The 115,343-nt window shown below is 43.9% G+C and carries 94 protein-coding genes (1 of these 94 running past the window's edge); 40 read left to right on the top strand and 54 right to left on the bottom strand.

What is annotated here, in order from left to right:
* Positions 1–621, top strand: partial view of an NAD-dependent epimerase/dehydratase family protein gene (locus ACGHAV_RS16050; protein WP_390382917.1) — the 3' portion only. 204 nt of this gene lie to the left of the window's left edge; the window shows 621 of its 825 coding nt (coding positions 205–825); the start codon falls outside the window, past its left edge; it ends in the stop codon at positions 619–621.
* A gap of 126 nt (positions 622–747) precedes the next feature.
* Here ACGHAV_RS16050 and ACGHAV_RS16045 read toward each other — a convergent pair whose 3' ends face one another.
* From ACGHAV_RS16045 to ACGHAV_RS16035, 3 genes are all read right to left on the bottom strand, one after another.
* Positions 748–2,169: a sodium-dependent transporter gene (locus ACGHAV_RS16045; protein WP_390382914.1), complete on the bottom strand. Its 1,422-nt coding sequence runs from the start codon at positions 2,167–2,169 to the stop codon at positions 748–750.
* A 197-nt stretch (positions 2,170–2,366) separates the two neighbouring features.
* A complete protein-coding gene (locus ACGHAV_RS16040) occupies positions 2,367–3,092 on the bottom strand; it encodes an SDR family NAD(P)-dependent oxidoreductase (protein ID WP_390382911.1) in 726 nt (241 codons plus the stop codon).
* Positions 3,082–3,477, bottom strand: a complete 396-nt coding sequence (locus ACGHAV_RS16035) for a thiol-disulfide oxidoreductase DCC family protein (protein ID WP_390382908.1) — start codon at positions 3,475–3,477, stop codon at positions 3,082–3,084. The genes ACGHAV_RS16040 and ACGHAV_RS16035 overlap by 11 nt, the downstream gene beginning before the upstream one ends.
* A gap of 226 nt (positions 3,478–3,703) precedes the next feature.
* Between ACGHAV_RS16035 and msrA the strand changes: the two genes are divergently transcribed.
* The gene (gene msrA, locus ACGHAV_RS16030; protein WP_390382905.1) at positions 3,704–4,249 is read left to right on the top strand and encodes a peptide-methionine (S)-S-oxide reductase MsrA; all 546 of its coding nucleotides are present in this window, start codon (positions 3,704–3,706) and stop codon (positions 4,247–4,249) included.
* Between the two features lie 96 nt (positions 4,250–4,345).
* Here msrA and ACGHAV_RS16025 read toward each other — a convergent pair whose 3' ends face one another.
* Positions 4,346–5,467, bottom strand: a complete 1,122-nt coding sequence (locus ACGHAV_RS16025) for a hypothetical protein (protein ID WP_390382902.1) — start codon at positions 5,465–5,467, stop codon at positions 4,346–4,348.
* Between the two features lie 267 nt (positions 5,468–5,734).
* Here ACGHAV_RS16025 and ACGHAV_RS16020 point away from each other — a divergent pair, with 267 nt between their 5' ends.
* The 5 genes from ACGHAV_RS16020 (at position 5,735) to ACGHAV_RS16000 (ending at position 11,135) form a co-directional block, all read left to right on the top strand.
* Complete coding sequence (locus ACGHAV_RS16020; protein WP_390383000.1) at positions 5,735–7,609, top strand: alkaline phosphatase family protein; 1,875 nt, start codon at positions 5,735–5,737, stop codon at positions 7,607–7,609.
* Positions 7,610–7,627: 18 nt separating this feature from the next.
* Positions 7,628–8,164 (top strand): flavodoxin FldB, encoded by a 537-nt coding sequence (gene fldB / locus ACGHAV_RS16015; RefSeq protein WP_390382899.1) that lies wholly within the window; start codon positions 7,628–7,630, stop codon positions 8,162–8,164.
* 34 nt (positions 8,165–8,198) lie between these two features.
* Positions 8,199–8,987 (top strand): CLCA_X family protein, encoded by a 789-nt coding sequence (locus ACGHAV_RS16010; protein WP_390382896.1) that lies wholly within the window; start codon positions 8,199–8,201, stop codon positions 8,985–8,987.
* A gap of 142 nt (positions 8,988–9,129) precedes the next feature.
* Positions 9,130–9,537 (top strand): ExbD/TolR family protein, encoded by a 408-nt coding sequence (locus ACGHAV_RS16005; protein WP_390382893.1) that lies wholly within the window; start codon positions 9,130–9,132, stop codon positions 9,535–9,537.
* A gap of 173 nt (positions 9,538–9,710) precedes the next feature.
* A complete protein-coding gene (locus ACGHAV_RS16000; RefSeq protein WP_390382890.1) occupies positions 9,711–11,135 on the top strand; it encodes a collagen-binding domain-containing protein in 1,425 nt (474 codons plus the stop codon).
* A gap of 131 nt (positions 11,136–11,266) precedes the next feature.
* Here ACGHAV_RS16000 and ACGHAV_RS15995 read toward each other — a convergent pair whose 3' ends face one another.
* From ACGHAV_RS15995 to ACGHAV_RS15960, 8 genes are all read right to left on the bottom strand, one after another.
* Positions 11,267–13,744, bottom strand: coding sequence for a cellulose synthase subunit BcsC-related outer membrane protein (locus ACGHAV_RS15995; RefSeq protein ID WP_390382887.1), 2,478 nt, complete (start codon positions 13,742–13,744; stop codon positions 11,267–11,269).
* Positions 13,741–14,805: a glycosyl hydrolase family 8 gene (locus ACGHAV_RS15990; protein WP_390382884.1), complete on the bottom strand. Its 1,065-nt coding sequence runs from the start codon at positions 14,803–14,805 to the stop codon at positions 13,741–13,743. Before ACGHAV_RS15990 ends, ACGHAV_RS15995 begins: the two co-directional genes overlap by 4 nt.
* A complete protein-coding gene (locus ACGHAV_RS15985) occupies positions 14,799–17,147 on the bottom strand; it encodes a cellulose biosynthesis cyclic di-GMP-binding regulatory protein BcsB (RefSeq protein WP_390382881.1) in 2,349 nt (782 codons plus the stop codon). Before ACGHAV_RS15985 ends, ACGHAV_RS15990 begins: the two co-directional genes overlap by 7 nt.
* Positions 17,147–19,369: a UDP-forming cellulose synthase catalytic subunit gene (gene bcsA, locus ACGHAV_RS15980; protein ID WP_390382878.1), complete on the bottom strand. Its 2,223-nt coding sequence runs from the start codon at positions 19,367–19,369 to the stop codon at positions 17,147–17,149. Before bcsA ends, ACGHAV_RS15985 begins: the two co-directional genes overlap by 1 nt.
* Positions 19,347–19,871: a hypothetical protein gene (locus tag ACGHAV_RS15975; protein WP_390382875.1), complete on the bottom strand. Its 525-nt coding sequence runs from the start codon at positions 19,869–19,871 to the stop codon at positions 19,347–19,349. The genes bcsA and ACGHAV_RS15975 overlap by 23 nt, the downstream gene beginning before the upstream one ends.
* Positions 19,872–20,069: 198 nt before the next feature.
* Positions 20,070–20,585 (bottom strand): YgjV family protein, encoded by a 516-nt coding sequence (locus ACGHAV_RS15970; protein ID WP_390382872.1) that lies wholly within the window; start codon positions 20,583–20,585, stop codon positions 20,070–20,072.
* A gap of 11 nt (positions 20,586–20,596) precedes the next feature.
* A complete protein-coding gene (locus ACGHAV_RS15965) occupies positions 20,597–21,319 on the bottom strand; it encodes a tRNA1(Val) (adenine(37)-N6)-methyltransferase (RefSeq protein ID WP_390382869.1) in 723 nt (240 codons plus the stop codon).
* A 54-nt stretch (positions 21,320–21,373) separates the two neighbouring features.
* A complete protein-coding gene (locus tag ACGHAV_RS15960) occupies positions 21,374–21,994 on the bottom strand; it encodes an NAD(P)H-binding protein (RefSeq protein ID WP_390382866.1) in 621 nt (206 codons plus the stop codon).
* Positions 21,995–22,064: 70 nt separating this feature from the next.
* Here ACGHAV_RS15960 and ACGHAV_RS15955 point away from each other — a divergent pair, with 70 nt between their 5' ends.
* The gene (locus ACGHAV_RS15955; RefSeq protein WP_390382863.1) at positions 22,065–24,275 is read left to right on the top strand and encodes a DPP IV N-terminal domain-containing protein; all 2,211 of its coding nucleotides are present in this window, start codon (positions 22,065–22,067) and stop codon (positions 24,273–24,275) included.
* Positions 24,276–24,483: 208 nt separating this feature from the next.
* A complete protein-coding gene (locus ACGHAV_RS15950; protein WP_390382860.1) occupies positions 24,484–26,325 on the top strand; it encodes a S8 family serine peptidase in 1,842 nt (613 codons plus the stop codon).
* A 77-nt stretch (positions 26,326–26,402) separates the two neighbouring features.
* Here ACGHAV_RS15950 and ACGHAV_RS15945 read toward each other — a convergent pair whose 3' ends face one another.
* Positions 26,403–26,777: a PH domain-containing protein gene (locus tag ACGHAV_RS15945; protein ID WP_334016055.1), complete on the bottom strand. Its 375-nt coding sequence runs from the start codon at positions 26,775–26,777 to the stop codon at positions 26,403–26,405.
* A gap of 12 nt (positions 26,778–26,789) precedes the next feature.
* Positions 26,790–29,771: a putative bifunctional diguanylate cyclase/phosphodiesterase gene (locus tag ACGHAV_RS15940; RefSeq protein ID WP_390382856.1), complete on the bottom strand. Its 2,982-nt coding sequence runs from the start codon at positions 29,769–29,771 to the stop codon at positions 26,790–26,792.
* 115 nt (positions 29,772–29,886) lie between these two features.
* Between ACGHAV_RS15940 and ACGHAV_RS15935 the strand changes: the two genes are divergently transcribed.
* The 4 genes from ACGHAV_RS15935 (at position 29,887) to ACGHAV_RS15920 (ending at position 34,592) form a co-directional block, all read left to right on the top strand.
* Complete coding sequence (locus tag ACGHAV_RS15935; protein WP_390382853.1) at positions 29,887–30,918, top strand: serine/threonine dehydratase; 1,032 nt, start codon at positions 29,887–29,889, stop codon at positions 30,916–30,918.
* A 75-nt stretch (positions 30,919–30,993) separates the two neighbouring features.
* Positions 30,994–32,601: an amidohydrolase gene (locus tag ACGHAV_RS15930; protein ID WP_390382998.1), complete on the top strand. Its 1,608-nt coding sequence runs from the start codon at positions 30,994–30,996 to the stop codon at positions 32,599–32,601.
* Positions 32,602–32,615: 14 nt separating this feature from the next.
* Complete coding sequence (locus ACGHAV_RS15925; protein ID WP_390382850.1) at positions 32,616–33,917, top strand: APC family permease; 1,302 nt, start codon at positions 32,616–32,618, stop codon at positions 33,915–33,917.
* 33 nt (positions 33,918–33,950) lie between these two features.
* Positions 33,951–34,592 carry an MBL fold metallo-hydrolase gene (locus tag ACGHAV_RS15920; protein ID WP_390382847.1) on the top strand — a complete coding sequence of 214 codons (642 nt, stop codon included), beginning with the start codon at positions 33,951–33,953 and terminating at the stop codon, positions 34,590–34,592.
* Positions 34,593–34,598: 6 nt separating this feature from the next.
* Here ACGHAV_RS15920 and ACGHAV_RS15915 read toward each other — a convergent pair whose 3' ends face one another.
* A complete protein-coding gene (locus ACGHAV_RS15915; protein ID WP_334016060.1) occupies positions 34,599–35,114 on the bottom strand; it encodes a lactoylglutathione lyase family protein in 516 nt (171 codons plus the stop codon).
* Positions 35,115–35,242: 128 nt separating this feature from the next.
* Between ACGHAV_RS15915 and ACGHAV_RS15910 the strand changes: the two genes are divergently transcribed.
* Positions 35,243–36,142, top strand: coding sequence for a LysR family transcriptional regulator (locus ACGHAV_RS15910; protein WP_390382843.1), 900 nt, complete (start codon positions 35,243–35,245; stop codon positions 36,140–36,142).
* A 9-nt stretch (positions 36,143–36,151) separates the two neighbouring features.
* Here ACGHAV_RS15910 and ACGHAV_RS15905 read toward each other — a convergent pair whose 3' ends face one another.
* Genes ACGHAV_RS15905 through ACGHAV_RS15890 form a run of 4 tightly spaced genes read right to left on the bottom strand, consistent with a single transcriptional unit; the run spans position 36,152 to position 38,723 of the window.
* Complete coding sequence (locus ACGHAV_RS15905; RefSeq protein ID WP_390382840.1) at positions 36,152–36,988, bottom strand: class II glutamine amidotransferase; 837 nt, start codon at positions 36,986–36,988, stop codon at positions 36,152–36,154.
* 59 nt (positions 36,989–37,047) lie between these two features.
* On the bottom strand, positions 37,048–37,518 hold the full coding sequence (gene yiaA, locus ACGHAV_RS15900) for an inner membrane protein YiaA (RefSeq protein ID WP_390382837.1): 471 nt from the start codon (positions 37,516–37,518) through the stop codon (positions 37,048–37,050).
* Positions 37,519–37,528: 10 nt separating this feature from the next.
* Positions 37,529–38,320: a DUF2145 domain-containing protein gene (locus ACGHAV_RS15895; RefSeq protein WP_390382834.1), complete on the bottom strand. Its 792-nt coding sequence runs from the start codon at positions 38,318–38,320 to the stop codon at positions 37,529–37,531.
* 10 nt (positions 38,321–38,330) lie between these two features.
* Positions 38,331–38,723: a hypothetical protein gene (locus ACGHAV_RS15890; RefSeq protein ID WP_390382832.1), complete on the bottom strand. Its 393-nt coding sequence runs from the start codon at positions 38,721–38,723 to the stop codon at positions 38,331–38,333.
* A 132-nt stretch (positions 38,724–38,855) separates the two neighbouring features.
* Here ACGHAV_RS15890 and ACGHAV_RS15885 point away from each other — a divergent pair, with 132 nt between their 5' ends.
* Together ACGHAV_RS15885 and ACGHAV_RS15880 are read left to right on the top strand one after the other, a co-directional pair.
* Positions 38,856–39,590, top strand: coding sequence for a helix-turn-helix domain-containing protein (locus tag ACGHAV_RS15885; protein ID WP_390382829.1), 735 nt, complete (start codon positions 38,856–38,858; stop codon positions 39,588–39,590).
* A gap of 63 nt (positions 39,591–39,653) precedes the next feature.
* Complete coding sequence (locus tag ACGHAV_RS15880; protein ID WP_390382826.1) at positions 39,654–39,872, top strand: VF530 family DNA-binding protein; 219 nt, start codon at positions 39,654–39,656, stop codon at positions 39,870–39,872.
* Positions 39,873–39,928: 56 nt separating this feature from the next.
* Here the strand turns inward: ACGHAV_RS15880 and ACGHAV_RS15875 are convergent, their stop codons facing one another.
* The 3 genes from ACGHAV_RS15875 to dinB form a co-directional block, all read right to left on the bottom strand.
* A complete protein-coding gene (locus tag ACGHAV_RS15875) occupies positions 39,929–40,804 on the bottom strand; it encodes an MBL fold metallo-hydrolase (protein WP_390382823.1) in 876 nt (291 codons plus the stop codon).
* Between the two features lie 72 nt (positions 40,805–40,876).
* Positions 40,877–41,125, bottom strand: coding sequence for a DUF1653 domain-containing protein (locus ACGHAV_RS15870; protein ID WP_390382820.1), 249 nt, complete (start codon positions 41,123–41,125; stop codon positions 40,877–40,879).
* A gap of 62 nt (positions 41,126–41,187) precedes the next feature.
* Positions 41,188–42,273 (bottom strand): DNA polymerase IV, encoded by a 1,086-nt coding sequence (dinB, locus tag ACGHAV_RS15865; RefSeq protein ID WP_390382817.1) that lies wholly within the window; start codon positions 42,271–42,273, stop codon positions 41,188–41,190.
* Between the two features lie 232 nt (positions 42,274–42,505).
* On the opposite strand from dinB, the gene ACGHAV_RS15860 reads away from it, so the two are divergent.
* On the top strand, positions 42,506–42,748 hold the full coding sequence (locus ACGHAV_RS15860; RefSeq protein ID WP_390382814.1) for a type II toxin-antitoxin system ParD family antitoxin: 243 nt from the start codon (positions 42,506–42,508) through the stop codon (positions 42,746–42,748).
* Between the two features lie 150 nt (positions 42,749–42,898).
* Here the strand turns inward: ACGHAV_RS15860 and nqrM are convergent, their stop codons facing one another.
* The 10 genes from nqrM to ACGHAV_RS15810 all read right to left on the bottom strand — a co-directional run bounded on the left by nqrM (position 42,899) and on the right by ACGHAV_RS15810 (position 52,618).
* The gene (gene nqrM / locus ACGHAV_RS15855) at positions 42,899–43,132 is read right to left on the bottom strand and encodes a (Na+)-NQR maturation NqrM (RefSeq protein ID WP_159627761.1); all 234 of its coding nucleotides are present in this window, start codon (positions 43,130–43,132) and stop codon (positions 42,899–42,901) included.
* Between the two features lie 9 nt (positions 43,133–43,141).
* On the bottom strand, positions 43,142–44,182 hold the full coding sequence (locus ACGHAV_RS15850; protein ID WP_390382810.1) for an FAD:protein FMN transferase: 1,041 nt from the start codon (positions 44,180–44,182) through the stop codon (positions 43,142–43,144).
* A 115-nt stretch (positions 44,183–44,297) separates the two neighbouring features.
* On the bottom strand, positions 44,298–45,530 hold the full coding sequence (gene nqrF, locus ACGHAV_RS15845; RefSeq protein ID WP_334016075.1) for an NADH:ubiquinone reductase (Na(+)-transporting) subunit F: 1,233 nt from the start codon (positions 45,528–45,530) through the stop codon (positions 44,298–44,300).
* Between the two features lie 20 nt (positions 45,531–45,550).
* Complete coding sequence (gene nqrE / locus ACGHAV_RS15840; RefSeq protein ID WP_015068138.1) at positions 45,551–46,159, bottom strand: NADH:ubiquinone reductase (Na(+)-transporting) subunit E; 609 nt, start codon at positions 46,157–46,159, stop codon at positions 45,551–45,553.
* Positions 46,160–46,162: 3 nt separating this feature from the next.
* Positions 46,163–46,795 (bottom strand): NADH:ubiquinone reductase (Na(+)-transporting) subunit D, encoded by a 633-nt coding sequence (locus ACGHAV_RS15835; protein WP_334016076.1) that lies wholly within the window; start codon positions 46,793–46,795, stop codon positions 46,163–46,165.
* A gap of 10 nt (positions 46,796–46,805) precedes the next feature.
* On the bottom strand, positions 46,806–47,570 hold the full coding sequence (locus ACGHAV_RS15830; RefSeq protein ID WP_390382805.1) for a Na(+)-translocating NADH-quinone reductase subunit C: 765 nt from the start codon (positions 47,568–47,570) through the stop codon (positions 46,806–46,808).
* A complete protein-coding gene (locus ACGHAV_RS15825) occupies positions 47,560–48,762 on the bottom strand; it encodes an NADH:ubiquinone reductase (Na(+)-transporting) subunit B (protein ID WP_390382802.1) in 1,203 nt (400 codons plus the stop codon). The genes ACGHAV_RS15830 and ACGHAV_RS15825 overlap by 11 nt, the downstream gene beginning before the upstream one ends.
* Positions 48,763–48,765: 3 nt before the next feature.
* Positions 48,766–50,106, bottom strand: a complete 1,341-nt coding sequence (locus ACGHAV_RS15820) for a Na(+)-translocating NADH-quinone reductase subunit A (RefSeq protein ID WP_390382799.1) — start codon at positions 50,104–50,106, stop codon at positions 48,766–48,768.
* Between the two features lie 481 nt (positions 50,107–50,587).
* Positions 50,588–51,766: an enoyl-ACP reductase FabV gene (gene fabV / locus ACGHAV_RS15815; protein WP_390382797.1), complete on the bottom strand. Its 1,179-nt coding sequence runs from the start codon at positions 51,764–51,766 to the stop codon at positions 50,588–50,590.
* A 231-nt stretch (positions 51,767–51,997) separates the two neighbouring features.
* Positions 51,998–52,618, bottom strand: coding sequence for an FKBP-type peptidyl-prolyl cis-trans isomerase (locus ACGHAV_RS15810; RefSeq protein ID WP_390382794.1), 621 nt, complete (start codon positions 52,616–52,618; stop codon positions 51,998–52,000).
* Between the two features lie 233 nt (positions 52,619–52,851).
* Between ACGHAV_RS15810 and ppc the strand changes: the two genes are divergently transcribed.
* Positions 52,852–55,473, top strand: a complete 2,622-nt coding sequence (ppc, locus tag ACGHAV_RS15805) for a phosphoenolpyruvate carboxylase (RefSeq protein ID WP_390382791.1) — start codon at positions 52,852–52,854, stop codon at positions 55,471–55,473.
* Positions 55,474–55,585: 112 nt separating this feature from the next.
* On the opposite strand, the gene ACGHAV_RS15800 is transcribed toward ppc, so the two are convergent.
* Complete coding sequence (locus ACGHAV_RS15800; protein ID WP_390382788.1) at positions 55,586–56,467, bottom strand: alpha/beta hydrolase family protein; 882 nt, start codon at positions 56,465–56,467, stop codon at positions 55,586–55,588.
* A gap of 288 nt (positions 56,468–56,755) precedes the next feature.
* Between ACGHAV_RS15800 and ACGHAV_RS15795 the strand changes: the two genes are divergently transcribed.
* Positions 56,756–57,562: a hypothetical protein gene (locus ACGHAV_RS15795; protein WP_390382785.1), complete on the top strand. Its 807-nt coding sequence runs from the start codon at positions 56,756–56,758 to the stop codon at positions 57,560–57,562.
* A 470-nt stretch (positions 57,563–58,032) separates the two neighbouring features.
* Here the strand turns inward: ACGHAV_RS15795 and mdh are convergent, their stop codons facing one another.
* Positions 58,033–58,971, bottom strand: a complete 939-nt coding sequence (gene mdh / locus ACGHAV_RS15790; protein WP_131138436.1) for a malate dehydrogenase — start codon at positions 58,969–58,971, stop codon at positions 58,033–58,035.
* Between the two features lie 236 nt (positions 58,972–59,207).
* Between mdh and argR the strand changes: the two genes are divergently transcribed.
* Entirely contained in the window at positions 59,208–59,672 is a 465-nt protein-coding gene (argR, locus tag ACGHAV_RS15785; protein WP_159627740.1) for a transcriptional regulator ArgR, read from the top strand.
* A 124-nt stretch (positions 59,673–59,796) separates the two neighbouring features.
* Here argR and ACGHAV_RS15780 read toward each other — a convergent pair whose 3' ends face one another.
* Positions 59,797–60,480 carry a type 1 glutamine amidotransferase domain-containing protein gene (locus ACGHAV_RS15780; RefSeq protein WP_390382780.1) on the bottom strand — a complete coding sequence of 228 codons (684 nt, stop codon included), beginning with the start codon at positions 60,478–60,480 and terminating at the stop codon, positions 59,797–59,799.
* A gap of 199 nt (positions 60,481–60,679) precedes the next feature.
* Entirely contained in the window at positions 60,680–63,826 is a 3,147-nt protein-coding gene (locus ACGHAV_RS15775; protein ID WP_390382777.1) for a carboxypeptidase regulatory-like domain-containing protein, read from the bottom strand.
* Between the two features lie 382 nt (positions 63,827–64,208).
* On the opposite strand from ACGHAV_RS15775, the gene ACGHAV_RS15770 reads away from it, so the two are divergent.
* The 5 genes from ACGHAV_RS15770 to ACGHAV_RS15750 all read left to right on the top strand — a co-directional run bounded on the left by ACGHAV_RS15770 (position 64,209) and on the right by ACGHAV_RS15750 (position 69,104).
* Complete coding sequence (locus ACGHAV_RS15770) at positions 64,209–65,102, top strand: hypothetical protein (RefSeq protein ID WP_390382774.1); 894 nt, start codon at positions 64,209–64,211, stop codon at positions 65,100–65,102.
* Positions 65,102–66,058 carry a hypothetical protein gene (locus ACGHAV_RS15765; protein WP_390382771.1) on the top strand — a complete coding sequence of 319 codons (957 nt, stop codon included), beginning with the start codon at positions 65,102–65,104 and terminating at the stop codon, positions 66,056–66,058. Before ACGHAV_RS15770 ends, ACGHAV_RS15765 begins: the two co-directional genes overlap by 1 nt.
* A gap of 189 nt (positions 66,059–66,247) precedes the next feature.
* Positions 66,248–66,871 carry a uridine kinase gene (gene udk, locus ACGHAV_RS15760; RefSeq protein ID WP_334016128.1) on the top strand — a complete coding sequence of 208 codons (624 nt, stop codon included), beginning with the start codon at positions 66,248–66,250 and terminating at the stop codon, positions 66,869–66,871.
* Positions 66,872–66,883: 12 nt separating this feature from the next.
* A complete protein-coding gene (locus tag ACGHAV_RS15755; RefSeq protein ID WP_390382768.1) occupies positions 66,884–68,095 on the top strand; it encodes a NupC/NupG family nucleoside CNT transporter in 1,212 nt (403 codons plus the stop codon).
* 169 nt (positions 68,096–68,264) lie between these two features.
* The gene (locus ACGHAV_RS15750) at positions 68,265–69,104 is read left to right on the top strand and encodes a 2OG-Fe(II) oxygenase family protein (RefSeq protein ID WP_390382765.1); all 840 of its coding nucleotides are present in this window, start codon (positions 68,265–68,267) and stop codon (positions 69,102–69,104) included.
* A gap of 91 nt (positions 69,105–69,195) precedes the next feature.
* Here the strand turns inward: ACGHAV_RS15750 and ACGHAV_RS15745 are convergent, their stop codons facing one another.
* Entirely contained in the window at positions 69,196–70,356 is a 1,161-nt protein-coding gene (locus tag ACGHAV_RS15745; protein ID WP_390382762.1) for a tetratricopeptide repeat protein, read from the bottom strand.
* 230 nt (positions 70,357–70,586) lie between these two features.
* Here ACGHAV_RS15745 and ACGHAV_RS15740 point away from each other — a divergent pair, with 230 nt between their 5' ends.
* Both ACGHAV_RS15740 and ACGHAV_RS15735 read left to right on the top strand, forming a co-directional pair.
* Positions 70,587–71,090 (top strand): fasciclin domain-containing protein, encoded by a 504-nt coding sequence (locus ACGHAV_RS15740; RefSeq protein ID WP_390382760.1) that lies wholly within the window; start codon positions 70,587–70,589, stop codon positions 71,088–71,090.
* Between the two features lie 292 nt (positions 71,091–71,382).
* A complete protein-coding gene (locus ACGHAV_RS15735; RefSeq protein ID WP_390382758.1) occupies positions 71,383–72,363 on the top strand; it encodes a diguanylate cyclase in 981 nt (326 codons plus the stop codon).
* A gap of 49 nt (positions 72,364–72,412) precedes the next feature.
* Here ACGHAV_RS15735 and ACGHAV_RS15730 read toward each other — a convergent pair whose 3' ends face one another.
* From ACGHAV_RS15730 to ACGHAV_RS15715, 4 genes are all read right to left on the bottom strand, one after another.
* The gene (locus ACGHAV_RS15730) at positions 72,413–73,093 is read right to left on the bottom strand and encodes an exonuclease domain-containing protein (protein ID WP_390382754.1); all 681 of its coding nucleotides are present in this window, start codon (positions 73,091–73,093) and stop codon (positions 72,413–72,415) included.
* Between the two features lie 17 nt (positions 73,094–73,110).
* Positions 73,111–74,940, bottom strand: coding sequence for a putative nucleotidyltransferase substrate binding domain-containing protein (locus tag ACGHAV_RS15725; RefSeq protein WP_390382751.1), 1,830 nt, complete (start codon positions 74,938–74,940; stop codon positions 73,111–73,113).
* 88 nt (positions 74,941–75,028) lie between these two features.
* On the bottom strand, positions 75,029–76,735 hold the full coding sequence (locus ACGHAV_RS15720; RefSeq protein WP_390382748.1) for a sodium:solute symporter family protein: 1,707 nt from the start codon (positions 76,733–76,735) through the stop codon (positions 75,029–75,031).
* 3 nt (positions 76,736–76,738) lie between these two features.
* Positions 76,739–77,005, bottom strand: a complete 267-nt coding sequence (locus ACGHAV_RS15715; RefSeq protein ID WP_334016103.1) for a DUF4212 domain-containing protein — start codon at positions 77,003–77,005, stop codon at positions 76,739–76,741.
* Between the two features lie 255 nt (positions 77,006–77,260).
* Here ACGHAV_RS15715 and ACGHAV_RS15710 point away from each other — a divergent pair, with 255 nt between their 5' ends.
* Positions 77,261–80,713, top strand: coding sequence for a PAS-domain containing protein (locus ACGHAV_RS15710; protein ID WP_390382745.1), 3,453 nt, complete (start codon positions 77,261–77,263; stop codon positions 80,711–80,713).
* Positions 80,714–80,732: 19 nt separating this feature from the next.
* Here the strand turns inward: ACGHAV_RS15710 and ACGHAV_RS15705 are convergent, their stop codons facing one another.
* The gene (locus tag ACGHAV_RS15705; protein WP_390382742.1) at positions 80,733–81,362 is read right to left on the bottom strand and encodes a mechanosensitive ion channel domain-containing protein; all 630 of its coding nucleotides are present in this window, start codon (positions 81,360–81,362) and stop codon (positions 80,733–80,735) included.
* A 231-nt stretch (positions 81,363–81,593) separates the two neighbouring features.
* Between ACGHAV_RS15705 and rimK the strand changes: the two genes are divergently transcribed.
* The 4 genes from rimK (at position 81,594) to ACGHAV_RS15685 (ending at position 85,038) form a co-directional block, all read left to right on the top strand.
* Entirely contained in the window at positions 81,594–82,499 is a 906-nt protein-coding gene (gene rimK, locus ACGHAV_RS15700; protein ID WP_390382739.1) for a 30S ribosomal protein S6--L-glutamate ligase, read from the top strand.
* A gap of 39 nt (positions 82,500–82,538) precedes the next feature.
* The gene (locus ACGHAV_RS15695) at positions 82,539–83,573 is read left to right on the top strand and encodes a succinylglutamate desuccinylase/aspartoacylase family protein (protein ID WP_334016107.1); all 1,035 of its coding nucleotides are present in this window, start codon (positions 82,539–82,541) and stop codon (positions 83,571–83,573) included.
* Positions 83,574–83,586: 13 nt separating this feature from the next.
* Positions 83,587–84,021 carry an ATP-dependent zinc protease gene (locus ACGHAV_RS15690; RefSeq protein ID WP_390382995.1) on the top strand — a complete coding sequence of 145 codons (435 nt, stop codon included), beginning with the start codon at positions 83,587–83,589 and terminating at the stop codon, positions 84,019–84,021.
* A 72-nt stretch (positions 84,022–84,093) separates the two neighbouring features.
* On the top strand, positions 84,094–85,038 hold the full coding sequence (locus ACGHAV_RS15685; RefSeq protein WP_390382735.1) for an amino acid ABC transporter substrate-binding protein: 945 nt from the start codon (positions 84,094–84,096) through the stop codon (positions 85,036–85,038).
* Between the two features lie 19 nt (positions 85,039–85,057).
* Here the strand turns inward: ACGHAV_RS15685 and ACGHAV_RS15680 are convergent, their stop codons facing one another.
* The 5 genes from ACGHAV_RS15680 to ACGHAV_RS15660 all read right to left on the bottom strand — a co-directional run bounded on the left by ACGHAV_RS15680 (position 85,058) and on the right by ACGHAV_RS15660 (position 91,798).
* Positions 85,058–85,702 carry a response regulator gene (locus tag ACGHAV_RS15680; protein WP_390382732.1) on the bottom strand — a complete coding sequence of 215 codons (645 nt, stop codon included), beginning with the start codon at positions 85,700–85,702 and terminating at the stop codon, positions 85,058–85,060.
* 15 nt (positions 85,703–85,717) lie between these two features.
* Positions 85,718–87,664, bottom strand: a complete 1,947-nt coding sequence (gene acs / locus ACGHAV_RS15675) for an acetate--CoA ligase (protein WP_390382729.1) — start codon at positions 87,662–87,664, stop codon at positions 85,718–85,720.
* A 194-nt stretch (positions 87,665–87,858) separates the two neighbouring features.
* Positions 87,859–89,046: a hypothetical protein gene (locus ACGHAV_RS15670; RefSeq protein WP_390382726.1), complete on the bottom strand. Its 1,188-nt coding sequence runs from the start codon at positions 89,044–89,046 to the stop codon at positions 87,859–87,861.
* Positions 89,047–89,630: 584 nt separating this feature from the next.
* Positions 89,631–90,683: an aldo/keto reductase gene (locus ACGHAV_RS15665; RefSeq protein WP_390382723.1), complete on the bottom strand. Its 1,053-nt coding sequence runs from the start codon at positions 90,681–90,683 to the stop codon at positions 89,631–89,633.
* A 50-nt stretch (positions 90,684–90,733) separates the two neighbouring features.
* The gene (locus ACGHAV_RS15660; protein WP_390382720.1) at positions 90,734–91,798 is read right to left on the bottom strand and encodes a hypothetical protein; all 1,065 of its coding nucleotides are present in this window, start codon (positions 91,796–91,798) and stop codon (positions 90,734–90,736) included.
* 311 nt (positions 91,799–92,109) lie between these two features.
* On the opposite strand from ACGHAV_RS15660, the gene ACGHAV_RS15655 reads away from it, so the two are divergent.
* The 6 genes from ACGHAV_RS15655 (at position 92,110) to ACGHAV_RS15630 (ending at position 100,875) form a co-directional block, all read left to right on the top strand.
* Entirely contained in the window at positions 92,110–94,587 is a 2,478-nt protein-coding gene (locus tag ACGHAV_RS15655) for a S8 family serine peptidase (RefSeq protein WP_390382718.1), read from the top strand.
* 90 nt (positions 94,588–94,677) lie between these two features.
* Positions 94,678–95,520 (top strand): DUF6689 family protein, encoded by an 843-nt coding sequence (locus ACGHAV_RS15650; RefSeq protein WP_390382715.1) that lies wholly within the window; start codon positions 94,678–94,680, stop codon positions 95,518–95,520.
* A gap of 10 nt (positions 95,521–95,530) precedes the next feature.
* Positions 95,531–96,358, top strand: coding sequence for an FHA domain-containing protein (locus ACGHAV_RS15645; protein WP_390382712.1), 828 nt, complete (start codon positions 95,531–95,533; stop codon positions 96,356–96,358).
* A gap of 80 nt (positions 96,359–96,438) precedes the next feature.
* Entirely contained in the window at positions 96,439–99,567 is a 3,129-nt protein-coding gene (locus ACGHAV_RS15640; protein ID WP_390382709.1) for a protein kinase, read from the top strand.
* 1 nt (position 99,568) lies between these two features.
* Positions 99,569–100,249, top strand: coding sequence for a sensor histidine kinase (locus ACGHAV_RS15635; protein ID WP_390382992.1), 681 nt, complete (start codon positions 99,569–99,571; stop codon positions 100,247–100,249).
* Positions 100,246–100,875, top strand: a complete 630-nt coding sequence (locus tag ACGHAV_RS15630) for a response regulator (protein WP_390382706.1) — start codon at positions 100,246–100,248, stop codon at positions 100,873–100,875. Before ACGHAV_RS15635 ends, ACGHAV_RS15630 begins: the two co-directional genes overlap by 4 nt.
* A gap of 135 nt (positions 100,876–101,010) precedes the next feature.
* Here ACGHAV_RS15630 and ACGHAV_RS15625 read toward each other — a convergent pair whose 3' ends face one another.
* The 5 genes from ACGHAV_RS15625 to ACGHAV_RS15605 all read right to left on the bottom strand — a co-directional run bounded on the left by ACGHAV_RS15625 (position 101,011) and on the right by ACGHAV_RS15605 (position 109,040).
* Positions 101,011–103,464, bottom strand: coding sequence for a S8 family serine peptidase (locus ACGHAV_RS15625; RefSeq protein WP_390382703.1), 2,454 nt, complete (start codon positions 103,462–103,464; stop codon positions 101,011–101,013).
* 644 nt (positions 103,465–104,108) lie between these two features.
* Positions 104,109–104,696 (bottom strand): hypothetical protein, encoded by a 588-nt coding sequence (locus ACGHAV_RS15620; RefSeq protein WP_390382700.1) that lies wholly within the window; start codon positions 104,694–104,696, stop codon positions 104,109–104,111.
* A 172-nt stretch (positions 104,697–104,868) separates the two neighbouring features.
* Positions 104,869–106,947 carry a S8 family serine peptidase gene (locus tag ACGHAV_RS15615; protein WP_390382697.1) on the bottom strand — a complete coding sequence of 693 codons (2,079 nt, stop codon included), beginning with the start codon at positions 106,945–106,947 and terminating at the stop codon, positions 104,869–104,871.
* A 124-nt stretch (positions 106,948–107,071) separates the two neighbouring features.
* Positions 107,072–107,725 (bottom strand): DUF1566 domain-containing protein, encoded by a 654-nt coding sequence (locus ACGHAV_RS15610; RefSeq protein WP_390382694.1) that lies wholly within the window; start codon positions 107,723–107,725, stop codon positions 107,072–107,074.
* 13 nt (positions 107,726–107,738) lie between these two features.
* Positions 107,739–109,040 carry an ethylbenzene dehydrogenase-related protein gene (locus tag ACGHAV_RS15605; protein ID WP_390382691.1) on the bottom strand — a complete coding sequence of 434 codons (1,302 nt, stop codon included), beginning with the start codon at positions 109,038–109,040 and terminating at the stop codon, positions 107,739–107,741.
* A gap of 415 nt (positions 109,041–109,455) precedes the next feature.
* Between ACGHAV_RS15605 and ACGHAV_RS15600 the strand changes: the two genes are divergently transcribed.
* A complete protein-coding gene (locus tag ACGHAV_RS15600) occupies positions 109,456–111,699 on the top strand; it encodes a pre-peptidase C-terminal domain-containing protein (RefSeq protein ID WP_390382688.1) in 2,244 nt (747 codons plus the stop codon).
* Positions 111,700–111,722: 23 nt separating this feature from the next.
* A complete protein-coding gene (locus ACGHAV_RS15595; protein ID WP_390382685.1) occupies positions 111,723–113,369 on the top strand; it encodes an alkaline phosphatase D family protein in 1,647 nt (548 codons plus the stop codon).
* Between the two features lie 81 nt (positions 113,370–113,450).
* On the opposite strand, the gene ACGHAV_RS15590 is transcribed toward ACGHAV_RS15595, so the two are convergent.
* Positions 113,451–113,609 (bottom strand): hypothetical protein, encoded by a 159-nt coding sequence (locus ACGHAV_RS15590; protein ID WP_390382682.1) that lies wholly within the window; start codon positions 113,607–113,609, stop codon positions 113,451–113,453.
* Between the two features lie 158 nt (positions 113,610–113,767).
* The gene (locus ACGHAV_RS15585) at positions 113,768–115,108 is read right to left on the bottom strand and encodes an alkaline phosphatase PhoX (protein WP_390382679.1); all 1,341 of its coding nucleotides are present in this window, start codon (positions 115,106–115,108) and stop codon (positions 113,768–113,770) included.
* Between the last annotated feature and the right edge of the window lie 235 nt (positions 115,109–115,343).

The following is a 115,343-nucleotide window of genomic DNA, read 5'->3' as shown; positions in this document are numbered from 1 at the left end:
GTTATTAACATACCTCCAGGTCGCAGAAGCACTAACCTTGAAACTTTCACAAAGAACATGCTGTCGCTCATCGATGATGCTATTGCTGCGAACGTATCGCACATTGTATTTATCAGCACAACGTCAGTATACGGCGATGCAATTAGCAATAGAGCCAGCGATATAATAACTGAAAATTCGCCTACATCACCTGAGACGGCATCGGCTCATGCCCATGTGACAATAGAAAACCGTTTATTAACGCTAAGCGAAAAAGTTAAGGTGTCAATTGTGCGCTTAGCCGGTTTAGTGGGTCCAGACCGCCACCCCGCAAAATCGCTCAGCGGACGAGATATCAGTGCCGGAAATAAGAGAGTAAATTTGGTGCACATTCTCGATGTGGTTGAGGCACTAAAGGTTATTATCACAAAACCTTTATCGAACAAGGTGTTTCAACTTTGCAGTGCTGCACATCCAAAACGCGGGGACTACTACGTTAAAGCGGCACAAGCGTTTAACATTCCCGAGCCTACGTTCAGTGATACAGAATTAGCGCCTTGCGGAAAGGTGATAAATGCTGAGAAAAGCTGGAAGGAAGTAGGCATATCGCCGACTTACGCAGACCCTTACGATATGTACTAACGTAATGTAGTCAACTGTTCGATTTTTGGGTTAATCAAAATTAATTGATCAAAAAAGGCGGTAGCGCATGTTGATGCTACCGCCTTTTTATTTACTTAGTCTTGTGCGTACTGGGATGCTAAAAGCTTAGCCGAACACACTAAAACCGAAATATTTAACCGCAACAGTATTAACAAAAATAACCAGCAGAATTAGCGGTATAAATGTTTTCAATGAAACATCTACATACTTTTCAAACCAGCTGCCTTTGTAACCATCACTGCCTTCTTCCAATGAGGCATTAAAGTTAGCGCTCTTCCAGCGATAAATTACAAAGATACAAATAAGTAAGCCATTAAGTGGTAAAATAGTCTCGTAAAATACGTCGATAATCACGTCAAACAGCGACTTATCAACACCTGCATAATGCATAAAATGTGTAAGGAACTCTACTTTACCGAACGATAGCGCACTAAAAATTGCTAGCACGATCATGATGCTACCCAGTGACGCCAAGGCCCATTTACGACTAACGCCTTTCTCATCCATAAGTGCTGCAACAGGTACTTCAAAGATAGATACCAAAGACGTAATTGCTGCAAAGAACACCAACAAAAAGAAAAGGCTAGCAACAAAAGATGCCCCTAAATAGCCAATTGAGTCTTGAAGCGCTAAAAAGATATTCGGCAAGTATGTGAATATCATGCCCACTGACGACTCGCTTAACTCGTCTGGATTAATCTCGGGGTTGAACGAGAAAATAGCAGGCAAAATCATAAGGCCAGCGGTAAACGCTACTGCAGTATCAGTTAATGCAACTAGCTTTGCTGAAGTCGGAACGTCTGCGCGTTTATCAATATAGCTTCCGTAGGTAATTAAAATACCCATACCTAATGATAGCGAGAAGAAAGCCTGTGCTAGCGCGCCGTTAACTACCGAGGCAGTAAGCTTGGAGAAGTCAGGTACAATGTAAAACTCAACACCAGCCATAGCGTTTTCACGGGTTAGAACAAAGATGACCAAGCCAAGTAACATAACGAACAAGGCAGGCATCAGCAGTTTAGCGGCTTTTTCAATACCCTCTTTAACACCACCTTGTAGTATTAGATACACTACACCAACTACCACTGCCATATACGCAAATATTGAAGGCGAGTTGATAAAAATGCCGAAGGTATCTGGGTTGGCAAGCTTATCTAAATTACCGCTAACAGCTTCGAACAGGTAACCAAAAATCCACACTGTGATAACCATGTAGAACACGGCAATCATAAAAGGTGTGGCTATAGCCAACCAGCCTGCTAACTTCCATTTAGGACTTTCGTTACTGATAGCACTGTAAGCACCCAGTGGGTCTTTTTTCGCATGTCTGCCCACCGACATTTCGGCAAGCATTACTGGCAAACAAATAGCGAAAACGAAGATGGCATACATCAGCAAAAATGCACCGCCGCCATTTTTCGCGGCACCTACAGGAAAACCTACTAGGTTACCAATTCCCACTGCAGAACCCGCTGCAGCTAAAATAAATCCTATGCGCGATCCGAACTGTTCTCTGGCCCCGCTCATATCCCTTCCTCTTGTTGAGTTATTGTTATTAATTATCGGGATGGCGTTACATGAAATGACTCACTTTGGCGTCAACGCGTTGTATTGCAACCTCTTCAGGCATATCAATACGCTGCACCATTCCCAAAAATAGCATGGTAACAGCAGTCAAATAAAAAGTCTTGATGTTGAGTCGACAGAAATGTGGTCGGACCGTATCACCAGGTTACCACTTCGCCATTCCAGTCTATAAAATGACAAACTTGCTCTCTATCTAGTGATGCAACATGCGTGATTAGCTGACTTGCCGTATAGTCGGGGGTAAATAGCTTTTTTGCGGCCACATTTTTTTGAAACGGCTTCGACAACGACGTATCAACCGTACCAGGGTGATAACACACTAGCATTGTATCTTTCAATCTACGCTTATATTCAACCGACGCCGTTTTCATCATCATGTTAAGCGCAGCTTTTGACGCGCGATAGCCGTACCAGCCACCAAGGCCATTATCGGAAATACTCCCCACCCTGGCACTTAAACAAATAACCGTAGCGTTATGCTTATCCATTACGTTTACAAGCTGCTTGACCCATAGTGAAGGAATAATGGTATTAACAGCAAAGTATTGTGCCATTGCCTCCTCAGAGATATCTTCTAAACGCTTTTCGGGGTGGATACCTGCATCGTCGTTATGTAAAAAGCCTGTGGTGATGACAACGGTGGAAAGCGCAATTCCGTCACTTTTTAAACCTTTTAAAAATTCAGAGATAGCGGCGTCGTTTTGCAACTTCATGGAATGAAGCGAGACGTTGTTTGGCATGTCCGAATCAGTTTTGGTCACACGAGTAACCGCATAAACATGGTCGCTGTTTTGTGCGTACTGTTTTACAAGTGCTTGACCTATTCCGCCACTTGCACCAACGATAAGTGTATTATTCGCCATTGGGTTCTCCTGGAATGCAGCGTTCGCATGTGCGTTTTTTACCTGTCAACCAATATGAGATGGTATATCGGTGCTTCGCAAAAACGTTGTAAAACATGTCTGCGAAAATGCGAATAACGGGCCAACGCAGTGGAGCGTAAACCCATCCCATGCCAACTGCTTTCCAAGCTTCATGGGTTACATCTAGGCCAGTTATTAACGTACCATCGTCACGTAAGGCGTGTATCCGCGCATTCAAAGCATGCCAATCTAACGTGGGATACTGAACACTAAAGTCTGGATTTTGTATATCAACCAATTTAAGGCGCTGATGTTTATCTCGCTTGCGCAGGTGATTCATCTCTGCCATGCACAACGGACAATAACCGTCATAAAAAATGATCAAAAAACTACTCCTGAATGAGGTTTCCAACGTACGATTCATATAATTTAGCGCTTATATTAATGACGAATCTTCGAACTTATTTGCGCCGCGCATGAATAGCTATAGGTAATTACCACTACTTTGTGAATTTGTTATGCTTTTATACGCTAAAAAAACTAGGTTGGATGACTTGAGTTGTAGCTCACCCACACCCACACTACAGCCATATAGATAGCGAGGTTTTAACATGGCAAATTTACAAGTAGCAACGCTTGCGGGTGGATGCTTTTGGTGTATTGAATCGGCTTTTAATAGCGTTGATGGCGTTGAAAAAGCGATTTCAGGTTACGCAGGTGGAGACAAAGCTGATCCAACCTACGAAGAAGTATGCAGCGGCAACACAGGACATGCGGAGGTTGTACAAGTAACCTTCGATGCAGACAGCCTTTCCTATCGCGAAGTATTAGAAATTTTCTTTGCACTGCACAACCCAACCCAGCTTAATCGTCAGGGTAACGACGTGGGTACACAATATCGTAGTGCCGTTTTTTATCACAATGATGCCCAAAAAGCTGAAGCTGAGAAAATTATTGCCGAAATTATCGAAGAAGAAATTTGGCCAGATCCTGTTGTTACCGAAGTTGTCGAAATAAACAACTACTATGACGCTGAAGATTATCATCAAGACTATTTTAAAAATAATCCGCAGAACCAATACTGCGCAATGGTTGTGGCGCCAAAGTTGGCGAAGTTCAAAAAGACCTTCGCATCGCGTCTTCGAAGCGATGCCTAGCACAATTCAAATAAGCATAAAAAAGGGTTGCCTCGAGCAACCCTTTTCAGTTTTTTCTGATTCACTTAACCAAACCTAAAAATGCTGTTGAGCACGTTATTCAAACCACTTACTGTTGATGGTAACGGGGAACAATAAGGGTGCTAAATCTTCGTAGCGTTTAGTATCAGCTTCGCAAATGGCGTTTTTCATATAATTCTTTTCCCATGGATCGTTAATAATCCATAGCGTATCGCCTTCAACAATTAAGCCTTCCATAGACGCGTTGTCCATTAAATATTCTCCACACGCCTCGCCGCCATTTACCCTAAAAGTGACAGGAATGCGTTTTGTGTCTTTTTCACCACTGATGTCAATAATCCACAGTTCATTGTCATTGCGCGCTGCTGCAATAATAAAGGTGCCTTGTGCGCTATCACTGTAAAGTGCCAACCCGTTAATAGGATGGTTGCCAGCGCTAAATGTTGGCAATATTAAATTAGGCTCTTTCACAGGGGCAAAATCGCCGGTAGACCAAAAGTTGTCATCGATATTTAAGGTAAAAATACGTGGCTGACCGGCTTTGTCTTTTTCTAAACCAAGGTACAGCGTGCCGTCTTTGTCCATGGTAAGACCTTCTATGCCATCGTTTGGAAAATTACCTACTTCAAGAGATGAGGCAAATTGCAAAGGGCGAACATTGCTTACCTCAACACGACCATCATCAAGACGAGTAAGCTTAACAAGTAACGTTGGGTAGTCAGTCGACCCCGTTTCTGCAAATTTAGCTTCGCAGCGCGTGCTCAAAGCGCCCGTGCGAGTGGCATCTTCGGTTACCGTATAGATAACATCAGGGTTGCGTGGGTCTACAGCCAGTGCTTCTAGGTCAGGCTGGTCGTTTAAATAGTTGTAAAAACAACTTCTTCTTACCGATGATGCAAAGTGAAAACGCGGTGTTGAACTTACCAAACGTGAATCTGATGGATTTATCATATGCAGCTTTAGTTGCTGAGATGATTCAGCACTAGCGTCGGCGATAGTAGTCAACATGCCATCAAGAAGAACCAGCCCTGACGTTTGAGGGTCAAACATGACGTTACCTTCAACATCAACAATCCATTCACCGACCGTGGTAGTAGCAAGCAATTCTTTTTCTGGTGTGGTCACAGTTTCTGCAGATTTACTGCATGCTGAAACGCATAACAGCGCACACAGAGTAAAGACAATTTTATTAAACATGAATTCGCTATACCTCGGGAGTTATCAATTTATTATCAATTTAAAAAGTCATGTAGGTTTACAAGTGAGCATTGAACTCGTCTTGAAAACAAAGATTTTAGTTAAACAGTATTTTACGTAGACCACGCCCTACATATAAAACGGCTAACATAATTGTAACGGATTATATCCAGCATACCGTTTATAAACAAAAAAGAGTAAGGTATGCAGATGTTTTATGCCGCCTAGGTTTTATTACAGACAGACTAAGAGGTATTCGTAAAGGTGATGCAGCCCCTTCCCGTTGTTGTGGCAGGCCCAATAGTCCGCCGAGTTACTGCTGACAAATGTTATGTTTGGCTTGTAAGTAGTGTTAGTGATGATATTTCACTCTCTTTGCACTTGGCTGATGGTGCTTTGTCGGGCGCATCAGATTGCCAGTCCGTACAAGTGGGTGAACGTGCATTCGTGCATTTACTGTCATTTAACAGTGAAAACTCGTTTCCTGAAAACAGACGAATTCAGTACAACCTTCACTTTACCAACAGCGACTACCAGCAATGTTGGCATTCATCTTTACAGCAATTGCTATACAGTAATTGTACTTCACTGCATTTTCATTACACCTCATCGCCCACAACAATATTACATGGGTCTTGCAGAAAGCCACATTTTCACGACGACGATGCATTAGCGCAAGTTGATACACTGCACGAAAACGCATTTCAAAATGATGCTACTCCACCTGATTTATTGTTGATGACAGGCGACCAAATATACGCCGATGATGTTGCAGGCCCCATGCTTAAGGCCATTCACAATACCATCGACCTACTTGGACTTTTTCATGAAACGCTAACAGGTGCTGTAGTACCACATTCAAGCGACCTGGCCGAACATGAATTTGGTTTTTACCAAAGAGAACAATTGTTGCCCCAAATAGCCACCAATACCGTGTTATCTTCACTGTTTTTTGGTGCTAAGAAAAAACCAGTTTTCACCTCGGTTAATGCGCAAAACCATCTGATCTCAAGTGCTGAAATTTTTGCCATGTATATTCTGGCTTGGTCAGATGCACTGTGGTCGCACGTATCAATAGATAAATGTCACGTGCCCAGTAAATATCATGATTTGTTCGACAAAGAGCACATTGCAATAAAGGGGTTTGTTAAACAACTTCCTGCGGTAAGGCGCGCACTCGCGCACATACCAACCTACATGATATTTGATGATCACGACGTAACAGATGATTGGAACCTTACCCGAGGTTGGGAACAAGAAGTTTATGGCAACCCACTTTCAAAACGAATGGTAGGTAACGCTTTACTGGGTTATTTGATATGCCAAGGTTGGGGTAACGCGCCTGAGAAAGTAAAACCACTAATAGAACAGCTTCAATCAAGTATCCAACAAGGTGAACTTACTGGGCACGACAGCATGATTGATGCGCTATTAGATTTTGACCAATGGCATTATCGTTTAGAAACATCTCCGCCCATCGAAGTGCTTGATACACGCACCCAGCGATGGCGCTCAGAATCGGACATGAATAAGCCGTCAGGATTGATGGATTGGGAAGCGTTATGCGACTTTCAACATTCTATTATAGGTAAAGAAGCCGTAATCGTTGTATCAGCAGCACCGATATATGGCGTTAAAGTTATAGAAGCTATCCAAAAAGTGTTCACGTTTTTTGGAAAAGCACTTACTGTCGATGCTGAAAACTGGATGGCACATAAAGGTACAGCAAACGTTATGCTGAATATCTTTAGACATTATAAAACACCGCCTGAGTTTTTTATTCTGTCTGGCGATGTGCACTATTCCTTCGTTTACGATGTAAGACTTCGGTTTAGACGCAACAGCCCGCATATTACCCAATTCACATGTAGCGGTTTAAAAAATGCATTTCCAGATAAACTGATAAAGTGGCTGGATAGAATGAATAGAGTATTGTACCGCTCTAAATCACCGCTGAACTTTTTTACAAGGCGAAGAAATATGTCGGTGAAACCGCGCCATCCAAGCGAAGGTTATGGCGAATTATTCAACGGCTGTGCGCTTGGTGTATTAAAAATTTCACACAATGGCAGCGAAGTACAGTGCAAGGCTTTGTTGAACAACGGTAAAGAGGTAGAATTCCCGTCATCAAAAGACGACTAACGCAAAAGAGGTTTGTAAATGAGTAATGGCGCGCTGTCTATCGGCTTGTTTTATGGGTCAACTACCTGTTACACGGAAATGGCAGCTGAAAAGATTCAAGCACAACTCAACAGCCTGTTTGACGAAGAGATCGTAGCCCTTCACAACATTAAAGAAGTGAGCCTTAACCGCACGGCTGAATACGACATCATTATATTTGGCATATCGACGTGGGACTTCGGTGAATTACAAGAAGACTGGGAGTCTCACTGGGAAGACGTTCATGGTTTGGACCTTTCTGGTAAAACCGTTGCGCTTTTTGGTCTAGGCGATCAACTAGGTTACGCTGACTGGTTTCAAGATGCGCTAGGTATGCTGTTTGATGCCATTAAGCCTTCTGGATGTAACATCGTTGGCTTTTGGCCAAATCAAGGTTACGAGTTCACTGCATCAAAAGCCCTTACTGAGGATAAAAGCCAGTTTGTTGGTCTGTCGCTTGATGACGAGAACCAATACGATAAAACTGACGAACGCATTTCAGCCTGGTGCGAACAGCTGCTTGCGGCCATGGCATAACTTGCGCGCATAGTTTACTTCAAGGCACTACAAGTTGGAAAACAAAGGCAGACTTCATCAGCAGTTCTATCGAAATGGCCCAAGTCACCGAGATGGTGCAGATGTATCGTTTCAAGATATAAGAAAACTCTTCAACTTTGCTACCATTACGGTAGGGCGCTGGGTTACCGCTGAAGAGCAGCAGATCGCAGCTAATCTCTTTTTTGATGCACTTTACGATCTCGTTGCTATTTTAAATGTAAATGAACAGGTATTGTCTCTTAACGGATCCCTGTCTTTAGCTTTTGGCAGCGGCGGTCAAAAACATGCAAGTGCACACTATAACAGTGCCAAAAGACAACTAGCATTAGCGAAAAACGCTGGTGCTGGCGCGCTAGCGCACGAATGGTTTCACGCTTTTGATCATTACATTGCGCCACGCATGTTCGACAATGTGCCCCCCGGTAGCTTTGCTACTCAGGCCTGGCTAGACAACGCGAATATGAACGATCATCCTTTGAATCAAAAATTAAGCGATTGCTTTTCCTTACTGTTTTTAAATGATCAAAAGAGGCCCAATGAGTATTTTGTGCGATCAGTAGAGGCTGATCGCGCGCTAAAAATGTATTATTATGCTATGCCTCAAGAGATGGCTGCCCGTGCGTTTGAGGCCTGCATTCAGGATCACGAGATCAAAAATGCGTTCCTTGTGCAAGGCACAAAAAAGTCAACGGAGGCTAGACTTGGTATTTACCCTCATGGTAATTTGCGAGCAACGCTCAATCGGGCATTGATGTTGTATTTTTACCAATTAGGTGTCGCTATTTCACATAAACAAACCTAGTTTGTTGTTTTATTTCTGTGAAATTGAGTATTTTTCCAGCAACAAGTGTTAACGAGCCCACTGTTTTTATACAAAAGTCTGTATATTTTTGTAACAAGCAGTATACTAAAGCGCTCGAACGTAACAGAAAAAAGAAGACGAGATGAAAAGAAAAAAGCATACCTCGGCTGAAGACGAGGCTCAGATTGATATGACCCCCATGTTGGACATCGTGTTCATCATGTTGATTTTCTTCATCGTAACGACCTCGTTCGTGAAAGAAAAAGGTTTGGATGTAAACCGCCCAGAAGATAACCAAGCGAAAAACGATCAGCCTTCAAAAGCGCTATCTATTCGCATTGATGCGGATGGCACAATTATTATGGGTGGTCGTGAAGTAGATATTCGCCGTGTTGTTGCAAACACGCAAACGTTCCTAGCTGAAAACAATACAGATTCAGCGGCAATCCAGGCTCATGAAGATACAGAGCACGGTACCGTTGTTGAAGTAATGAACCAAGTTAAGGTTGCGGGTATTTCTAAAGTATCGGTACTAGTTAAAAAGAGCTAACGTTCTGATTAACTTAAAAAAAGCCACCCTCGGGTGGCTTTTTTCGTATCTAAACCTATACCAAAGTATCTATTGAACTGTCGAACGATTTTTGCTCAAATTGTACTATTCGGTGTATCTGGAAAACCATGTTGAAAAAAGGTTCCCAGATTCGGGTGTCACTGGAGCCAACAATGAAAAAATTAGTTTTACATACTGCAGTAGCAGTTGCAGTACTATCAGCGCCTTACGCGGCGGCTGCCCCTATTCAATTGAGCGAAGCGTTCAATTACAACGCGTTTATTTTCAACGATTTCGAAGGTCAATACTCTGACGTTGAAGGGCGTTTAGCTGTGGGCGGTGAAATGCGAGTCAACGATTTTAACGTCGGTCTTCAGCTTTCTCCTCAATTATCAGATTCAGCGCTGCTAGTCGGAAAAGACCTCCATTTCATAAACGGCAATGTGCATGGTGGCAGTACCACTGTATCTGGTATGGTTTTCGGCGAAAACTTATCACTAGATAAAGGCATTGAAGCCGAACAAACAATCAATCTTATTAATTCAACGGTGAAATCTGGCAATGTTACTTCTGAAGGTGACGTTAAGCTGGGGAATAGCAACGTTGTTTCTGGCGACGTGCATGCTAATTCTGTTGTGCTAGGTGGCCCTGCTGAAGTCTATGACAGCAGAACTAACGAGGGAATGTTCGGCTCCAAAGTTGAAAATGGGAATGTTTCTGCAGAGTCTAACGTTACATTGGTAAAAAGTGAGATAAACGGAACCGTCACAATGAATTCTGGCGGTACGCTCACTACTGATGGTGAATCTTCTATTGGCGCTGAAGTGCGTGGCGAAGTAAAAAAAGCGACTGTCGAAAACATTCAGTTTTCAGCACTTGAAGAAGAAGTACGTCAATTCTCTAACGACTTCCGCGATAGCGATATTAACGGCACGACTTTAGTCGAAAGTTCTTCCAAGTGTTTTGATACAGACGGTAATGTAGTAGATACACAAAGCCAAACTTGTGCGGCGCAAGGTGGCACCGAGCGCGAGAAGGTTCACACGATCACCTTCAAGGGCGAAAACGATATCAACGTATTCGACATTGACGCATCAACGCTTAGCGTTGCCGACAAAAGCATATGGTACGACTTCACCTCAACTAGCTATAACATCATAAATGTTAGAGGCGAAGTAGTTGAGCTATTCAATACCGGATTTTTCAACGAAGCGTATAAGAACTTCTCGAATACGGACTACTTCACAGAAACTGGTCAGTACGCCGACAATGCGCCTGCCAGTAGTGATACCCCTGAAAGACGTCATGACGGTAAGTTTACGAACAACATACTGTTTAACTTTGTAGATGCAACCAACATCACGTTCCATTCGGTAGGTATTAAAGGTAGCGTATTAGCACCATACGCTAATATAAGCTTTTACAACGGCCAGGTAGATGGAAATTTAATTGCGAAGAACCTGTCATCTCCTGAGGGGGAATTCACAGGCCAAGTGAACAACTATCGCTTTGGTGCAATTGATGTAAGCGAACCAGCCTCATGGGCGCTATTATTTGGCGCAGGGTTCTTGATGATGGCACGTCGCAAGAAAGCATAAAACGCAGCAGAGCATGAGTAAAATGCATGCAAGCTAAGCTACAAACTGTAAGAAGAGATTGCGGCTAGAAGCTTAAATAGTTAAATTGGTAAATAAGAAGCGGGTTATTCGTTGTGAATACCCCGCTTTTTTTATAGCGCAAAACCACTTAAGCGTGGGGATGATAAAATTAACTCATCGCTGGTAACGCCATTGCCTTTACCCGCTCTCCAGCGAATTTGAATTCCTGCTTCAAAGTCTTCAAACTCTACGGCAAACGACTTGCCCATATAACCCGCTACAATCCAATTATCGCTTAGCCTATACTGACCTTCGGCCATAATATTACCGCTTAGCCCCGTATTGTTGTCTTCGCCTAATGTAGTGACAAGGTCTTCATCGTTTAACGCAAAATCATTTAATGGAAAACGTAAATCGTCGTCTTGTTCAACACGCGATACTGCAAGCGTTGTGCGAAGCCTAACTTGCCACTGCTGCGCTTCAAGGGTTAATAGTTCAGAGTAAGCGCCTACGCTTAGGAACATACTAGGGCTAAAGTAACCGCCATTACCATAGGTAAACCCACTCACGTTGTTGTCGTAGCCGTTGTAGCTAATAAACGGGCCAACGCGCCAATAATCGAGCTTTGGTGAAACTTGTGAGGCTAAGTCGTAACTTACATCCATTCGTACAGCCAGAGCATTGTTATCAATCACTCTATCACCCGTTAATCGACTTACTTGCGCAGTACCTGCCACGGACCACTTCGGCGCCACGGCATGCGCAGCAAGCACGCGTACACCGTCTTCAAGCACATAGCCCCATCCGTCGGTGTGTCGATTATTAAATGTGCCTGTGTTACTGAGTAAACTGTCTTGTTTAGGTAGTCTAAACGCTGTTGCGGCTAAGGTGGTTTTATCAAGAAATTTTGTTAACGACACTTGCCCCGTTAACGCTGCGTCTACCGGCTGATCAAACATACCGTATTCAAGGTTAACGTAAAAATTGTAGTCTTCTTGCTGATAGCTCGCTTCGGCACGAATTCCGGTATCTTCAAACCCCGTAATACCGCTGAAGTCAGGCCGAGACGTGGTGTTGTTTAAAGCTGACAGCTGTTGGTCGCCAAACCAGTCCCCAACAAAAGGAGCACCGCTATAAAATTGTTTATAGTCGAATGTAACTTGCCAGAGCCAGTCATTAAACTCGCTGCCCACGCCAATATAGTGGCTATTCACATCAAAACGTCCAAGTCCAACTAGACCGCTACGAGAGCGTGTATTTACACCATACACAACCTGAAGCGCGTCTTTCGTTTGCGCGGTTGTAGACCTATTGTCACCATTTAAGTAGGCAAGAAGAAATTGTTTTCTAGGCCACGCTGTTTGCGTAATTTGTTGCTGTTGTATTGCTTTAACCGCAGAAAACTCGGCCGCAAGCTCGCTTAGCTTGTCTTCGTTACCCGAATGTAGTTTTACTAATTCGTTAGCATAAATCGTATTTTCAGGGTCTTTCGACAGTGCGTATGAAAACGCGTCGGTGGCGGTGTTTACATCTTGGTATTCACGCGCGGCCCACCCTAAAAGCGCATATTCTTCAAGCGTAAGTGGACGAATTTGTTGAAGCTGCTTACCTGCGTTAACACTGTCTTGAAATGCGCCTTGGCTGTAAAGAGAAGCCTGACGCTCGGCCAAACCATCAGCACAACGACGAAGAAATACTTCAGTATTAATGCTACACGCAAGTTCAAAGGCTTCATCGTTAAGGTTTTGAGCTGTTAAGCTTATATATTGACCTTCATGGTGCTGTAGCAATGAAAACAATGTGTGAGCGTACGTGTAGTCTTTTTCATCAAAGTATTCCCACGCGCTTCCTAATACTATTTCACGTGCTAGTGCTTTGTTTTGCTCTAGCTCCTGCTTTTGACCTTCGCCAATGTATTGCTTTAGCAAAGTAATATTTTTAGCTGCTAACGCCTGTTGCACTCTAGTAGTAGTAATACGCTGCAAACCCTGTTGAGCCGATTCACGTTCAACCTGCAAAGTAGTGGTGTTTAACGCATTATTAAACTGCTCTATAGCTTGGTTGAATAACCCCTTATCAACGGATGTCCAGCCAATTAAAAGATGAAAATCGCTTCGCCCCACGGTGTTTGCCAAGTTTCCCAACTGCGCCAGCTTGTTTTCGGATGTTTTCTGGCGTGCGGCAGGGTTTAACTGCGCAAATTGCTCAAGAAGGAACTCAGCCGTAGGCTGTTTTGGTTTTGATAATGGTTTAGCTGACAGTGGTGCTGTATTGCTATTCTTGGGGCTCTCTGCCGGTGCAGATGCAGCTGCTTTAAGCCGACCGTTAATCCTATCTAGCTCGGTAATAACATCTTTCGGCGCTCGCCAAGCCGGGTATTCTGCACGAAGTCGTTCGAACTCAGTATTGGCTAGTGAAACCTGTTTTTCATTAATGTGATACCAAAGGCCTGTTAAATCGGGCTGCTGATCGAGCGTTGGCAGCACCGGCAACTCTTTTTCTTGGTAGGTCGTCGTTGTTTGTGCAATTCCCTTTTTCACAAGTAAAGGTATTGCTACTAGAGCAGGAACAAGAAACGATGTTAATACCGATTTTTTAGAAGATTTCACGATTGAGAGTCCATTACCGCTAACATCGACAGCATCGTTAAGCTTGCAGAGTAATAGTCGGTTTTACGAGAGAAAGTGGGCCAAGCTTCGTCATGAGCAAGCTGCACATCTTCATTATGTGCAATGCTATTTACCGCTGTTTTTATCGCTGTCATGCCTGGAGTAAGACCATAGCCAGATCTTTCTCCTGTATTCAAATTAAGCGTTGCGGGTACTGTCGATTGCGCCCACCACTTAAAATACGGTGAAAGTAATTGTTCTGCTTGCCCTGAGTCCTTCATAAACGATGTGGACCACACTAAATGAAGCGGCACGCGCACTGCATTAAAACCGTATTCTGATGACAGTACGTTGTTTAAAGATACGTTGCCTTCTTCTAGCCTTAACCAATCACTGGGTAACTTATGGGAAGAAAATTGGCTTTCTTGAAGTAAAGATATGCCACTTGAGAACAGCAACTCCCACTGGGCTTTGCTATTACTGTATTGTGCTATTGTCGAAATGGCAGGAAACACCCAATACGACAAGTTTAGCTGTACGCTATGAGCATCACTAAAACCAAATTCACCTGGTAGTAAAACAGTGTGTGGACCACGTGTGACAATGAGCTTTTCTTCTACAGCCGCTATAATGGCAGTTGCATCGTTTTTATAGGAACTATCGCCCCACTTCTCGTATGCGCGCAGCAATGCCCACGCAATAAGAAGCTCGCCGTCAGATGCATTATTTGGATCATCAATACAACGTTTGTTATTGGATTCACACGGACGAAAACGCCAGCTAAACAGGTTGTCGTCTCGCTGTAGCGTTTGCTTTGTCCATTGCCATATCCCATCAAAGGTAACTTTGTCTGACGCAGCAACAGCGAAAAGCATGCCATAGCCCTGCCCTTCGCTGTGCGACACATTGTCGTTGCCGCTATCAATTACTCTACCGTCTTCAATAAAAAGCGCTTTAAAAGCGGCAAAACGCTTCTCGAAAGCTAAGTTATCTTGAGTAGAGCAAGACGACACCAACAAAACTACCAGTAGAAGTAGACCTGTTAAACGTACGTTTACCATGAATCCTGAACTTGCTGATTTCTGCGTTTTAATAACAGGTAAGTAATAACACTAACTACAACCACCAGCGCAATAAATCCAAATAGCCAATACCACGGGTTATTTGACAACCAAAGGCGAAGGTGTAGCCATTTATCGTCGGCTTCGCCCACTTCAAACTTGTCGCTTACTTGCATAACCAAAGAAGGCGCTTGACTGTTTTTCCATGCAAAGAAATCACCACCTAACTGCCCCCATAATGACAAGCTTACCAAGTCCAATATACGCGCCTCTAATAAATCAGGCGTTTGAGCCGCAACAATAAATAGGGTATCGCTATTGGTTGCCGTTGGGTGACGCTGCGCGGTTAGCACCGCTTGCTCACCTAAATCACTTTGTTGAACGGTATGCCCGTCAATGCGCATTTCTTTGAATGATTTATCTTCAGTAAAATTACGAATACGGTTATACATGTTGTTCTGCAAACGATACGACCAGCGTTTTGTGGCTTCAATAGCAGTACTGAACTCTGCTTGCTCAACACTACTTAAAGACTCTGGAGTACCAAGTACAAACGCCGACGTAGAAGTGCTTATTTCGTTACCTAGCGCCACCTCAACATTCAATAGTGGCACCTGCGCCACTTGTGCCAGTTTAGCGGATAACGTTAGCGCACTGTCTAGAAATACTTCAGTCGGAATATTAATCGTTGAAGCAGGCGCACTTTTGAAACGTGCAAACGGATATGCTGTTTCTGACATCAGCGCCAAATTAGGCTGCACGGCAACGTGACCAGCATCCGGTAATTTAATTGCAGACGAATCGTCTAATTGAAATACTAAGTGAGAACCAGGAATGTCGTCACACTCAACACCCGCAAGTGGAGCACGCTGGGTGACATCAAAATCAATATTGTTAATTCCGCCTTTGAAAAAACGCGCAGGAATAGTGAGTTGATAGTCTCTGAACGACTGACCGTTTATGTTATTTAATGCTAAGCCATGAACAAGTTCACCGTTTACGCTCACGTTCATTACCGAGCCAGGTCCAAAACCGGCACCATAGCCAAAATCGAGTAATAATTTTACGCTAGCATTTTCAGGTACATAAAAATCGGCAGGTAAACGCAGCGGCACACGTTTTCTAAAGTCCCCTTCATTTCTAAACTGTGCAGTAGCAACCCCAAAATCTTGAAAGGTATAGGTGTTATCTGGCGTTAACACTTCATGTTTTTGCAGCTTGCTGGCATCCATTTCACTTTGTGACAGAACCGTTACCTGAGTTATTGGGTTTATTGCGTCATCCATAACAGAAAGTGCTTTTGCTGCTTCGTAAACCTCTTCTTGTGTGGTGCCACTTACAATCAAACGTAGGCTTGCTGGCGTAACCACAGTATTGTTAACGATAAAAGCCGGTGTGTTCTGAGTTTTAAGGAATGCTCCGTTGATTTCGTTCACTAAATCATCAGAAAGGACTGGAGACAACTGTTCCACGGTTCCCACTAATACGTGAATAGGTTGCTGCTTTTGCGGTGTAACATACCAAGCACTTCTTTCAAACCTGGCTATGTTGTCTTCATTCCAAAATTCATCGTTTAATGCTTTGGAAGTTGCATTACTTCTGTCCAAACTGTTTCCAACGCGATCACTCAGCGATGTACCTCGTAGCAACTCACTTACATCGGGTAACTCATAGTTATCGGCAAACGCAGCATGTTTTACATGTAGTGGCTGGTACTGATTTCGAAGCGCAAGGGCTTGCGCTGCTAAAGGCAGTGTTTTCTGATAAATACTGGTGTCTGGTTCAAGTGCAGTATAAAGCGCTACCTTACGTTGCCCGCCAATACCTGGATTAAAGAAATGGCTTAACGACTCCAGCATAAACGGCTTGTCGCCTACTGCGGTATCTAGAGTTAACGTAGAATTGTAGACGTTAACTTCACTCCATAACTCTGGCGCATTGCCGTCAACACATTGCATAGCGTAATGTTGACTAACCGCTAAGGTTAACGAGTTAAAACCAGGGCGCCACAGTGCTGTAGGGATATTTATTTCCGAAACTAAAGAAGGCCTGTCTGGGTCGTATGCTACTTGTCCGATAGTTGCGTTATTAAATCGAATATAAAGCTGAGAACGCTTTTTAATAAGGGCTTGTGAGCTAGTTACTTCAATACGTAACTTAGCCGAGTTAACGCGTGTCGCTGCACTTAATGGAATAGGAACATCAATAGCGTCGGACTTTCCTTGAAGACGAATTATGCCATCACCGCTGTAAAAATCGGTCAAACGAAACGTTTCGGTCTGCGCTAATGCCGAAACCGACACCAACAAACTCACAATTAACATAAGGTAAGTTTTTATCATTATTTTTCCTTTACCGGCGCAGGCAGAAGCCTTAGTTTTCCGGCGAATTTCCTCAACAACACTGCAATATGCAAAAACACAGGCTTTAGCCCCACTTTTAACACGTGTTTAGCACCAAACCAATAAGATATTGCTCTGGTTCTTCTGCGCTGAAACGACATCCATCTCAAGCTGTCACATAGGGTGAATGCAACAACCTCGTCTTGCTCTGCATCATTTTGCGAGGAAAACCGCACGCGTAAGATCTGTGACTTTTCATCAAAATGCAGTGCTTCAACTGAAAGTTGAACGTTGCGCTGTAACGCATGGCTCCAAGCGATAAGCGTGACATGTCGTGGTATACTGGCACCTTCACCTTTAATACGCATCCTTGCGCCACCAAGCGACAAGTCTACCAAGTCACCCACCCAGGCCTCATCTTCAGATGTTCGCAGCACTACACTGTTTGTGGCTGGCAAACGCGATTGACTGCGAACTTGTTTACGTTCTAACAGCACACTCATAACCGACAATAACAATATTAGGTTGAACACGTTCCAAAGCATTACCACAACGGTAAGTTCCCTGGTTAGTGGCTCGGTAATAAATTTATACACGCCCATTCCCAACGCAAAGGTGATAAGCAACGTTAACCAGTAGAATACGCCCGATAACGGTGAAACAAAGGTTTTGTCTAGGCTTTCCCCTTTCGGTGTAACCACGAAAGACGGCGCTCGTGGTTTTAAGAACACTTTTATAAGCGCGTTGAGCGTAAAAGCACACTGTAGAATTTCATAAAGCTCGGACACTAACGGCCACCGCGTTCGTCCAAACAGCATGGTAGAAATCATGTACGTGGCGATTACATGGGGAATAGTGAACGCGAAGATTTCTAGCATGGATGCATGATAAACCTGCAGCCCAAAAACAAGGTAGGCCAATGGCATTAGAAGAAAGACAATGCGGGCGAAAGGAAAAAGCCAAAACATGATAGAACTCATGTAACCAATCCGCTGATACCATTTTAAGCCTTCAGCCTTGAACGGTTTTTTAAGTAATAATATTTGGGTCATGCCCTGTGCCCAGCGCATGCGCTGCTGAATAAAAGCATCGAACGTTTCTGGCGCTAAACCGCTTACCATAGGGCGGTCAACATAAACAGACTCGTAACCCATTTTATGTAAATCAAGGGCGGTTTCCGCATCTTCTGTGATGGAATCGCCAGATATACCACCCACTAAATCTAGGTGGGCACGACGCATCAAGGCTGCAGAGCCACAGAAGAAAGAGCTCCCCCAATAATCTAATCCTTTTTGAATTGTACCGTAGAACATGTCATTTTCTGACGGCATGCGGGTAAACGCAGAAAAATAGTTGCGCTCAACGGGGTCAGGGTTAGCCATAAAATGAGGTGTTTGTACCAAGAATACTTTCTCATTCCTTAGCATCCAAGGCACGGTTCGGTCTAGAAAATCTGAGGTAGGAACATGGTCGGCATCTAAAATAACAATGAAATCGCCGTCAGTGTTTTGAATGGCACTGTTTACATTACCCGCTTTCGCAAATTCGTTTCGTGCTCTTGTGTGATAACGTATTTCTAGCCTTTGGCAAAGCTGCTGAAGCTCTTCTCGTCTGCGTTTGGCCGTAGCCGCTGCAGCCGGGTTTGTAGAATTTATTTTTTGGTCGGTACCACCATCATCAAGAAGATGAACGCGCAGCTTATCCTTAGGGTAATCAAGCAGTTTAGCTGCACGAATTGTCACTTCCAAGATATCTGCATCTTCATTGTAGCTGGGAATCATTACATCCACAGTAGGTAATGTGGCAGGGTCTTTTCCTTGTAGCGTTAGTAAAGGCCTGCTAAGAGGAAATGCATTTACAATTGCCCCCAGTACAGATGTAATGCCTGCATAAATTTCTGCACCAAACAACAGCCACACCGCTACCATCGACAACACATCTGAATAAGTAAGCGTATATATACCTCGCCAAAGCAGGTATCGAAAACTTAATGCAATGGCCAACACCAGTGCAAAGGTTCTAAATAAGTGCTGATGCTGTTGCATGTGCCTCGCCTCTCGGCTGCACAAAGAAATTATGATGAGTATTACAACGGAAGAAATGAGTTGCCCAAAAGCATCCATGGGCGCAAGCAAAAGCAGCCCTAATAATAGCGCTGCTGTAAGAAGAACAACAATGTATTGTGTTGTGCGATGATGTCTACGGGGTTGCGAATTGTCCAAGCTTGCGATCCATTACGTGTATCTCCGTTACACTCGAATAGTTCGCCCTGTTAATTAGCGTGACTTTGCCGTCTGCTACATCTACTTCATGATTGCTCATAAAGAACATTCTTGAAATTGCATCGCGCTGTTTTTTACTGCTTTTCGACGCAAAAAACCAAGCGGGATATGTGGCACAACCAAATGCAGCTAACGCGATTAAACCGAAAAACACAATTGGTGGCATTGTAGGCGCTACGTACAGGGAAAATAAAAACACGGCTATACTTGCTACGGTAAATATACCAGTAATTTTACGTAAGCGTATAACTTTTATAAGATTATTTTCAGCAGCAACAAGCATACCGAGGCGCTTTTTCCACACCTGTTCGGCTTCGAACAATGTTTGCTCTTCAACCAAATGCGGTTTGACGTTCTCAAATAAACCGCGGCTCTGAGCCTCACCTTTTGACGATGATACTTCAGACCCGAATAACTGCTGTGTATTGTTAACTGTCTTCACTGCGCAAACTCTCCTACCACATCGTTCGAGAATACTTCGACTCTTCCTTAGGAAAAATTGCTAAGATCATACTTAGTGATTCAGAATTATACGCTTCCATACTACTTTCGCTATTGAACTTTGGGATAAGCCAATGAAAGCAAGGGCTACAGCTTGACTGAGGCGTTTACAAGGCTTTTTAACGCTGTTTAAAAATTGTCATTTCTGAGTATTTAGTGAACGCTTATTGGCAAAAAGCTTACTTAAAATGCTGATTAAATTGCTCACATTGAATACAGTACCAAATATACTACCAACTGAAATGGCGTAAATTAGACCAAGCGTTTCTGCAACCAAAAACACTTTTCTAATTTTGTCGGTATCGCGAATAACTATTGAGCCGATGGTGAAGATAAGTGAAGACGCATAGGCCACTAAAATGATCCAATGGTGCTCAAGCACAAACCATTCATACGCCAAAAACCCAACATTAGCGGCAATAAAAACGAACAGTATGAGATTGCTTCTATTTTTAATAGCTATGAAATTTCTCAAGCTAGCTAAGAGTGTGCCTACCCCAGCAGCCATAGCATCTAGCATGAAAAAATGTGCACTCAACGCAGCAAGGGCAAATGCAGAAATAAGAAGGTACTTATCTACATTTGTCTGTCTGTAGCCAATGAAATTTAAAATAACGGCAAGTGCGCCGAATGCTTCGGCAATAACAATAGTCAATGTTTTACTCTCTAGAACTTCAAATAGAAGGGTTTACATAAGGCTTTATACGCGGCGCTGTATTCACCAGCCTTGTTTCTTATAAATAATGCGTCTTCAACAATCAAAGGCGTTGTAGTGTGCGCATGCTGAAATTGATAGGCAGTCAAATACGGCTCATGCTGCTCGTCATGACTAACATCCATCGCTTGTATCGCGCACAATCCAAACTCTGAAGCGGTATTAATTATTTGCGCTTTTATTGAATACGGATACACACAATTTAACCAGCCATTGCTCTTCAAGTGCCTTTGACAGTAACTGAACAAATCGTGGGGTGTTAATGCGCTTGTTTGCCTTGCCGTTGCACGCTGAACGCTTTGTGCTTTATAAGCGTTTGAGCCCTCATGAGGAGCGTCAAAATACGGCGGATTAGACACAACAACATCATAGCTTTTTTCTTTATGTGACTGCAGCGAAGAACAGGATACATTGATACGGTGTGCCCACGGCGAATTGACAGCGTTCTCTTGTGCCTGCTGTGCTGCGCTAGCATCAATATCAATAGCATCAATAAGTACGTTATCAGACGTCCGCTGCGCCAACATCAGGGCTAGAATACCTGTTCCAGTTCCAACATCTAGCACCGAGGTTGCGTTATTCAACTTCGCCCAGCTACCTAAAATTAAACTGTCGGTATTTACTTTCATTGCGCATTTATCTTGAGCAATAACAAACTGCTTACAGCGGAACATGAAAAGGCACTGAATCTCGCGATAGATGAAATTGGCGCGGCATTTTACACGAATTTACCACTTTTGCAGCGACATCATGTTTCTAGCTACATCGATAGGATGTACGGGACGATACTTTTTCAAAGGCCCTTTCATTAAAGACTGCCAAACGGGTGCCGTTTTTTGTGCTATTTCTTCCAGAAAACGAGATTCATCACGCTCACCTATTAATAGTGATGGCCTTACCGCTGAGGCGTGCGGTAGCTGCGGCATGCGCATAATGGCATTTTCGAGCTCGCCTTTTACGCGAAGATAAAAATTACTGCTTTTTGCATCGGCGCCCACCGACGATATCCACACGAAGCTTTCTGCTCGCTGCGCTCTTGTTAGCTGCGCTGCAACGTGCACGTATTCAAAATCTACTCGACGGAAGGCTTTTTGTGATCCTGCCTTTTTTAAAGTAGTGCCAAGGCAGCAGTAAACATGGTCTACGCTAAAATAGCCTTGATAGTCTTGCAGGTTATCGAAGTCGATAACGACAGGCTTCAAGCGACCATGAGGGTCGTTAAACATTGTCGCAGGTAGCGGCTTTCTCACTAAACACGTTACTTCGCTGTATCGCCTATCTTGTAAAAGTACATTTACAAGCGTTCGTCCCACTAAACCAGTCGCTCCCAGCACCATTGCGGTTTTCATACTTCACACCTTGTATCATGATATCGTTTCTCTACAATCTAACCTTCGACAGTCAAATATGCAGATAAAAATGAAAAAAGCCCTTTTAATTGGAGCCGCTATGCTCTCTACTGCTTTAAACGCTGAAACGCTCACTATTGAGCGTATTTTCTCATCGCCATCGCTTGATGGTAACGCACCTCGTTCTTTGAAAGTATCACCTGACGGCCAACGTGTTACGTTTTTGAAAGGTAAGCAAACCGACTACGAACGCTTAGATTTATGGGAATACCATATTCAAAGTGGTGAAACCCGCATGTTGTTCGATTCGAACGATCTTCAAAGTGGTGAAGAAGTACTGTCTGACGAAGAAAAAGCACGCCGTGAGCGCATGCGCTTGTCTGGCAGCGGTATTGTGAGCTACCAATGGTCAGACGATGGAAAAGCACTTCTCTTCCCTCTTGGTGGTGACGTGTTTTATCACAAGTTAGGCGAAAAAGGCGCTAAACAGCTGCTTGATACTGACGCATTTGAGACCGACATTAAGCTATCGCCTAAAGGCAACTATATTTCATTTATTCGCGACCAAAACTTATTTATTAAGCACATTGAGTCAGGCGAAGAAATGGCTATTACCAAAGAAGGTGGTGGCAACATAAAATACGGTATGGCTGAATTCGTTGCTCAAGAAGAAATGGGGCGCATGACAGGCTACTGGTGGTCGCCAGACGAAGAGCATATTGCATTTACCAAAGTAGATGAAAGCCCTGTCGACGTTATTACGCGTTCAGAAATATACGCAGACGATATTAAACTTATTGAACAAAAGTACCCTAAAGCGGGCACACCCAATGTGTTAGTTGAGCTAGCTATTCAAGATATCAGCTCGGGCAAGCGCACATGGGTAGATTTAGGCGAAAACAAAGACATTTATTTTGCGCGCGGTAAATGGATGCCTAATAGCACAACGTTTACCTATCAGTGGCAAACACGTGATCAACAAACGTTAGAGCTTCGCGCTTTTGATACAACAGCCAATAAACAAACCGTTTTGTTGACTGAAACAAGCAACACGTGGGTTAACCTTCACGACGACCTATATTTTTTGAAAGATAAAGGGCAATTCATTTGGGCGTCTGAGCGCGATGGTTTTAAACATCTCTATTTGTTCGATAATAACGGTAAATTAGTTAAGCAATTAACTAAAGGAAACTGGGTTGTTGATGACGTTGAAGCAATCGATGTTGCTAACAATCGCTTGTACTTTTCAGGCCGTAAAGACACACCGCTTGAAAGCCATGTATATCAAGTATCGCTTGATGGCGGCGATATCACACGCGTAACTGAGCTTGGTGCCTACCACAGCGCATCGTTCAGCAAAGATGCCTCTATCTTTATTGACCGTTTCTCTACCATTAACTCTCCTGCACAAGTAAGCCTTAATGATGCAACCGGCAAGCGCATTACGTGGCTTGAAGAGAATAAAGTTGAAAAAGGTCACCCGCTACACGCTTACATGGATAGCTGGACTGCACCAGAATTTGGCGATATTACGACTAAAGATGGCGCTACGCTTAAGTATCGTATTTACACACCAGAAAGCGCTAAACAAAACCCAAACCAAAAGCACCCTGTTATTGTGTATCTATACGGTGGTCCGCACGCACAAGTAGTGACTAACAGCTGGGCAGGCAATCGCGGTTTGTTATTCCAACATTGGGTAGACCAAGGTTACGTTGTGTTTACGCTTGATAACCGTGGCTCGAACTACCGCGGTAAGGGCTTTGAAGATCCTATTTACAAAAAAATGGGCTTTATTGAAGTTGATGACCAAGTAGCGGGTGTTGAGTTTTTACGCACATTGCCTTTTGTTGACGCAAAGCGTATTGGCGTTCACGGCCACAGCTATGGCGGTTACATGACGCTTATGACCATGTTCAAAGCAGTTGATTACTTTGCAGCAGGTGTGTCGGGTGCACCGGTAACCGATTGGCGTTTATACGACACGCACTACACCGAACGTTACATGGGCAACCCACAAACAGACGATGATGCCTACACAGCATCTTCAGTATTTCCTTATGCAAAAGACTTGAAAGGCGACTTGCTTATTTACCACGGTATGGCCGACGACAACGTGTTGTTCACGCACTCGACCATGCTATATAAACACCTTCAAGATTTAGCAATTCCATTTGAGACTATGGATTACCCCGGTAAAAAACATAGCATCAGAGGAAAGCAAACAGGCATTCACTTATATAAAACAATAACTAACTTTTTTGAAAGAACGATTAAGTAAATATAAGTAAATGAAATATAAAGGCATAAGGGTTATTTATCCTTATGCCTTTTTTTTTAGGTATTAAACTTTGTAATACTTTTTCGCTACATGGTTTGTTAAATAAAATTTAATGATGTAGGTTCGAGAGTGAGCGATTTGCTTACCCACTATTAAAAACAAATAAAAAAGTGGGCTTAAACAATAAGTGGAACAAAGAGTGGTACCTATGAAAAATAATAAATTTACCCCTTCATTAATTGCAGCTAGCTTGGCTTTTTCAAGCTTCGGTGCTCTAGCTGACAATGACCGTTACATCATCCAGGTAGACAACAACGCAAAAGGCATCGTAAAAGCGATTGCAAAGCAATCTGGTGCACAAATTCACGTTGATGCAGATGGTTTCATTGCAGCTACGTTCAGCGGAAAATCACTGAGCGATGTGAAGGGTATTCTAAACAATCCACACGTTAAGTTGGTTGAAGCTGACCAAAAACGTGTACCTATGGCGTTATTTAATGACGACGCAGGCAACCCTACACAAACTCAGTTAACACCTTATGCTGTTTATCAGTCACAAGCTGACCAAGTAACATTTGATAGCAATGCTGGTATGAAAGTATGTGTTATCGACTCAGGCCTTGATTCATCGAACGCAGACTTTAACTGGTCAGCGATTACAGGTGACAACGATGTAGGTACTGGCAACTGGTTTGAAAATGGTGGACCTCACGGTACTCACGTAGCCGGTACAATAGGTGCCGCAGATAACGGCTTTGGTGTTGTTGGTATGGCACCAGGCGTAGACATGCACATTATTAAAGTGTTTAACGCTTCTGGTTGGGGCTACTCTTCTGACCTTGCTCAAGCAGCACAGCTTTGTTCGCAAGCAGGCGCAAACATCATTAACATGAGCCTGGGTGGCGGTGGTGCTAACTCAACTGAAGAAAATGCATTTAAAGACTTCGTAGCTGCTGGTGGCCTAGTGGTAGCTGCTGCAGGTAACGACGGCAACAGCGTTCGTTCATATCCTGCTGGTTACTCGTCAGTTATGATGATTGGCGCAAACGACGCTGACAATAATATTGCAGATTTCTCTCAGTACCCTTCATGCACATCAGGTCGCGGTAAGCGCGTTACAAATGATGAGACAATTTGTGTTGAAGTAACCGCTGGCGGTGTAGATACTCTTTCTACGTACCCTGCAGGCGGAGCATCTCTATCATCAATGAGTGCAGACGGTGTTGGCTTTGCTTCTTCAGCAATGGAAAACACAGGCAATGCATCAGCTGCAACCTATTTCCTAGGACTTGGTGACACAGTAGATACAAACGCAGCGGGCAAAGTATGTGTGATTGACCGTGGCAGCGTGTCTTTCTACGACAAAGTAAACAACTGTGAACTGTCTGGTGGTGTAGGTGCTGTTATCATTAATAACGAGCCAGGCATGCTTTACGGTACGCTGGGTGAAACAAACAACACTTCAATTCCAGCAGTAGGCGCGGCATTTGAAGACAGAAGTGCACTAGTTGCTGCTTCTACTATCGACATCGCTATCGGTGCAAGTGATTACGGCTACATGAGCGGTACATCAATGGCAACACCTGCTGTTGCTGGTATTGCTGCACTTGTATGGTCAAATCACCCAACCTGTACTGGTGAGGAAATTCGAAGCGCACTTAAAGCAACTGCAATGGATTCTGGTGCACCGGGTAAAGACGACTTCTTCGGCTATGGTATTGCACAAGCCGCTGATATGAACGATTACCTAACACAAAACGGTTGTGCTGGCGGTAACGGCGGTGGCGATAACGGTGGCGGTGGCACTGGTGACCTAACGCTTACAGCAACTGGCTACAAAGTAAAAGGTTCACAGCGTGTTGATTTAGCATGGACTGACGCAACATCCTCTAACGTTGATGTTTACCGCAATGGTTCAGTTATTGCGACAACGGCTAACGATGGTGCATACACTGACTCAATAAACACTAAAGGTGGCGGTTCATACGCTTATCAAGTGTGTGAAGCTGGCACAACAACCTGTTCAGCTACAGTAACGGTTGTTTTCTAAGAACAACTATCAAGTTACAAAAAAGCGGGCATATGCCCGCTTTTTTTATTGGAATTCAATAACTGAAACTAGAAAAATTAGGCGAACAGCTGTGTGGCCAGGTTTTGCTGTACAGCCTGTGCTGAGGATGCGCTTAACTCAATCTCTATGGCATCCGCTTTACCCGATAGCCAAATTTTAAGCTCGGCATCAGTATCGAAATGCCCTGCTGTTTCAACGATAAACTGAGTGATAGATTTATAGGGAATAGAGTGGTAGTTCACCTTACGCCCTGTTAAACCCTGCTTATCAATCAGAATAAGGCGCTTATTGGTAAAAACGCTCAAATCGCGAACCAATTTGAATGCAGACGTTACCACTTCATTGTCGGCAAGAATTGGGGACAATTCTTCTTGCACATCAGAAGCATTTGTTTCGCTTGCGTTTCCCATTATTGTGTCGAATAAACCCATCTTGATTTCCTTTTAGACAGCGGCAAGTTTTACTCGCCATTGAACTCTATGCGCAAGCGGTTTGGGTTTATCAAGTGCAAAGCCTTGGCCATAATCAACCTTAAGCTCTCTAAGCACGTCGGCCGTAGCACTATCAACAACAAACTCAGCAACGGTTTGTTTGCCCATACTATGCGCAATGTTGTTAATTGCAGTCACTGTAGCATGGTCGATAGGATCGTGGACAATGTTTCTCACAAATGACCCATCAATCTTTACGTAATCAACAGCTAAGTGTTTTAAGTACGTAAACGACGACATACCAGCGCCAAAATCGTCTAGCGCAAAGCTACACCCAATATCGCGCAAAGAAGAAATAAAACGTTTAGCGGCGTTAAGGTTTGTGACCGCCGTGGTCTCTGTAATTTCGAAGCAAATTTTCTCTGCTGGTACGCTGGTGCTCTGCATTCGCTGAGTAATTTTATGTAGCGCCATTTCGTCGCCAAGCGTTATACCCGATAAGTTTATGGCAACTTTACCCACGTTATCGATGTGTGCAGGGTTTTGCTCAAGCATCTTCAACGTATTATCAACCACCCACAAATCGACTTTGTTCATTAACCCATGCCTTTCAGCAAGAGGGATAAACAGCCCTGGGCTAATTAAGCCTCCGTCGTTATCGTTAAGGCGAAGTAGAATTTCATAATGCTGAAGCTGAGCAGCTTGCGTTTCAGAAGGTACGGTTAGCGGTAGTATAGCTTGGCTGTAAAGCTCAAAGCCATCGCTTTGTAACGCCTGATGCAGTGCGTTTAACACTTGATTATCGCTGTCATCAATCGCCATTTGCGAATCGTTTGCTCTACAAATAAAGTAACGATTACGTCCTAAGTGCTTGGCTTTGTAGCAAGCATTATCAGCGGCTTTTATTAACGCTTCTGCACTTTGTGTGCTCTCGTTAATTTCGATAACACCAATGCTTGCGCCAACAAAGAAAAGTTTATCGTCGTATATAAACCGATAGCTTGAAATAGCAGCCAGTAGCTTATCCAAACGTTTTGAAACGTCCTCAATGCTCTGGTTTCTGAAAATCATACAAAACTCGTCGCCACCAATACGCGCAAGTAAGTCATTACTATTCACATACTGCCTAAAGATAGTGGATATTTCTTTAAGTAGTTTATCGCCAGCTGGATGCCCACAGCTGTCATTCACTAGCTTAAACCGGTCCATATCAATAAAGCACATTACGCTTTCGTGGGTGTGATGATGTAAGTAATCGTCTTCAATGAATGTGGAAATGCTGTCTAATGCTAAAAGCTCACTTTCAGCTTTATTGCTATCACCAGAATTTGTTGTTTCTTGTAGAATTTGCCTTAATTGATCATCAAACGCATAGCGGTTCAATAAGCCAGTAAGCTGGTCGTGATTTGCCTGAAAATACACTTCCTCTTGAAGCGCAACCTCTTTGGTAACATCTCTGGCAATACCTTCAACCGCAATTAATAAACCTTGCTCGTCTAAAATAGGCGTGTCTGAAAATTCAATGATGAAAGGGTTACCTTCCTTACCAACGTAATGAACAAAGTAAGGTTTGGGCTTTTCACCTCTTGCTATGGTTTGTCTTATTTCAAACGTTTCGTCTGGCACCTGGCGAACGTAGCGTGACTCATATGAACAAAAATCGTTTGGGCTATACCCTAAAATTTGCTCAACCCCAGCACTCACGTACCGGAAGCTGTGCTCTGCGGTTTTGGTGTACACAAAGTGTCTGTGCATACCATCAACTAAGCGTCGGTATCTCTCCTCGCTGTGCTTCAATGCTTGTTGCGCCCTAAAGCGCTCAGTGACATCCCTTACCGTAATTGCAATATTATCGCCTGCTTTCACTACTTGAACTTTAATCCACTCAAGTGAAATGTCTTGGCTATCAAGCGCAATATGCGCTTCATACGGTACGCCAGATTGTGCAACCTTGGTAGCACTTTGAAACGTATCGCTGATACCCAAGTACCAGGTTTGTTCAGATAATGTCATCGACCCCAATGTGTCGCATGCGCCTCTGAATAAATATTTGCTGTAGGAATTAGCTTCTACCAGCGAAAAGTCGTGCTCGGTAGGCTGATAAATTAACAATGCGTCTAATGAAGCTTCACTTGCCGTTAAATAGCGTTGCTGGCTATCAGATAGGTTTACCGCCCCTTTTAATTGCTTGTGAAACACATAACTCACCAGCGCCGACATTAATAAACCGATGGTAATAACCAGAATGCCAGGATTGAAAGGGCTTAGCTGCGACTGCATCGTTAACGTAACGGGGCGGTCGATAAATGGGAAAGGTGCCAACGACACGGTTGTACCGTCTTTTACTAACTTTCCACTACTAAATAACACGTTGCCTTGCGACGAGAGTTCGAAATTAAATTGCGGCCCAACCAGCTCGCCAAGCATCACACCAAGTATAGTTTGTACATCAAAACCGGCAATTACGTAACCGTGTTCCGGCTCTTGTGGACTAATTGCACGACCGATAAGAATGTGGTGATGCTGAGTTTGCTCAGAATACAGTAACGCGCTATCAAGTGATTCAGAAAGCTCATCTATGCGAAGACCTAAGGTGCTCATGGGTTTGCCAATTAGCGAATTGTCTATTCTTTTCCCTATACCCAGTTCTGGGGTGGCTACCCACTGAACAATGCCGTCCTGATCAACAAAAGCGAGGGAGCTGAACCCTTTTTGCATGCCCATTAGAGACATGGCTTGCGCATTAAACCAGTCGACTTGGTTTGGCTCGAAGGTCGGCCAGTTCAACATGAGGTTGTGAACAGCTTGAACACGCTCGGTAGAAAACACTTCTAAGCTAATCTTTACCTGTTCGGCTACCGATTGAGCTTTAGATATTCGAACACTCTTTTCATCTTTTTGTAGATAAATTCCTGCTGAGACAAAAAGCAAAGCAAGAAAGAGGAATAAGATCGTCGGTAATGCATAGACGCGATGATTTATTCGTGTGTACATGGGGGTCTCCGGAAAATCGCTTTCCTAGACTAAAGTAGAAATATGAAAATAATATGAATTGTCTTACACAATAGAAGTGATACGGTATTAAGAAAATAGAAAGAAGCGGTAATTTATGACAACGCACCCTACCTTCGAAAGCGTTAAACGCGCCTACGAACGCATTAAAGACCATGTTAAACAAACACCTATTGTAGAATCTTCGTTATTGAATAAATGGATGGGTCACCGCATTTTGTTTAAGGCAGAATGTTTGCAGACCATCGGGGCTTTCAAGATCCGCGGTGCCATGAACTTTTTGGCGCGACTAAAAGAAGAAGGGCGCTTACCCAAACACGTTGTAGCTAATAGCTCGGGCAATCATGCACAAGCGGTTGCCTATGCCGCTGCTCATTTTGGAATTACTGCAACTATTTACGCTAGTGAATCTATTTCACCCATAAAAGCAGCAGCGACACAAAGCTATGGGGCTACATTAAAATTATTTCCCACAAGACCCGAAGCTGATAACGCTGTTGCTGAAGCAGCACAAGCCAACGATACCGTGTGGATCCCGCCTTTTAACCATGAAGATATTATTGCTGGTCAAGGCACCGCCGCACTTGAAGCACTACAAGAATCAGAACATGTTGATGCCGTATTTGCGCCGTGCGGCGGCGGTGGCTTATTGTCAGGCACTTTGCTTGCCACTCGCGCATTAAAACCCAATGCACTGGTGATAGGCGCCGAGCCAGCCGAAGCTAATGATGCATCGATGTCGTTACAGGCTGGTGAAATTGTAGCGCTTGATCACACTCCCATCACCTTAGCAGATGGTGCCGCAACACCATCGGTAGGCGATGTTACGTTTCCTTTACTGCAAGAGCTTGATGACTTTTACGAAGTAGATGAGTTACAAATTGCATATTGGACACAATGGCTGCACCATTTACTTAAATTGCACATAGAGCCCACCTGCGCCATGACAATGGCTGCGGTTGCTGCATGGGCAGCCAATACACCGCCGGGCCAAACAGCATTAGTTATGCTGTCTGGCGGAAACATTAGCCAGTCTGCAATGGCGAGTATATGGGAACGTGACTTTCTATTGCAGCCACCCTTGCTAGTAACTGACGAAACAACAACCGACGACACGGACGAAGAATAAAAAATGATAAAAACTGCACACTCGACAACAATGCTTCGCAGCACTATTCGCACCTGCCTAGGCATAGGTTTGGCTATGACTGCCCTTGGTGTAAACGCCGCAACACTAGTAAACAATGTTAAAGGTTACACACTTAATGACAGCGGAAAGCTAACAACATTCAACAACCTTGTAATAGACCACGGCAAAGTAGTGGCTGCTAATGTTGATGTTAACGACTACTCCATAGATAAAACCATCGACGGCGAAGGCAAAGTGATGTTGCCGGGTTTAATAGACGCCCACGGCCACTTATTGGGTTTAGGCGCAAATTTGTTGGAAGTTGATTTACGCGAAAGTACTAGTGCGCAAAATGCGGCAAGAATGGTTGCTGATTATGCTTTTGCGAAGCCAGCACAAGCGTGGATTACAGGCCGAGGATGGAACCAAGAGTTGTGGTCTGACCGCGCGTTTCCAACTGCGCAAGACTTAGATAAAGTAGTAGCAGACCGCCCTGTCGCACTAGCCCGAGTAGACAGCCACGCTACGTGGGTTAACAGTAAAGCCATGGAGCTTGCTGGTATCACTAAAGACACGAAGTCTCCCGCAGGCGGCGAAATAATTAAAGACGCTGACGGTAACCCTACCGGCGTATTTATCGACAATGCGTCGCTGCTAATTGAAGCGCATTTACCTAAAGCCAGCAATGCCGTTTATGAACAACAGCTGCAGGCCGCAGGTGAGCACTTACTATCAAATGGGATCACGTCAATGCATGATGCAGGTATTGGCCGTGATGTGTATGACTTTTATTTGAAGGAAGCTGTTGAAGGTGATTTACCTGTGCGCGTTTACGCTATGGTAAGTGCAACAGACCCCGAACTTTCAACCATGCTTGGCAATGGGAACATTCGAGATGCCAACGATTTCTTATACATTCGTTCGGTAAAAGCATATGGAGACGGCGCATTAGGAAGCCGTGGCGCTGCGCTTTTAGAGCCCTATTCAGATGCACCGCATCAGCATGGATTGCTACTAACGCAACCAGAAGATATGACCCAGCTATTTACCACGGTACTTGGGGCAGGTTTTCAGCTGAACTATCACGCTATTGGTGATAAAGCGAATCATGTAGCACTAAACGAGTTTGAAACAACGTTTGAAACACTTGGTGGTGCGGAGCTTCGTAACCGTATTGAACATGCACAGGTTATTGCGCCTGACGACCTAGCCCGCTTTGCCGAGTTAAAGGTACTGCCATCAATGCAGCCTACCCATGCTACCAGCGATAAAAACATGGCTGAAGATCGTATTGGTAAAGATCGTATGAAAGGCGCGTATGCGTGGAAAACGTTACTCGACTCGGGCATTGCCTTGCCGCTAGGTTCTGATTTTCCTGTAGAGCTGGCAAATCCATTCTACGGTTTACATGCCGCCGTAACGCGCCAAGACAGAAATAATCAACCGGTTAAAGGCTGGTATGCACATGAAGCGCTTACCATCGAACAAGCCTTTAAGGGCTTTACATTGGATGCTGCTTACGCCGGTCATATGGAAGACACCCTGGGTTCATTAACAAAGGGCAAATGGGCAGACTTCATTTTAGTTGATCAAGATATCTTCACGATTAAACCGGAAGATATTTGGAAGACTAAAGTACATGCAACGTACGTTGCAGGTGAGCAAGTATTTGAAGCGAAATAGCCCATAGCGCCAATATGACAAATTCTGCTTCAAACTCAGGCCTACTTACTAGAGGCATTGGCGGCATTGGTGCCGCCTTGTTGGTGCTTAACGGTTTAATAGGCGCGGGCATTTTTGCACTTCCCGCTAAAATGGCTGCAGAACTGGGCGCTTTTAGCCCCTATGTGTTCTTAATTTTTGGCGTACTAATGCTTAGCATTGTGTGGTGTTTTGGGCAGCTTGCTGTTTTCTATCAGCAAACAGGCGGCCCGGTAATCTATGCGCACAAAGGCTTTGGCGACGCTGCTGCCTTTCAAACTGGCTTTATTTACTACCTTGCTCGCGCCACCGCCATAGCAGCCAATATGCACGTACTGCTATTGTACGCTGGTTACGTGTGGCCTGAGCTAAACAGCGGCATAGGCAAATCTATCTCCATTGTTATGCTTACCAGTGCACTAATAACGGTAAACATTATTGGCTTAAAAGCAGCAATGCGGTCTTTGGACGCTATATCACTATTAAAATTACTACCTTTTGTCGCCGTTATTGGTGTTGGCTACAGTCAACTAGATTTCTCAGCTACTGCCTCCAGTACGCAGCAGTTTGTTCCTACTCTCGATACTATTTCGGCAGGTGCACTACTTACCCTGTATGCATTTATTGGTTTTGAAACCGTTGTGGTTACCAGCGGAGAAACGTCGTCTCCCAAGCGAACTATTCCAAAAGCACTTATGCTGACCGTCTCGGGCATAGCACTGTTCTACTTTTGTGTGCAGTGGCTTTACTGGCATATGATTGGGCCAGACAAACCAGACAGTGCGCCACTTATCGCACTTGCCGATATGATATTTGGCAAAACAGGGGCATTAGTGATGACATTAACGGCTGTGGTATCAGTTGCAGGCAATTTGCTAGCAAACATGATATCAACGTCTCGCCTTACCTATTCTATGGCCCACCAGGAGTTAATCCCAGGAAGGCTTGGTGAAAACTTAGGTAAAGTGAACCAACGCTTCGCTACACCTCATGTTTCTATTTGGATATTGGGCGTATTTGCAGGCATACTCGCGCTTAGCGGAAGCTTTGTATGGTTGGCTATATCAAGTGTTTTGGCGCGTTTAGTCGTGTACGCCTTTTGTGTTTTGGTATTAATAAAAGCACAACGAGCACAGACTGATGTACCAAATTTTGTAACACGCGCACTACCGTTTATTGCGCTTGCAGTCTGCGCTTGGTCAATAACACAGTCGACAATGAATGCATGGTTATTTTTACTGGGTGAGCTCGCCATTGGCGCATTGCTATACTTAGCCATCCGCCGCAAACCTGTGTAGTGTTAAAAAACAGATTTTTGATAAGGTTTTAAAGTGAATATTGTTGTTTTACCCGTTACGCCTTTTGCGCAAAATTGCTCGTTAATATGGTGTTCTGAAACCATGAAAGGGGCATTTGTCGACCCAGGCGGTGACATTGATAAACTTATCGAAGCCGCTACACAACACGGTGTTAGCATCGAGAAAATTATACTCACCCACGGTCACCTTGATCATGTTGGCGGCACGGTAGCCATTGCACAACATTATAATGTACCTGTTATTGGGCCTCATATTGGCGATAAGTTTTGGCTAGATGCCTTAATGCAACAGAGTCAAATGTTTGGTTTTCCTCCTGCCCAGCCTTTTTCTCCAAATGAGTGGTTAAACGACAACGATACCATTTCGCTTGGCAACATTACCTTAGAGGTGCTGCACTGCCCTGGCCACACGCCTGGACACGTGGTGTTGGTAGAGCGTACGAGCAACAGCGTGGTTGTGGGTGACGTTATTTTTGCAGGCTCTATTGGTAGAACCGACTTTCCGCAGGGTAACCATCAACAGCTAATCGATTCTATAAAACAAAAAATTATGGTGTTGCCAGACGATATGACGATTTATCCTGGCCACGGCCCTACCACTACGGTAGGGACTGAGAAGGCCACAAACCCTTATGTATCGGGTAAGTTTGGTTAAACCAGCTTACTCGTAAGCACCACTGGCATAGTGTAATTCATAGCTATGGCTGTAGATTTCAAGAATGTTGCCAAACGGGTCTTCCATATAAATCATGCGATACGGCTTCTCGCCCGGATAATAATAGCGAGGAGCCTTCATGCGTTTCTTACCACCAGCGGCAACAATTTTATCAGCTAAACCCTCTACATCAGGGTCTTGAACACAAAAGTGGAAAACACCGGTTTTCCAGTACTCGAAGTTATCTTCTGGGTTTTCCTGATTGCTGAATTCAAAGATTTCTACACCTACTCGGTCGCCCGTCGACAAATGTGCTATACGAAACTTTCCCCATCCAGCGCCAAAAACGTCAGTACACATTTCACCAATGGCTGAGTCGTCTTCAACAATCTCGGTTGGCTTCATAATCAAATACCAGCCTAGCACTTCGGTATAAAATTTTACCGCGGCTTCTAAATCAGGTACCGAAATACCAATATGTGAAAACGTACGAGGATAAGGTGTTTTTACTGCTTCAGTCATCACTTGCTCCTTTTAATGGCTCTACAAAATTAAAGAATTACTAAATGAAAGTGTGATCATGGTAGCTAGACAAAAACAAAACATGAAATTATGATATTTTTTAAATTTGATAATTTAAATTTATAGCCATGCTCAACCCCGTTTGGTTAGACACCTTTTTAACCTTAGCCGACACTGGCAATTTTACACGTACTGCAGAGCAGCGTTTTATGACGCAGCCTGGTGTAAGTCAGCATTTGAAAAAACTAGAGGACGCGTGTGGCTGCGAGTTAGTGGTTCGTTTGGGTAAAGGTATTCAACTTACCGAACAAGGCAGGCGCGTATACGACTATGCGTTACAGCAAAAGAAACGTGAGCACGACTTTCTAAGTGCATTGAAGTTTGACGAAAAGTACGAAGGACAATGCAGTGTTGCCTGCTCAGGCGCTACAGCGCAGCGTATTTACCCCGCGCTAATAGCATTACAGGTTAAATACCCTAAGTTGCATATTCATGTTGAAGTAGCGCCGCGGCGCACCATACTTCAAGATATTCAAAGCAACAGTATGTTACTAGGCATTGTTACGAATATGCCTAATAGCGATGATGTTGCATATAATTACTTAGGCGAAGAAACGCTTGGGCTTATTCTGCCCAAAAAATATGAGCATAAATATCACCAAATTGATTCACTATTACCAACACTTGGGCTAATAAACCACCCTGATGCTTTGCATTATTTACAACGCTATATCAACGATAGTGGCGATGATAAATTGCAGCGTATTAATCCAAATAATATGAAGCATACCGGCTATATTAATCAACTGTCCCAGATATTGCTTCCAGTAAGCCAAGGCCTTGGTTTTACTGTGTTGCCCACCAGCACATTAAGATTTAGTGGTGTTGCCGATTTACTGTGCGTATACAAGCCAACAAACAGTGTTACCGAGCTACTTTATAGCGTGCAAACGCCACACACCGAATTACCGGCGAGGTATGAGTTGATAAAAAGCACTGTGGCTGAAGTACTTGGCGAGTCGAGCTAGTTATTGCTTCTAGCTACTGTGTAAAGCAGGATCTGGTGACACCATTTGTGTTTCTTTCTTATGCTCAGGCACGTCTACTTTACCACTAGCAACAACCTCACCTTCTAACCACAGCTTCCATTCTCCACGGTCATAAATATCCCATTGCTCGTCATTGGTTAGTGGCTCTGTGGCAATAATGCTTACTACATCTTTCGGGGTGGTTTCGGCGGCAAAATCTATTTCTACCTCAACGTCTTTTAAACATGCAGGCCCAAATGGTGCTCTTCGGGTAATACTTGCCAGCTTGGTACTGCAAAAGGTAAATAGCCAATCACCATTACTTAATAAGCAATTAAACACGCCCTTTTGCGCATAGCTTTGTGCCAGCGGTACTAGCGTAGCGGCCAACTCTTCATTACTGGCGCTGCGAGGCAAACTATCACGAAACGTATTCATAATATCGCAAAACAATGCTTCGCTATCGGTATCGCCAACGGCTTCATACATACCCTGCTTAGGCGAAAACGACGGAAGCTGGCCGTTGTGCGCGAAAACCCAATATCTGCCCCACAGTTCTCTAGCAAACGGGTGAGTATTGGCTAAGTTGATATTGCCCACATTGGCCTGTCGAATATGACAAATAGCGCTTTTACTTTTTATGGGAAGTTTTGATACAAAGTCGGCAATAGGTGACGTGGCGCACGGCTCTGGGTCGTGAAACATGCGTACGCCCTTACCTTCGTAAAATGCCACACCCCACCCGTCTTTGTGCGGCCCGGTTTCGCCACCTCGGCGAGTAAGGCCGGTAAAACTAAAACACAAATCGGTTGGAGTATTGGCACTCATGCCTAAAAGCTCACACACTACAGTTGCTTCCTACTTTCACAATCATGCGTTGAGCATACGCAAGCTAACAGTGTGAATCAATCGCTAGTCCCTTTCGCAATATGTAATTTGTGTGGTGCTTCAACTTCTTCTTTAAACAACGGAAGATCTTCATCTTGTTCAGGCTGCTGGCTATCTCGAACGTTTTTCTGCACGGTTACCGCGGCAAACAGGCTAAGCGTAAATGCCATGCCGAAAAAGCCCTTTTCACTTAATAACAACTCTGCATTCATTAAGCCAATAACCAGCAGCGCAATTGAAGACAAAGCCGCCACTATCGATGCAAGAAAGTACGCTTTCGTCGTTGGAATGTTTTCCATTTTATCGCGTACGGTTTTTTGTAGGCTTACTACGGCAAACAAACCAAATAACATAATAGTGAAGTAATAGCCTTTTTCGTTTAGTGCCATGGGTGCGTTGTAAAGCCCAATAAAGTAAGCAGCGACGCCGGTTACTAAGGCTGCTATTGACGCTAATTTAAATGCTTTTGTTGGGTTTTGAGTTTGCATTATGTCTCTCCTAAATTGCGTTAACGTTTTGGTTGTTGTCAAACGTTACCGCCGATGTTGATAAGCCGTACTGCTGCATATAACGCGCTAAACTTGAGAAGGTTGTTGTTTCTACCTTTCGCCCATGGTCACTTAGCGTGATACCGTCATTAAACATGCTTGCTATGCCTAACTTTGCACGGCTCATTTCTACTTTTTGTGGCTTAAAATAAGCCTTAGCGTTGGCTTTTAACTGCTTTGTATAAGTGGTTGAATATACGGCGCTGTTTAACACATCTAACGTATATTCTGTGCAGTTTTGACGCTTACTATTGAACGGGTTAGCTACCACAGAATATCGCGGGTTGTGTAGCAGCTTTGCCTTGCCCTCTGAATAAAGCGCAATAAGTGCATTTTGTACTTCTAACGTGGGAACAATGATGCCTGCTTCCATGGCATAAGCTCCCCAGAAAAAATCTACCGGATAGTCGGTTATTAAGTGGCTTACATCTGGCTGCTGCGCATCTTGATACAGATTATGAATAGCATAGCCTTTAGCCACATCGCCATTGTCCAATTGAATGCTTGAGTAAATGGCAATCGCGGTATGGGTAAAGCGGATACCCTTTGGTAACTCACTTTCTGCGCGCCCTCTTCTTGCAATAATAAAGGCTCTAGCTCCCTGCGCCGCTGCGTACTTCTCTACATTCTTTGAGAAGTGCGCAATAGTTTCCGGCGTAAATTGCGGCTTTCCCGTTTGATCGCTGCCAGCATTAACTGCCATGCTTATAAGCAACATATAAATAAAAATACATGCTCTCATAACTGCAGCCTTATCGCGTTGTGGTAGCGGTTGTTGTGGTTTTAGACACTATCTTTACTTTGTTTGGCGCGGGATCAGCCGTAATAATGGTTTCGGTAATCACAATGGGCTCATGGTTATTACTATTACTGCTTTCATGGCGGGCGCTCTTGGCTACTGATTCAGCGCTCTCAGCAATAGCACTACCTGTGGCAACTATGGCGCTACCGGTAACGACAACAGGTACTGCAACAACAGCACTGGCAACCGATGCCGTAGTAGCTAAACCTTGGCTTGATGCAAGCACACTGTGCTTACTGGCTTTTCCGCTATGCGTAACAGAATCGTCGGCAAACGTGTTTGAAGATAACGTAGCCGTCGTTAAGGCGGTAACTAACATCAATGTTAAACGTGTATTTTTCATATCACTTGCTCCTATGTAGTAAGGCGTTGCTTTGCCTTGAACACAATCTACACTAGGCGCAAGAATTAATTTCGTAAACTAAATTGAATAATGTAGTATTAAATTACACCACAAGTATTACAATTTAATACCATGAGCCAGATAAGCCTAGTTTACGACACCCTTAAGCAATGCCTGCGTGAACAGCGTGTAACTTACAAACACGTTGCTAATGCCCTTAATGTTAGTGAAGCCAGCATTAAACGAAACTTTTCGCTTCAAGCGTTTAGCTTGGACAAACTAGAACATATCTGCGAGCTGCTTCAGCTTTCGCTGAGTGAGCTTTTTATTATGTCGCAACAGCAGCAAGACAAGATCTCTCAGCTGTCCGAAGAGCAAGAGCTACAGCTACTTTCCAACCCTAAGCTGTTACTTGCAGCGGTATGCGTGCGCGACGGTTGGCGATTTGAAGAAATTGTTGCACATTACGATATTGAGCATGTTGAAGGCATAAAGCTTATGACTACGCTTGATAAACTAAAGCTGATAGAGCTATTACCCAATAACCGATACAAGCTGCTGATAGCACAAGACTTCAGGTGGATCCCCGGTGGGCCTTTAGCAAAGTTTATGGAAAACGAGGTTATGGTGAAGTTTATGGCGCCTAAGAAAAACGAGCCATGGATGTTTCGCTCCTACCTAAGGGGCAGATATTCTCCCTCGTCCGTTGCCATTATTCAGCGTCGTTTAGAACAGTTAAGGCAAGAGGCTGCCAAACTGAGCAGTGAAGACAACGCATTGCCTATAGAAGAAAGGCAACATATTGGCTTACTTATGGCTATGCGGCCGTGGGAACCATCGCTATTTGAAAACATGCGGCGTAAATAGTGAAAGCGACAAACCGTTTAAACACGCCATGTTATACTATGGCGAAATTGCAAAGAGACGAATATGAACCAGCAGCCTAACAACCCGCTTCACGGTCTGACACTAGAGAAAATAGTAACTCAGCTTTATGAAAAATATGGATGGGATGGGCTTTACTACCGCATCAAAATTAACTGCTTCAATAACGACCCTTCCGTGAAATCATCACTCAAGTTTTTACGCAAAACACAGTGGGCGCGTGACAAGGTTGAACAGTTATATATTCAAACCTTCACAAAGTAAAAACATAAAAAGCGGCAGACGCCGCTTTTTATCACACTTTATCGTTAACTCGTTTTTTATGCATCGTTGTAGAGCGTGGTTATCCATTTCTCTTCATTGATGAAGTTCCAGCTCCACGAGGCCCATTTTTCCTCTAAGCCCATAGCTTTAACGTCATCCAGTGATTTTCCTTCTTCTTTAAGCGCCTTAACGTAGTTAAATGTTTCGCTGATCATGCCAAGAAAGTTGGCATATTCGGCTTTATTGCTTAGCGCGCCATGGCCAGGAATAATTACTGTGTCATCATCTATTCTATTAAGAAGCTGTTGAACCGATTCCATATAGCCTTCCACATTTCCGCCAGCCCCCTGGTCGATGTATGGGAAGCGGCCGTTAAAGAATAGGTCGCCAGTGTGAAGTACATTTGGCTGTTCAAAAAGCACCGCACTGTCGCCGTCGGTATGGCCCACAGCTAAATGTATTACATGAAGCGTTTCACCGTTAAAGTAAATTTTAATGCCGTCTTCATAGGTAATAGTGGGTAACGCCTCTGGCGCTACTTTCTCGTCACTGGCTAAACGTATGCGTACATTTTCATGGGCTAGTATGGTTGCGCCTTTATGGCTGTGAAAGAACGCATTAGAACCGGTGTGATCACCATGATAATGGGTGTTAATTACGAATTTGGGTTTGTCGCTACCGAGCTCACCTAACTGTTCAGCAATTTTTTCAGCAAGCGGAGCAAACTGATCGTCGATAATAAGCACACCATCATCACCGGCTGAAACGCCAATGTTACCACCCGCTCCGGTAAGCATGTGTACGGCTCCTTTGATAGCCGTGGCCTTCACTTCAACATTCGCGAAACGGTCTTGTGCATTGGCTAACGAAACGGGCAAAGCCGCAATAACGGCTGCGGTTAGCAATGAACGTAAGATAAGGGGTGTTTTCATAGTGCGTTCCTTGTTAGGTATGTATTTTTTGGTTTTTATAAAGACCTTGTACACTATGGGCTAATTTCATTATTAGATCATTTTTTCATCGTTAGGAATATCACCTACGTAAGCAAACCGAGGCAGAACAATACCATCACGCTCTATGTTTTCTGTAAACATAGATAAGGGGCGCACCCATAGTGCTCGTTCGCCGTAGCAGGGGCGGTACACCACTAATTTCGACTCGTCTTCAGAATGCGTAGCAACTTCATACACGTCGTACAAATTGCCTTTATAGTGCTTGTATCGCCCAGGAGTGATTAGTTTACTGTTGTTCATTGCTTTCCTTTGAAGTACTTTTAATTTGTTTTAATTGGTCGTTCTTTCTAATTACTGAGTTATTAGTTCTCGCGATTGTGATCGTCTAGCGGCAGCGCGAGTTGCTGAGTAGTTTGATTAGCCGCAAGACCAATGTGAAGCCCTACTAATCGAATACCACGCCCTCTTGCTCTTTCAAAAGCCTCTTCCATTAATGAATGAAAATAGACTTCGTCTAGGCCGTGATGTCGATGTTCAACGGTAGTTAGTTGAAAGTCGTTAAACTTCAGCTTTACGCCCTGCGTACGCAGACGCACCGCTTTCCCGGTGCGCTTTTTATGATTTTCCATACGCTCGGCCAGTTTTTCAAGTAAGTGTGGCAGGAACGCCTTACATTCCTCAAGCGTATGAATATCTTCACTCAGTGTACGTTCTACGCCTATCGATTTTCGCTCTCTAGACACAGACAGTTCGCGTTCGTCGATACCATGGGCACGCTCCCACAGTACACTGCCAAACTTCCCCAACTCTTTTTGCAAACGCTCAAAAGGATACGCACGCACATCGTCGCAATTGTTTAGCCCTAAGCGCTGCAGCTTTTGCATGGTAACCTTCCCTACTCCAGGTATTTTTTTAAGTGGCATCAGTCTTACAAAGTCGTCTAGCTTATCTGGTGTTATGACACAGATGCCATCTGGCTTGTTTTCATCGCTAGCCACTTTAGCCACAAACTTACATGGCGCCACGCCTGCTGAGGCGGTTAGTCCTAACTCGGTTTTAATGCGGTGACGTATTTCTTCGGCAATAAGGGTGGCACTGCCCCCGCAAAACTCACTGTTAGTAACATCAAGATAGGCCTCATCGAGTGAAAGGGGTTCTATAAGGTCGGTATAGTCTGAAAATATCTTTCTAATTTTTTGCGATTCATTGGCGTAGACCTCCATACGCCCTTTTACTAACGTTAAATTGGGGCATAGTTTCATTGCATACGCTGTAGCCATAGCCGAGCGCACGCCAAACTTTCTTGCGGGGTAATTACAGGTTGAAATAACGCCACGTCTATCGGAGCTTCCGCCTATGGCAATAGGGATATCACGCAACGCAGGATTGTCGCGCATTTCAACTGCGGCATAAAAACAATCCATGTCGACGTGGATAATTTTTCGCATTATCTGCCTTTGGTCTAAATGCGCCTACACGCAAAAACTGTACAAAAAGACAGTATATTATTAAAGACGATAAATTACACTATTAAAGCTTTAAGAACCTCGCTAGATAGCAGCTTTCTGAGTTAATGGCGTCTGTGATGATAACTATTAGTTTTACAAAAGTATGGCTGTCGATTGCGCAAAAAATAGGAATGCGCTAAATTGTAAGTAAGTTACTTACAAGGTATCCAAAATGGCGCGAACTATCACTTTCCAACCCAGTAGCAATATGAATGAGTTTATCGAAGCAATGGTTCAATCGGGCGACTACAACAACCAAAGCGAAGTCATACGTGCTGCATTACGATTACTTCAAGAGCAAAACGCGGCATCTAAGTTAAACCAGTTGAGGAGTTTGATTGATGAGGGAGACAACAGTGAAGACGATGCAAGCTTTTCAATGGATAAACTCAAACGTCAACTTAACGCAATGTAATGCCTGAATACCGCGTTTCAAAAGCAGCGGCTGCTGACTTACTTGAAATCGGTTTATATACACAGAATCAGTGGGGCATGACAAAACAAAAAAGCGCCGTTAATGACATCAAACAGCGCTTTAGGTATATAAATTACGTTGTAAATAACGTTATAGAATTTGGTTTTGCTTCCATTCGTTTAGCTTTTTCTGACGCGCTTCTTCTTTTTCCATGCGCATCTTCTTACGGTCGCAAGGCTCAGGGCAATCACAAGCTTTCTCGATACCCAACGCACCTAAACCACCGCAGCTACCAGAAATAGATTTCTTTTGTACAAGGTAACCCACGGCCATTGCCAACACCATGGCAAGGAAGAAACCAAATGCAAGAATGAATGTAGACATTGCTACCCCCTAATTATGAACTGTTACCAGTTTATCAAATTCTGGCGACGCATACTCGTCAAAACCGTCTGCGGTGCGACGAATTAGGAATACCATAAGCTTTTCTTGTTCAGCTACCGCTATAGCCTGCTCCCATCCCATCACGTTAAATGCCGTTGCAAGACCATCTGCAGTCATAGACGATGGGTGAATAACCGTTACTGAAACCAAGTTATGCGATATAGGTGAACCCGTTGTTGGGTCTATTAAATGAGAATAGCGAACGCCATTTTCCTCATAATAGTTTCTGTAATCACCTGAAGTAGCCACAGCGTTTTCGCCAATAGACACTACCTTCTGTACGGTACGCTCTGTAGTAACTGGCTTTTCAATAGCAATTAGCCACTCGCTTCCATCACCACGTTCGCCACGCACGCGCATTTCACCGCCAATCTCTACAAGATAGTCTTGAATGCCCTGTTGCTCCAAGATTTCAGCCACCTCATCAACACCAAATCCTTTTGCAATAGTCGATAAATCAACGTAAAGCATAGGGTGCGACTTTTTAAGGCCTGTCGGTGTGGTGGTAAGCTTGTTGTACCCCACATAGTCGCGTACTTTATTAATGTCGCTTTCAGTCGGTACTTTTTCAGGGCGTTTTGTAGGCCCAAAACCCCAAAGGTTAACTAAAGGTCCAACTGTAACATCTAGTACACCGCCACTTAACTTCGCTAGACGAAGCGCTTCGTTAACCACTAACAATGTATCAGGCGATACCGCAAAGTTGTCGGTGTAACGATACTGGTTAAAACGTGAAAGCTCTGACGTGGGGTCGTACGTTGACATCATTTTGTTAACTTCAACCAATCTAGCATCTATCTGCTGCTGAAGCTTTTCGGCGTCTATCGCCTCTTGCTCGTTTTCAGCAAGCAAATACTTCACGTTATAGGTTGTACCCATTGTTTGCCCTTGCAGATGCACTACAGGGCGCTGTTTGTCGCTACAGCTAGCTAAAACAAGTATGCCTATAGCCACAAACGCAAGAAAAATTCGAATTGCAAATCGAATCACAACATTATCCTTTGTGTAATTGGTACGAATCGTTAGCCCCGTAAGAAATACAGCGCTAGCAAACTCGTACAAAAAAGGGGCTTACGCCCCTTTTTTTAATAATTAACTGCGTAGATTAACCACCGAAGTCATCTAGCATGATGTTTTCGTCCTCAACACCTAAATCTTTTAGCATGTTGATTACGGCCGCGTTCATCATAGGTGGTCCACACATGTAGAACTCACAATCTTCTGGTGCAGGGTGATCTTTCAAGTAGTTCTCTAGAAGTACTTGGTGAATAAACCCTGTATAACCTTCCCAGTTGTCCTCTGGTTGAGGATCTGAAAGTGCTACGTGCCACTGGAAGTTATCATTCTCAGCCGCTAGCTCATCGAAATCTTCTGTATAGAACATTTCACGAAGTGAACGAGCACCGTACCAGAAGCTGATCTTACGGTCAGACTTCAAGCGACGAAGTTGGTCGAAAATGTGTGAACGCATTGGCGCCATACCAGCACCACCACCAACGAATACCATTTCTGCATCAGTGTCTTTCGCGAAGAATTCACCGAATGGGCCAGAGATAGTCGCTTTATCACCTTCTTTCAGGCTCCAGATGTACGAAGACATCTTACCTGCAGGTAGGCTTAGGTTGTTAGGCGGCGGCGTAGCAATACGCACGTTCAGCATAATAATGCCTTCTTCTTCTGGGTAGTTCGCCATTGAGTATGCACGAATTGTTTCTTCGTCTACCTTTGACTCGATGTCAAAGAAGCCGAAACGCTCCCAGTCGCCACGATATTCTTCAGGAATATCGAACTCTTTGTATTTAACGTGGTGCGCAGGCGCTTCAATTTGAATGTAACCACCCGCTCGGAATGGAACGCTCTCGCCATTTGGAATTTTAAGCTTAAGTTCTTTGATGAACGTTGCTTTGTTATCGTTAGAGATAACTTCACAATCCCATTTCTTAACACCAAATACAGACTCTTCAAGTTCGATTTCCATGTCTTGCTTAACAGCTACCTGACATGAAAGACGACAACCTTCGCGTGCTTCACCTTTAGTGATGTGGTCTAGCTCGGTAGGTAGAATTTCACCACCACCAGAGTGTACGTCCACACGACACTGACCACATGAGCCACCGCCACCACATGCAGATGATACGAAGAAACCTGCGTCTGCAAGTGCACCAAGTAGCTTGCCACCCGGTGCTGTTTTAATTGCTTTGTCTGGGTCACCGTTGATGGTGATTGTTACGTCACCTGTCGGTACCAACTTAGACTTGGCAAACATGATTATAAATACAAGCGCCAATACGATGGCAATGAACATGCCGACGCCTAGATATATCTCAATATTATTCATTTAGTTGCTCCCGAGCTTAATTACAGCTGAATACCAGTGAAAGACTGGAAGCCAAGTGCCATTAGACCCGCAATCATGAATACTGAACCAAGACCACGAACACCGTCTGGCATATCGGCATACTTAAGCTTTTCGCGAACTGCTGCAAGCAACACGATTGCGATCGCCCAACCGATACCACTTCCTACGCCGTAAACAACACTTTCGGTCAGGTTGTATTCGCGCTGAACCGCGAATGCCACACCACCGAAGATTGCACAGTTAACGGTAATTAGCGGAAGGAAGATACCTAGTGCGTTATATAACGCTGGGAAGAACTTGTCTAAGCTCATCTCTAGAATCTGAACCAGTGCCGCGATTACACCGATAAACGTTAGGAAGTTAAGGAAACTTAAGTCAGCTTCAGGGAAACCTGCCCAAGCTAGTGCGCCTGGCGCAAGGATATTTACATAAATAATTTGGTTAACCGGTACAGAAATACCAAGTACTACGATAACGGCTACACCAAGACCCATAGCAGTTTTAACTTTCTTAGATACCGCTAGGAACGTACACATACCTAAGAAAAGTGATAACGCCATGTTCTCAACGAAGATTGAGCGAACAAATAACGACAAATAATGTTCCATGACTTACTCCTTAGGCTCTACTTGCTCAGGGCGAAGGGTACGAATAACCCAAATCATGCCGCCGATTAAGAAGAATGAACTGAATGGTAGGATTAACAAACCGTTACCCTGATACCAACCACCGTTTTGAACCAGTGGAAGGATTTCGAAACCAAGAATGGTACCGAAACCAAATAGCTCTTTAATTGTACCAATTACAACTAGGATGAAAGAGTAGCCTAAACCGTTACCAATACCATCAAGGAAGCTCATTAGAGGTGGGCTCTTCATGGCATAGGCTTCTGCACGGCCCATTACGATACAGTTGGTAATAATTAGACCAACGAATACCGACAGCTGCTTCGATATTTCATACGAGTATGCTTTTAGTATTTGGTCAACAACGATTACCAACGACGCAATAATGGTCATTTGGATAATAATTCGAACGCTAGATGGGATCTGGTTACGAATAAGTGAAATAAACAAGTTTGAGAACGCTACAACGCTAGTAAGCGCAAGCGACATAACCAATGCTGTTTCTAGCTTGGTAGTAATAGCAAGTGCTGAACAAATCCCTAGTACCTGAAGGGCGATCGGGTTGTTGTCCATAATCGGCCCAAAGAGGGCCTTTTTCATTTCTTTAGTATCTGCCATGAGACTTCCCTTATGAACGCCATGCTTGCTTCTTCAGGAACTGGCCGAAGCCTTGCTCACCTACCCAGTAACGCACCGTGTTTTCAACACCGTTGCTGGTTAGGGTTGCACCTGAAAGCGCATCAATAGTGTGAGGATTGCTAGGGTTAGCATTTTTCACTACGCGAATAGCAACTTCGCCATTCTCGTAAAGTTCTTTGCCGTCCCACTTCGCCTGCCATGCAGGGTTTTGCACTTCACCACCAAGTCCTGGAGTTTCTTTTTGCTGATAGTAAATAAGCTCACGAACCGTTTGGCCGTCTGCATCTAGCGCTAAGAAACCGTACATAAGGTCCCAAAGGCCGCTACCGTGAACAGGAAGAATGATACGAGATACATCACCTGCTTCGTTGCGAACTAAGTAAACACTTGCTACGTCAGGGCGACGCTGGAAACCAACGTTGCTACCTTCAACTTTAGTGCTGGTTTCAGTCACTTTCGCTGCTTTATACATATCGTAGTCTTCGCTTGGCGCTTCAACAAAAGCGCCATTGTCTAGGTCTACGAAACGCTGCTCTACTCGCTCGCTGTACGTGCTTTCGATTGCGTTGTTGCTCATACCTACTTCATATAGGCCAGCAGCAGTAAGGATGTTGCTCTTTTTATCTAGAGCCGCGTTTGTTTCCTGCAAAGAGCGAAGGCCAACAGCCGCGCCAGATACAACAATTGAACAAACTAAACATACGGCAACAACAATACCTACCGTTTTGCCTAATGATTCTTTTTTAGCCGACACGTGCTACCCTCCGCTTGATATTGCTTTGTGCGACAAAATAGTCGAACAGTGGCGCCCACAAGTTAGCAAATAGAATTGCTAGCATTACACCTTCAGGGAAGGCTGGGTTAAGGACGCGGATTAGTACCGTCATAAAGCCAATGAAGATACCGTAAGCCCACTTACCTTGGTTTGTGAACGACGCAGATACTGGGTCTGTCGCCATAAAGAACATACCAAAAGCAAGACCACCAACAACAAAGTGCCAATGTGCAGGCATTGCAAACATAGGGTTAGTATCGCTACCGATTAGGTTTAGCAAGGTTGCGAAGAACGCCACACCAATTGCAACACCAGCAACAATACGCCAGCTCGCTATACGCATGTACATGATGAACAAGCCACCAATAATAATAGCTAGTGTAGAAACCTCACCCGCTGAACCTGAAATAGTACCGATGAAGCTGTTCATCCACTGGTCCATGTTTGCGTAGTCTAGGTTGCCAGAAGCCGCTTGGCTCAGAGACGTTGCACCAGAGTATCCGTCTGCAGCTACCCATACTTGGTCACCTGAGATTTGTGCAGGATATGCAAAGTAAAGGAAAGCACGACCAGATAGCGCTGGGTTAAGGAAGTTACGACCTGTACCACCAAATACTTCTTTAGCAATAACAACACCGAAGGTAATACCTAGTGCTACTTGCCATAGTGGAATGGTAGCTGGAAGCGTTAGTGCAAACAGTACTGATGTTACGAAGAAACCTTCGTTTACTTCGTGCTTACGCACAGAAGCGAATAGTACTTCCCAGAAACCACCCACGATGAACGTTGTAGCGTAGATTGGTAGCCAGAAACATGCACCATAGAAGAATAAGCCTAATGTGCCCGCATTCGCCAAGTCGCCGCCAAATGCAGCGTAAAGGCCTGCTTGCCACGTATCAGGTAATGTACCTGCGCCCATTGCAATCGCGTCTTGCGCTTGTAGGCCGATGTTGTACATACCAAAGAACATAGCTGGGAATGTTGCCATCCATACCATGATCATGATGCGTTTAAGGTCAATGCTGTCACGCACGTGCGTGTTAGCTTTGTTTACTTTGCCTGGCGTGTAAAAAATGGTAGCCGCAGCTTCGTAAAGCGCATACCACTTTTCATGCTTACCACCTGGCTCGAAGTTTGGTTCGATTTTTTCTAAATACGCTTTTAAACCCATGACTTAACCCTCTTTCTCTATCGTGGTCAAACAGTCGCGTAAGATAGGAGCATAGTTGTATTTGCCAGGGCATACATAAGTACACAATGCCAAATCTTCTTCGTCCAACTCTAAGCAACCCAACGTCTGAGCACCGTCAGTATCACCAGAAATCAGGTCCCTAAGCAGAAGCGTAGGAATGATATCTAGGGGCATAACGCGTTCGTAATTACCAATTGGAACCATAGAACGTTCAGAACCATTGGTAGTTGTTGTCATATCAAATGTCTTGCTGCCTCCTAGGTGACCTAGGTAAGCACGAGTCACTGAGTGCTTGTCTGAACCTGGAGTAATCCAGCCAAACAGCTTTTTCTCGCGACCTTCTTTTAATAGTGAAACTTGGGTGTGGAAACGACCTAAGAAACCGTGAACGCCCATTGCAGTAGTACCGTTAAGTACTGAACCTGAAATAACACGTACTTCACCGTCTACCTGCTCGTTAGCAGTTAGCTCAGTTAGGTCTGCACCAATTACTGTGCGAACTAGACGTGGGTTAGTTGCCGCAGGGCCCGCTAGTGAGATAACGCGACGGTTATCTAGCTGACCAGTTGTAAGCAATGCACCGATAGCCATAACGTCTTGGTAATTTACGTGCCAAACCGTTTTGTTCATGCCAGCAGAATCTAGGTAATGAATATGAGTACCTGGTAAGCCCGCAGGGTGTGGACCACCGAACTCTTCAACATCAACCGCTGCATCACCTGTTGCTACAGATGAACCAGGCGCCTTACAAACGTAAGTCTTGCCGCCGCTCAATTGTGCAAGCGCCTTAAGACCATTTGCGAAGTCTTCTTGGCGCTCAGCAATAATTACAGCAGGGTCTGCTGCAAGCGGATTAGTATCCATTGCTGTTACGAAAATTGAACTAGGCGTTGAATCTAGCTTAGGAGACTTGCTGAATGGACGCGTACGAATCGCTGTCCACATGCCAGACTCAACTAGGATTGATTGAAGTTGCTCACGTGAAGCACTCGCGATCTGGTCAGCTGCAATAGTATCGAAAGTTACAGCATCGTCGCCGTTCACTTTGATAACTACAGACTGAAGAACACGTTTTGCACCACGGTTAACCTCTACCACTTCACCCGCTGCTGGAGCAGTGAATTTAACGCCAGGGTTCTTTTTGTCTTCAAAAAGAACCTGACCTTTCTTCACTACATCGCCAACTTGGACGTGCATGGTAGGGCGCATACCCACATATTCTTCTCCCAGAATGGCAACGCGCGTTGCAGCAGCTGCATCAGCAATCTCCTGCTTTGGCGCTCCCTCTATTGGGAGGTCGAGACCTTTCTTGATTTTTATCATATGTAATTGCACTACTCTAATAGAAATACCCTTTTGCATGACCGCAGGAAACCTGCCTGTCAGCATGCAAAAACGCACTATTAACAGGTGTTACACACCTTTTTTGTTATTGATTGTTGGAACTTGCTGCTTTTGCTACGGTCAGCCTGTTATGAAGCCGTAACGCATAATTCCGTTTGCGGACGTTTACCTGTCGCCCTTTCGTTATAGACCACCAGCAGAAATTTACACTTATTTTTATTGTTGTTTAACTGCAATCGCTACTGCGGTTTTGGCAGGGGTAGAAAAGGCCCCTACTTAATTTCGGGATTTTAGCATTAACCCATGGGTTTGTGCCACGCAAATTCAAGATAAAGCCAAATTTTTCTACAATTTAATGTAAACCTTTAGTCGCACTGTTTACATTTTAGTACACGTTACACACAAAAAAGCCGTCAAATCAGACGGCTTCGGTTATTTTTGCTTAATAATTAGCGTGGTTTTACCAATTAACCAAAGGGTCAACATCTGCGTCGTAATCTACGCCTTCTATGTCAAAACCAAACAGTTTTAAAAACTCGTGGTGGTAACCTTTGTAATCACTTAAATCATGGAAATTTTCTTGAGTTACATCGTCCCAAATCGCTTTTATCTTAGCTTGTGTGGCATCGTTGGTTTCCTTGCCATCCATGCGATAACGATTTGCTTCATCAAGTGTTGGCGCATCACCGAATAAACATTCGGTAAAGAGTCCATAGATTTGTTCAATACACCCTTCGTGTGTACCTTCTTCTTTCATTACCTTGTAAATTAAAGAGATATACAACGGCATTACAGGAATTGCAGAACTTGCCTGCGTCACCAATGCTTTAAGCGAACTTACATTAGCTTGTACAAGTAAGTCACTGTTTTTGCCAATAATCGCTGCAGCAGCGCGATCTAAGTCTTCTTTCGCTTTTCCGATGGTAGCCTGGCCGTATATTGGCCATGTCAATTCTTTACCAATATAGGTGTAAGCGGTAGTTTTGCAGCCTTCAGCCAGCACATCGGCCTCACGCAGGAAGTCCATCCAACGCTCCCAATCTTCGCCGCCCATAACTTTGATAGTATTCAAAATTTCGTCGTCATTAGCTGGCTCAAGTGACACTTCATGCACTTTATCTTTGTCAGTATCATATGTTTTTGTGGTATATGCCTGACCTACTGGTTTTAGTGTCGATTTGTACGTAACGCCTGTTTCAGGATCGGTTCTGCGTGGTGATGCAAGGCTGTAAATAACTAAATCTACTTTACCAATATCGGCTTTAATTTTTTCAATAACGTCTGCTTTTATCTCGTCAGAGAAGGCATCACCGTTGAGGGTTTCTGCATACAAACCTTTGGCTTTTGCCTGAGTGTGAAACGCAGCGGTGTTGTACCAGCCCGCAGTGCCCGTTTTACGCTCTGTCGGTGCTTTTTCAAAACATACGCCCAAGGTTTTTGCGCCGTAACCAAAAGCAGAGGTAATACGTGATGCTAGACCGTAACCTGTTGAACAGCCAATAACTAAAACATTTTTGGGGCCTTCGCCTAAGTCACCTTTCGACTGAACGTACGCCACTTGTTCTTCTACCGCTTTAGCACAGCCTACTGGGTGTGCATTTGTGCAAATGAAGCCTCTCACTTTAGGCTTAATAACCATAAATAATTTTCCTTATTTTTGCGTGGCGCTATTGTAATGCCGAAGTGCTCAATAACAACTCGGAGCAGATGAAAGCTAGCATACCTAAAGCGAGTGAATTTAACAGCTATTTGATTGAAATACAGAGGGTTGTAGAATTTCGAACGAGGAATATAGAGCGTACATTGTAAGAGATAGGTTAGTACGAGTAGTAGAGGAAAAGGAGTGCTAACAGCACTCCTTAAAGGCGTATTAGCCTAAGATGTCTAGTAGCTCAACATCAAATACAAGCGTGCTGTATGGCGCAATTGCCGCACCAGCACCTTGCTCACCGTATGCTAGGTCGTGTGGAATGTGTAGACGGTATTTAGCACCTACTTTCATAAGTTGTAGTGCTTCTGTCCAACCTTTGATAACGCCACCCACTGGGAATTCAGCTGGCTGACCGCGCTCGTAAGAGCTATCAAACGTTGTGCCGTTAATTAGCGTGCCGTGGTAATGAACACGAACAGTGCTTGCAGCAACAGGTGTTTCACCGTCGCCTTCTGCAATTACTTCGTACTGAAGACCAGACTCAGTTACCGTTACTTCGTCACGCTTTGCGTTTTCTTCAAGGTACTTCGTGCCCTCTTCAATCACTGCTTTGCTTGCTTCTTCTTTAGCAGCCTGCATGCGGTTGTGAATTTCACCAAACGCATCACGCAATGTGTCGTTATCAACCTGAGGCGCTGAATTTGCAAACGCGTCTTTTAGGCCTGCAACAACTGCATCGATAGCTAGACCATCGAAAGGATTTGATTGCAATTGTTGACCCATTTGATAACCAATGCCGTAACTTGCTTGGGTTTCTACTGTATTGAATGTATCAGTCACGATAACTCCTGAAATTAAATTACAAATGCAGTACAAATTTCAAACAAATCGCAGTTCGCGAGAATGTTTCTGCATTTTCCGGTGCAAGAGTGTACCACACCAGAAATTATCTTGCTTTGAGCAATGGTGACTAGGGTGTAAAAGTATCAAAATGTTGTAAATTATAACCGAAAGTGGTTAGACAAGTTGTAAAGGACACAGTATGGTTAAGACCATATATTTAGGAGGATAGCATGCAAACACACTACGATGCTGAACTAAAAGACACCGTTCGATACCTAGGAAAAACCCTTGGTGAAACTATCAAAAATCAATTAGGTCAAGAGTGGCTTGACCGCATTGAAATGATACGTAAAGACGGCCGCGCTTCTTATCAGGGCGACGCTGCTTGTAGCGAAAAACTGAAAGAAACTTTCAAAAACATGTCTGATAGCGACCTGTTAACGGTTGGTCGTGCATTCGCCCAGTTTTTGAATTTAGGTAACATTGCAGAGCAAGAATACAATGCTGCAATGAATGTTGATGCATCAATTGATGCGCTGTTCAAACACCTAGATAAGGCAGAACTTACCGCCGATAAAGTACAGGAAGCTGTTGCTAAGCTGAACATTGACCTAGTACTAACCGCGCACCCAACGGAAGTTACTCGTCGTACATTAATTCACAAGCACAAAGAGCTAGCGAACTGCTTACAAGCGGTTCATCAAGAATCGCTAAGCGACGTTGAGCGCAAGAAAATTGAAACGCGTATTGCCGATTTAATTGCGCAGGCTTGGCATACAGAAGAAATTCGCTCTGTTCGCCCTACCCCTGTTGATGAAGCTCGTTGGGGTTTCTCGGTTATTGAAAACTCGCTATGGGAAGCAGTACCTGACTTCATGCGCGAGTTAGATGACCGCTTAAATGAAGACTATCAAGTATCTCTTCCATTAGATGCGTCACCTGTACAATTTAGCTCTTGGATGGGTGGTGACCGCGACGGCAACCCGTTTGTTACTTCAAAAGTCACAGAACAAGTATTGCTGCTTGCAAGGAAACGTGCTGCCAAGTTGTTCGCTCTAGATTTAGATCGCTTACAAGTAGAGCTGTCTATGTACGACTGTAACGATGCACTGCGTGAGCAAGTTGGTGACGCTAACGAACCTTATCGTGCACTGCTTCGTCCTTTAGTTGACCGCTTTGTTGCTACTCGCGACGGCATTAGCGATTACCTTGCAGGTAAGAACCCAGATACGTCTAACTGGGTGAACTACGACGAAGAACTTATTGAACCATTGATGCTGTGCTATCAATCACTGCTAGATTGCGGCATGCAGGTAGTGGCGAACGGTTTATTGCTAGACACCATTCGCCGTGCTCGTGTTTTTGGTGTGCATTTACTTCGCCTAGACGTTCGTCAAGATTCAGAGCGCCACGCTGACGTATTCAGTGAACTTACTCGCTATCTTGGCTTAGGCGACTACGCACAGTGGAGCGAAGCAGACAAGCAAGCGTTCTTACTACGTGAACTTGGTTCGAAGCGCCCTCTATTCCCGGCACAGTGGGATGCGTCTGATGAAGTAAAAGAAGTATTAGACACCTGTAAGGTTATTGCGAAACACAGCAAACACGGTTTTGGTATTTACATTATCTCTATGGCAAGCGAGCCATCAGATGTCATGGCGGTTCAGCTTCTACTTCAAGAAAGTGGTGTAGATTGGCCAATGCCAGTAGCCCCATTATTTGAAACGTTGGACGATTTGAATAATTCACCAGATGTAATGCGCAAGCTACTGTCAATCGACTGGTATCGCGGTTACGTGAAGGGTCGCCAGTTTGTGATGATTGGTTACTCAGACTCTGCGAAAGATGCAGGTGCGCTAGCGGCAGGCTGGGCGCAGTATCAATCACAAGAAGCCCTTGTAGCGATTGCTGACGAGTTTGATGTAAGCCTTACGTTATTCCACGGCCGTGGTGGTACTATTGGTCGTGGTGGCTTGCCTGCGCACGCCGCTATTTATTCACAGCCTCCAGGCTCTTTAGAAGGTGGCTTCCGCGTAACAGAGCAAGGCGAAACCATTCGCTATAAGTTCGGTATGCCAACCTTAGCCAAACGTAGCTTAGGTATCTATGCAAGCGCTATTATTGAAGCGATGCTGTTCCCGCCGCCGGCTCCAAAAGAAGAGTGGCGCGAACTGATTACCGCAATGGCCGCTCAAGGTCGTGATAACTATCGCGCCACAGTGCGTCACGACGAAGAGTTCGTTCCATATTTCCGCGTTGCTACGCCAGAGCAAGAGCTAGGTAAACTGCCGCTTGGTAGCCGTCCTGCTAAGCGTAAACCACAAGGTGGTATAGAAAGCTTACGCGCTATCCCATGGATATTTGCTTGGGCACAAACGCGTTTGGTGCTGCCAAGCTGGTTAGGTGTTATGCGCGCTATTGATAGTGTGAAAACACCTGAGAACGAAAAAGTGGTTAACGAGATGTTTAGCGAATGGCCATTCTATCGTTCACGTTTGTCTATGTTAGACATGGTGTTCCATAAAGCCGACCCACGTATCAGCGAAGCGTATGATGAGCGCCTAGTGCCAAGCGAGCTTAAGCACTTTGGTGAAGCGCTGCGTACAGAGCTTAAAGAGAGCATTTCATCGCTACTCGCCATTACTGGTGATGACGACATTATGAAAAACGATCCGCAGGGTAAAGAGTCGATGGAGATCCGTGCAGGCTATCTTCAGCCTCTACACTATCTTCAAATTGAGCTTTTAGATCGTATTCGTAAAGCAGGTGACGAGTCACAAAACACCAGCCTAGAGCGCGCCATGATGGTAACCATCGCCGGTATTGCTATTGGTATGCGTAACACAGGTTAAGTAAACTAAATTTGTGAAAAAAAGCCCGCCTCGTAGTACGTTGCGGGCTTTTTTGTATATAAGGTACGCTGTCATCACATGTGTATACAGCCTAGTAGGATTGACGTAAGCCTTACATATGTTGAGAAAGCCAACTACTTATTTCAGCTTTCATTTCTTTTTGATAAAACGTAAGGCCATGATCCCCATTCTCATAAATAACCACTTTGTGAGGATGTTGATTTTTAATGAGCGCTTCGGCCGCCATGTTTGTGTGCGAAACATCAACACGCACATCAGCATCGCCGTGAATAAGTAAAAGCGGAACTTTAGTGTTAAGTTCATCTACCCACTTCACAGCAGAACGTGCATTCAGAGCAGTCTCTTGATTGTTTTCAATATCTGGGATCATTCTATACAGGAGAGCTTTCATACCGGCTCTTCGATTAATCACAAAATGTAAATCAGTGGGGCCTGCTACAACTATAGCGGTTTTAATATCATTTGATGCCTTCAACTGACGCAGGGCTTGCCATGTCATCATGCCGCCACGACTAACGCCATACAGCGCAATTTTTGAAGAATCGGCAGCTGGCAATTGCTTTGCAATGTCGATAAGAGCAAGCACATCGTTTACGTCTTTTCCGCCAAATTCATCTTCACCTTCACTAAAGCGCGAGCCTCGATAATTGCTAGCAAGTACGATGTAACCTTGTGCGGCAAGAGGAAGAAGTCGGTCTACTACAGTAATTCGGCTGACATTGTGTTTATCATTACCACCGCGATTATAAATAATAACCGGAAGCTTTTTGTTGCCAGTGTTTTTAGGCGCCACCATGACACCTGAAATCTTCAAACCATCAGATTCATATTCAATCCACTGAGCGCTTGTTTGTTTGATGAGAGTATTAAACGTTTTGGGATTAACACGCTTCTGCCAGCGGTCGACAAAAGCTATTTTTTGATTGTTACTTTGCGCATGCGCAAGCCATTCTCGATAGTTTTCGAAAGGCAAAGCGTTGCCTTTAAGGGTAAGTGTTGAAGGTAACTGAGTGAAAACTTGACTGCCACCGGTACTTCGGGGGTAGCTTTGTTCGCCCCCGAATCTGTAGCATTGGCATTAAAACAAAATGCAGCGTACAAAATGGCAAACATAACGTTGCGCTTTATAAACGTCATAACACATCCTTGTTTGTTTTGAATAGAAAGAGTAACTAGTTAATATTGAAATGGCTTGCAGCTCAATGAAATACGAATATTGTTGGTAACAAAATTTGTTTCCCACTGCATTAAAGGACTAAACTTGCGCATATCTCTATTAATACTTTTCATTACTCTGTTTTCACTAAGTGGTCGCTGTGCTGCCAGTACAATGGAGCTACCCGCTGGTTTGTGGGAAGGTATAAGTGAAGACGAGTTCATGTTCCGATTACTACAAATAAACGAAAATGGCGAACACAGTTTATTTGAAATAGTCATTCTAGGCGGGTTAAAAAAAATGCGCCGCACGTCATTCACTAATGACGACATTGTTTGTATTGAAAATAGATGCACTATCAAAACAATCATTGAGAACGGTGTGACGCGCACGATTACGTTATCTCCCAATTTAGAATCCGATTTGCAAGTACTTGAGTCGAGCTATAAAGGTAAAGAGAGTTATGTGTCTTATACGTATCAGTTGATAAAACAAGAAGCGAAATCGACGCCTAGAAAGTTCCTTGAAAAACGTGGGCAGCTTATTGCTAATGCTGAACAAAATACAACCGAACACCCTTTCGGTACATGGATTGGCGTAATGCAGTATTTAGACAGACCAGAATTAGCATTACTACAATTAAATGAAGACGAGCAAGGTTCATTACGGGTTTATAGAAAGGGCAGCAAAACCTTCAATGAAGTGCAATCAAGCTTTTCTGCTAACAATATAAGTATTGATGGCAAAGTGATCGAGATTGAAGCGTCACACACAACTTTTGCATCAAAAATTATGCTTTTTGTGCAAACAGACAACATGATTTCTGGCTTTACCTACGCAATTCATAAAGGCCATCCAGTAGCCACGGGCGCGATAACGCTACACCGCATAAAGCCAGCCCAAGCACAGTAACTTACTTAAAAAGCTTACTTACGAATAGAGCAAAATAGACAGACTTGGAGAGTTTGGAATAGGCGGTGCTTTGATAACTAGGCTCTCCGCCACAGCGATGCCGTGACGAAGCTTACTAACACATAACAAAAAGGCTGGATACGTAAGGTCGTAACAGACTGCTCTCTTATAAAAAATCTTCAGTGATTAGGCTACAGGGAATTTTGGAATTGGTTGGGCTTCGATAAGTAGGCACTCCTGTGCCAAGGATGCCGTGCGAAGCCTACAAGCACGCAACAAAAAAGGCTGGATACGCAAGGGCGTAACAGACTGCGCTTTCTACAAATCTAAAGTGATGAGGCTATTGGGGAGTTTGGAACTGGCGGGGCTTTGATAAGTAGGCTCTCCACCGCAGGGATGCGGTGGCGAAGCCTACAGGGAAGTATTCACGGCGTGCCTACGTTCAAAGGCCTGCCAATGACACTCACCAATTAGCCGTTTACGAAGTCAACGCCTAGCTTGATGTCGCCACGTAGGCCTTCAAGCATGTCGTTTTTCGCTTTTTCTTCGAATGCGCTTAGCTCGCCGTATGGCAAGATTTCTTCAACACCGTTTGCGCCTAAGCGAACTGGGTGTGCGAAGAATGCTGCGTCGTCGCTGTCGTCAGTTTGTACGTACGTGTACTCAACAACGTTCTCGCCTTGCATTGCTGCAACTAGAGATAGACAGAAACGTGCTGCTGCTTGACCCATAGATAGAGTTGCAGAGCCGCCGCCAGCTTTCGCTTCAACAACTTCAGTACCCGCGTTTTGGATACGAGTAGTTAGGCTAGCTACTTCTTCGTCTGAGAACTCTACGCCTTCAACTTGTGAAAGAAGAGGAAGAATAGTAGTACCAGAGTGACCACCGATTACAGGTACGTGCACAGAAGATACGTCTACACCTTTAAGCTCAGCAACAAACGTTTCAGCGCGGATTACGTCAAGCGTAGTTACACCAAAAAGCTTGTTCTTGTCGTAAACGCCTTTTGCTTTAAGCGTTTCAGCTGCAATAGCAACTGTTGTGTTTACAGGGTTTGTGATGATACCAACACACGCATTCGGGCAGTTATCAGCTACACCTTCAATTAGGTTTTTAACAATGCCGGCGTTGATGTTGAATAGATCAGAGCGATCCATACCTGGCTTACGAGGCATACCTGCTGGAATAAGAACAACGTCTGCTCCAGTAAGTGCATCAGCAAGGTCATCTTTACCGTGACCGGTTACTTTTACCGCAGTTGGGATGTGGCTCAAATCAACGGCAACACCAGGAACTACTGGCGCAACGTCGTAAAGCGCTAAATCTGAACCTGCTGGCAATTGTGTTTTTAACAACAAAGACAGCGCCTGACCAATACCACCGGCAGCACCTAACACGGCTACTTTCATACCATTTCTCCTATGGGATTACTTCACGTATTTAAACGGAACGTCACACTAATGCAACGCGGGGGAAAACTCAATCACCGGATCGTCTTATTAACGTTATTTATGGCGATTTTTATGCGATATTCATTATCATGTGTGATTATGCAAACAAATTGCGCAAAGTCCACCTGTGGGGCACAATATAGCACTATAAAAAATAATCCCTACTGACGACCGACAGAATAGAAAGAGCGCTAATGGCTAACGCAAAACAAGAACAACTCATTAAAGCTTTCAAAGAAATACTGAAAGCTGAAAGTTATGGTTCACAAGGCGAAATTGTTGATGCTTTGAAAGCACAAGGTTTCGACAATATCAGCCAGTCAAAAATTTCACGTATGCTAAGTAAGTTTGGTGCCGTTCGAACGCGTAATGCCCGTGGCGACATGGTCTATTGCTTACCTCCTGAATTAGGTATGCCTACCGCTAAAAGCCCCCTTAAACAGCTAGTGCTTGATATTGTGCATAACAATGTAATGGTAATAATACGCACAAGTCCCGGTGCGGCGCAGCTTATTGCACGTCTACTCGACTCGCTGAGTAAAAAAGATGGTGTATTGGGTACTATTGCAGGCGACGACACTATTTTTATTGCACCTGCCGATGTATCAAATATTGAAGAACTTCGTCAGCGCGTAGAAGACTTGTTTGAAAACGTGTAACAACAACAGCATTCGGTTTTACCGAGCGTGATACATAAGAACAAGAGAACACAAAAAAGCCGTGCTTATTCGAAACACGGCTTTTTTATTTCTAGCAACTAGTCACCAAATTGTAACCTTTTTATTATGAAAGCAGCGCTATAAGCGCATCTGCTGCGGGTCTGGATGACGGTGGGTTCTGACCTGTCACGAGTAAACCGTCTGTACATACCTTCACAGCAAAATCGTCTGCTTTTTCGAAGGTACCACCGCTTTTCTTAAGCTCGTCTTCTACAAGATATGGCACAACATCGGTAAGTTCCATAGCCGCTTCCTCACTGTTAGAAAAGCCCGTAACCGCCTTACCTTTCACTAAGTGCTCACCATTTGGTGCTTTCACATCTTTAAGCACAATGGGGGCATGGCAAACCGCACCTACTGGTTTTTCAGCTGCTATCATCTCTTCAATTAGCTTAATGGAGTGTGCATTGTCTGATAAGTCCCAAAGTGGTCCGTGACCGCCCGGGTAAAATACTGCATCGAACTCATCTGCGCGCACATCTTCAAGTGGAATTGTAGATGCCATAGCACTTCTAGCGAGTTCGTCTTTTGTATAGCGTACCGCGTCGTCTGTCATTGCATCGTCGGCTAAGCTATTAGGGTCGATGGGTACCTGTCCGCCCATGGGCGATGCCAGTGTTATCGTATAACCCTTGTCTTTGAATGCATAGTAAGGGGCTGCAAACTCCTCAAGCCACATTCCTGTTTTCTTTCCCGTATCGCCCATTATCTCATGAGACGTCATTACCATAAGCATACGCTTTGTCATATGTCCTCCTTGCAAGAATTAATAACTGTTCGTGCAATTTGGTTCGCATGCTAGGTGAAGAAAGATCAGTTTGTACCTGAAGATTTAATCCAAAAAGTAACGTATGACTTTATTTCGCGCATAAAAAAGTGCCACTTCCTGTTAAGGAGAGTGGCACCTAACACTACAACTTGTAGTTCGTGTAATTTAGCTAGCGCTTTTAGAAGCGGTAGTTAAGACCTACACGGATTTCCCAAAGTGACGGACCGCGAACAACGCTTTGCTCTGGGTTAGAGAAGTCGCTGTAAACGTACTGGCCAGCATCGTTGATGCTTGCAGTAATAACTTCATCACCACCGAATGAGCCTTGACGGAAGTCACCCCATTGGTCGTTGATTAGGTTAGTTACGTTCTCAATAACGAAGAACGCGCTTGCGCTGTGGTCTTCGTAGAAAGCTGGAAGCTCTTGAGAGATACGTACGTCAGCTTTAAACCACCAGTCTGCAGACTCACTGTTACGAGCAAGGATTTCACCACGCTCGAAGCCGTTTGCGTCTACCCAACGGTTGAATGCATTTTCAGTTGCTTCGTCTGCGTATACTACGTTCGCATCGTTAAGCTCAGGAATGTAAATAAGCTGGCGACCAGATACACCGTCCCATGGGAATGGGTCAGTTAGGTTGCGGTCTGTGCTATATACATAAGAGAACGGCTTACCTTCGTTAGCAGTCGCAAAAATGTTGAAGCGTGTTTCGTAACCGTCAATGAACTCAGCTGTGTAGCCAAGTGATAGGTTGAAACGATTACCTACAGCGTAGTCAGACGTTGCTGGTGTAGGGTTAATCGGATCGCTAGTTGCAAAGTTAGCGTAGTTAGAGAACGCTACAGCACTAGTCATTGGGTTCGCATCTTCTGCATCAACGTATGCGTATGAAGCAGCCATGTCGAAGCCGTTATCCCACTCTTTGCTTACGCCAACAGACAGAACAAGAGAGCTACCGTCGCCTTGGTCAACGTTATCAAGGATAAAGTCAGACGTTTCACGGCGGCTAGGGTCAATTGAAGTGTAAATTGGACGACCGTCGAAACGAACGTCACCAGACGCGATTAGGTTAGCGTCACGAACAATTGCTGAATCTTGACGGTCAGTATAGATAACGTCAGCGTTAACTAGGTAGTCGCCAGGTGCAATGTAAGTGAAGCCCAACGCATATTTCCACTCTGAAGGAATTTCAAAGTCTGGAGCTGTCGCGTTAGTGTTACCGTCGCCATCAACAATGCTTGTGTTAGCAACTTCGTCGAATAGTGCTTGTGGTACGTCGTAGATTGGACGGCCTTGACCAGTTAGGTCTAGGTCGAATAGTGACGTAGTACCGCTATCGAATCCAGGGATATCGAATTCACGTACACCGATGTTAGTTACACCGTCGTTAGAGTATGCGTTTGAAATCCATACGTTCGGGTTACCACCAGAGTAAAGACCGAAGCCACCGCGTAGTTCTAGGTCTTCATTTACAGTGTAAGTGAAACCAAAGCGCGGTTGAAGAAGGTCGATGCCATCTACGTTAGCAGTGTTTGCGAAACCGTAACGGTCAGCAAAGTTTTGGTTCAGCGTAGGACGGTCGTCAGAACCGTAAGTGTCATAGCGTAGACCCGCCATGATCTTAAGGTCGTCAGTTAGGAAGAACTCGTCTTGGATGTAGAACGTAGTTACGTCAAACGCAAACGATGCACCTGCGTCAGCTGGGTTGTTAGTACCCGCTGAGTTGTTGTAGTAAATACGGTTAACAAGGCCCTGCTCGAAGTCAGAGATGCTGTTAAAGCGGTATTCACCTACAGTGTGCTGCATGAATAAGTTGAATACGTCTGTTTCTTCGTATTCTACACCAGCAGTGATTTCGTGATCACCTAGGAAGTAAGTACCTGCTAACTTGAAGTTAAATACTGTGTAGTTAAGGTCGTTTGACTGACGAGAATCGTCTGGACCAATATAGATAGTACCACCGGTGTCAGTTCTGATTTGCGCTTCAGCAAAGCCAGAAGCTGCGTCTAGTGACTGCTGACGGTTATCTAGGTCAGTGTGACCAATACGAAGCTCTGTCGAGAAATCGTCTGTCCAATCTGAGTAAAGTGAACCAACTACGTTAGTGAACTCTGCGCCACGCTCGTAGAAGTGGTTGCTAAGAGAAAGACGTGAAGAACCGCCGTCTGACTGGCTGATGCTGAAACCATCGTTCCAGTTGTACACTAATGATGCACGGTGGTCAGAGTTGATGTTCCAGTCTAGTTTAACAAGCAGTTTTTCGTCTTCAACTGGCGCTGAACCCGGCGTACCGCCAACATCATAGCCATAAACGCTTTGCGCTACTTGAGCTACCTGGTTGATTTGCTCTTGAGTAACACGGTTACCTAGTGCGTTGTAATCAAATAACTGAACGCCTTCTAGCTTCTCGTAAGCAGCAAAAAGGAAAAGCGTATCTTCAAGAATTGGAAGGCCAACGTTGAAACCGTAACGCTTCTCAGTGTAGTTACCGTTATCGCGCTCATCGCTGTCTACTTCGTCACCACGATATGAGTCGCTTGTGTAATCGAAGAAAACGCCGCCGTGAATTTCATTAGTACCAGACTTAGTTACCGCGTTGATGTTACACGCTGTAAAACCGCCGTACTCTACGTCGAACGGAGCAAGCTCAACCGCAACCTGTTGGATGGCGTCGTAAGAGAAAGGCATACGCTCTGTTGGGAAGCCGTTGCTGTTCAGACCGAAAGCATCGTTCATACGAATACCGTCTAAGGTCAGGCTGTTATTACGCGGGCTTGCACCACCACAGCTGATAGCGTCGTTGAAGCTTTCATCAACAAATACACGTGGGTCAACACGAACAATATCACCAATGCTACGGTTGATAGCTGGCGCATTTTCAAGTGTTTCTAGGTTGAAAACAGTTTGAGGGCCTGTTGCACCAAATGCTGTAGCAGATAGTGAGCTACCGCTTACAGAGATAACTTCGATATCGCTTGCGTCATCTAGCGTTAGGTTAACGCCAAAAGCACTACCTAGTTCAAGATATACATCATCTACTGTTGTGTCTTGGTACTCATCAGAGTCGATAACCACTCTGTATGGACCACCAACGCGAAGACCGCGAAGGTTGAATGTACCGTTTGCACCAACAGTAACTTCACGGACTGTACCAGTCGGTTCGTGAATTACTGTAATTGAAGTACCCGCAGCAGGTGCACCTGTAGGGGTAAGGATGCGGCCTTCCATTGCAGATGACGTTTCTTGCGCCATTGCAGTAGTCGACAAACCGATTGACAGCGCAACCGCAGCCGCAATGCGACTGAATTTAGCTGGTGAACTCATGTGTGTTTCCCTTTTTGTTTGAATATCTTTTATTTAAGTCGCGAAATGGGCAGGTTTTCCCTTTCACAACTTTGCATAATTTTAGACCGCTGAGAATTCTCGTAAAGCTTCATGTCAAAATTATTACAATCTTACATTTTAATTTAACATTAACCGCCCATGGCAACTGACTTTGAGAAAAAATAATTGACCAAACGGTCAGGTTAATTTACTTGTTATTATTATCTTCAAGTCGCGGCAGATAACTGCTCCTATTCTTGACATGTAAAACACTAATAACCAGCGTTTAATAAAAATCAGGTTTACTTATAAAAAACCTATAAAAAACAACAATTTAAGCATTTAAAATAAATTTACCTATTGCAATAAATAAGTTTAACTGATGAAATCCCCACATAAATCGTTAATTCATTTGGTCGTTTTTTTGACGAATTTCAGAATTGTTGCTACCGGAAAGTGGATAATTTTTGTCATTGCACTGCTAATATGTGGTGTCGCAAACTTTTATCTAGATTCCGCAAATTATAGTGACATCACGCCACAAACTGGTCAATATTTAACCTGCAACACATCGTTACGCGGCAATGACGATGTTTTTTCCGTCTATGTAACTGACGGGCGCATTGCCCAAATGGCAAATGAGAAGTTATGTAGTAATGACATCATCAAGCGCCAATATGGCAAGGTTAAGGTGATCATTGGCCAAAGCGATTACGACACCTTTCGTTATATAAACCACGGCGTCGTTGATCTAGCGTTAGTTAAGAAGAATGTGGTTGATGCCTTTGGTGCAGATCAGATATACGGCTTAACGAAGATAGCTTCACATCCTGATTACAGCGCGTTTTTTATTGCGCTACGAGAGAAACCACGTTTAAACAAAGAATATTTATTGGGTAAACGCGTTGGATTGCTTGATTACCCTAGCAGCCGTTCCGGGCATATTGTGCCAAAAACAGTTATGCAGGGTTTAGGGCTTAGCGACGCTAACATTAATGTGGTGTATTACAGTTCGCATCAAGAGCTGCGAAACGCATTACTGGCGGGCGATGTTGATATAATTTCATCTTATTGGGCACAAGACGATAACAAACGATTTTCCCGCAACTATGCCACTCCCTTGCAGCAAAGTGTCAGCGGAATGCAGTGGTACTTGAAAATGCAAACGCAAAACACAGACCTATTTTGTGCCATGCAGTCTGTTGTTCACGACATTGCTATGGCGCATCCAAGACCCTACTACAAAACAATAAAACTAGAAGAAGGGTGTGAATAGTGCAAACGCCAAAAAAAGTGCTTTTCAAGTCTCCTATCGCTATTTTGTTGATCACTGTAGCGCTTGTTTTAACGTTTCAAGCAACAGCATTACTTTCGCAATACGTAAGTCACCAAGCGTCAATTCATAGCGCACTAGACAAAGTCGAACGAAGAATTAGCTTAGATAGCGCCTTTTTGGATGTGGGCAATGAAACGCTAAGTACCCCTGTAAACCAATTTGCAATTTATCGTTACTTAAATCGCCTGAATACAAGTCTTAAAGAAGAGGGCTACCCAATATTGGTAAGCAACATTCAAGGCATATTTTTAAGTCCTGAACAGTTGAGCGATTACCCTGTTGTAGTGACATCTACACTATCAAATGCAGAGCAAACCATTACTGTTGAAATGCGTAGTAAGGCCGCTGAAAGTTTTTTCGCGTTTAGTTGGATAGCATTAATAGCAGCACTGGCAGTAGCACCTTTTTTTGCGGTAACCAATCAACGCAGGTTGCGAAAGAAAGTAATAGAAGAAATATTACCACCTACTCCGAAGCTAATTATCAATCTTCAAGACAAAACCATTTCAAATGGCGTAGACGACAAAGTAGTTACACTGCAAAACAAACCATTGTGCTTTTATACCGCTTTGGTTAAGTACTGTATTGCCCACCCTAATGAATCGTTGCCGCCTCATAAAGATGTGCCTTCAGAACTCATGGCATTAGCCAATAAATGTTTCGGTCGCTTAATTGAGTTGGGGCATACAAAACGAAAGCGCCCAGACTTTAATGCAAATTTGGATAAAACACTTAGCGAGATACGTGCAGCGCTAGATGAAGTGTTTTGTTCATTTAATGATGAAAAAGAAAACTATTACCCTCCTAGAGCACAGGGGGAGGGCTCACGCTCGAAGCAACACTCTTATGCGTTGCCTCATATCACTATCGAGGATATAGAAATTATTGGCAATTAGTTAAAAACTGACCACTTGGAGAACTTTTCAGGATATTTTTGCTAGGAATATAAACCGCCTGCAATGCCTTGAAAATACGATAAAGTTCTAGCAAAGACCGATCCAAAATCAGATTACTTGTGAATATAACATTGATTCGCGAGGGCTAAACGCGTATCTTTGCACCAACAAAACCAGCTTTATAGTACTATGCAATCGCCATTAATTATTGCCATTTCTGGAGCTTCTGGCTCTGGGAAGTCTCTTTTTACAAAAAATTTATTCAACGGCTTTAGCGCTCAGGGTCGCCCTGTACAGGTGCTGCGTGAAGATCATTACTATCGCGCGCAAGACCACTTACCCATGGAGCAGCGTGAAAAAAACAATTACGACCACCCTAATGCTTTTGAGCACGAATTGTTAAAAGCGCATCTTCAGGCGCTGAGAGATGGTCAGCCAATAGATTATCCGCATTACTGCTATAAAACACACACTCGCCTTCCGGAAACAGAGCGCTTAAACCCTGCACCTGTTATTATTCTAGAAGGTATTATGTTGTTAGCGCGCACCGACTTGCTGCCGCTTTACGACGTGAAAATCTTCATTGATACGCCGCTTGATATTTGTCTTATGCGTCGAATGATGCGTGACCTAAAAGAGCGCGGTCGTACCATTGAATCTGTGGCTAAACAGTACGAAGAGACTGTGAAGCCCATGTACCACCAATTCATTGAACCTAGCCGCTTTACTGCCGACGTAGTAGTAACGCAAGGTGGTAAAAATCAAATTGCACTAGATGTGATCAAATCACACATTCAGCAAGCGCTTCTGTAAGGGAATTCATTTATGGTTAGTTTATTGGGCATCGCGCTCCTGTTGGCTATTGCCTTCGCATTGTCTTCTGCGAAACGCAGTATTAATTGGCGTACTGTTGGTGGCGCTTTTGCTATTCAGGCATTAGTGGGTGCTTTCGTCCTTTATTCAGAACCTGGAAAAGAAGTGTTGCTTGCTGCAACTCAATTTGTAGCGAATATCATTGCCTACAGCCAAGAAGGCATCAACTTCTTGTTTGGCCCTATTGGCGATAAATCTATTGCGTTTATTTTCGCTTTCAACGTGCTACCCGTAATTGTATTCTTTTCAGCCCTTATTGCGGTGCTTTACCACCTAAAAATAATGGGCGTTATCATCAAAGTAATTGGTGGGTTCTTGCAAAAAGCGCTTGGCACGAGTCGACCAGAGTCGATGTCGTCAGCGGCAAATATTTTTGTAGGTCAAACTGAAGCCCCACTAGTAGTTCGTCCTTTTATTCCTCATATGACGAGTTCTGAGCTTTTCGCCATTATGGTAGGTGGCTTGGCCTCTATTGCAGGCTCTGTTATGGCTGGTTATGCTGGCATGGGCGTCGAACTTAAATACCTACTAGCTGCCAGTTTCATGGCGGCTCCGGGTGGCTTACTAATGGCAAAAATCATGATGCCAGAGACCAGTACACCTAACGAAAACTTACATGAAGTAGACGCTGAAGACAGCGGCTACGCTAATGTATTTGACGCTGCCGCCAGTGGCGCAGCGTCAGGCATGCAGCTTGCGTTAAACGTAGGCGCCATGCTTCTTGCTTTCATAGCACTGATCGCTATGTTCAACGGCCTTGTTGGCTGGACAGCAGCGTTATTTGGCTATGAAAACGTAACGTTTGAAGGGATCCTGGGTTATGTGCTTCAACCTCTCGCATGGGCAATCGGCGTACCATGGGAGGAAGCGCAACTTGCAGGTAGCTTTATTGGACAGAAGATGGTGGTAAACGAGTTTGTTGCTTACCTGAGCTTCCTAGAAAACCAATCACAGCTATCTGAAGCATCTCAGGCCATTATCACCTTTGCACTTTGTGGTTTTGCAAACTTCTCTTCTATCGCAATTTTGATGGGTGGAATAGGCGCTTTAGCACCTACACGCAGAAAAGAGATTGCGCGACTGGGATTAAAAGCTGTTATTGCTGCAACGTTATCTAACTTAATGAGTGCCGCGCTAGCGGGCTTTTACCTCTCTCTCGGTTAAAATTTATTTAAACGGACCAATTGGTCTAGTTTTTACTGGACTAATTGGTCAACTTTCTGTAAATTACGCGCAAATTCGACGTGGGGTTGATTTATATCAATTGCCGCGACTTTTTTCTGTAGCCCGTCTACCTTTATAATGCCGCAGTCAAAATATACGGGATAAAGTTATGCAATTAGTAGCTGTTGATTACCAAGCGGAAAACGCTCAAGAAGAATTCGTGAAGTCACTTCGCGAGACAGGGTTTGGTGTGTTAAAGAATCACCCTATCCAGCAGTCATTGGTTCAAGGTATTTACGATAACTGGCAGGGCTTCTTTGACAGTGAAGAGAAGAACGATTACCTGTACAACAAAGGTAAGCAAGACGGCTTTTTCCCTCAGAGTGTATCTGAGGTAGCGAAAGGCTTTACGAAAAAAGATATTAAAGAATATTACCACTACTACCCTTGGGGACAGTGTCCAGAAGCGTTACTTCCGCAGATATCACAATATTATGCAGAAGCGAACACACTAGCCACTGAACTACTTGGGTGGATAGAAAAGCACTCTCCTGCTGAAGTAAGCGCGAAGTACAGCCAGCCACTTGGCGACATGATTAAAGATTCTGATCAAACGTTACTACGTATACTGCACTACCCGCCGCTTAAAGGTGACGAAGAGGTTGATGCAATCCGAGCTGCTGCTCACGAAGATATTAATTTAATTACTATCTTACCTGCGGCGAATGAGCCAGGCTTGCAAGTACAAGCACAAGACGGTAGTTGGTTAGAAGTACCATGCGATTTTGGTAACCTAATTGTGAACATTGGTGACATGCTTCAAGAGGCATCGGGTCATTACTTCCCATCAACTACTCATAGGGTTGTAAACCCAGACGGTGCAGATATGACGAAATCACGTATATCGCTGCCGCTATTCTTACACCCAAGACCAGATGTTGTTCTTTCAGAACGTCATACCGCAGGGTCATACCTGCAAGAGCGCCTTCGTGAGCTGGGCGTTATATAAATTAAGTTCCTTTTGTAGTGTTATTTTTGCCGCAGCTAGTCTGCGGCTTTTTTTGTTTAATGTTTGATAAAAAGCTGCTTTCACCAATACATTAATTGTTACTAGCAAGTGACGCTACTTTAGATGCATACCGCTGCTTTTCTTGGTCATTAGGAGAATGCCTCGATGCCCTTTCCAAGAAAGCCTGAGCTTTACTTACATCACCTAGTTCGTGATATGCCTTAGCTACACCAAACAAAATTTCGTGCCTTGTGTTATCAAGTCGCAATCCTTTTTGATAATGCACTAGCGCAATCTCGGCATTGCCCACCTCTAATGCCTGCTCACCTAGAATATAGTGATAAAATGGATTATTACGTCGACGAGTTTCTACCATTTCTTTTATTGTTGCTGCTTCTTGATGGCGATCTTGGTAATAGTACAAAATCGACAGATTTTCCCACGCCGTTAAATTATCCTCATTGAGTGAGAGCGCATGCTTATAGGCTCTCTCAGATTGTTCATAAGCATCAACCATTCTATAAAGCACACCTAAGTTCACCCAACTTTGCTGGTGAAGAGGGTCTATTTCAGCGGCGGCCTTGAAATAGCTGTATGCTTTTGTGTAACTATTAGCAACCAGTGCGTCTGCGCCTTTATTGTTGTAAAACATCGACAGGACGGTGTTTTTGGAAACCGAGACTCTTGGAAACTGATCACGCAACATTTGAGGGTCGAAATCGACATCGGCCCAACGGGAACCTACAGAGGTAATAAGCGGGTCTTCGGGAACGGAAACGCGCAAATTAATGTGCCCATTCAACATGCTATAACCCGATTGGCGAGTCCAGTATTCAGGTATTTTCACCTCGTAAAATGTTGCTTCTAGCCCAGCATGCTCCGCAAGCGCAAAGGTCATAATAGACAGTGACAAGCAGTTTGCAGTGCGATTGTTAAATGTGGTGTTTGCAACAGTATTTGCTGTTGTTAAATACCGCATACCTTTATCTGAACGGTCAAAAATAGCCTTTACCAAGCCCTTTACATTCTTTTCAGTAATGCTCTTTTCAAGCACAGCGCGTTCAGCAAACCGCTGAGCATCTTCATCCAAAAAGAATACGGCATCTGCCGACTCTACGGAATAGTAGTGATGAGATGGAAAAAGAGAATCATCTAGGAGTTGGGGAGTTACACGTGTTTGTATTTGAGCCGTAGATTTGCATCCACAAATTATCAAGATAGTGAGAACGGTGAATAATACGCGAGCTTTCATAAGCATTACCTCTTGTCACCCGACAGTATAAAATATAGCCAATCAAAACCATTCTCACATTTTTTTAACGTTTTCGGTGCAGGTCGATCTTTATTACAGCTAGTTTGTCTTTACTAATCGCTGTTACAGAAAGTTAATCATCACTTTCCAACATAACCGCGTAACAACTCACATCAAACATTTCGCAGTACGTTTGATTCCATCAATCTCACACTACTAAAGGTAACGTTATGCGTAAAATTTTAAGTATGATCTTTGTTCTATGTTTTAGCAGCACTGTGCTGGCGGGTAGCCACAAGATGTCTGAGCAAAAAGACATTGTTGACACTGCCGCTGGCATCGATATGTTTTCAACATTGGTGGCTGCTGTCAAAGCTGCTGATTTAGTTGATACGTTAAAGAGCGATGGTCCATTTACCGTCTTTGCTCCAACTAATGAAGCATTTGCTGCGTTACCTGCAGGTACCGTTGACATGCTGTTACAGCCAGAGAACAAAGACAAACTAGTTAAGGTGCTCACTTACCACGTAGTGAGTGGAAAAGTAAAAGCAAAGCAAGCAATGAGCTTGTCTTCAGCGACCACCGTAGAAGGCGGTGATATTGCTATCTCATCAAAAATGAATCACGTGATGATAAACAACGCAAAAGTAGTAAAGGCAGATGTAATGACAACCAACGGTGTTATTCACGTTATCGACAAAGTACTGCTGCCTAATGTGTTAGCCAGTAACTAATTTTAAGATCCTATCCAATCGTAGGCGTGTATATAGGTAAAGTCTTATTTGTATATACGCTTGCACTTTTTGATTTATCGAACATTATTGATGCTCGTAAATCAAAACTCTTCGCGTTTTAGAGCATTACCGCTTCGGTTAAGTTAAAAGAAGCTAGTCACTACGTTCGACCAAATTTGGAGCAAATAAGACGACAACATGTTTAAATAATAGACTTTAGGCTAATGTATTTATTTACCAAGGAGACTATTCTTAGTGGTTATGGCGCTTGAATTTATTCTAAGGCAATACCGTGTACATTGAACATGTTGGCGATAGAACACTCAAGGATTGTCATGTTCTTATTGTTGACGACCAATCAAGCACACGACTTGTTCTTGAAACTTTGCTAGAAGATACCGTCCAATGTATTTCGGTAGGTTCGGGTAGCGAAGCGATTTCTTATTGTGAAGACAACAGCCCTGATCTAATTTTAATGGACGTATCAATGCCTGACCTCGACGGTCATGCTACCACCGCTATACTTCGAAAAAAACCAGCCTCTGCGAATATCCCCATTATGTTTGTAACATCATCGTCTACAGATGAAGATGAGTCGAGATGTTGGGAGTCAGGCTGTATCGATTTTATCGTAAAGCCCGTTAATGCGTGCACTTTGCGAAATCGTGTGAAATCACATCTTATGCACAAGCTACGTAATGATTTACTCGAACGATTGATTTATGTAGACAAATTAACAGGCGCATACAACCGTCATTATTTAGATGATTATCTCCCAAACCTTGTTCGTGAAGGGCTTAGAAACGTAACGCCTTTGTGCTTGGTAATGTTCGACGTAGACCACTTCAAATTATTCAATGACATGTATGGCCACCTTGAAGGTGACAGTTGTCTTTGGAAAGTAAGCAGAACAATAAGCGATGCGTTGTTAAGGCCAATGGACAAATTAATTCGTATAGGTGGTGAAGAGTTTTTAGTTGTTTTACCGAATACCGACTTAGATGGCGCTATAAAGGTTACCAAACGGTTACTCGAGATAGTGTTCAACGCTGGTATTCCCCATGCTTCATCTGAACACGACCGGGTAACGCTCAGCGCAGGCATTGCATTGAAGACCGCCACCGATAATAAGTCGATCGAAGCGGTAATGTTAGAGGCAGATAAGAACCTTTACCATTCAAAAGAAGCAGGAAGAAACTGTGTCACGCCCTCTACCTCTCGCAGGCAGAAAAACATTGCTGATATAAATGCCATAGTAAAACAAGCTCAATAAACAGGCTAAACTTAAAGCCATCAGCCCCCATTGCTGCGTTATTACACTACTACCCAAGCGTAAAGCGACCTACTGCCCCTGTATGCTTTAACACCTTCAACGTTTCATGTTTTTGCACACCTAATTCTGACAACTGTGCAAAGAGTAGCGACATTGTAGCCATCGCATCATCTAAAGCGTTATGTTCTACAAAGCTTGGAAGACCAAGCCGTTCACAGCATTCTAAAAGCGTAGCACAGTGCGAAGGTAACACTTGATGCTGCTTGCTAAGTTGATAAACCGCAAGCTTAAGCGTATCAATATACATCACCTCAGTTTTAGGTAAGTCCAGTGACACAAATGCATTATGCAATGCAGCCAAGTCTAAGCTAGCGTTATGAAACACTAAAATTGACTCGTGTAGCCTGGGCAATAACGCATTTAAGGCATCAGGCAGCGTTACTCCGTTATTTAACGCCTCTTCTGTCAAACCGTGAATAACAGGGCTTTGCCCTAAATCCGCAGTGGTTTTTACAAGATAATAGTCACTGGTCGACAAATCTACAACGCCATTGCTTCCTGTCACGTAACCTACTGAAGTAATTTGCGTTACTTTTTGATCAAGAGACGTAAGCTCAAAATCAATAGCCGTAAACTGTAAGTTTTGAAATTGATAGGTGTTTAATAAGGCATTACGCGAGGGTGCAAAAGTAAACACATTCTCTAGCGCGTTAAAAAGGGCTTTAATCATACTTTTCTAATTGCCTTCTAAGCTACGCCGCCTGAAAACTTCATTATCATTGCTTGGTTAGTTCTTTCTATTGCTTTAAAAGCGGCTTTTAACTGATGTTTTTCAATAGACGATAAACTACTGACCGACACACGATTGTCAGTAACCTTGTTTTCCAGTTGATGCCGCCAGCGAATACGATTTAAAAAAAGCCAAATATCTTTTAAGTTATCTGCGTCTTTGCGCGACAGCTGAGAGTGTTCACTTAAATTTTCTAATCGTGCCAATGTACCAGGAATCACCAGACCATCGGCTAGAGCATAAATGCGTGCAATGTTGTTAACCAGAGCCACAGCGCGTTTTTTTAAATCGATGCTGTCTTTAATTGGGTGATGCTTTTCATAGGTAAAACGTTGAAAGGTAGATAATGGCACTGCAACATCGTTACTATGCCGTGCAAGCGCCGCTAAAAACATTTTCTGTTGAAGTAGAGGTGCACGTCGTTTTTGAAGCAATTTCAGTAAGCTAATGTCACCCGCGGCGCAGCGTACATCAAGAAAAATATTGAAATGCATAATGGCTTCTTTAGTGGGTGACTTTACCCATTGCTGCGCTTCAGTGACGGCGTCGTCTACTGATAAGCGCAATGCATCGTTACTGGCCATAATGTTGCCATTACACAGTTTGATGCCACACTTCGCAAGCCCTCTACAAACGTATGACGCCATACTAGCAAAGTATTGCGCTTGCGCTTCGTCTGGCTTGCTAGCCAGTAACAAACCGTTGTCTTGATCGGAACCCATGGTTTGGTCCTCTCTGGCTTGCGAGCCATATACTAGCCATGCAAACATCATTGGTGCTTTACCATGCTCTTGCTGAAAAAAGCCAATGAGCTTGCGCGTCATAATATCGGTAGCCTGCGACAAAATTTTCCCAGCAATATCAAAATCACCTGCGCGTTTGGCATGAACGGAAAAATAATGCGGCAGTTGCCACGACAATCGCGTGAGTTCGTACAAGTTTTCAGCTTTTGAAAGCTCACCAATAATAAAAAGAACGTTTCCTCTTTGATGGCGAATGATATCGCTGGCAGTAACCATTCCAAGAGGATTATTTGAAACATGATCGATAATAGGTAGATGGTGGATATTTTTCTCTGTCATCAATGCCATGGCATCGAACAAGGTTCTATTACCATTAATTTGTGCAGGGTTAGCCGTCATAATGTGGCTCACTGCTTGTTGAGTATTTAATGCTTTTGCCACCACTCGTGAACGCAAATCTCGATCGGTAACAATGCCTACTACTTTATTGTTTTGAGTTATTAGTAACGACGACACCTTTTCTTTAGTCATTAAACTGGCGGCATCTGAAATAGTGGTTTGGGCCTCGGTTGACACCGGTGCCTTGTTAATGACCTCAGTCAAATTCTTGTATAACCACATGGAATTGCTGTCTGACATTGCAGTGCTCTGCAAAGCATTATTCAGCAGGCCTTTAAAGAAATTGCCGATGGCAGGTTTGGATAAAAGAGGTAGAACCGATTTAGCATTAAAGCAATAAACCAAACCAGGGCTTTCTACTGTAACGGTGAGTGCAATCGGACGATTTTCGACAATTGATGGGTAGCCAAAATAGTCACCTTCACTTAAATGCCTTATTGTGTCCTGCCCATCTAATACCGAAAACTGCCCGCTTTGAATAAGGTAAAGCCGCGGCCCTGCTTCGTTTATGTTACTAGCAAGTTCATTGGTTAGATAAAGCAGTTCTGCATTTTTTATAAGCGCTGTTCGCTCATCCACGCTTAAGGTGTCGAAAGGAGCAGAGCTAGCAATAAAGTCGTCTACTTGTTTTGCTATAGCACTCATACCTGCTCTCCTTTTAAAATTGAAAAACCAACCTACTCGCTAAGCGAATAGGTTGGCTGTACTTCCATATTATTCGTTGTGTAAACGCTTAGTGTGCAGATGCTTCACCAGCGCCTTTCGGATAACGAATACTTTCAACTAGCTCTTGGATTTCCTCTGGTGCTTCATCGGTTACCTTGAACACTAGGAACGCTACTACAAAGTTAACTACCATACCAAGAGTACCGATACCTTCAGGCGATACGCCGAACCACCAGTTTTCTGGCGTGTTCGCCGCAGGGTTAACAAACTTGAAGTAAATAATATAGGTAGCTGTGAAAGCAAGACCTGAAATCATGCCTGAAATAGCGCCTTTATCATTCATACGTTTGCTAAAGATACCCATGATAATTGCTGGGAAGAAGCTAGATGCCGCTAAGCCGAAGGCAAAGGCAACCACCTGCGCAACAAACCCCGGCGGATTAATACCAAAGTAACCTGCAATAACAATGGCCACACCTGCTGCCAGTCGTGCATACATTAACTCTGCTTTATCGGTAATATTCGGCATGAAGTTTCGCTTCAACAAGTCGTGCGACACGGAGGTTGAAATTACCAGTAACAGGCCTGCAGAGGTAGACAGCGCAGCCGCTACACCACCTGCGGCAACCAGCGCAATTACCCAAGCAGGTAGATTCGCAATCTCTGGGTTTGCTAATACCATAATGTCGCGGTCAACTTTCATTTCGTTGCGCTCATCGCCCGAATAGAACATCTTTCCATCGCCATTCTTATCTTCAAAACCGATAAGACCCGTTTGTTCCCAGTTCTTAATCCACGATGGCGCTTCAGCATAGCTTGTGCCCGTCATTTCAGAACCATTGATGGTCTCAATCATGTTAACGCGAGCAAATGCAGCTAGAGATGGCGCTGTAGTATAAAGAAGTGCGATAAATGCCAGCGCATAACCTGCTGATTTACGCGCATCAGCAACTTTAGGCACAGTGAAGAAACGAACGATAACGTGAGGAAGACCTGCAGTACCTACCATAAGCGCGAAGGTAATGAAGAATACGTCGATAGTTGATTTTGTGCCCGACGTATATTCGTTAAAGCCCAACTCTACCGAGAGCATATCCAGCTTCTGGAGCATGTACATTCCCGACCCATCGGCTAGCGTGGCACCAAAGCCAGTTTGCGGAAGAATATGACCTGTTACCATAATTGAGATGAACACGGCTGGAACGATATAAGCAAAAATTAGTACGCAGTATTGCGCTACCTGTGTATAAGTAATGCCCTTCATACCACCTAGTACCGTGTAGAAGAACACGATAACCATACCAATAACAACACCTGCAACAATATCAACTTCCAAGAAGCGACTGAACACAACACCTACACCACGCATTTGACCCGCAACATAGGTAAAGCACACGAAAATTGCGCAGAATACCGCAACAGTACGCGCGGTTTGTGAGTAGTAACGATCGCCAATAAAGTCAGGTACCGTGAATTTACCGAATTTACGTAAATAAGGTGCAAGACAAAGCGCAAGCAATACATAGCCACCGGTCCAGCCCATTAGGTAAACAGCACCGTCATACCCCATAAACGAGATAAGACCTGCCATAGAGATAAACGATGCCGCTGACATCCAGTCGGCTGCAGTAGCCATACCGTTCATTACCGGAGGCACACCGCCACCCGCGACATAAAAGTCATTCGTTGAGCCAGCTCGTGCCCAAATAGCAATTGCAATGTATAGTGCAAACGATGCACCAACAATAATAAATGTGAGTGTTTGAACGTCCATGGTTTACTCCTCGTCTACACCGTAGCGTTTATCCATGGCGTTCATTTTTGCCATATAGACAAAAATCAAAGCAACGAACACGTAAATGGCGCCTTGCTGTGCAAACCAAAAGCCCAGCTTAAAGCCAAAGAATTGAATTTCGTTTAGTGCATCGACAAACAGTATGCCGGCACCAAATGATACGACGAACCAAACGACTAAAAGCTTGAAGAGCAGTGAGAGGTTCTCACTCCAATATGCTTTTTTGTCTTCTTCGTTTCTAAATGCCATTGTTTCACCCTCATGTCAGGTTAACTAATTGTTATCATTTTACATTTTCCTAACGCCCGGCTTTTTAACTCTGTTGCCGCAATTCAAGAAATGTGAAAAATCTATTTCAAAGCAGCAAAGTCAAGCATTTAGGAACTCGCGTATTACTCTAGACCTGACAATAAGAATTCAAAATGAGACCATGGTCGTAGGTAAGACTATGGTCGATATGGTTATAATAACCGACAGATTGTTAACACAAGGTTAAAGGTAGTTATGGTATTTGGTTGGGTTACGCTTGCTGTGCTGTACCTGTTTCTTCTTTTCTCTCTGGCTAGCTGGGGAGAAAAAAACTCGTCTAAAGCACGCGCAATCACCTCTCATCCAGCCATTTATTCATTAGCGCTCGCCATTTACTGCACGGCTTGGACATTCTTCGGCATGGTGGGGCAAGCCAGTAGAGATACGTGGATTTACTTACCCATTATGCTTGGCCCTATCCTTGTATACTTATTGGGTTATAAGTTTATTTATAAGATGACGCTGGTAAGTAAGAAGCAGCACATCACCACCATATCTGACTTTATTGCTTCACGTTACGGTAAACGGCAAACAGTCGCATTAGTGGTTACACTTATTGCACTATTAGCCACCATTCCCTACATTGCGCTTCAACTCAAAGCTGTAGGTTCTACCTTTCAATTACTAACACAACAGTCGAACAGCGACGCAATTATCTTGGCCGCAACAGGCTTTATTGCCGTCTTCGCCATTTATTTTGGTACCAGGCAGACAGATGTTACTGAGTATCGTCGTGGCCTAATGCTGGCTATTGCGTTCGAATCTACTATTAAGCTTTTGGCGTTAGTATTAGTGGCTTTTGTTGGCTATAGCGCATGGAAACAGACTGAATCAGGGCCTTTTTTCGACAGTTTTGTTAACGAAGCAGCACTTTCCCAATTTGGTTCGTTTTCGTTTATTGCACAAACCATAATGGCTGCGGCTGCAATTGTGTGTTTACCTAGGCAATTTCACGTTGCCATAATCGATAACTTAAGCCTTGGTCACATTCGCACTGCACGTTGGTTGTTTCCGCTTTATCTTGCGGTAATTTCGGCAGTTATTCCCATTATCGCTATTGCGGGTAAAGCAATATTTGCGGGGACAGGAATAGAGCCCGACTCTTATGTGCTTTCGCTTGCCGTATTTTCAGAGTCTGCACTGCTACAGGTTATTGTATTTATAGGTGGGCTTTCAGCAGCCACCGCCATGATCATCGTTGCCACCTTAACGCTTAGCACCATGCTAACTAACGATGTAATTTTACCTCGGTTACTTGCCTTCAGCGGCCAAACCGATAAGAAGCAAGATCTCTCTAGTCGAATTCGTCTCATCCGCCGCATCGTAATTGCTTTTATTCTTATTCTGGCGTTCTTTTATCATCATCAAATGACAGGAAGCCGCTCTCTTCATTCAATTGGGCTTATTGCATTTTCTCTGGTCATTCAATTAATGCCGGCTATTGTGGGTGGTCTATACTGGAAGAAAGCGCACGCACATGGCGTATATGCAGGCCTTATGATTGGGCTTGTTATATGGGCTTTATGGTTGGTACTGCCCATTGTGAGTGAACAAGTTTCACAACTAGAGCAAAATGAACTGATAAGTCAGGGAGCGATGATAAGTTTGGGTGCTAACACGCTGGTCTACATTATTTTCTCATGGTTTGCACCGCAGCGGCTGGTAGACAGAATTCAAGCGGAAGCTTTTGTGTCGCCCGCTATGCCCACAACCAATACTGTAACCGTGCCTTCCATTAATGTTGATGTTGCCGTTTCCGATTTAACCACGCTTTTGTCTACCTTTATGGGAACGGGACGATGCGAGCAGTTGCTGGAGCAATACCAACAGCTAAATCATTGTAAGCTTAAGCACGACGCTGTACCCGATGAATCTTTCTTGCTGTTTTGCGAGCGGGCGCTTGGTGGGGTAATTGGCGCATCAAGTGCCAAGGCCTTACTAGACAGTGCCCTTCGAGGCAAAAAGATGGACTTCACCGAAATCATCAATTTCTTTGATGATACAACGCAAGCCATGCAGTTTAATATGACAGCACTGCTTACATCGCTTGAAAATATGGATCAAGGTATAAGCGTTGTAGATAAACATCTTAACTTGGTCGCTTGGAATAAGCGTTACGCCAATTTATATCCGTACCCCGACGACTTACTCGCTGTGGGCACACCTATTGAAAAGCTTATTCGTTACAATGCGTCACAAGGCGAGTTTGGCAGCGATAATGTTGAAGCCGAGGTAGAAAAGCGCCTAGGGCATTTGCGCTCAGGTATGCCCCATCGTTTTACGCGTCAACGGAAAGATGGACGCGTTATTGAAATGGTAGGCAATCCATTACCCGGTGGTGGCTTCGTTACAAGCTTTAATGACATCACTGGTCACGTTGAAATTCAACAGGCGCTTGAAGAATCTAACATCGACCTCGAAGCACGTATTAAAAAACGCACCGAAGAAGTCCACTCTATCAATGCTGAACTTCGCCTTGAAATTGAAAGACGCTCAGAAGCGGAAAAAGAACTTATCCGCGCAAGAAAAGCGGCAGAAGACGCTAACGCAAGTAAAACGCGCTTTTTAGCGCTAGCAAGCCATGATGTGCTGCAGCCATTAAATGCAGCAAAGCTTTACGTAAGTGCTTTGGAAGAGCAAGAGCTATCAGAGTATGCACATAATATTATCCAGAAGCTCAATCACAGCGTTACCTCTAGCGAAACCCTTATAGGTACACTGCTAGATATTGCACGACTTGATCAGGGCGAAATGAAGCCCGACATTGAAGCGGTTGACGTTCAGGCTTTGCTTGCTCCGCTTGTAGATGAAATGGCCATGCGTGCTAAAGAAAAAGGTCTTGGGTTTAAAGCTGTTATTCGGCCGTTTTGGGCGTATGCTGACAAAACCTACTTATACCGTATCGTACAAAACTTATTGTCCAATGCTGTGAAATACACCCATTCCGGTCGCGTGCTTTTCACTGTAAAAGCAATAGGAAATGACGTGCAGTTCAAAGTACTCGACACCGGCATTGGTATTGCCAACGACAAGCAAGCGAGTATTTTTGGCGACTTCTTTCGCACAAACGACAGCAAGGAGCACGGCTTAGGTTTAGGCCTTGGCGTGGTGCGCCGATTAAGCCTGCAGCTTCACAGTGATATTAATGTCATATCAGTTGTTGGAAAAGGAAGCTGCTTTACTTTCACGCTAAGTAAAGCTGAACCCAAAACGTTGTCAAAAACATCAGCAAAACCCCAAAATACTACCTTTGCCAATATGGACGTGCTTTGTGTTGACGATCAGCGTGAAAACCTGGACGCAATGAAAACGCTGCTGACAAAATGGGGAGTAAACGTGGTGGTAGCAAACAACTGGGATGATGCGCTAACGCTTTGTGACACCTTTCAGCCTCAAATACTGTTAATGGATTATCAATTAAGCCATGATGAGACTAAACATGGCTTAGCGCTTATCGAAGAAATTCGTGCTCGACTAAATGTTGTTGTGCCGGCAGCGCTTATTACCGCAACACCCGATGAAAACTTGGTAACGCAATGCAAAGCGCAAGGTGTAAACTTCTTAGCGAAGCCTTTGAAACCGGCTAAATTGAGAGCCCTGCTTCAAAGCATGACACGCTATATTCGCGAGGCAAAAAACGTGTCATAGGCACACATGACGTCATCGGCTATTTGCCTATTACTTCTTCATCAATACGGTTTTCTTCTGCTTTAGGTGGCGGCGTATCTACTGCAGATTTTGAAACCACTTTCCCCATAGTACCCCACTTTGCTTTTGGATTAAGTAATACCGGACGCGTTAAAATAAGGTTGTTAGGGTACATTAGTGTTTCTCGGTCTGGGGTAACCAACCGCATGCTAAACGGACCTAAGTCAGCAATGACACCTTCAATATAATTGTCACCATCTAGAATACGAATATAGTTTCCACGGCGATACGACACATTTGTCAATAAAATGAAGTAGGCCGTGATATTACTGATAAGCGACCAGCTAGCAAAAAGCGCAACACCAGTTACGGTAATGATAGACGTAGAAAGGACCAGTAAACCTGAAAAATCAATACCCCACGCTAGAAGTAGTAACGCAATTGATACCGTAGCTACCAGTACTCGAGCGGCAAATAAACCTTTTATTGCACTACTGCTTTTAAGCTTCGACTTGGCAATATTAGTCTCTAGCTTTGGCAATAATTTACGCGTTGTAGCCACGTAAATTAGTAACACCACACCGCTCCACACCACATTCGATTGGTATTGTGTTAACCACACCAAAAATGTGTGCCACCACTCATTCATTAAAAAGCCTTTTAGTTAGTTACACTATTTTTCGTAATGCTATCGCGAATGCTCTTTTACTTCATGCATTAAAAGCAATCGACACAACAAGAATTATTCGTAGGACACCCATCGTACCTTTTATTAGTATGCGCGCAAATTGACTTGTTTAATTTACATTCACGTTCTAACGTGAGTATGGCAAGTTTAAAAAATTAGCAACTCACTAAAACAAATTACAGGCTTTAAATAATGCGCATTGCAATACTTTCAAGGAATCCCCGCCTTTACTCGACTTCTCGTTTAGTAGAAGCAGGCAAAGCACGTGGTCACGAAGTTGACGTTATAGACACTATGCACTGCTACATGGACATAACAAGCGCGCGTCCGTCGGTGCGTTACCATGGTAAAAAGCTGCCTTATTACGATGCCGTTATTCCACGCATTGGCGCTTCAGTTACTTTTTATGGTACGTCGGTGGTACGCCAGTTCGAGATGATGGGGACCTACAGCTTGAATGAGTCGGTGGCTATCAGCCGCTCGCGTGACAAACTACGCTCTTTGCAATTGCTTTCTCGTAAAGGCATTGGCATGCCGCGTACAGGCTTTGCTCATCATCCAGACAAAATTGATGACGTTATTAAAACCGTTGGCGGCGCACCTGTCGTTATTAAGCTATTGGAAGGTACTCAGGGTATTGGTGTGGTGTTGGCCGACACACAAAAGGCTGCAGAATCAATTATCGAAGCATTTATGGGGCTAAATGCCAGTATCTTGGTACAGGAGTTTATCAAAGAAGCTGGCGGTGCAGACATTCGTTGCTTTGTAGTCGGTGGAAAGGTTGTGGCGGCGATGAAGCGACAAGCTGCGCCTGGCGAATTTCGCTCTAATTTACACCGCGGAGGTCAGGCAAGTCTTGTTCGCTTAAGCCCTGCTGAGCGAAAAACAGCAGTAGATGCGGCAAAAACTATGGGCTTAAATTGCTGCGGCGTTGACATTCTTCGCTCGAATAACGGTCCTGTTGTAATGGAAGTTAATTCTTCTCCAGGGCTTGAAGGTATTGAAAAAGCCACGAACAAAGACGTGGCGGCAATGATAATTGAGTTTATTGAAAAAAGCGCAGAGCCACATAAAACCAAAACCCGTGGTAAAGGTTAACTGCATAAAAGCACAAGCCAGTTAGATAGGAAAACGTGAGTGGTAAACGACGTACTTAAAATTGGGGGCGAAACCATTGCCCCTGGTGAAACCAAAAAGATAGAGCTTGAGATGCCGCCGCTATATACGGCTACCAATATGAGCATTCCTGTTTATGTCAAACGTGGAAAACGCCCTGGGCCCACAATGTTCGTTAGCGCGGCGATTCACGGTGATGAGCTAAACGGCATTGAGATTGTAGGGCGACTGATTCGCTCGAAAGCCATCGCACGTATTCGCGGCACACTTATCGCTGTTCCTATGGTAAACGTTTATGGGGTGTTAAATCAGTCAAGATATCTACCTGACCGCCGCGATTTAAACCGCAGTTTTCCAGGTAGCAAGAAAGGTTCATTGGCTGGTCGATTAGCTAACTTGTTCTTTAAAGAAATAGTAAGCAAATGCGACGTAGGCATAGACCTTCACACGGGTGCTATTCACCGAAGTAACCTGCCACAAATTCGTGCCGACCTTGACGACGAAGACGTACTGGAAATGGCGAAAGCTTTTGGTGTGCCTGTGTTGTTAAATGCTGAATTACGCGATGGTTCTTTACGTGAAGCTGCCAGTGAAAGTGGTGTTAAAATATTACTTTATGAAGCAGGCCAAGCATTGCGTTACGACGAGTTTTCAATTCGTGCAGGCGTTAAGGGCATTATTAATACCATGCGTCATTTGGGTATGCTTAACAAAAGTCGCAGCAAGGGCCACAGCATTGAACGTTTTATTGCTAGACAAAGTGGCTGGGTACGCGCACCAGAAAGTGGTTTTGTAACGCACTTGGCGCAGCTTGGCGACCATGTGAACAAAGGCGACAAGCTGGCCATTATTGCTGACCCGTTTGGCAACTACTTAGACAGTTTAGACAGCCCTGCTGAAGGTGTTGTAATTGGTAAGCAAAATATACCGTTAACGCAAGAAGGCGAAGCGGTTTACCATATTGCTTATTTTTCACAGCCAGACTCCGTAGCAGAGCACGTTGAGCTTTTACAAGATAATTTACTGCCGCCTGAACAAGGCGCAGTTGATGCATAATCGGTAGAAAAACCTGATGACAAAGAAAATTGTAGGCGCGGTTGAACTGTGCGACTTGCCAAAACTAGCCATTACCGACTTAAACGTACGTGTTGATACGGGCGCCGCGACATCGTCGCTTCACGTAGACAACATTGAAGAATTTGAGAAAGATGATGAGCTTTGGATAAAGTTTGATATTCATCCAGATATCCATGACGTAAAACGTATTGTTAGGCGCGAGGCGAAAGTAGAGGGCAAAAAGCGTGTTAAAAGCTCTACGGCAACCAGAGAAAAGCGATATGTGATAATTACGCCTATAATTATGGACGGTGATCAATGGAACATTCAGCTTACCCTGACCGACCGCTCTGAAATGACTTATTTAATGTTATTAGGCCGGGAAGCAATGAGCGGACATTTTATTGTAGATCCTGAACACGACTTCTTACTTACAGGAAAAGACTAGCGTGAACTGCCGCATAGGATAGTGCGGCAGTACTAATTCACTGCAGTTTTGTTGCGCTTTACGGACGATGATATGACACATTCTAATAACTGGTTAGCCAAATTTTATGTAGCACTGCTCGTGTCACTGTTCACATCAGTTGTTTTGCCTGTTACCGCAAATGCTCAGCAAAATCCCGCTCCCCTTAATAAGCCTATCGACACAACAGAACAACTGCCACATACCATTTTACGATTGCCAAATGTTCATCCCGGGCGAGAGCAATTATATGACTATGCTAAAAATCTGCTAACCGAAGTGCTTGATGCAACGGCGCCTGTTTATGGCTCTTATAAAATCCACATTACTGATATACATACCTCTCAAAGCCGTCAATTAAGAAATCTTGAACACAACTTACTAGACGTAACATGGACTATGAGTTCAAAAGAACGAGAGCGCCAATTTTTACCAATACGAATCCCCATTATGGCAGGTCTGCTGGGAAAGCGAGCCTTGCTAGTAAAAGAAAACGACAACAGACTTCAGTTAGTCAACGCTAAGGACGACCTAACCGCCTTTAGAGCAGTACTAGGCTACGACTGGCCAGACACCAAAATCTTCCGCGCGAGCAATATTGAAGTACTTGAAACCACTTATCATGCCTCTTTTCGCATAGTGACTGAAGGCTTTGCAGACTTTTTTCCAAGAAGTGTTTTAGAAGTGAAGGAAGAGCTTTCAAATGAAAAGCTGACCGCAGGTTTAACCGTAGATGACCACGTTATTATTTCTTACCCAAGCCCAGTTTTCTTTTTTGTTAACAGCAGTAATACAGCGCTAGCCACACGCATTTCCGAGGGACTGCTTATTCTGTTTGAATCGGGTCGGTTCAAATCGCTACTTGAAGCACACAGCGGCTATATAGAGGCAATGGAGCTAATAGGCTCACGAAGAGTTATTGAAATAGACAACCCGCTGTTAAGCGAAGAGAGTAAAAAAGCGCTTGAAAAGTTTCTGCCTGAGTTTTATTCCCATTAGAAACTATAATCTTTTGGCGCTATACAACGGGAGGCTCTAATTCAAGCTGCGAAGCAATCAATACTGCTTGTGTACGGTTATTAATACCCAGCTTTTTAAAAATGGCAGTTACGTGTGCCTTAACTGTTGCCTCAGCTATATCAAGGTTGTAACCAATTTGCTTATTTAACAAGCCATCGCGCATATAGCAAAGTACTTTGTACTGCGATGGAGTAAGTGATGCAACTTTGTCAGCCAACTCAGAAAAAGCCTCGTTAACTTCTTCAATATCGTCACTCACACTTTCAGGTAACCAAACATCGCCATCCAAAATACACTGCACCGCACTGGCAATATTATGTGCGCTTGCCGTTTTGGGAATAAAGCCCAGCGCACCAACACTGATAATTTTTGAGATTAAAGACGCGTCTTCAGTACCAGAGACTACCGCCACAGGTACATCCGGAAACAACTTGCGGATATGCAGCAAGCCGAACAAATCATTACTGCCCGGCATGTGCAAATCTAGAAGCAGCAGGTCGATATCATCGTTATTTAAAATATCGACCGTGGTGCTGAGGTCACCCGCTTCTTTTAACGTAAGCGTGGGTAAAGACAATGACAATGCGCCACGTAGTGCATCGCGATACAATGGGTGATCGTCTGCGATCAAAAGGGTTATCATTGCCTATATCCTTGATTATTTGTTTAACCTTTCCTCAATGAGTGTATCAACAACTGATGGATCAGCCAATGTAGAAGTATCGCCTAATTGACCGTGCTCATTTGCTGCAATTTTTCGTAGGATGCGGCGCATAATCTTACCTGAACGCGTTTTAGGTAAGCCGCGTGACCACTGAATCATATCAGGGGTAGCAATAGGGCTTAGCTCTTCGCGAACCCACGACTTCAGTTCTTTAGTCAGCGCTTCATCTACTTCTACACCTTCGTTTGGCGTAACATAAACGTAAATGCCCTGCCCTTTAATGTCGTGTGGATAGCCAACCACCGCAGCCTCAGCTACTTTCGCGTGAGCCACCAGCGCACTTTCGATTTCCGCCGTACCTAAACGGTGACCGGATACGTTAAGCACGTCATCTACACGGCCCGTGATCCAGTAGAACCCATCTGCATCGCGACGGGCGCCATCACCAGTAAAGTAAACGCCTTTGTAAGCACTGAAGTAGGTATTTATAAAGCGCTGATGGTCGCCATATACTGTTCTAGCTTGGCTTGGCCAACTGTCTTTGATCACTAGGTTACCTTCCGATTCGCCCTCTAACTCGTTGCCGTCTGCATCGAATAACGCTGGCTGAATGCCAAAGAAAGGACGCGTTGCAGAGCCTGGTTTCAATGAAGAAGCGCCAGGTAGAGGAAGGATCATGTGCCCGCCTGTTTCAGTCTGCCACCATGTATCAATGATGGGGCATTTGCTGCTTCCAAGAACACGGTGATACCACTCCCACGCTTCAGGGTTAATAGGCTCACCCACGGTACCTAGTAGTCGAAGTGACGACACATCACACCCTTCTGCCGGTACGTCACCATGTGCCATTAATGCTCGAATTGCAGTAGGTGCTGTGTATAAGCTATTCACTTTGTATTTTTCAACAACTTGGGCAATGCGCTTAACATCTGGGTAAGTGGGTACACCTTCAAAGAATACTTGAGAGGCCGCATTAACCATTGGGCCATACACCATGTAGCTGTGACCCGTAATCCAGCCCACATCTGCAGTACACCAATAAATGTCATCCTCTTTATAATCGAAGGCATATTTGAAGGTCATGGCTGAATACAGCAGGTAACCGCCAGTGGTATGAACAACACCCTTAGGTGTACCTGTAGAGCCTGATGTATAAAGAATAAATAACGGGTCTTCCGCATTCATCACCTCGGGCTCACATTGCGCTGAACACCCGTCTACCGCATCGTGCCACCACACATCATGCTGTGCGTTCCATTCAACATCGCCACCGGTGAGCTTGTGTACAAGTACATGCGTAATTGATGGGCAAGCATCTCCAGCTAGTGCCTTATCAACATTAGCTTTAAGCGGAATTGAGCGCCCTGCACGACGGCCTTCATCGGCCGTAATTACCACTTTTGCACTGCTATCGTTTATGCGGTCGGCAATAGCATTTGGCGAGAATCCACCAAAGATAACTGAATGTACTGCACCGATTCGCGCACACGCTAACATGGCGTATGCAGCTTCTGGCACCATTGGCATGTAAATAGCTATTCTGTCGCCTTTGGTTACCCCCATTTCTTTAAGCGCATTTGCCAACTTACACACTTCATAGTGCACTTCTTGATAAGTAATGTCTTGGCTGTCGCTAGGTGAATCACCTTCCCAGTGAAACGCTACCTTAGTGGCATTGTCTACCAAATGACGGTCGATACAGTTGTAGCTTGCGTTTAACGCACCGTCTTCGAACCATTTTATAGACACATCGCTTTCACCAAACATGGTGTTTTTAATTTTGGTTGGCTTTTTATACCACTCTAATAGAGAGGCATGCTCGGTCCAAAAAGACTCGGGCTGTTCAACCGACTGCTTATACATAGCGTCATACTTTTCTGCATTAATGTGCGTAGACTGAAGAATGTTTTCTGGCACTGAATAAATCTTGCTGGCGGTCATAACGATTGCCTCTGTATTAGTGATGTAAATTTTTTGTTGTCTATTGAAACACTGTAACGGTTGAACCGCAAAGCAAAATGAGACTTTGGTCTTATCGAAAAACTAACGGCTATTATTTTGAGTGGGAACACGCAAAAAATTGCTCACTGCCCTAATAAAGCGCAGTGAACAATTTCATTTATCACATTTATTTTTTAGAACTTAAACACAACGCCTGCACGGGCAACTGCTGCCGTGAAGCTCTCGTTATCAACACCGTATTCAGTATCGAAGTGCGTTACCTGAGCAAAAGCGGTAAGGCCTGTCATTATTTTATAGCCGTAGTTGATATACGCCGTGCTGTTCTTTTGTAGCTCGGTAAGCCCCAGACGGTCACGGTCGCTATCATCAACCGAAGCGCTTGCATAACCAATCTTTACATTGTGCTCTGGGCTAATATTCCAACTTACATAGCTGAAGAAACCAGACTCACTAAAGTTGTCACGTACCTGACCATCTGCGCTTAATCGAGAAGCAGGTGCAACACCAAGTGCGTTTTGATTATTTAATGCTTCACCTGTGTAGTATTCGGCATTAAAACTTACGTCACCAAAATTAAGCATGGTGTAAACCTTAAACAAATTAGCGTCTTGGTCTTCACCGCTAGTAAAGTTAGGCTCGTCTTCAAATTTAATGTTAGCAAAATGACCTGCTGCGCCAATGGTATGCCCAGAAATCTTGTAGTTAACGTCGAATGCAAAACCTGGCATTCTGCCTAACTCGTTACCGTTAATCCCACCAGCTGTTGCGTTTCGTCCTTTACCTGTTAGTGCACCGGTAATCGACAGGTTATCAGCCTTGTAGGTTGCACCAACTTCCATCGCCAAGAAGCCTGTATTTCCTGCGCGGAATGCATTACCAATCCAGTTGTAGCTGCCGCTTGATTTAATACCGGCCGCGGTTGTCCACTTTTGACCACCAAAAATTGTCAGGTTTTTAGAATAGTCATAATAAAGGGTGGCTAGGCGCAGTCTTGGCTCTTGTGCTTGAATAGCGGTTTGGTTGGTAAAACCGTCTTCGCCATCAATGAAGTCGAGCTCAAGTACGCCACGAATTTTTTCATGCTTCATGTTTAACGAGAAGCGCGATTGCGCAGCTTGAAATGAGGTTGACTCTGATTCAAGAAAGTTTGTTTGTTGTTCAGTGGCTGGTGCACCACCGAAAATATCAGTCCGTAACGCGTGAGTAGGCGCAACTTGGCTATATACACTACCGTAACTTGCTACTGCCTGATTTGATGTCACCGCTTCGGTTTTAATCATACCTTTAAAGCTGAACTCAAAAGCGTCTACTGGTGCGTTTACCAATACTAGTGCACACGATGCTGCAATTCTTTTTAACATGTGATTCTCCCGAATATAAAATCATAAAAATCAGATTCATTTGTCTGAATTATTTCTTAGAAGGAAGCAAGAGTTCAAAACTGCACAGGCATTCACTCTCAACCCGCTAACGAAAACTTAACATTAATTAAACAACTCGATTGTGGGGTATATTTTCAAAAATTACCCGACAAATTCCCCCCGGTGCGACCAAAGTCTTATGATTTTAGACGTTTTTTTAGACTTTAGATTAATAAGCTAATAGGCACTGCGGCGCGTAAAACTGTTGATTAGATGAAGGATTAACGTTGAAGTAGAAAACAAGTCAGTATTTTCTACTTCAACGTGGTTGCTGCATGTCTGCACTTAAGCGTGATCACCTACTTTTTAGTAAGCAGTGAATGCTTAAAGAGTAAGAAAAAGCCAACGTTGCCAGTTGGGCAGTTGTTTAATTACAGCAGGTTCTAAAGTCTGAGAGTGAATAAGCGACATAGACAGCACTTTTTCAATATAGAAAAAGTAATGGTATGGCGCCGTTATTACACAAAAATGACGGGATACCCCGCCATTTTACAGAAGAAAGTGAGTGTTAAATGGGGGCAGGCTTAAAAACCCATCGGGTGTTCGCGCAATACACCGTGAACACTGTCTAACACCTCTTTAGATAACGATATTGAGAATGCGTCAATGTTTTCGTTTAGCTGTTCACAGGTTGTAGCACCAATGATAGTGGATGTAACGCCTGGTACTTGCTTACACCACGCCAGTGCTAGTTGGGATGGCGTTATACCGGCATCAGCAGCAATACGTATATACTTTTCTGTGGCTTCACGAGCGGGGGCTTTATCTCTGAATAGTCCCATACGCTGTGAAAGCGTCCAGCGCGAGCCTGATGGTCTGGCCCCATTTTGGTATTTTCCGCTTAACATACCTGTTGCAAGTGGAGACCACGGCAAATAGGCAATATCTTCTAAAGCGCACATTTCTATAAGATAAGGCCAGTCTTTAGCGTGTAATAAACTAAACTCGTTTTGTATGGAAACGGGCTTTGGAATATTCATTTCATTGCATAATTTTAGAAATGAATGAATACCCCATGGCGTATCATCAGATAATCCCCAATGCTTTATTTTGCCTGCATCAAGTGCTTTTTCTATGCCTATTAGAATGTCTCGCATTCCTGCAAGTTGCTGCTCGCGGTCCACTTCGGTTGGGTTGGTATTATCAGGCCAATGCTTGCCAAAGTGAGGAGTAATACGGTTTGGCCAGTGAAGCTGGTAGACATCTACGTAGTCGGTTTGTAAACGTTTAAGCGATGCATCTAGCGCTTGATTGACAGCCTGTGCGGTAATGGGCCCACCTTCTCTGATATAGCGTAAACCGCTACCTGCCACTTTGGTCATTAACACAAGATCATCTCGTCTTGCGGTGTTTCGCGACAACCAATTTCCAATAATTCGCTCGGTATCTCCGTATGTATCTGCATTGGGTGGAACAGGATACATCTCAGCGGTATCGATAAAATTAATATTATTATCAAGCGCGATTGCCATTTGCTCATCGGCGTCTTTTTGTGAATTCTGAATGCCCCATGTCATGGTGCCTAAACAGATTTCGGATACCTGTAATTCGCTTGACCCTAAGCGATTAAAATTCATTTTTTATCCTTTATTTTGTTTCAATAGCGCAATAATTAACTAGCGTTTGCTCAGGCGTTTTTAATTAACGCCAACTCTGCCTCAGCCGAGGCCAGTTTAATCTGCATTTTTTGACGATCGACTATTAATTCATTAGCCATCGTTGCAAATGTTTTGAATTCGTCAAGTTCAACATAGCGCAAATCAATTTTCTGTTGAAGCCGAAAACTACGATAGAAAAATGTTACTAATGATGAAAATGAACGCTGAAACAGCGCAAAGCTCGTAATGAACACGCACAACGCACACACCAATAATGTCACAGCTACTACGCTGACAAAAACCAGTAGCTCATCTCGCTGTTTAACTAATTTGCGGTGCGCTAGCTCGTTCATTCCTACCAAATAAGATTCAAGTGCACTGGCACTTTCTATAAGTGCAAAATTTAAAGCGACCTTACGTTTACTGCTTGATGATGAATATTTGTCCGTATAATCCAATAACAATCCCCGATACTGGTCGATCTCGTCGATTGGCATTACCGAGTTTAAATAAAGGTTGTGGTCATACAATTTGTGACTTAATGCATCTATTTCTTGTGCGTCCCTAGTAAGTTTCGTCGCAAAAAAAGAGCGAGTAATTAATTTTAGCTCTACAAGTGTTTGTTTAAGAGCAGTTTCATCGGGCGCAGCTTGTTGCACTAAAGTATGTTCCAATATCGTCAGTTCATTTATTAACTCTTCATCGATAAGTGGGCTATCAGACAACCGAGCTCTTCTCATCTGATAAAACGCATCTCTGTAACTTTCAAGTGCATCTGCAAGCATAGTGGTCGTTTTTTTATCTATGCTTGTATTGTATTTAATAGTGGATAACTCAGAAAACGCTGCGTTAACTTTTGTTAACTGACTCTCAAACTTTCTAATGTATTGCTCATCATTATTCGCAAGATAGTATTGTTCTAACTTTCGAAGATCAGACACATCTTGTATAAGTGATGATGTCACGGACTGCACATCACTGTGTATCGAGTACTTGGCTACGTAAATGTGCTGAGCACCACACAGCAATATCAAACCAACAATGCATATCAAGGAAATAAGAACAAACCGAGTCTTTATTGAGTTGACTTTCATAGCTCTGTACCACCTCTATCGAAATTGCCCAACACAAACTATGTTTACCCGCCTTCTGAAAAAGTATTTTTCGTTTACAGACTAAGCGATTTATTAAGCATAGAAGTGAAATTGCATTAATTTTATTGAACATTAGATGTAGACGTTGAAAACATACTGATTTTCTCAATTAGGGTGAAACCCCTATATCAGAACAAAAAATAAACGGCCAGTATTAAGGCGTACCTTGCTGCGACGCTATGACAATCTTGTAGTCCCTTGAGACATTGGTGCGAAGTTGTAAACGCAGCCCTTTTAAACTGGAGAAGATTATGAAAAAGTTCGCTTTATCTACCCTTACGGCAGCTATGTTAGCGAGTCCTGCGGCATCATCATTTGCTGATGCATATATCGGTTCTCAAATGGCTGACACATTACAAACACTTTCACCAACCGAAACTGTTATGGCTGTCGTTACCTACGACCAAATGGATCCACTTGCAAGCACTCAGGTCGCAGACCTTTTGGGTCTGGGCATCACGCACGGTGTTCAATTTAAAAATCTACCAATTATCGGCGTTGTTGCCACTAAGGCGCAAATCGAAGCTATCGCAGACTTCGACGGCGTACGTTCAGTATTCGCAAACCGTCAAATGGAGCTTTACAATGCCGATGCACGTCAGATTACAGGCGTCGCTGACCTTCAAGGCGAAGAGTTTGCAAACCGCAACGAAGTGGAATTCACTGGTAAAGGTTCAACGGTCTTAGTTATTGATTCTGGTATTGATGCATCTCACCAAGATTTGCCGTTTGGCACAAAGGTGGTTGATAACGTTCAAGCAATCACAAGCGCAGGATTACTGTCTATTGCAGGTATTCAAGGCCCTAAGATTTCAAACCAGATCAATACCGACCTGAATTCAGGTCACGGTACTCACTGCGCAGGCACCATTGCAGGTTTAGGTACTATGTCTGGTGGTAAGCACGTAGGTGCAGCGCCAGATGCAGACCTAATTGGTTATGGTTCTGGTGCAGCGGTATTATTACTAGATACCGTGGGCGGATTTGATTACGCAATCTCTAACTACGATAAGTTTGAAAATCCTATTAAGGTTATCAGTAACTCGTGGGGTTCTAGCGGTAAATACGAGCCATTAGGTCCTGTATCTATGGCATCTTACAAAGCGCATACGTTCGGTATGATTTCTGTATTCGCTGCAGGTAACGATGGCCCAGGTGAAGATTCTCACAACCCGTACGCGCAGATCCCGTGGGGTATCTCTGTAGGTGCTGGTACTAAGAGCGGCACATTAGCAGGCTTCTCTTCTCGTGGTCTTAAAGGTGAAGGTGGTGAATTCACTACGCCAGATGGTGTTGAGTGGACATGGTCTAACGATGTTACTGTTGTAGCGCCAGGCGTAGACATTATTTCACCGCGTGCAGTACTTAACTTGGCAGCAAATGGCGGTGATGCAGATATCGACGCAATGCCACCAGAAGAAGTGCCGTTCTACACTATGATTTCTGGTACCTCAATGGCAACGCCACATGTTGCAGGTATTATCACGCTAATGCTTGAAGCTAACCCAAATCTTGATAACGCGAGCATTAAACGTATCTTACAAGAAACAGCAACAAACATGCCCGGTTATGAACGTTGGGAGGTGGGTTCTGGTTATGTAAATGCGCGCTCTGCGGTTGCTGCAGCGTTACTACACGACGACGACCACAAAAAGACGGTTAATAACCTAGAAGGCAAGAAATTCAGAGCAAACGCGCTCATCACGCCAAGCGAGAGAGTTGAGAACTTTGATGTATTTTACTCTCCAGTAGGCGCTCCTGAAATCATCGAGTTCGAAGTGGGCGAAGACGAGAGCGTAGTTAAAGCATCAGCTAGCACATTAGCCAACCTTACTAAGCTGGTTCTTGTTGCACCTGATGGCACAGAATACCGTGGCAACCTAACAACTCCGGTACTGGGAACTACTATGCGCGTTGCAGCTCCTGCTTCACCAGGTACATGGGGAATTTACGTATATGGTCTTACTTCACTGTCTGGTGTTGAAGCAGACCCACTAGGTCTAACAAATGGTCCAGGTCTACCAGAAGTATTCGATGTTACTGTAACATTTGAAGAAAGCGGCGGTTTCGAGGGGCTAAACGATGTTCCAGGGCACCCACAAGAAAATGCTATTGCTAAAGCAATCAGCGAACGCTTGATGGACGGTTCTACTCGTGGCAACTTCTACCCAGACTTTAGACTTACTCGTCAAGCCTTTGCACAGTATGCGGTTATGGGCGGAGCGGTTAGACAGTATCGTGACCTATTGAATGACGAACAGCCTTCATTCTCTGGTATTTCGGACTTCCAAGCACCGTATCTAGAATCGGTAATGGTAGACGGTGGTGCTCTTAAAGACATCACGCGTGTACAAGGTCCTATCTTACTAGACAAAGACGGTACTGCAGATGCGCGCGGAAGTATGACGAATCTTGATATGGCGTACGCTCTAGTGCAAATGCTTGGTCAAGAGTCTGTGGCGAACAACTTTGACCCTGAGACCGATAGAATTATGGTTGAGTTCCAAGGCGAGACTGTTGAACTTGCTGACCAAGACAGTATCCCAGCTGAATTGAGAGGCCACGTTCAAGCTGCACTTACCTTCTCGCTAATGAACGTAAGTTTTGAAATAGAAAACCGTCTATTCCAGGAACCGAAGGTTATTGCTACCTTTAATCCAGACGATGTTGTAACACGCGCTCACTACGCCGTATTAGCGGGCCGCATGTTCGAACAATATTATCAATAAAAACAGCTAGTAACTTCAGGTGTCACTATTTCCCTTGATAGTGACACCTTTTTAGTTTACTTTTTATACAGAATTAAAGAGGTCATCACTATGAAGTTAACTGCGATGAAATTCAGAAGTATAGCCTGCGCCATTATTGGCTTTGTTCTGTTAGCGACACAAACACACGCTCAAGTTGTTTCACCTGCATCGATCACAATCGACGACAACCGAATAAAAGCAAAGCTCGCTTTAAGTTTACTTACCGAAGTTGATCTTACATTAGAATTCGAAAACAGCATTGGCTTGAATACTGACAGTATTGAAATAACAGCCGAGCTCATTGACCCTACCGATATTTCGATTGTTAGTCGTTTACCTTCAACGCTAACAAACGCCATTGCAGGTTTTCCCGTACTGGTATCAATATCACCAAAAGCAGACGCTGGCTTTGGCTTTGAAGGCCCAGCCATGGTTGAGCTGTACACCAAAGCGGTGCACTATGACCCAGCGGTGCCACTACGTTTATTTACCTCGCACGACAACGGTACGTTCGAGGACATTACCACCCTAACCTCTTCGGGCAGCTTCCGCGCAAGAGGCAGCACTGGACGATTTTCCGATTTCATTATTCTGTTAGATACGCGTAGCCCTGCAGCCATCATAAATAACAAAGTGAATGACTTACGCAACACGCTAACAGCGAATCAATATAGTGTTGATGCTGCGTTATACACTGCACTTGACGCAAGCGTGTCAAACATAGCGCACGCAGTCTCAGGCTTAGACTATGCAGCTGCGATGGTAATTGTGGACCACGCAATATCATTGGCTGAGAATGCAAATGGGGCACAGCTTCCAAACGTGTGGCGTTCAAGCGGTGATATCGTTAACGTACAAGGCGAGTTGCTAACGCAACTTAAAACTTTACGCTACAGCTTACGTATTCTATAAGGCCACAACCATGCCTTTACAGGTTGCAATAAAGCAGCACGATGGAACCGTTGCTGAACATTTACTGTTTGAAGGAAGAGATTACAGCGTAGGTAGATCGTTGGAGTCTGATGTTGTTATTAACCATCCACAGGTTTCACGTTCTCACGCATTGATTAACGCAGACAACGATAAAAATTGGTACATAGACGACATCAGTTCCACCGGATGCTTTTCGTTCGGCCAACCAATAAAGAAGTTAAAACTAGATAAGACACAACATCTGCATCTAGGACCGGTGTCATGTGAATTGAAACCGTTAGATTACAGTAACGTCATAAAACTAGACAGTCAGCGAGAGTGGCGTAGAACACAACTATCGCGCTACCAAAGCCAGCTTCAGCATTGTGATAGCAGCGCTTCGCTCGTGCACCTCGCGAGAGAGTGTTTAACTCAATCGTTAGGTTGCGAACGAGCTTCGCTAGTACTCTTCGACAATATAAGCCAATTTCAACTGGGCGTAGGTTACGAGCCCTGGATGAACGGTGATGGCTTTACTGGAAGTAGGACAATAATAAAACGTAGCATGGAACAAGGTGACGTGCTTGCTCTTGGTAATATTGTTGCCGAGAACGACTTTAATACCCAACACAGTATTATCAAATACGGGATCCAAGCAGCTATTAGTATACCTGTGGTCGTAAACGATAGACCGGTAGGTGTGTTATATGCTGACTCAACCAAGAACAGAATGTATTTCACGCAAACTGACATAGAGTTCGCTCGTTCGCTTGCTAACCTAATTTCACTGCGTTTGTTATTCCACACAATTGAGCATAAACTGTCTCTTATAAGCTAATATAAAAATAATAAAAGTCAGATCGCCTTCTAGTATGAGGAGGCGACGAAGACACTAGTTGAATAATTGTGGAGTTGCCTTTGAATAGGCCAGATTTACCCTCGTCAGCACAAGAACAACTACAAACAGCAAATCTTTTTTCAGGTCCAAGGCTTGAAGAAGGCGCTATGCTGTCTCAACGATTTAGGATCACACGCCGACTTGGGCAAGGCGCTCAAGGTCTGGTATACCTCGCTAAAGACGAACTGCTTGATACAGATATAGCAATTAAGGTCATAGAAGGGTGCGTAACAGATCCGCATCAAATGACAATACTTCGCAATGAAGTGAATATTGCCCGCCAGTTACAACACCCTAACATTATTCGTGTGCACGATGTATTTTGCGACGGTGATTTAGCCTTTTTCACCATGGAGTTTGTCTCTGGTGAGCCACTATACGAACGCATACAAGAAGGCATTAGCAAAGCCGACTTCGATCTTTGGCGAGGGCAGCTACTTGAAGCTATTTCTGCGTGTCAATCAGTAGGTATAAAACACGGCGATATAAAACCCGACAATATACTGGTTGATGCGGAAAATAACTTAAGGCTCATTGACTTTGGTATTGGGCAAAACGACAACATGTTTTCTCAAACTAGCGGTCACCACCAATATACCGCCCCGGAAGTTCTACATACGGGTATTGCAAATGAGCAGTCTGACGTTTACAGCGCAGGTAAAGTACTTGAGGACATGTTCTTACACGTAAAAGGCGGTCGCTTTAGCGCTAGCAAGTTATTGTGGAAGTTTAATCAAAAACGCCTAATAAGCCGGTTAACGGCAAAAAACCCACACAACCGCCCTGCTCTTCACTCGCTTACCACAGAGAAGGCCGATAGCACACGGTCGATTCTCACAATATTCACAACAAGTGCTATCTTATTCGTAGGCATCATAGTGTATCTGGCATTACCGCTTATAAATAAGCCTATTGAAAAACTGGCTGCTGATCATCCTGTTCAAATGGTGATACTTCCTCATCCGGACTATCCTTTGTTAGACACCATTTCTGAATTGCTGCGATACCCGCTATCAACGCATCCCGATATAGCATTAGTCTCGCAACAGCAAACACTTGATCTGATTAATAACCTTGCATTAAATCCTGCCGAAAATGACACTCAACGCGTTGATTTAGCTGCAATCTTAGCAGCGGATACCCTACTTTTACTTGATGCAACACCGACAACTAGTCAATCATACTTATTGCATGCCACTGTATTGTCTATGCCTGCTAATCAACCTATCTTTTCAACATCAGCATCTGTTTCTGCAAACACATTGCCCGAAGATTTAACTGTGTTTGCTAATGAATTAATAGATACGCTATTTTCATCGTTGAATACAGATAAACCATTACCGAACCTCGACTATTTGCAGGCACTAGATATTGCATGGCAAAAAGGTGAAATGCTATCGGCATCGCAAAGCGTTGACGCCATAATTTCAACGACGCCAGATTATCCAGGTGGGTGGGTAGCAAAAGCAAATCTAGCAATTGAGCAAGGCGATTTCGCAACAGCGAAAAAAGCATTAGACCAACTGGATAATTTACCCAAACTGGAAGAGTATTGGACATTGCAATCTGCCTTAATAAGAGCGCAAATTTACGATGACCTACAGCTTGCCAAACAAGCAATAAATGCTCTCGTTTCCGCGTATCCTAACCGTGCTGATTTGCTAGCCACACGTGCCGACATCCATCAGTGGGCGGGCGATGACAGTGCCGCAATGGCAGACTATTCAGCAGCCATTTCGTTAAGACCCAACGATGGACAATTGTGGTTTGAGCTTGCTCGCCTACAAATTATCAATGGCGATATAGAAACCGCCACCAGCGACACGCTCACAAAAGCACTGGTGGCTTTCAGAAGGGTTAAAAATACCGTCGGTGAAAGCCTCGTGCTTAACGGCTTCGGCGTAGCGCATATGCGAATGGCAGAAAATGAGACCGCGATTAAATATTTCCAGGATTCATTGATGCTTAGGCGTGCTGACACACAGCCATCTGAAAGAGCAAAAACACTTGCCAACCTAGCACTTGCAACGTCTATGAATGGACGTTATGAAAACGCAGAGAGTGCATTGAAAGAAGCACTGACCCTGCTGCACGAGTTGGGTGATTTGCATCAAGAAGCCCACATACATGACTCACTCGGCTTCTTATATGAAGAGCAAGGCTTGTATAAAGACGCACTATCCTACTACAAAAAAGGGTTAGACCTACGCGTTCAAATTGATGACAAATCGCTGCAACCAGAGAGCATGAGTAACGTTGCCTATATGCACTTCCTTATAGGTGACCTTTCGCTGGCGGAAATATACTGGCAGCAGGCATTGTCGTTATTTGAACAAAATGGTGACAAGTCACACCTGTTGCGAACCTATCAAAATTTGGCACAACTTAGCTTAGTAAAGGGAAACAATACTGTTGCAACGCGTTACCTAACAAAAGTAGCAAATAATATTACCAAGGAGAACGAGCAAGAGAGGATGTACAACTACTTGCTTTATAGCTTCTTGCACTTTGCGACTGGTAACAGAAAAGAAGCGTTTGAAAATATCATGAACGCAGAGGTGCTTGCACAAGAGAATAGTGACTTGCGTGCATTCGTAGAGATTAATTTGTGGAAAGCTGAGGCCTGTTTAAAAATCGCTGATTGGCAATGTACCGAAGACACGTTGAAAAAAATAGAAGGTGACATTTCGCCACAAAGTCATGAACAATACGCTGTTTATCAATGGCTCAATTTATCGCTGACGCATCACACTGTAAGTCCAGTTAACGATAAAAGTCAGGTTTACAATGCATTAGTTGACACAACCAACATCCCGGTTATCACAGAAATCAAAATACTGCTTGATATGCAACAGCGATTGGCATTAGACATTAACAGTGATGCAATGAAAAAATCGTCGCAATTAATGAAAACCAGTTTCTATCAGCCTCATCTCGAGTGGCTTTATATCAAGGCAAAAGCGGGCGATGAAAAAGCACGATATACTTTAGAACAACAAATTACGCTTCATGATGCATATTGGCGAAATCACATCTATTATTCAATCATACCCGGCAATGAAGCTCGCCAACTTCAGCTTACCTCTCAGTGGCTGAGTGGCATGACTGAAGATCAAGCTAAAAATTACAGGAAGGCCTATCTTGAGTGATGTGGAAAAAGCACTGGAAGATATCCGCGCGTTACAAGACGCACTGAAGCAGCGCCTAGATGATGATCAAGCCGTTCTACAGCAACTTGCCAAGCGCTTGTGGGCGCAACAAGAATCCGAGAAAGCCAAACTATCTCGAGAACTACACGACGGCATCGGACAGCTACTTACGGGGCTTACACGTCGCCTGCAGGCATTATCGAAAGAATCTCCTGAATTAGAAACACTTCACGGCATTTCCGAGATGGCATTGCATGACGTACGACAGCTGTCTCGGTTAATGAGCCCAACTATTCTTGATGATTTAGGTTTAAAGCCGGCATTGAACTGGTTGTGTAGAAACCTGTTGGAAGATGAACCCATTAACTATACGAGTGATATTACGCTTCCCTCTGAGATCCCAAAAGAGATAAGCATACTTATTTTTCGTATTGCGCAAGAAACGTTAGTTAACACTATCAAGCATAGTGAAGCATTAACGATCACCATCACACTTGGGTTTCACCATAATATCGTGAGGCTTGATATTGTTGATGACGGCAAAGGTTTTGATAGTAAAACTATCGAACCAGGAATAGGACTTTCTAGTATCAAGGATAGAGCGTCGGCTTTCAGTGCAAATTTAGAAATTGTTTCTGCACCTGGGAAGGGAACGCGCACTACATTAACGGTACCAATATGACCATAAACGTTGTAATTGCAGACGACCATGTATTAATGCGCCAAGGCGTAACCCAAATGCTTAACGCCAACGAACACATTAGCGTTGTAGACGAGTGTAACGATGGCGTTGAATTAATTGCATCCGTACTAAAGCACTCACCTGATGTCATTTTAATGGATATATCGATGCCACGCATGAGTGGTTTAGTGGCAATCGATAAAATACTTTCGCAAAGAAGCATGGCTAAAGTACTGGTATTGTCTATGCACAACGAAGTTGAATATGTTGAAGCTATGCGAGATGCGGGGGCAAAAGGCTACGTTTTAAAAGAGTCATCAGGCGAAAGTTTAGTGGACGCCATCAAAAAGGTGGCGGCGGGGAAAACATGCTTTCCTGACACAGAAGAAAATAGTGAAGATGGGCAGTGCCAGAAGCATATTTCGCCATTGAGCGTTCTTACTCGTCGAGAGCGCGAAGTATTTTTCTTAGTGGCGGCTGGTAATACAAGTAAGAGAATTGCTGAGCTATTAGATATGAGTTTGAAGACTGCTGAGAATCACAGAAGCAATATTTATAAAAAATTAGACCTGAGTAGTTCTGCTGAGCTAATAAGAATGGCCGGCAAAGCCGGCCTACTTGAATAAGTTAATGATGAAGTATTAACTGGAAAGCTGTCATAACCGGGTAATATCTAAAACATTAACGAGGTGCTATGTCCTTTTACTTATTATTTTTCCCGAAACAAAAGAAGAGGGTAGCGAATCGCTACCCTTTATTTTTTATCGCTTAGTATCGAATTGAGTGATAATAAACGCCGCCTCACCACGCGAGATAGATGCAGATGGATTAAATTTCGCTACTGTTTCTGTCTCGAAGCTGAAAGGTTTCTGTACAACTTCATACTCAACTGTCATTAGGTTCATTGCCAGCGCTTGCTGAACGTAACCTTTAAGCTCAGCCGGGATTAGGTCAGCGTCGATAACTTCAACCTCTTCACCTCTGAACAAAGCGAATACCTTATCAGCGTCGAACGCTTTTGCATCAGCTTCCAATCCTAGCGCTTGTACCATTGAGTATGCCATTTCTGCACGTGATACTGTAGATGCTGCGCCGAAAAATTCACCGTTTTCTGGCATCATAAGTGCCTCGTCTACCATATCAAGATCCTTAAGCACAGAGCCCTTTTGCGTTACAGAGTTAACCGCTGCTGCCATAGAAGCGTCAACATCGTTGAATGAAGCTTCATTACCTTTCAAAGCCTGACGTACGTTTGCACTTAGTACTAATGCATCGGCAAGTTCAACACGTGTTAGCGGGTCATTTGGCTTGAAGCCGTCTGCCTTCGCATCCATTAGTTCGTTAGCAACCACGTTCTCAATAAACTCTTGTGCTACGTGACCTACAGCGTCGTCAATTCCAGTAAAACCAGCTGTTTCAAGGAAGCGAATGTTTACTGTCGTAGTGCCCGGTACACCTACACCGTTAGTAACACCTAGCGGGTCGATACACGCGCCAGCAATACAACCGATACCTCGCATATACACTTTCCAAGTACCAGGCATACCCGTAGCGGCAGTACCTGTTGAAGAACCTAGAACTGGCAAGCCAATTCCACCTGAGTACGTATTACCCTTTGGATCTTCAAGTACAAACGTTGTTCCAGTCTCGATAGATGCGTTCGCAATTACCATAGACACGCCTTCTGGCACTTCAAACGTCACTGCTGGTGACTCACCTACAGGAAGGAACGTTACATCCTCAGAGAAAGAATCGCCTTCAGTAACATTTGCGAATGCGTTGAACTCGCGGTTTTGCTTAACCGTATCGCCATATACCTCAACACCATCAAGTACTGCTTTTACAGCCGCGTAAGCATTCGCGTAACCAGCACCTGCTTCCCATTCAGCAAGACCAGCCATTGGCGTAGCCGTTTCTTGAAGAATCGACTTCACTTCACGCCATTGAAGGTTTGGATTAGCTTCAAGCATTAGTGCAACTATACCCGACGCATGTGGGGCCGCCATTGATGTACCGCTTGATACGGTATAAAAAGGCACTTGCTCAGGAGCAATCAATTCGGCGTCGTCTTGTGCACTTAGGCCACCAAGGCTTGAAAGTGATGCACGTGCAGAAATAATGTCTACGCCTGGTGCTGTTATTGTTGGGCGGTCTTCCCATACAAATACTTCACCATCAACAACCGCTTCGCCACCTTTACCGTCAACACCACGTGAGCTGAAATCTGCAAGGTTGCCGTCTTTATCACCCGCTGCCACTGTGATTACCCATGGCGCCTTTTTAAAGTTACCAGTAATCGTTGACTCACCTGGGCCTGAGTTACCCGCAGAGAATACGGTGATGATACCGTTGTCTGCTAAGTCTTTCGTTACAACGTTAGTTGGGTGGTCAGGCTCAAAGTCTGTACCAACATCACTCGTTTGACCGAATGAGTTAGAAATTACACGAATACCGTATGTAAACTGGTTGGTTAGTGCATAATCAAAGCCACCGATGGTATCAAGGATGAATAGACCAGCACCTGAACCATAACCAATGATATCTGCGCCCGGTGCAACACCTGCGTGCATACCATCGCTTCTCATACCGCTGCCACCTACTGTGCCCGCAACGTGCGTACCGTGGCCGCCAAGAATGTCTGTGTTAGCTACACCTTCTTGATAGGTAATTGGAAGTACACCGCTAAAACCTCTTAGGTTTACCTGCGCTAGTACGTTTTGAACTACGTGGTTTGGATATGACAAATCGCTGTGCGTACCATCTACACCAGAATCGTTTACTACAACACCAATGCCTCTACCTGATACTGGCATGCCGTTCAAACGAATATCTCTATCACCACGTAACTTTTGAACACCAGTAAGTTTAGTTGCTTCGTGATTTTCAAGTTCAAGCTTGTCGTTGTTCCATACTGAAACAACGTCGTCGCGTTGATATAGCGCTTCTACTTGCGCTTTAGTAGCAAGTACGCCTACCACTGGCAAGCTGTGCATGCTAACACCGCCAGTGATACCTAGTGCATGGATAGCGTCTAGTTGGCTTTCTGTAACTGCACCTTCATTATCAAAAGTCACAATTACTTCGTGTAACTCTAACGGCGCTTCCGCTAGATTGTTTGCAAGCGTCTCATGGAACGTTTTTGCGTTTACCATAGTTGCTGGTAATGCGAATGAAACGGCTGCTGCTAAAACTGATTTTTTACTTAAGAACTTCATAGTACACCTCTCTCTTCAAGTACACCTTGAGTATTTCTTAAACAGCCTTTTCGCTCTATGGGGGGTTACCCCCAAAGCAACAATTTTTCTTCACATATTTTTTACATTAAAAAATTAACATTAATTTTCAATACATTAGAATGAAAAGTAAGGGGCAAATTATTTAACATGAAAGATATGAATCGCTTGCAGAAGCGCTGTTAATGGTAATGCAACCTTAATTATCTGAGTATTCATAAAGGATGAGAAATTAAAGACAGTTGCATTATATTTTTAGAAGAAGCAATCCCCCAAAATCCACTGAATTAATCTAGGCACTTAGTTGCTAAGCAATTAGTTAACAGCATAAGGCCCATATAGAGATGAAAATAGCCAACCTCAAGAGCACTCACAATTTTTAAATAGCTAAACAGAGCGCTTACGGCGTAACAATGTATATTCACGCCTTATGAAAGACTAGAAGTCTCCACTTGCAACCTATCTAGAGAAGCCTTGTCAATTGACTTATTCTTAATCTGAAAGTGAGCTGTGAACATTTTGCTCAAGCGTATGCAAAAAAAAAGCCCTCACATTTGTGAGGGCAAGGGATAACCAATCAACATAGTGGAGTGATTGGGGGAACCGTTAAACAACGGGAACAAAAACTATTCGTCGCGCATTCTTCTTAGTACTAAACCAATCGCCACTAAGAAGAACATTGACAACGTGGCAGGCGCACTTACTTGGGCGTAGTATTCGTCTGGTACGTTTACTAAAATCAAATTACCGGCACACACTACGTCACTTTTGAAAGTTAAGCATGTATCGTTCGTCGAGTTTTCCGAAAACATACCTGTATAGAAATAGTAAAATTCTTCTTCATCGTTTACATCGTTTAAAAACTCAAAACCGAACCCTTCGCCATCGCTGTTACCGAACACTTCGTCGATCAAGTTTTCGACATACAATTCGCCATCAGCAAACCAACCATCGCCCATGTAGTCTGTGTATGAAATGTCGTAAGACGTGCTTTGGCCGCCAAAGTCATAAATGTTTAGGGTAAAGAATAGGTCAGAAAAATTAAGCGTGTTTACATCGGACTTTGCGTTGTAAGACAGGTATCCTGAGAAATCCCACACCAATTCATTCTCGTCGTTAACCGCACTTATCTTGTCAAAATCAAATTTATATATGATTGATGCAAAAGAATTTAATGAGAATAAACCTAGGAACAACATGCTTGCTAATTTCATAACATCACCTACTGCTTAATTACCTCTTGAGCATTCAGTATTGTTCTAAATCATAAAGCTATCTATGGGGGGTTCCCCCTATCTGATTATATCTACGCAAATGCGCGCATAAAAAAGCCTCGCGGTTTTCACTGCGAGGCTTGAAAAAGCTACTATATAGCGCTTTCTATTTTTAGTTTGATGCGGTTGTTACCGTTGTCTCGATTGCAAACGGTGTCGCTACGCTAATAAAACCAGTTACTCGTAGCAAATAGGTACCCGCCATAGTAGGTTCGAATGCCAGGCTTTCTGGGTTTGCTAACGAAGCACTAGAAGCAACTTCTTCACCGTTAGGATCAACAAGGTAAAAATCTAAGTCTGCTACCGCGTCCCACGATAGTGTTGACTCAATTTTTGTATCGCCGGCTTGAATTTCGAGCGGAAGTTCTTGTACCTCAAGGTTTTCAGCTGATGGTCCCATCAGACCTTCGTCCGTCTGTGTGCGCTCTGAGAACACAACATCGTTCGAAAGGAAAGAACCATCTACTTCAATGCGGTCTAAAGCGATATTTCTTGAACGCGTAACCAATTCAACATTATGTGCGCCCTCACCCATGTTATCTAAAGTAAAAGTGACAAAACCTGGATTAAACTTATCGGTACCCGGAACGTGAACAACCTCACGTTCTACTAACTTACCATCTACGTAAAATTCAACGGTACCAGGACGTTTTCTGCGTGTAACGATGGTGAAGCGCACACGATCACCGTTTACAACAGTGCTTACAGAAGAAGATGTAGAAGTGCCAATTTCTATCGAACCTTCATACGCGTCTTTTATTGCAAGCTCACGCCATGTACCTTCGTAGTTTAGCTTTTCATCATTATTGTCAATCGTTGTCCATTCACCTTTACTTGACCATACTGTGTCGCCGTCCATAAAAGCACGCATATTGCCTGTGGTTTCCATAGCTAATTGAATAGCAGCAGGAACATCGATGTAACCAGCACCCACTTCATGTGGTTGGTAGTCTGGCATTGGCTCTGCGGTTTCCATCATGATTGATTCAATTTGATCTGGTGATAAATCAGGGTTTGCTTCCAACATAAGTGCAGCGACACCAGCAATAAACGGTGTAGCCATAGAAGTACCACTGATAGTGTGATAGTAAAGCGCGTACGATGGATTATTTAGATCAATAACTGGCCCCATTGCACCGATGGCTGTATTTGGTGCACGTGTTGACGTTATGCTTTGACCTGGTGCCGTAATGTCAGGTTGCTTATATTGTACGTCAGCTACGCCTCGGCTAGAGAAATCTGCTAATAGCTTCTCGCTTGTTCCTGCCGCAACATTAATTACCCATGGCGCAATGGCATACTGGTTTAGGGTATTTTCGTCTGGACCAGAGTTAGATGCAGCGAAGCTTACTACCATACCATTTCGGTACGCTTCATAAGATGCCACGTTAATAGGGTTATTAGGGTCGAAGTTAGCACCATCGCCACCACCCCAGCTGTTCGTAATTACGTCTATGCTTAAACGGTCCTGGTTGGCTATTGCGTAGTCAAAGCCCAAAAGACCATATAAGATAGAAATACCTTCACCTGCACCTAAGCCAACAATGCCGGCTTCAGGCGCGATACCATCTTCCGCGTACGCTCGGCGGCTGTCGTCTTTAGATGCTTCACCTGTGCCCGCTACCGTACCAGCAACGTGTGTGCCGTGGCCTGAAGAAGTATCACTATTTGGCACTTTTTCAACAAACACGTTAATACCGCCAAGCAAGTCTAAGTCGCCAATAATTTTTACGTTTTCAACTGTTGTTTCGCCAAGCTGTAAATCTGGGTGTGTTGCATCTACGCCTGAATCTAGCACGGCAACCGTCACGCCGTTACCGGTTAGGCCCAGCGTATCGTGAACAATGTGGCCGCCCGTAATCTCGCCCGATGTATAGTTATAATATTCAAGCGGCACATCTTGATAAATGCTTTTTACGTTGGGATTTGCAGCCAGTGCTTCAATTTGAGATTTTGTAAGTGTTGCACCAACCATTGGCATAGTTTGCAACGCCAAATACGGTACATGCAATTCTTGCATTAAGGCAGACACACCCGCTTTGTCTTTACCAGTAACGATAACTTTGTAAGTACTGCCGCCACTAGTGAGTGCTTCGGTAAGATTTGGCCCAATCAACGCGTCAGAATGTGCAAGCCCGCTAGCTGCTAGCGCCATAGTAAGTAGTGATGATTTGAACAATGTAGATTTCATTGAGCTCTCCGGTTTTTATATTTTATTAGAATTTCATTTCTTCAACCGGTTAATAGTCACCTAACGACATTTTTTTGACATAGGGAGTAACCCCTACATGTAAACGATTTGTAAAAAAATATGCTTAACGTTTACTGCTCACCAATTTAACGTATGCTGCAGTTCGATAAGGAAGCACCTTAATATCTCCAGTTCGAAAACTGACCGCCACTGCGCCCTCTTTAAGGTAACTCAAAGCATTCGTGGTGACTTCTTGTGAGTGGGATGCAGTCCAGTAATCACCTTTTTTAGTCTGAGGAAAATATGCATGATGTATTGTTGCTCCACCTGTTTTTGGCGACGGTTGTACAAGCGTTAATAGCTCACTTGGCGTGGGCAACCGCCAATGTTTATTGTTACAAAGCGCTAACTCATTTGCTTTCGAAATAAGGTGATGCGTTCCGCAACCAGCGGATTCGTAGAAGCAACTCCCTGCGTCTGGTACACCTATATTTAGTTTTTCGCTATACCAGCTGTAGCTCCAATAACTATCGAAAGGTGACTCATCATCCCTTCCAACCATCCAATATAATTTAGTACTGCTGTCATAAACACAATGCCATGGACCATCATTAGGCGACAGATATTCCCCATATTTATCCACTTTGGTAAATCGAGTCGCTTCTATTTCTAAGCTTTGATTAAAAAGTTGCGACAAACTAAATGACAACCAAGAGGCTGTAGAAAAAAAGGCAAAGCATACACATAGCACCAATAATCTGTAAACAAGTGACTTCATATGTACGGCCTCACTATTCAAAGCGTAATTTCAGTGGTTTAACGTGCCGCGTGTGTGCAATCTGTGCTCGGTCAAACGCACTTACCCACATACATATACCCTCGTCTAAGTTTAAGTCCGTGGGTTCTGATGCCTGCTTTTTCCTTACAACCTCTAAATTCCAATAACCGTCTTTATAGACCCCAAATGCTCTAACATCTGCTCGTCCCCCCTCAATTTGATTTGAACGATATAACACAGACTTTATTACGCTTCCCTCCGGCAATGTGTCTTCGTCAGCGTTGTAAGTGCGGTAATCAAACCAACTTGCGAATCCAGTTGCATCTTCGTCTGAATTTACTGGCACACGTTTTGGCGTTACGCCATCTTTGTTATACCACCGCCAATTCATAACATAGCTACCACCATAATCTGCATCTTGCTGATAGCCTGCCGTATACCTCTTGACGCCACTGACAGGCGTTGGCGGCATACCAATGTAATTGTCATCCATTAAGTACATCGCATTAGTCCTCACGGCTTTCCACTGCCATAAGTCAGCGATACCTTGCTCGGTATAGTGATAACCTTTGCCATGTGAATTAACAGGCAGTGCTTGAGAGGGTCTTGCACCTAAATGTGCTGTGCCGGCAGCAGCAATGTTGCAGCTTTTTGAAAACAACATAGCGAACTTATCTTCATAGAACGCTTTCTCATCAAACTTCTCGAAGCCATTGCTCTTCACTATCCAGCCCTTTGACGTCTTAACAATTGGAAGGTGATTTTCGCTTTTCGTTGGATCTTTCCATCTTACGAAGAAATAAGTTTCTGAAGAATTATGTAGTGCCTTGATAGACACATCGGTCGAGCCATCGAAAAAATTTGCACCAGCAAATGTTGTGACAGACAGCGCTGCTGACCTGTCCCACGCGGCTTCCTCTTGTTTTCCGTCTATGCGAATAAACGTACCATCTGACATTGATGACACATTCAATGTTGCTGGTTTACTGAGGATAATAAAATATAAAAGCAACCCACTTACCACTATGACTCCGGCATATATATGCCCGCGCAACGACAAAAGTGGTCTAAACACTATGGCAACCAAGTAAGAAAGAGGCTTTGAAAAATAGTAACGAAGAGGGTGTATAGTTATAAATCCGATGAAACCCAAGGCAAGAAAATAGTGGAGTTCGAGAACAACACGCCCAGTAATATCAAAGACAAACTGTAAAACCCCTGTCGAAAGCGAGGCAACAAGTAAGCCACTTCCCAACACGTTCAGTTTTCCTAGTACGCCCACTTCTTTTCTATTTCGATACAGACAAAATAGCATGATGGGTAAGCTTACAAGCAAACATAAACCAGCCCTCATATGCCAAACATGTACAAGTCCTGATGGCAACAACCAATCGAGTTCAAGCCAGATCGCATATTGCTGTGATGCAATGCGCAATCCACTCAACAAAAGGACCAGCGCACTTGCACCTACAATTAAGTGACTGATAAGAAATAGTTGTTTGCATTTCATAACAAATAAATGAATGTTGGATTGCCAATTTAAATGCTACCGCGCTGCTCAAGACTTAAACAATAGGTTATTCCCCCCACCACAGGCTGAATTTTTGTTACAGTTTTTTGAATTTTTTATTACTCCCAGCTCAATGAGGGGTTACCCCTATTTCCGCCCTCTTTCTGTTTTCATCTAATAGCTGCAATTATTTTCTAGAATCATTTTAGGCTGAAAATTTATGAAGACTTTTACATATGCAGTCGTGGTTTTGTTTGTCACCTGTTTTTCATTAAGCAGTAAAGCTGCCACTCACTTGTATCGATTAACTTGGGATTCTGACCCTTCGCACGAGGCTATCATCGGTTTCTCTCCAAAGACGGTCAGTCTTTCCCCTTATGTGATGTTCGGTATGTCAACCGATGAGTCATCTTGGAAAAGAGCCGATGTAAGTGCTACTGCATCTTTCTTCAGCCTATCATCATCCTTTGTACGTCTTACTTCGCTGCCATCTGATAGCGCAATTTACTTTACCGTTTGCGATCAAGATGGATGTGGGCAACGCATGTGGTTCAAGACAGCAGCGGACTATCAGAAGCCTTTTACGGCAATAGCCGGAGGCGATACACGCACGGGTTGGACAACCCGTCGTGATGGCAATGCTCTTGTCGCAAAAATACGTCCGCTTTTCGTAATGCACGGCGGTGATTTTACTAATGGTAATACGCCAATAGAAATGCTTGGTTTTTTAGATGACTGGCAATTAACAATGTCGGAAGACATCATCAACGGTAAGTCATACAAACGTATCTATCCTCTTATTCCCACACACGGAAATCATGAAGACACAAACTACGCAACATTATGCCAAGTGTTCGGTGTTGACTATGTACGCGACGACGTTTGTGACGAACAAGACGCTTACGGTGCAATGACGATTAATGGCCTAGCACGTATTTACACGCTAAATAGTCAGTTTCAGGAAAGTGGATGGCAGGTATTCGCTGATCAAATGAACGCATGGCTAGAAGACGACTTAAATACGCATGCAAATGAAAACATTTGGCGCATCGCACAATATCACAAACCCATATTTCCACACTTCGACGGCAAACCCAAAAATGAAGGCTTGTTTAACTGGTGGGCATCTTTATTTTACGCAAACAATATGAACCTGGTTGTCGAATCAGACACACATATAAATAAACTGACCTATCCACTTCAGCCTGCTACCGATAACATTGATTTTGTGCGTAATGATGAAGGCGGAACAGTATATGTAGGAGAAGGTAGCTGGGGCGCGCCAGCACGCTCGGCTAATCAGTCGTTTCCCTGGACAGTAGATCTAGCAAGCGTTCAACAGTTTAAGGTCCTAAGCGTAACTGAAAGTCGTTTGGATGTTCGCACTGCTGAGTTTGAAGAAGCAGCTAATGCCCTGACTAGAGACGAGCGTAGTGCAAACCCTCTTGCACTCCCGGACAAAGTTACCTGGTGGCATGCAAATGGTATAGGTGACGTTTATTCACTCGTACAAAACACACATGGAAAAACCGCTTTAGTCGATAATAACACTCAAGGAACGCGCTCATTTACACTTACAGCTAACCACGACAGTTATATTGCTAGCGCTAGGCCAACAATGAACTATAACGGCTCTCAGAAAGGTATGATGGTGGTGAATAACAGCCAAAAGTTCGGTGATACGCATGCCCTTATGCGTTTTGATGCTACTGCAATTGCAAGATGTGCCGAGCTGAAAAGCGCTGCGTTATCGTTTCAGGTTAACCCTGCTGAAACACGACCGGTAACAAGTCTTGTCAGTGAATTGGTCCCCAACTTCCCTCAAAACCCATCATCACTTGGTATTGTGCTGGCGCAACCGTCATTTTTAGAGTCTCGTGTTAACTGGAACAACGGTAACTCCTTATTGAGCGCTCAGGTACTGAATACCGTTGAGGCTGTTGATGCAGGAAATAACGTAACCGTTCCTCTAGACAGCAATACAATTAAGAATCTTCAAGCACAATTTATAAAACATAATGCGTTTGGCTTCGGTATCACCTCACTGCACCCAACAATAGAGCGATTTATAGATGCAAGCGAAAATACAAAAGCACCAACTCTCCACACTACATTTGCTGCTAGTAAGTCTTGTTTTAATACTCCTAACAATCAGTTAGCAGCAAACCAGGTTATGAATGACTTGTCGGGAAGAAAATACTCTTTCATTAAATATCAGTTAGCAGAATCCGCAGTTGATAGACAAATAAGCATCAGTACATCTGGCGGTTTTGGCAATGCCAACCTATATGTAGCTGTCGGTGAAGACGTAACACTCAATCAATATAACTGTCGCCCATATACAAAAGGTAACGATGAGAAATGTGTAGTTGACGTTCCTGCAAGCAAAAAAGTGCACATTGGTATCCATGGCAGGGAGCGCTACAGCAGCATGATGCTCACAATCGCTGCACAATCATCTTAAAGCCAAATTAGAGGAATATCACAATGACATCGCCTTTTAATAATTCGCGACGAAAATTTTTAAGTACTATAGGTGCTTCAGCTTCGTTTTTAACAGCTTCTGCTGCGGGGAGCACCTTAGGTAATTCCGTATCTAACCTAACATTGCCTTTTAAGAAAGATAATAACCACTATTTTCAACACGGTGTGGCCAGTGGCGATCCGCTCGCTCACGCTGTGATACTGTGGACAAGAGCAAGCAGATGCAGTGGCGTGGTCGATGTTACATATTTTGTCGCGCTAGACCCTGAAATGAGAAACATAGTTCAAGAAGATGTGGTTACCACTTCAGAAGAACGCGACTATACCATTAAAGTAGATGTGCAAGGTCTTAACCCAAACACAACTTATTACTACCAGTTTGAGATAAATGGTTTCAGAAGCCGCGTTGGAAAAACAAAAACCGCTCCTTTAGACACAAGTCGAGCAAGATTTGCCGTTGTTAGTTGTTCTAATTATCCGGAGGGCTTTTTTAATGTTTACCATGCAGTGACAAACATTGACGACATAGATGCCGTATTACATTTAGGTGATTATATTTACGAATACGCCGAGGACGAGTACGGCGATGGCTCACGCCTTGGAAGAGCTCCGCTTCCTGATAAAGAAATAACCACGCTCAATGACTATCGAACTCGACATGCACAATACAAAACAGACCCGGATTTAGCCTTGTTACATGCCACACATCCATTTATTACCGTGTGGGATGACCATGAAATTACGAATGATGCGTTTAAAGACGGCGCTGAAAACCACAACGAGGGTGAGGGAGACTATCAAGCAAGAAAAGCCTTCGCTATTAAAGCCTATTATGAGTGGATGCCAATTCGAGAAGGTAACATCTATCGTCATTTTGCATGGGGTAATCTTATCGATCTTTTCATGCTAGACACGCGCATTGAGGGACGTGATCAACAAGTATCGTCTCCTGTTGCCTCTGAGCGATACGACTCAAATCGCACGTTGCTAGGAGACGCCCAAGAACAATGGCTTCTGAGTAATCTAGCATCATCCACTGCTACATGGCGTTTTCTAGGCCAGCAAGTTATGTTTGGTCAGTTTAAGGGCATAAACGCACCGAATCTTGAAGCCGCAGGCATTCCACTGACCAAAGACATAATAGCGCTCAACATGGACCAGTGGGATGGCTACCCAGAGTCACGGCAACGTGTTTTAGACGTAATTAAGGCATTTAATATTGAAAATACCGTCGTATTAACTGGCGATATTCATACATCGTGGGGCATGGAGATTTTCGAAGATAGCACTAACGGTTACACTTACAATGAACGTATTCGTTTAGGTGAGAAACCTTTAGCAGTCGAGTTTGTAACTCCGTCTGTCACCTCACCAGGGCTTGATGAACCTGTTGCCGATCCTCTCGCTCAATTAATCCCGACCATGAACCCACATATGAAGTACGTTGAATTGAAAACACATGGTTTTATGGTGGTTGATGTGACACGTCATAAGGTTAGCTGTGACTGGTGGTACGTCGACACTATCGAGAGCCCTAAATACAAAGCTTACCTCGCCAAAAGTTTGTATACGGTCTCGGGGAGTCAACGCCTGACAGAACAACCTTCCTTAGGCATTTCTTTTGACTACACCCACAATCCGTTCAACTAAGTATTAATGTTTTCGTTAAGTACAAACATGCAGTGGCTTTTGCTACTGCATTGTTGTATTTGAGAATTGCAAAAGCTTTAATCATGACTTTGGTGGCTTTACTTCTACACATACTTGGTCGCCGTAATAGTTATTAGCATAATTACACTGAGTGGCAGTTTGCTGTAAACCACTTACCGATGTGCTTCGGCCGTTTGAAGAGAAAGGCTTTAATAGGGTGTTTTTAATTATCGTGCTCATATTGCGCTCCTTGTTTTCAGTAGGGCTAGTATGAGCAAGCAAGTGAAAACAATAAAGCGATATAAACCTATTTTTCTAAAAGCTTTTTCCTATCAAAGCTTCGTCTTAGAGAATCCAGTATCGCTTGGTAATAAAGCGAAGAAAGAATACTTCACTCTTTAGCTAGATAACCAGGGGCCTGTAATAGCGAGTGTTTTACTTGGCGAGTATATATTTACAAACAGCGTTTTACCATCGGGAGAAAAGCACGCTCCAGCCAATTCAGTTTGCACGTGCAGTTTCGCAAAGTTATACACCTCTCCTTGTGGTGTTACACCGCGAAGGTGATTATCCACAACATCGGTGTACTGATCCTCACACACCAGTAGATGTCCATTAGGGCATACCGTTAAATTATCACCAAAGTTATAAAGATTTTTATCTTGGCTTTCTAAGAACAGCTGCAGCTTGTCATCTTTGTCAGATTCAGAGGGTACAAGACGCATTACCTGTCCAAGCTGTTTTCTTCCACCGTTAGTACAGCAAAAATACATTTCCCCATTACCCCAATGAATTCCTTCGCCTCGAGCAAACAATGCAGCACCTTTTGAATAACCTTGTTTACGCAGGTCATCTTGTGGACTTTCAGGGTTTTCAAGCGTAACCCACTCCACTGCAAGCCATGTCTCTAGTGGCATTTCATTAGATACCCAATTGCGCGTATCGAACTGTGGGCGACCTTTTACGACAAGTGCTTGCAATACACCGCCTTGGTCTAATTTGCCGTATTGCTTGGGTACAAAGCGATAAAGCAAACTATCGCCACGGTCTTCTGTGAGATACACAATGCCTGTTTTAGGGTCGACACAAGCCGCTTCATGATTAAAACGCCCCATTGCTTTTAAAGGCTGTGGATCGGTCATTGAAGATGCGTTTGCCGGCACTTCAAAAATAAAGCCATGATCACTACCTACCCTCCCATATGCTTTATCAACCGATTCTTCGCAGGTAAGCCATGTTCCCCATGGCGTTACGCCACCAGAACAATTACGTACTGTTCCCGTTAAGCTAACAAACTCACGCTCAACAGTTTGCGTTTTCAGGTTATAAACAATAGATGTAGTGCCGCCAGGCAATGCAGTACCGCTTTTGTAAGTGTCGTAGGCAAGCGATGATGTATGCTGTTGGATAGATTTTGGCTGCGTATCAATATGCTTTGGATGAAGCTCGTGATTACGAACAAGCACCACCTTTTCGCTATTGCCTTTTAAAGGTAAGCACCCCATACCATCAGCCCTATCGGCCACGTGAAGACCATCTGACATGCTATTACCGAAACTAGATATTATGTTGTATTTGAACCCTTCAGGAAGGTCTAACAGCTTGTTGGGGTCTGATATCAGCGCGCCATAGCCTTGACTTATCGGCATAGTAGAAACATCAATTTTTTTACCAAATGCACTAGCTGCCAAACCACCAAATGCTAGCGAACCCACTAAAAACTGACGACGAGAAATCATACTTAATCCACTCTGACACACTTACTGAAAAGAATCACAAGCATACACCAATTTTGTTACAGAGTAACAAGTATGCGGATGGGTTCACGGCGTGTTATTACCTTCCTCCTCAAGCTTTTTGCTATGTTAATTAAAGAGGGAGTGAAGCCCCATCAAAAACTCTCAGCAGCAGGGACGCTGCTGCGAAGCCGCCATGGATGGCTTTACGGCGTGTTTCCCCTCTCCCACTAGCTTC

The sequence above is a fragment of the Alteromonas sp. MTD1 genome, from assembly GCF_042848195.1.
Taxonomy (GTDB): Bacteria; Pseudomonadota; Gammaproteobacteria; order Enterobacterales; family Alteromonadaceae; genus Alteromonas.
The sequence above is the reverse complement of the archived record's forward strand: the minus strand, read 5'-3'. Positions and strand labels throughout refer to the sequence as shown.

Excerpts from the sequence above, each read along its gene's own strand:
- ACGHAV_RS16045 (WP_390382914.1), bottom strand. The coding sequence starts at position 2,169 with ATGAGCGGGGCCAGAGAACAGTTCGGATCGCGCATAGGATTTATTTTA.
- ACGHAV_RS16040 (WP_390382911.1), bottom strand. The coding sequence starts at position 3,092 with ATGGCGAATAATACACTTATCGTTGGTGCAAGTGGCGGAATAGGTCAA.
- msrA (WP_390382905.1), top strand. The coding sequence starts at position 3,704 with ATGGCAAATTTACAAGTAGCAACGCTTGCGGGTGGATGCTTTTGGTGT.
- ACGHAV_RS16025 (WP_390382902.1), bottom strand. The coding sequence starts at position 5,467 with ATGTTTAATAAAATTGTCTTTACTCTGTGTGCGCTGTTATGCGTTTCA.
- ACGHAV_RS16020 (WP_390383000.1), top strand. The coding sequence starts at position 5,735 with ATGCAGCCCCTTCCCGTTGTTGTGGCAGGCCCAATAGTCCGCCGAGTT.
- fldB (WP_390382899.1), top strand. The coding sequence starts at position 7,628 with ATGAGTAATGGCGCGCTGTCTATCGGCTTGTTTTATGGGTCAACTACC.
- ACGHAV_RS16005 (WP_390382893.1), top strand. The coding sequence starts at position 9,130 with ATGAAAAGAAAAAAGCATACCTCGGCTGAAGACGAGGCTCAGATTGAT.
- ACGHAV_RS16000 (WP_390382890.1), top strand. The coding sequence starts at position 9,711 with ATGAAAAAATTAGTTTTACATACTGCAGTAGCAGTTGCAGTACTATCA.
- ACGHAV_RS15990 (WP_390382884.1), bottom strand. The coding sequence starts at position 14,805 with ATGGTAAACGTACGTTTAACAGGTCTACTTCTACTGGTAGTTTTGTTG.
- ACGHAV_RS15985 (WP_390382881.1), bottom strand. The coding sequence starts at position 17,147 with ATGATAAAAACTTACCTTATGTTAATTGTGAGTTTGTTGGTGTCGGTT.
- ACGHAV_RS15965 (WP_390382869.1), bottom strand. The coding sequence starts at position 21,319 with ATGTTCCGCTGTAAGCAGTTTGTTATTGCTCAAGATAAATGCGCAATG.
- ACGHAV_RS15960 (WP_390382866.1), bottom strand. The coding sequence starts at position 21,994 with ATGAAAACCGCAATGGTGCTGGGAGCGACTGGTTTAGTGGGACGAACG.
- ACGHAV_RS15955 (WP_390382863.1), top strand. The coding sequence starts at position 22,065 with ATGAAAAAAGCCCTTTTAATTGGAGCCGCTATGCTCTCTACTGCTTTA.
- ACGHAV_RS15950 (WP_390382860.1), top strand. The coding sequence starts at position 24,484 with ATGAAAAATAATAAATTTACCCCTTCATTAATTGCAGCTAGCTTGGCT.
- ACGHAV_RS15945 (WP_334016055.1), bottom strand. The coding sequence starts at position 26,777 with ATGGGTTTATTCGACACAATAATGGGAAACGCAAGCGAAACAAATGCT.
- ACGHAV_RS15940 (WP_390382856.1), bottom strand. The coding sequence starts at position 29,771 with ATGTACACACGAATAAATCATCGCGTCTATGCATTACCGACGATCTTA.
- ACGHAV_RS15935 (WP_390382853.1), top strand. The coding sequence starts at position 29,887 with ATGACAACGCACCCTACCTTCGAAAGCGTTAAACGCGCCTACGAACGC.
- ACGHAV_RS15930 (WP_390382998.1), top strand. The coding sequence starts at position 30,994 with ATGACTGCCCTTGGTGTAAACGCCGCAACACTAGTAAACAATGTTAAA.
- ACGHAV_RS15925 (WP_390382850.1), top strand. The coding sequence starts at position 32,616 with ATGACAAATTCTGCTTCAAACTCAGGCCTACTTACTAGAGGCATTGGC.
- ACGHAV_RS15915 (WP_334016060.1), bottom strand. The coding sequence starts at position 35,114 with ATGACTGAAGCAGTAAAAACACCTTATCCTCGTACGTTTTCACATATT.
- ACGHAV_RS15910 (WP_390382843.1), top strand. The coding sequence starts at position 35,243 with ATGCTCAACCCCGTTTGGTTAGACACCTTTTTAACCTTAGCCGACACT.
- yiaA (WP_390382837.1), bottom strand. The coding sequence starts at position 37,518 with ATGCAAACTCAAAACCCAACAAAAGCATTTAAATTAGCGTCAATAGCA.
- ACGHAV_RS15895 (WP_390382834.1), bottom strand. The coding sequence starts at position 38,320 with ATGAGAGCATGTATTTTTATTTATATGTTGCTTATAAGCATGGCAGTT.
- ACGHAV_RS15890 (WP_390382832.1), bottom strand. The coding sequence starts at position 38,723 with ATGAAAAATACACGTTTAACATTGATGTTAGTTACCGCCTTAACGACG.
- ACGHAV_RS15885 (WP_390382829.1), top strand. The coding sequence starts at position 38,856 with ATGAGCCAGATAAGCCTAGTTTACGACACCCTTAAGCAATGCCTGCGT.
- ACGHAV_RS15880 (WP_390382826.1), top strand. The coding sequence starts at position 39,654 with ATGAACCAGCAGCCTAACAACCCGCTTCACGGTCTGACACTAGAGAAA.
- ACGHAV_RS15875 (WP_390382823.1), bottom strand. The coding sequence starts at position 40,804 with ATGAAAACACCCCTTATCTTACGTTCATTGCTAACCGCAGCCGTTATT.
- ACGHAV_RS15870 (WP_390382820.1), bottom strand. The coding sequence starts at position 41,125 with ATGAACAACAGTAAACTAATCACTCCTGGGCGATACAAGCACTATAAA.
- dinB (WP_390382817.1), bottom strand. The coding sequence starts at position 42,273 with ATGCGAAAAATTATCCACGTCGACATGGATTGTTTTTATGCCGCAGTT.
- ACGHAV_RS15860 (WP_390382814.1), top strand. The coding sequence starts at position 42,506 with ATGGCGCGAACTATCACTTTCCAACCCAGTAGCAATATGAATGAGTTT.
- nqrM (WP_159627761.1), bottom strand. The coding sequence starts at position 43,132 with ATGTCTACATTCATTCTTGCATTTGGTTTCTTCCTTGCCATGGTGTTG.
- nqrF (WP_334016075.1), bottom strand. The coding sequence starts at position 45,530 with ATGAATAATATTGAGATATATCTAGGCGTCGGCATGTTCATTGCCATC.
- nqrE (WP_015068138.1), bottom strand. The coding sequence starts at position 46,159 with ATGGAACATTATTTGTCGTTATTTGTTCGCTCAATCTTCGTTGAGAAC.
- ACGHAV_RS15835 (WP_334016076.1), bottom strand. The coding sequence starts at position 46,795 with ATGGCAGATACTAAAGAAATGAAAAAGGCCCTCTTTGGGCCGATTATG.
- ACGHAV_RS15825 (WP_390382802.1), bottom strand. The coding sequence starts at position 48,762 with ATGGGTTTAAAAGCGTATTTAGAAAAAATCGAACCAAACTTCGAGCCA.
- ACGHAV_RS15820 (WP_390382799.1), bottom strand. The coding sequence starts at position 50,106 with ATGATAAAAATCAAGAAAGGTCTCGACCTCCCAATAGAGGGAGCGCCA.
- fabV (WP_390382797.1), bottom strand. The coding sequence starts at position 51,766 with ATGGTTATTAAGCCTAAAGTGAGAGGCTTCATTTGCACAAATGCACAC.
- ppc (WP_390382791.1), top strand. The coding sequence starts at position 52,852 with ATGCAAACACACTACGATGCTGAACTAAAAGACACCGTTCGATACCTA.
- mdh (WP_131138436.1), bottom strand. The coding sequence starts at position 58,971 with ATGAAAGTAGCCGTGTTAGGTGCTGCCGGTGGTATTGGTCAGGCGCTG.
- argR (WP_159627740.1), top strand. The coding sequence starts at position 59,208 with ATGGCTAACGCAAAACAAGAACAACTCATTAAAGCTTTCAAAGAAATA.
- ACGHAV_RS15780 (WP_390382780.1), bottom strand. The coding sequence starts at position 60,480 with ATGACAAAGCGTATGCTTATGGTAATGACGTCTCATGAGATAATGGGC.
- ACGHAV_RS15775 (WP_390382777.1), bottom strand. The coding sequence starts at position 63,826 with ATGAGTTCACCAGCTAAATTCAGTCGCATTGCGGCTGCGGTTGCGCTG.
- ACGHAV_RS15770 (WP_390382774.1), top strand. The coding sequence starts at position 64,209 with ATGAAATCCCCACATAAATCGTTAATTCATTTGGTCGTTTTTTTGACG.
- udk (WP_334016128.1), top strand. The coding sequence starts at position 66,248 with ATGCAATCGCCATTAATTATTGCCATTTCTGGAGCTTCTGGCTCTGGG.
- ACGHAV_RS15755 (WP_390382768.1), top strand. The coding sequence starts at position 66,884 with ATGGTTAGTTTATTGGGCATCGCGCTCCTGTTGGCTATTGCCTTCGCA.
- ACGHAV_RS15750 (WP_390382765.1), top strand. The coding sequence starts at position 68,265 with ATGCAATTAGTAGCTGTTGATTACCAAGCGGAAAACGCTCAAGAAGAA.
- ACGHAV_RS15745 (WP_390382762.1), bottom strand. The coding sequence starts at position 70,356 with ATGAAAGCTCGCGTATTATTCACCGTTCTCACTATCTTGATAATTTGT.
- ACGHAV_RS15740 (WP_390382760.1), top strand. The coding sequence starts at position 70,587 with ATGCGTAAAATTTTAAGTATGATCTTTGTTCTATGTTTTAGCAGCACT.
- ACGHAV_RS15730 (WP_390382754.1), bottom strand. The coding sequence starts at position 73,093 with ATGATTAAAGCCCTTTTTAACGCGCTAGAGAATGTGTTTACTTTTGCA.
- ACGHAV_RS15725 (WP_390382751.1), bottom strand. The coding sequence starts at position 74,940 with ATGAGTGCTATAGCAAAACAAGTAGACGACTTTATTGCTAGCTCTGCT.
- ACGHAV_RS15720 (WP_390382748.1), bottom strand. The coding sequence starts at position 76,735 with ATGGACGTTCAAACACTCACATTTATTATTGTTGGTGCATCGTTTGCA.
- ACGHAV_RS15715 (WP_334016103.1), bottom strand. The coding sequence starts at position 77,005 with ATGGCATTTAGAAACGAAGAAGACAAAAAAGCATATTGGAGTGAGAAC.
- ACGHAV_RS15710 (WP_390382745.1), top strand. The coding sequence starts at position 77,261 with ATGGTATTTGGTTGGGTTACGCTTGCTGTGCTGTACCTGTTTCTTCTT.
- ACGHAV_RS15705 (WP_390382742.1), bottom strand. The coding sequence starts at position 81,362 with ATGAATGAGTGGTGGCACACATTTTTGGTGTGGTTAACACAATACCAA.
- rimK (WP_390382739.1), top strand. The coding sequence starts at position 81,594 with ATGCGCATTGCAATACTTTCAAGGAATCCCCGCCTTTACTCGACTTCT.
- ACGHAV_RS15685 (WP_390382735.1), top strand. The coding sequence starts at position 84,094 with ATGACACATTCTAATAACTGGTTAGCCAAATTTTATGTAGCACTGCTC.
- ACGHAV_RS15680 (WP_390382732.1), bottom strand. The coding sequence starts at position 85,702 with ATGATAACCCTTTTGATCGCAGACGATCACCCATTGTATCGCGATGCA.
- acs (WP_390382729.1), bottom strand. The coding sequence starts at position 87,664 with ATGACCGCCAGCAAGATTTATTCAGTGCCAGAAAACATTCTTCAGTCT.
- ACGHAV_RS15670 (WP_390382726.1), bottom strand. The coding sequence starts at position 89,046 with ATGTTAAAAAGAATTGCAGCATCGTGTGCACTAGTATTGGTAAACGCA.
- ACGHAV_RS15665 (WP_390382723.1), bottom strand. The coding sequence starts at position 90,683 with ATGAATTTTAATCGCTTAGGGTCAAGCGAATTACAGGTATCCGAAATC.
- ACGHAV_RS15660 (WP_390382720.1), bottom strand. The coding sequence starts at position 91,798 with ATGAAAGTCAACTCAATAAAGACTCGGTTTGTTCTTATTTCCTTGATA.
- ACGHAV_RS15655 (WP_390382718.1), top strand. The coding sequence starts at position 92,110 with ATGAAAAAGTTCGCTTTATCTACCCTTACGGCAGCTATGTTAGCGAGT.
- ACGHAV_RS15650 (WP_390382715.1), top strand. The coding sequence starts at position 94,678 with ATGAAGTTAACTGCGATGAAATTCAGAAGTATAGCCTGCGCCATTATT.
- ACGHAV_RS15645 (WP_390382712.1), top strand. The coding sequence starts at position 95,531 with ATGCCTTTACAGGTTGCAATAAAGCAGCACGATGGAACCGTTGCTGAA.
- ACGHAV_RS15630 (WP_390382706.1), top strand. The coding sequence starts at position 100,246 with ATGACCATAAACGTTGTAATTGCAGACGACCATGTATTAATGCGCCAA.
- ACGHAV_RS15625 (WP_390382703.1), bottom strand. The coding sequence starts at position 103,464 with ATGAAGTTCTTAAGTAAAAAATCAGTTTTAGCAGCAGCCGTTTCATTC.
- ACGHAV_RS15620 (WP_390382700.1), bottom strand. The coding sequence starts at position 104,696 with ATGAAATTAGCAAGCATGTTGTTCCTAGGTTTATTCTCATTAAATTCT.
- ACGHAV_RS15615 (WP_390382697.1), bottom strand. The coding sequence starts at position 106,947 with ATGAAATCTACATTGTTCAAATCATCACTACTTACTATGGCGCTAGCA.
- ACGHAV_RS15610 (WP_390382694.1), bottom strand. The coding sequence starts at position 107,725 with ATGAAGTCACTTGTTTACAGATTATTGGTGCTATGTGTATGCTTTGCC.
- ACGHAV_RS15605 (WP_390382691.1), bottom strand. The coding sequence starts at position 109,040 with ATGCTATTTTGTCTGTATCGAAATAGAAAAGAAGTGGGCGTACTAGGA.
- ACGHAV_RS15600 (WP_390382688.1), top strand. The coding sequence starts at position 109,456 with ATGAAGACTTTTACATATGCAGTCGTGGTTTTGTTTGTCACCTGTTTT.
- ACGHAV_RS15595 (WP_390382685.1), top strand. The coding sequence starts at position 111,723 with ATGACATCGCCTTTTAATAATTCGCGACGAAAATTTTTAAGTACTATA.
- ACGHAV_RS15590 (WP_390382682.1), bottom strand. The coding sequence starts at position 113,609 with ATGAGCACGATAATTAAAAACACCCTATTAAAGCCTTTCTCTTCAAAC.
- ACGHAV_RS15585 (WP_390382679.1), bottom strand. The coding sequence starts at position 115,108 with ATGATTTCTCGTCGTCAGTTTTTAGTGGGTTCGCTAGCATTTGGTGGT.